The sequence below is a fragment of the Prosthecobacter gellanilyticus genome (assembly GCF_007992435.1).
Classification (GTDB): Bacteria; Verrucomicrobiota; Verrucomicrobiia; order Verrucomicrobiales; family Verrucomicrobiaceae; genus Prosthecobacter; species Prosthecobacter gellanilyticus.
This window is the reverse complement of record NZ_BKAG01000026.1, coordinates 1-91,793: the sequence shown is the minus strand read 5'-3', so window position 1 is coordinate 91,793 and position 91,793 is coordinate 1. Positions and strand designations below refer to the sequence as shown.

Annotated in this window: 87 protein-coding genes, 1 tRNA gene and 1 pseudogene; 46 read left to right on the top strand and 43 right to left on the bottom strand. The window is 59.4% G+C overall.

The genetic code is table 11. The annotated features are described in order from the left end of the window. Positions 1-213 precede the first annotated feature (213 nt). The 17 genes from trpE (at position 214) to cyoE (ending at position 16,759) form a co-directional block, all read left to right on the top strand. Complete coding sequence (trpE, locus tag BGE01nite_RS17420) at positions 214-1,719, top strand: anthranilate synthase component I (RefSeq protein WP_146851966.1); 1,506 nt, start codon at positions 214-216, stop codon at positions 1,717-1,719. A 136-nt stretch (positions 1,720-1,855) separates the two neighbouring features. Continuing rightward, positions 1,856-2,782 (top strand): lysylphosphatidylglycerol synthase transmembrane domain-containing protein, encoded by a 927-nt coding sequence (locus tag BGE01nite_RS17415; protein WP_146851964.1) that lies wholly within the window; start codon positions 1,856-1,858, stop codon positions 2,780-2,782. Between the two features lie 238 nt (positions 2,783-3,020). Next, complete coding sequence (locus BGE01nite_RS17410; protein ID WP_146851962.1) at positions 3,021-3,689, top strand: c-type cytochrome; 669 nt, start codon at positions 3,021-3,023, stop codon at positions 3,687-3,689. A 20-nt stretch (positions 3,690-3,709) separates the two neighbouring features. After that, positions 3,710-5,035, top strand: coding sequence for a hypothetical protein (locus BGE01nite_RS17405; RefSeq protein ID WP_146851960.1), 1,326 nt, complete (start codon positions 3,710-3,712; stop codon positions 5,033-5,035). 9 nt (positions 5,036-5,044) lie between these two features. Next, positions 5,045-5,470, top strand: a complete 426-nt coding sequence (locus BGE01nite_RS29295; RefSeq protein ID WP_176601361.1) for a hypothetical protein — start codon at positions 5,045-5,047, stop codon at positions 5,468-5,470. Between the two features lie 23 nt (positions 5,471-5,493). Beyond that, positions 5,494-6,975, top strand: coding sequence for a cbb3-type cytochrome c oxidase subunit I (locus BGE01nite_RS17395; protein WP_146851958.1), 1,482 nt, complete (start codon positions 5,494-5,496; stop codon positions 6,973-6,975). Further along, the gene (locus BGE01nite_RS17390) at positions 6,972-7,658 is read left to right on the top strand and encodes a cbb3-type cytochrome c oxidase subunit II (RefSeq protein WP_146851956.1); all 687 of its coding nucleotides are present in this window, start codon (positions 6,972-6,974) and stop codon (positions 7,656-7,658) included. Before BGE01nite_RS17395 ends, BGE01nite_RS17390 begins: the two co-directional genes overlap by 4 nt. A 17-nt stretch (positions 7,659-7,675) precedes the next feature. Next, positions 7,676-8,410, top strand: coding sequence for a c-type cytochrome (locus tag BGE01nite_RS17385; RefSeq protein ID WP_146851954.1), 735 nt, complete (start codon positions 7,676-7,678; stop codon positions 8,408-8,410). Between the two features lie 229 nt (positions 8,411-8,639). Beyond that, positions 8,640-10,592 (top strand): cytochrome c oxidase subunit I, encoded by a 1,953-nt coding sequence (locus BGE01nite_RS17380; protein WP_146851952.1) that lies wholly within the window; start codon positions 8,640-8,642, stop codon positions 10,590-10,592. Positions 10,593-10,639: 47 nt separating this feature from the next. Continuing rightward, positions 10,640-12,037, top strand: coding sequence for a cytochrome c oxidase subunit 3 (locus tag BGE01nite_RS29595; protein WP_246145749.1), 1,398 nt, complete (start codon positions 10,640-10,642; stop codon positions 12,035-12,037). A gap of 38 nt (positions 12,038-12,075) precedes the next feature. After that, a complete protein-coding gene (locus BGE01nite_RS17365) occupies positions 12,076-12,387 on the top strand; it encodes a cytochrome C oxidase subunit IV family protein (RefSeq protein WP_146851950.1) in 312 nt (103 codons plus the stop codon). A gap of 39 nt (positions 12,388-12,426) precedes the next feature. Then, positions 12,427-12,633 carry a hypothetical protein gene (locus BGE01nite_RS17360; RefSeq protein ID WP_146851948.1) on the top strand — a complete coding sequence of 69 codons (207 nt, stop codon included), beginning with the start codon at positions 12,427-12,429 and terminating at the stop codon, positions 12,631-12,633. Between the two features lie 27 nt (positions 12,634-12,660). Then, positions 12,661-12,843 (top strand): hypothetical protein, encoded by a 183-nt coding sequence (locus BGE01nite_RS17355; RefSeq protein WP_146851936.1) that lies wholly within the window; start codon positions 12,661-12,663, stop codon positions 12,841-12,843. 32 nt (positions 12,844-12,875) lie between these two features. Next, complete coding sequence (locus BGE01nite_RS17350) at positions 12,876-13,682, top strand: cytochrome c oxidase subunit II (protein WP_146851934.1); 807 nt, start codon at positions 12,876-12,878, stop codon at positions 13,680-13,682. Between the two features lie 121 nt (positions 13,683-13,803). Then, entirely contained in the window at positions 13,804-14,811 is a 1,008-nt protein-coding gene (locus BGE01nite_RS17345) for a COX15/CtaA family protein (RefSeq protein WP_146851932.1), read from the top strand. A 10-nt stretch (positions 14,812-14,821) separates the two neighbouring features. Then, positions 14,822-15,790 carry a hypothetical protein gene (locus tag BGE01nite_RS17340; RefSeq protein ID WP_146851930.1) on the top strand — a complete coding sequence of 323 codons (969 nt, stop codon included), beginning with the start codon at positions 14,822-14,824 and terminating at the stop codon, positions 15,788-15,790. Between the two features lie 9 nt (positions 15,791-15,799). Next, on the top strand, positions 15,800-16,759 hold the full coding sequence (gene cyoE / locus BGE01nite_RS17335) for a heme o synthase (protein WP_146851928.1): 960 nt from the start codon (positions 15,800-15,802) through the stop codon (positions 16,757-16,759). 93 nt (positions 16,760-16,852) lie between these two features. Here the strand turns inward: cyoE and ndk are convergent, their stop codons facing one another. After that, positions 16,853-17,278 (bottom strand): nucleoside-diphosphate kinase, encoded by a 426-nt coding sequence (gene ndk / locus BGE01nite_RS17330; protein WP_146851926.1) that lies wholly within the window; start codon positions 17,276-17,278, stop codon positions 16,853-16,855. Between the two features lie 200 nt (positions 17,279-17,478). Between ndk and BGE01nite_RS17325 the strand changes: the two genes are divergently transcribed. Together BGE01nite_RS17325 and BGE01nite_RS17320 are read left to right on the top strand one after the other, a co-directional pair. Beyond that, a complete protein-coding gene (locus BGE01nite_RS17325; protein WP_146851924.1) occupies positions 17,479-18,813 on the top strand; it encodes a hypothetical protein in 1,335 nt (444 codons plus the stop codon). A gap of 192 nt (positions 18,814-19,005) precedes the next feature. Beyond that, the gene (locus tag BGE01nite_RS17320) at positions 19,006-20,631 is read left to right on the top strand and encodes a sialate O-acetylesterase (protein ID WP_146851922.1); all 1,626 of its coding nucleotides are present in this window, start codon (positions 19,006-19,008) and stop codon (positions 20,629-20,631) included. A gap of 693 nt (positions 20,632-21,324) precedes the next feature. Here BGE01nite_RS17320 and BGE01nite_RS17315 read toward each other — a convergent pair. Both BGE01nite_RS17315 and BGE01nite_RS17310 read right to left on the bottom strand, forming a co-directional pair. Then, positions 21,325-21,606 (bottom strand): hypothetical protein, encoded by a 282-nt coding sequence (locus BGE01nite_RS17315; RefSeq protein ID WP_146851920.1) that lies wholly within the window; start codon positions 21,604-21,606, stop codon positions 21,325-21,327. A 118-nt stretch (positions 21,607-21,724) separates the two neighbouring features. Beyond that, positions 21,725-22,396: a hypothetical protein gene (locus tag BGE01nite_RS17310; RefSeq protein WP_146851918.1), complete on the bottom strand. Its 672-nt coding sequence runs from the start codon at positions 22,394-22,396 to the stop codon at positions 21,725-21,727. A 514-nt stretch (positions 22,397-22,910) separates the two neighbouring features. Here BGE01nite_RS17310 and BGE01nite_RS17305 point away from each other — a divergent pair. Further along, positions 22,911-25,076: a DUF1549 domain-containing protein gene (locus BGE01nite_RS17305; protein ID WP_170266858.1), complete on the top strand. Its 2,166-nt coding sequence runs from the start codon at positions 22,911-22,913 to the stop codon at positions 25,074-25,076. A 71-nt stretch (positions 25,077-25,147) separates the two neighbouring features. Continuing rightward, positions 25,148-26,251, top strand: a complete 1,104-nt coding sequence (locus BGE01nite_RS17300; protein WP_170266857.1) for an MGDG synthase family glycosyltransferase — start codon at positions 25,148-25,150, stop codon at positions 26,249-26,251. Positions 26,252-26,294: 43 nt separating this feature from the next. Here BGE01nite_RS17300 and BGE01nite_RS17295 read toward each other — a convergent pair whose 3' ends face one another. Further along, on the bottom strand, positions 26,295-26,951 hold the full coding sequence (locus BGE01nite_RS17295) for a hypothetical protein (protein ID WP_146851912.1): 657 nt from the start codon (positions 26,949-26,951) through the stop codon (positions 26,295-26,297). 57 nt (positions 26,952-27,008) lie between these two features. Between BGE01nite_RS17295 and BGE01nite_RS17290 the strand changes: the two genes are divergently transcribed. Next, complete coding sequence (locus BGE01nite_RS17290) at positions 27,009-27,452, top strand: GAF domain-containing protein (RefSeq protein WP_146851910.1); 444 nt, start codon at positions 27,009-27,011, stop codon at positions 27,450-27,452. Positions 27,453-27,557: 105 nt separating this feature from the next. On the opposite strand, the gene BGE01nite_RS17285 is transcribed toward BGE01nite_RS17290, so the two are convergent. Beyond that, positions 27,558-27,758, bottom strand: a complete 201-nt coding sequence (locus BGE01nite_RS17285; RefSeq protein WP_174770052.1) for a hypothetical protein — start codon at positions 27,756-27,758, stop codon at positions 27,558-27,560. A gap of 281 nt (positions 27,759-28,039) precedes the next feature. Here BGE01nite_RS17285 and hflK point away from each other — a divergent pair, with 281 nt between their 5' ends. The 5 genes from hflK (at position 28,040) to BGE01nite_RS17260 (ending at position 35,246) form a co-directional block, all read left to right on the top strand. Further along, complete coding sequence (hflK, locus tag BGE01nite_RS17280; RefSeq protein ID WP_218033020.1) at positions 28,040-29,047, top strand: FtsH protease activity modulator HflK; 1,008 nt, start codon at positions 28,040-28,042, stop codon at positions 29,045-29,047. Beyond that, on the top strand, positions 29,044-30,102 hold the full coding sequence (gene hflC / locus BGE01nite_RS17275; RefSeq protein WP_146851906.1) for a protease modulator HflC: 1,059 nt from the start codon (positions 29,044-29,046) through the stop codon (positions 30,100-30,102). Before hflK ends, hflC begins: the two co-directional genes overlap by 4 nt. A 190-nt stretch (positions 30,103-30,292) precedes the next feature. Continuing rightward, positions 30,293-30,922: a hypothetical protein gene (locus tag BGE01nite_RS17270; protein ID WP_146851904.1), complete on the top strand. Its 630-nt coding sequence runs from the start codon at positions 30,293-30,295 to the stop codon at positions 30,920-30,922. Continuing rightward, positions 30,919-34,098, top strand: coding sequence for a M64 family metallopeptidase (locus BGE01nite_RS17265; protein WP_146851902.1), 3,180 nt, complete (start codon positions 30,919-30,921; stop codon positions 34,096-34,098). Before BGE01nite_RS17270 ends, BGE01nite_RS17265 begins: the two co-directional genes overlap by 4 nt. A gap of 50 nt (positions 34,099-34,148) precedes the next feature. Beyond that, complete coding sequence (locus BGE01nite_RS17260; RefSeq protein WP_146851900.1) at positions 34,149-35,246, top strand: Gfo/Idh/MocA family protein; 1,098 nt, start codon at positions 34,149-34,151, stop codon at positions 35,244-35,246. Positions 35,247-35,342: 96 nt separating this feature from the next. On the opposite strand, the gene BGE01nite_RS17255 is transcribed toward BGE01nite_RS17260, so the two are convergent. Further along, the gene (locus BGE01nite_RS17255; protein WP_146851898.1) at positions 35,343-36,443 is read right to left on the bottom strand and encodes a hypothetical protein; all 1,101 of its coding nucleotides are present in this window, start codon (positions 36,441-36,443) and stop codon (positions 35,343-35,345) included. 245 nt (positions 36,444-36,688) lie between these two features. On the opposite strand from BGE01nite_RS17255, the gene BGE01nite_RS17250 reads away from it, so the two are divergent. Then, positions 36,689-37,480, top strand: a complete 792-nt coding sequence (locus BGE01nite_RS17250; protein ID WP_146851896.1) for a hypothetical protein — start codon at positions 36,689-36,691, stop codon at positions 37,478-37,480. A 160-nt stretch (positions 37,481-37,640) separates the two neighbouring features. On the opposite strand, the gene BGE01nite_RS17245 is transcribed toward BGE01nite_RS17250, so the two are convergent. The 3 genes from BGE01nite_RS17245 to BGE01nite_RS29420 all read right to left on the bottom strand — a co-directional run bounded on the left by BGE01nite_RS17245 (position 37,641) and on the right by BGE01nite_RS29420 (position 41,119). Continuing rightward, positions 37,641-38,513 carry a bestrophin family protein gene (locus BGE01nite_RS17245; protein WP_146851894.1) on the bottom strand — a complete coding sequence of 291 codons (873 nt, stop codon included), beginning with the start codon at positions 38,511-38,513 and terminating at the stop codon, positions 37,641-37,643. A 123-nt stretch (positions 38,514-38,636) separates the two neighbouring features. Continuing rightward, positions 38,637-39,422 (bottom strand): NIPSNAP family protein, encoded by a 786-nt coding sequence (locus BGE01nite_RS17240; RefSeq protein ID WP_146851892.1) that lies wholly within the window; start codon positions 39,420-39,422, stop codon positions 38,637-38,639. Between the two features lie 74 nt (positions 39,423-39,496). Next, positions 39,497-41,119 carry an isochorismatase family protein gene (locus BGE01nite_RS29420; RefSeq protein WP_218033019.1) on the bottom strand — a complete coding sequence of 541 codons (1,623 nt, stop codon included), beginning with the start codon at positions 41,117-41,119 and terminating at the stop codon, positions 39,497-39,499. A gap of 151 nt (positions 41,120-41,270) precedes the next feature. Here BGE01nite_RS29420 and BGE01nite_RS17230 point away from each other — a divergent pair, with 151 nt between their 5' ends. Both BGE01nite_RS17230 and BGE01nite_RS17225 read left to right on the top strand, forming a co-directional pair. After that, complete coding sequence (locus BGE01nite_RS17230) at positions 41,271-41,996, top strand: hypothetical protein (RefSeq protein WP_146851890.1); 726 nt, start codon at positions 41,271-41,273, stop codon at positions 41,994-41,996. 495 nt (positions 41,997-42,491) lie between these two features. Continuing rightward, on the top strand, positions 42,492-42,878 hold the full coding sequence (locus BGE01nite_RS17225) for a 3D domain-containing protein (protein WP_246145748.1): 387 nt from the start codon (positions 42,492-42,494) through the stop codon (positions 42,876-42,878). 116 nt (positions 42,879-42,994) lie between these two features. Here BGE01nite_RS17225 and BGE01nite_RS17220 read toward each other — a convergent pair whose 3' ends face one another. The 3 genes from BGE01nite_RS17220 to BGE01nite_RS17210 form a co-directional block, all read right to left on the bottom strand. Further along, entirely contained in the window at positions 42,995-43,855 is an 861-nt protein-coding gene (locus tag BGE01nite_RS17220) for a sugar phosphate isomerase/epimerase family protein (RefSeq protein ID WP_170266856.1), read from the bottom strand. A gap of 137 nt (positions 43,856-43,992) precedes the next feature. Further along, the gene (locus tag BGE01nite_RS17215; RefSeq protein WP_146851884.1) at positions 43,993-44,250 is read right to left on the bottom strand and encodes a hypothetical protein; all 258 of its coding nucleotides are present in this window, start codon (positions 44,248-44,250) and stop codon (positions 43,993-43,995) included. Between the two features lies 1 nt (position 44,251). Continuing rightward, positions 44,252-44,446 (bottom strand): hypothetical protein, encoded by a 195-nt coding sequence (locus BGE01nite_RS17210; protein ID WP_146851882.1) that lies wholly within the window; start codon positions 44,444-44,446, stop codon positions 44,252-44,254. A gap of 147 nt (positions 44,447-44,593) precedes the next feature. Between BGE01nite_RS17210 and BGE01nite_RS17205 the strand changes: the two genes are divergently transcribed. Next, a complete protein-coding gene (locus BGE01nite_RS17205; protein WP_146851880.1) occupies positions 44,594-45,574 on the top strand; it encodes a DUF808 domain-containing protein in 981 nt (326 codons plus the stop codon). Between the two features lie 60 nt (positions 45,575-45,634). Here the strand turns inward: BGE01nite_RS17205 and BGE01nite_RS17200 are convergent, their stop codons facing one another. Next, complete coding sequence (locus BGE01nite_RS17200; protein WP_146851878.1) at positions 45,635-46,747, bottom strand: Gfo/Idh/MocA family protein; 1,113 nt, start codon at positions 46,745-46,747, stop codon at positions 45,635-45,637. A 447-nt stretch (positions 46,748-47,194) separates the two neighbouring features. Between BGE01nite_RS17200 and BGE01nite_RS17195 the strand changes: the two genes are divergently transcribed. Next, positions 47,195-47,629 (top strand): hypothetical protein, encoded by a 435-nt coding sequence (locus tag BGE01nite_RS17195; protein WP_146851876.1) that lies wholly within the window; start codon positions 47,195-47,197, stop codon positions 47,627-47,629. Between the two features lie 198 nt (positions 47,630-47,827). Here the strand turns inward: BGE01nite_RS17195 and BGE01nite_RS29050 are convergent, their stop codons facing one another. From BGE01nite_RS29050 to mutS, 3 genes are all read right to left on the bottom strand, one after another. Further along, positions 47,828-48,040: a hypothetical protein gene (locus BGE01nite_RS29050; RefSeq protein ID WP_170266855.1), complete on the bottom strand. Its 213-nt coding sequence runs from the start codon at positions 48,038-48,040 to the stop codon at positions 47,828-47,830. Then, positions 48,037-49,002: a hypothetical protein gene (locus tag BGE01nite_RS17190; RefSeq protein WP_146851874.1), complete on the bottom strand. Its 966-nt coding sequence runs from the start codon at positions 49,000-49,002 to the stop codon at positions 48,037-48,039. Before BGE01nite_RS17190 ends, BGE01nite_RS29050 begins: the two co-directional genes overlap by 4 nt. A 76-nt stretch (positions 49,003-49,078) precedes the next feature. Beyond that, complete coding sequence (gene mutS, locus BGE01nite_RS17185; protein WP_246145747.1) at positions 49,079-51,619, bottom strand: DNA mismatch repair protein MutS; 2,541 nt, start codon at positions 51,617-51,619, stop codon at positions 49,079-49,081. A 135-nt stretch (positions 51,620-51,754) separates the two neighbouring features. On the opposite strand from mutS, the gene BGE01nite_RS17180 reads away from it, so the two are divergent. The 6 genes and pseudogenes from BGE01nite_RS17180 (at position 51,755) to BGE01nite_RS17160 (ending at position 57,792) form a co-directional block, all read left to right on the top strand. Further along, on the top strand, positions 51,755-53,212 hold the full coding sequence (locus BGE01nite_RS17180; RefSeq protein WP_246145746.1) for an arylsulfatase: 1,458 nt from the start codon (positions 51,755-51,757) through the stop codon (positions 53,210-53,212). Positions 53,213-53,283: 71 nt separating this feature from the next. Beyond that, a complete protein-coding gene (locus BGE01nite_RS17175) occupies positions 53,284-54,408 on the top strand; it encodes a cysteine desulfurase family protein (RefSeq protein WP_146851870.1) in 1,125 nt (374 codons plus the stop codon). A 242-nt stretch (positions 54,409-54,650) separates the two neighbouring features. Beyond that, positions 54,651-54,800, top strand: a pseudogene (locus BGE01nite_RS29905) (DUF4339 domain-containing protein); the annotation flags it as partial. 135 nt (positions 54,801-54,935) lie between these two features. Then, positions 54,936-55,610: a DUF7847 domain-containing protein gene (locus tag BGE01nite_RS17170; protein WP_246145745.1), complete on the top strand. Its 675-nt coding sequence runs from the start codon at positions 54,936-54,938 to the stop codon at positions 55,608-55,610. Between the two features lie 224 nt (positions 55,611-55,834). Then, positions 55,835-57,064 carry a tryptophan synthase subunit beta gene (trpB, locus tag BGE01nite_RS17165; RefSeq protein ID WP_146851866.1) on the top strand — a complete coding sequence of 410 codons (1,230 nt, stop codon included), beginning with the start codon at positions 55,835-55,837 and terminating at the stop codon, positions 57,062-57,064. 8 nt (positions 57,065-57,072) lie between these two features. Further along, positions 57,073-57,792, top strand: coding sequence for a hypothetical protein (locus BGE01nite_RS17160; RefSeq protein WP_146851864.1), 720 nt, complete (start codon positions 57,073-57,075; stop codon positions 57,790-57,792). 1 nt (position 57,793) lies between these two features. On the opposite strand, the gene BGE01nite_RS17155 is transcribed toward BGE01nite_RS17160, so the two are convergent. The 6 genes from BGE01nite_RS17155 to BGE01nite_RS17130 form a co-directional block, all read right to left on the bottom strand. After that, entirely contained in the window at positions 57,794-58,486 is a 693-nt protein-coding gene (locus tag BGE01nite_RS17155; RefSeq protein ID WP_170266854.1) for a DJ-1/PfpI family protein, read from the bottom strand. 79 nt (positions 58,487-58,565) lie between these two features. After that, complete coding sequence (locus BGE01nite_RS17150; protein WP_146851860.1) at positions 58,566-58,826, bottom strand: DNA-binding protein; 261 nt, start codon at positions 58,824-58,826, stop codon at positions 58,566-58,568. A gap of 91 nt (positions 58,827-58,917) precedes the next feature. Then, positions 58,918-61,434, bottom strand: a complete 2,517-nt coding sequence (locus BGE01nite_RS17145; protein ID WP_146851858.1) for a tetratricopeptide repeat protein — start codon at positions 61,432-61,434, stop codon at positions 58,918-58,920. 16 nt (positions 61,435-61,450) lie between these two features. Further along, entirely contained in the window at positions 61,451-62,074 is a 624-nt protein-coding gene (locus tag BGE01nite_RS17140) for a molybdenum cofactor guanylyltransferase (protein ID WP_146851856.1), read from the bottom strand. A gap of 153 nt (positions 62,075-62,227) precedes the next feature. Beyond that, positions 62,228-63,226 carry a GTP 3',8-cyclase MoaA gene (moaA, locus tag BGE01nite_RS17135; protein WP_146851854.1) on the bottom strand — a complete coding sequence of 333 codons (999 nt, stop codon included), beginning with the start codon at positions 63,224-63,226 and terminating at the stop codon, positions 62,228-62,230. Positions 63,227-63,254: 28 nt separating this feature from the next. Continuing rightward, on the bottom strand, positions 63,255-63,542 hold the full coding sequence (locus BGE01nite_RS17130) for a putative quinol monooxygenase (RefSeq protein WP_146851852.1): 288 nt from the start codon (positions 63,540-63,542) through the stop codon (positions 63,255-63,257). 250 nt (positions 63,543-63,792) lie between these two features. Between BGE01nite_RS17130 and BGE01nite_RS17125 the strand changes: the two genes are divergently transcribed. Beyond that, positions 63,793-64,746 carry a threonine dehydratase gene (locus BGE01nite_RS17125; RefSeq protein WP_343203741.1) on the top strand — a complete coding sequence of 318 codons (954 nt, stop codon included), beginning with the start codon at positions 63,793-63,795 and terminating at the stop codon, positions 64,744-64,746. Between the two features lie 184 nt (positions 64,747-64,930). On the opposite strand, the gene BGE01nite_RS17120 is transcribed toward BGE01nite_RS17125, so the two are convergent. After that, positions 64,931-65,206, bottom strand: coding sequence for an acylphosphatase (locus BGE01nite_RS17120; RefSeq protein WP_146851848.1), 276 nt, complete (start codon positions 65,204-65,206; stop codon positions 64,931-64,933). A gap of 66 nt (positions 65,207-65,272) precedes the next feature. Next, positions 65,273-66,604, bottom strand: a complete 1,332-nt coding sequence (gene murJ, locus BGE01nite_RS17115; protein WP_170266852.1) for a murein biosynthesis integral membrane protein MurJ — start codon at positions 66,602-66,604, stop codon at positions 65,273-65,275. Positions 66,605-67,140: 536 nt separating this feature from the next. Here murJ and BGE01nite_RS17110 point away from each other — a divergent pair. The 4 genes from BGE01nite_RS17110 to BGE01nite_RS17095 all read left to right on the top strand — a co-directional run bounded on the left by BGE01nite_RS17110 (position 67,141) and on the right by BGE01nite_RS17095 (position 70,859). Next, positions 67,141-69,129: a hypothetical protein gene (locus BGE01nite_RS17110; protein ID WP_146851844.1), complete on the top strand. Its 1,989-nt coding sequence runs from the start codon at positions 67,141-67,143 to the stop codon at positions 69,127-69,129. Positions 69,130-69,148: 19 nt separating this feature from the next. Beyond that, positions 69,149-70,051: an archaetidylserine decarboxylase gene (gene asd, locus BGE01nite_RS17105; protein WP_146851842.1), complete on the top strand. Its 903-nt coding sequence runs from the start codon at positions 69,149-69,151 to the stop codon at positions 70,049-70,051. 125 nt (positions 70,052-70,176) lie between these two features. Beyond that, on the top strand, positions 70,177-70,374 hold the full coding sequence (locus BGE01nite_RS17100) for a hypothetical protein (protein WP_146851840.1): 198 nt from the start codon (positions 70,177-70,179) through the stop codon (positions 70,372-70,374). 146 nt (positions 70,375-70,520) lie between these two features. Continuing rightward, positions 70,521-70,859: a DUF5713 family protein gene (locus tag BGE01nite_RS17095; RefSeq protein WP_146851837.1), complete on the top strand. Its 339-nt coding sequence runs from the start codon at positions 70,521-70,523 to the stop codon at positions 70,857-70,859. A 13-nt stretch (positions 70,860-70,872) separates the two neighbouring features. On the opposite strand, the gene BGE01nite_RS17090 is transcribed toward BGE01nite_RS17095, so the two are convergent. The 5 genes from BGE01nite_RS17090 to BGE01nite_RS17070 all read right to left on the bottom strand — a co-directional run bounded on the left by BGE01nite_RS17090 (position 70,873) and on the right by BGE01nite_RS17070 (position 73,484). Beyond that, a tRNA-Leu gene (locus BGE01nite_RS17090) sits at positions 70,873-70,960 on the bottom strand. A gap of 100 nt (positions 70,961-71,060) precedes the next feature. Beyond that, the gene (locus tag BGE01nite_RS17085; RefSeq protein WP_218033018.1) at positions 71,061-71,762 is read right to left on the bottom strand and encodes a GDSL-type esterase/lipase family protein; all 702 of its coding nucleotides are present in this window, start codon (positions 71,760-71,762) and stop codon (positions 71,061-71,063) included. Between the two features lie 143 nt (positions 71,763-71,905). After that, positions 71,906-72,550: a DUF2306 domain-containing protein gene (locus tag BGE01nite_RS17080; protein ID WP_146851831.1), complete on the bottom strand. Its 645-nt coding sequence runs from the start codon at positions 72,548-72,550 to the stop codon at positions 71,906-71,908. Positions 72,551-72,611: 61 nt separating this feature from the next. Further along, on the bottom strand, positions 72,612-72,992 hold the full coding sequence (locus BGE01nite_RS17075) for a winged helix-turn-helix transcriptional regulator (protein ID WP_146851829.1): 381 nt from the start codon (positions 72,990-72,992) through the stop codon (positions 72,612-72,614). Positions 72,993-73,133: 141 nt separating this feature from the next. Then, positions 73,134-73,484 (bottom strand): hypothetical protein, encoded by a 351-nt coding sequence (locus tag BGE01nite_RS17070; RefSeq protein ID WP_146851827.1) that lies wholly within the window; start codon positions 73,482-73,484, stop codon positions 73,134-73,136. Positions 73,485-73,582: 98 nt separating this feature from the next. On the opposite strand from BGE01nite_RS17070, the gene BGE01nite_RS17065 reads away from it, so the two are divergent. Continuing rightward, positions 73,583-74,461, top strand: coding sequence for a sugar phosphate isomerase/epimerase family protein (locus BGE01nite_RS17065; RefSeq protein WP_146851824.1), 879 nt, complete (start codon positions 73,583-73,585; stop codon positions 74,459-74,461). 314 nt (positions 74,462-74,775) lie between these two features. Here BGE01nite_RS17065 and BGE01nite_RS17060 read toward each other — a convergent pair whose 3' ends face one another. From BGE01nite_RS17060 to BGE01nite_RS17015, 11 genes are all read right to left on the bottom strand, one after another. After that, positions 74,776-75,153 carry a hypothetical protein gene (locus tag BGE01nite_RS17060; RefSeq protein WP_146851821.1) on the bottom strand — a complete coding sequence of 126 codons (378 nt, stop codon included), beginning with the start codon at positions 75,151-75,153 and terminating at the stop codon, positions 74,776-74,778. Between the two features lie 56 nt (positions 75,154-75,209). Continuing rightward, positions 75,210-77,711 carry a DUF7133 domain-containing protein gene (locus BGE01nite_RS17055; RefSeq protein ID WP_146851819.1) on the bottom strand — a complete coding sequence of 834 codons (2,502 nt, stop codon included), beginning with the start codon at positions 77,709-77,711 and terminating at the stop codon, positions 75,210-75,212. A gap of 277 nt (positions 77,712-77,988) precedes the next feature. Continuing rightward, positions 77,989-78,261 (bottom strand): transposase, encoded by a 273-nt coding sequence (locus BGE01nite_RS29045; RefSeq protein WP_170266851.1) that lies wholly within the window; start codon positions 78,259-78,261, stop codon positions 77,989-77,991. Next, entirely contained in the window at positions 78,254-78,475 is a 222-nt protein-coding gene (locus BGE01nite_RS29040) for a hypothetical protein (RefSeq protein ID WP_170266850.1), read from the bottom strand. Before BGE01nite_RS29040 ends, BGE01nite_RS29045 begins: the two co-directional genes overlap by 8 nt. Beyond that, complete coding sequence (locus tag BGE01nite_RS17045) at positions 78,466-78,654, bottom strand: hypothetical protein (protein WP_146851814.1); 189 nt, start codon at positions 78,652-78,654, stop codon at positions 78,466-78,468. The genes BGE01nite_RS29040 and BGE01nite_RS17045 overlap by 10 nt, the downstream gene beginning before the upstream one ends. Positions 78,655-78,697: 43 nt before the next feature. Further along, positions 78,698-79,492 carry a hypothetical protein gene (locus BGE01nite_RS17040; protein ID WP_146851812.1) on the bottom strand — a complete coding sequence of 265 codons (795 nt, stop codon included), beginning with the start codon at positions 79,490-79,492 and terminating at the stop codon, positions 78,698-78,700. After that, entirely contained in the window at positions 79,489-80,223 is a 735-nt protein-coding gene (locus BGE01nite_RS17035) for a hypothetical protein (protein ID WP_146851809.1), read from the bottom strand. Before BGE01nite_RS17035 ends, BGE01nite_RS17040 begins: the two co-directional genes overlap by 4 nt. 8 nt (positions 80,224-80,231) lie before the next feature. Beyond that, a complete protein-coding gene (locus tag BGE01nite_RS17030) occupies positions 80,232-81,761 on the bottom strand; it encodes an HlyD family secretion protein (protein WP_146851806.1) in 1,530 nt (509 codons plus the stop codon). 12 nt (positions 81,762-81,773) lie between these two features. Then, positions 81,774-82,154 carry a hypothetical protein gene (locus BGE01nite_RS17025; RefSeq protein ID WP_146851803.1) on the bottom strand — a complete coding sequence of 127 codons (381 nt, stop codon included), beginning with the start codon at positions 82,152-82,154 and terminating at the stop codon, positions 81,774-81,776. A 15-nt stretch (positions 82,155-82,169) separates the two neighbouring features. After that, positions 82,170-83,051: a hypothetical protein gene (locus BGE01nite_RS17020; protein ID WP_146851800.1), complete on the bottom strand. Its 882-nt coding sequence runs from the start codon at positions 83,049-83,051 to the stop codon at positions 82,170-82,172. Between the two features lie 487 nt (positions 83,052-83,538). Then, positions 83,539-84,705 carry a glycoside hydrolase family 76 protein gene (locus BGE01nite_RS17015; protein WP_170266849.1) on the bottom strand — a complete coding sequence of 389 codons (1,167 nt, stop codon included), beginning with the start codon at positions 84,703-84,705 and terminating at the stop codon, positions 83,539-83,541. Positions 84,706-85,102: 397 nt separating this feature from the next. Between BGE01nite_RS17015 and BGE01nite_RS17010 the strand changes: the two genes are divergently transcribed. Next, entirely contained in the window at positions 85,103-85,642 is a 540-nt protein-coding gene (locus BGE01nite_RS17010) for a peptidoglycan-binding domain-containing protein (protein ID WP_146851794.1), read from the top strand. 270 nt (positions 85,643-85,912) lie between these two features. Here BGE01nite_RS17010 and carB read toward each other — a convergent pair whose 3' ends face one another. The 3 genes from carB to BGE01nite_RS16995 form a co-directional block, all read right to left on the bottom strand. Next, the gene (carB, locus tag BGE01nite_RS17005; RefSeq protein ID WP_146851791.1) at positions 85,913-89,116 is read right to left on the bottom strand and encodes a carbamoyl-phosphate synthase large subunit; all 3,204 of its coding nucleotides are present in this window, start codon (positions 89,114-89,116) and stop codon (positions 85,913-85,915) included. A gap of 296 nt (positions 89,117-89,412) precedes the next feature. Further along, on the bottom strand, positions 89,413-90,492 hold the full coding sequence (locus BGE01nite_RS17000; RefSeq protein ID WP_146851788.1) for a M42 family metallopeptidase: 1,080 nt from the start codon (positions 90,490-90,492) through the stop codon (positions 89,413-89,415). 61 nt (positions 90,493-90,553) lie between these two features. Continuing rightward, positions 90,554-91,195 (bottom strand): response regulator transcription factor, encoded by a 642-nt coding sequence (locus BGE01nite_RS16995; RefSeq protein WP_146851785.1) that lies wholly within the window; start codon positions 91,193-91,195, stop codon positions 90,554-90,556. Between the two features lie 87 nt (positions 91,196-91,282). On the opposite strand from BGE01nite_RS16995, the gene BGE01nite_RS16990 reads away from it, so the two are divergent. Next, on the top strand, positions 91,283-91,717 hold the full coding sequence (locus BGE01nite_RS16990; protein ID WP_146851780.1) for a globin domain-containing protein: 435 nt from the start codon (positions 91,283-91,285) through the stop codon (positions 91,715-91,717). Positions 91,718-91,793: the final 76 nt, after the last annotated feature.

Below are 91,793 nucleotides of genomic sequence, written 5' to 3'. Positions count from 1 at the left end.
TAGACCTCAGACTCCACGCGGGACAGCTCGAGCCATCGCCACAGTCAACACCGTCAGAACGGTCAAGGCATCGTCAAGAACAGTCAAGGCATCGTCAAGAACACCCTACTTGACCCCTTGACCATGCCCTGACCTCTTGACCGTTCCCCGCTCCCGCCCTTGCCTGAACGCGGTTTCCCATCCACGTTCCGCGCTCGTTTTTGCCTGTCTGCCATGTCCAAGCTTCATCTCCAGCCTGATTTCGATGCCTTCTGCGCCCTCGCCGCGAAAGGGAACCTTGTGCCGGTGATGGCAGAGCTGGCCGCCGACTATGAGACCCCGCTCTCAGCCTTCCAGAAGATCCATGACGGCCGCAGCGCCTTCCTGCTGGAATCCGCCGAACTCACGCAGCACTCAGGTCGCTACTCGCTGCTCGGCAGTTCTCCGCGGCTCATTTTCACCGCCCGCGGCAAGGAGATCGAAGTCGAGGAACGCGGCAAAGTGCGCCGCTTCACCACGACCACAGATCCGCTGGAGGAACTGCGCCAGATCATGCTGCCGTATAAGCCCGCCGAGGTCACGCACATCCCGGTGTTTCATGGCGGCGCGGTAGGCTACCTGGCCTATGACATGGTGCGCTTTTTCGAGCCCACTTTGCCAGCACCTCCGAAGGATGAACTCGGCCTGCCGGACATGGTTTTCATGGTCACGGACAGCGTGTTGATTTTTGATCATCGCACCCGTCGTCTCATGCTCGTGGCGAACGTGCACACCGATGAGCACGCCACGCTGGAAGCCGCCTACGACTGGGCCAAGACGGAGATCGAGCGCTTGATCACCAAGCTCTCACAGCCTCTCGCCGTGAAGCCTCTGCAGACCTTTGCGCCGGTGAAAAACGACCAGCTTCCACCGCCCGTCAGCAACACCACGCGTGCCGAGTATGAAGGCATGGTGACGAAGATGAAGGAATACATCGGGGCAGGGGACATCTTCCAGGGCGTGCCCTCGCAGCGCTTCGAGACAGACTACACCGGAACGACGGTGGATCTCTTCCGCGCACTGCGTCATGTGAACCCGTCTCCTTACATGTTCTGCATGGATCTGCCCGGGGGTTTCTCGCTCGTCGGCAGCTCGCCCGAAGTGCATGTCAAATGCCTCGATGGCAAGATCGAGATCCGCCCCATCGCAGGCACGCGCTGGAGAGGTAAAACCAAGATCGAGGACGATGCTCTCGCCGCTGAATTGCTCGCCGATCCGAAGGAGCGCGCCGAACATATTATGCTTGTGGACCTCGCTCGCAATGACGTGGGACGCGTGGCGGAATACGGCACCGTGAAGGTCACCGACCTCATGATCATCGAGCGCTACAGCCACGTCATGCACATCGTCAGCAACGTCGAAGGCAGGCTGCATGCAGACAAGAACGCCTACGATGTGATGCGCGCCACTTTCCCTGCTGGCACCGTCAGCGGCAGCCCGAAAGTGCGTGCCATGGAGATCATCAACGAAGTCGAAAAGAGCAAGCGCTGCGCCTATGCCGGCGCCGTCGGTTACTACGGCTTCGATGGCAATCTCGACTCCTGCATCGCCCTCCGCACCTGCGTGGTGAAGGACGGCAAAGCCTACGTGCAGGCAGGCGCGGGCATCGTCGCTGACTCTGATCCCGGCGCCGAGTTCACCGAGACCGTGAACAAAGCCACCGGCATGCTCCGCGCCATCGAATGGGCGCGGAATCTGTGAGAATGCTCATCTCTCAATCCAAGCCGCTTAACCACTAATAGGCACTAATTGACACTAATGACCAAGCCATCAGAGGTTTGGTCAGTATTAGTGCCTATCAGTGGTAAAAAGAGTTCAGAATAACCTCCATGCAGGAATGCGCCGCCTACTCCCGATCCTCCGCATTCTGGCCGCCATCGCGCTCCTCGCATGGGTGCTGAATCGACTGCGTTGGGAGGAGATTGCCGCTTTTGAGTGGCGCACGATAGACCTGCGATGGCTTGGCCTCGCGTTTCTCTTTGGCGGATTCTCCGTACTCGGTTGGGCAGGCCGCTGGTGGTGGTTCGTCCGGGTCTACGACTTGAAGGTGCCGTTTCCGAAACTCCTGCGGCTGACCTTTTTCGCCGACTTCTTCAATCTCTACTTCCTCGGCCCGCTCGGAGCCGATGGCGTCCGCCTTCTGCACCTCAGTCGCGACTACCCCGACAGGCGCGGCCCCATTCTCGGCTCGATCATCCTGGACCATGTCGGCGGGCTGATGGGCGGTATCGTGCTTTATGCCTGCTTTTCGCGAAGTGGAGTCTTGCCCGCTGCGATCACGACCTGGGCGGACGTGGCACTGCCCATCATCGTCATCGTCACCTTTCTCGGGCTCGGAGTCATCATGGAGCCATCGCTACAGCGGATGTGGGCGCGCATCCCTGGCATGAGCCGGCTTGTCCAGGCAGCCTCGCCGATTTTCGCCGGCACCTTCCGGCACCCCTGGCTTTTCAGTGGCTTTGCGCTGTCCGCCTTGAGCACCGCCAGCGCCTTTGCCGCCTACTGGGCAGCCGCACAAGCCGTTGGCGCTGAGGTTTCTCTGCGCCAAATGCTCGGCATCATGCCGGCCGTGGATCTCGTGGCCTCCCTCCCCATCACCGTGAGCGGCCTGGGAGTCCGGGAGGGCCTTCTCATGGAGCTCCTCGGATCTCAGTCCGGTTGCGACCCCGTTCGGGCGCTGGCGACCTCTTTGCTTGGATTTGCGGCCATCGGCCTTTGGGGGCTGTTTGGCGGCTTTTGGCTGCTGTGTTCGAGGCGAAAATAAGACGCAAGGTCTCGTCCCAGGCGATTTTCAGGCTGCAAGAAGCCCTTTTCCTGGGCAAAACAGGGTCCCAAAAGCCCTTGGCCAGGGGCTTGCGAACCCCGTTTTCCTCAAATCTAGGGGTTCCAAAACGGGCCGGGACAAAAAAAGAAATCGTCCTTGCAATCGCGGCTCAAGTTTTTACTCTCATGCTCCTTGTGAAATTTTTCACAAGCTCCCTTAAACGGCCCTGTTGCCTGCCATGTTGAAATATTTCTTCCTCAGTTATGTCTTTGTCGCCGCGATCGTCGTGGCGGCCTTCGGCACGCGCGGCAGCAAGAGCGAGCTGCCTCCGATCGAGATTTTCCCTGACCTGGACCACCAGGCGAAGGTGAAATACCAGGTGAAGAGCGACTTCTTTGCCGATGGTCATGCTGGCCGTCTGCCCGTGAAAAACACCGTGCCGATGGGCTTTGAAGTGCCTTCCGTGGCTGCCTCCACACCGGGTGCCAAGCCTGCTGCGTATGGCTTCAGCAATGGTCTGGACTACTACAACACCGGCAAGATCGGTGACTTCTACGGCGACGGCCTCCCTGAAGAGCTGGCTGCTGACAAGGCTCTCATCGAGCGTGGTGAGCGTCAGTACAACATCTACTGCGCTGTCTGCCATGGCGCTTCTGGCAATGGCAAGGGCGTGACCTCCAAGTATGGCATCCTGACCGCTTTCAACTTCCATCAGGCAGGCAATCTGGATCCTGCAAACCCAGGCGCCTACCGCGCTGACGGTGCGATTTTCGATGTCATCACCAATGGCAAGGGGCTCATGGGCTCCTACGGTGGCAACCTCACAGTGCGTGATCGCTGGGCCATCGTGTCCTACATCCGCGCCCTCCAGGTCGCCGCGAAAGAAGGCAATGTCACCGTCCAGTAACCCGCGCGCGCTTTTCTAACATGGGTCATCACCACGTCACTTTTGAAGATCTGCCCCAGGGCGGTGAGAAGTTTGAGCCCGCCAAAGGCGGCAAGTTGATCGGCGCCTTCGGTGCTCTCGGAGCCCTTGGCCTCGCTGGTTCAGCTTACTTCTTTCTATTTACCAAAGACAACGTTTTCGGCTCTTTCGCCTACTCCTGGTTGTTCGCGGTTTTCTTCGCCTTCACCATCATCTGCGGTGGCTGCTTCTGGATCATGCTTCACAACGCCTCCAACTCCGGCTGGGGCGTTGCGATTCGTCGTCTCTGGGAACAGCTCGCGAACATGATCCTGCCTCTGGCGATCCTGAGCATCCCCCTCCTGATCCCTGCTGTGCAGAAGCCGCTCTATGAGTGGATGAACCATCACCGCGAAGCTCACCACCACGCTGTTGAGGCGGGCACTAGCGTTTACGAAGCCCTGCATCACATGGCGGAGTCGAATCCTCATCTGCACGTGCTCACCGCCAAATACGGCTACCTGAACATCTACGAAGGCTTTAGCTGGTATTCCCGTTTCGCTTTCTACTTCTTCGTCCTCTGGTTCATCGCCAGCAAGCTGCGTTCCCGTTCTGTGAAGCAGGACGTCGATGGTGACATCAAGCACACCATCAAAGCCCGTCAGTTCTCCTGCACTTGGTTGCTCTTCTTCGCTCTGACTGTGACCTTCGCAGCTGTCGACTGGGTCCAGACCCTCGACTACGCCTGGTTCTCCACCATGTGGGGTGTGTATATTTTCGCAGGTTGCGCCTGGTCCTCCATGGCCGTCACCATCCTGCTCGTCACTTGGTTGAAGAGCCTCGGCTACCTGAAGCAGGTCGTCACCGAGGAGCACTTCCACCTCATGGGCAAGCTCCTCTTCGCCTTCACGGTGTTCTGGGCTTACATCGCCTTCTCCCAGTATTTCCTCATCTGGTATGCCAACATCACGGAAGAGACCCGCTTCTACCTGACTCGTAACACGGAAGGCTGGCGCTATGTCTCCATCTTCATCGTCGTCGGTCACTTCGTCGGTCCTTTCCTGGCCCTGCTCTCCCAGGCTCGCAAAAAGAAGCCCTTCGTGATGGTGGGCGTCTGTCTCTGGATTCTCTTCATGCATGTGGTGGACCTCTACTGGCTCGTCATTCCTGAGCGCGGCCCGTCCCTTAGCGTCGGTGTGACGGTTGCTGGAGCCTGGATCGGTGACGTCGTCGCCTTCATCGGCGTGGTCGGCACCGTCGGCTTCCTCTTCCTGCGCAGCCTCGCCAATTACAGCCTCTATCCTTGCCGTGACCCCCGTCTGCTGGAGTCCGCCAACGTCATCAACTGATCTCCTTCCATGTCTGCTGCTGCCTCACCAACGAAGACCGGCGCCACTTTCCTGTGGGTGCTCGGTGCTTTCACCGGCTTTGCCGTCCTGCTCGCCATCTTTCTGAACGTGCGCAAGCCTGCTGAAGTGGATCCCCGCATCCCTGAGCGCCTTGCCAATAAAGAAGAGATCACCAAGGCTCAGAGCGAGAACATCGCCAAGCTGGGTTTCAATGACGCTGCTAGGAAGGGCGTGGCTTTCGACAAGACCGTCGAGCTTCTGAAGACTCGCAAGGCCGCCGCCAGCACCCAGGTGGTCCCCGGCTCCCCCACCCAGCTGAAGCAGGCCGCTGCCGCCGCTACCCCTGCTCCTGCCCCCGCAGCAGCTCCTGCCCCCGCAGCAGCTCCTGCACCTGCCGCTCCGGCGGCCCCCGCACCCGCCCCTGCCAACCCGTAACCTAACGGCCGCTCTTTTCCCCGATGCAGACCACACCTTCATCCGCAGACCTGGACCTTCAGGCCGACAACCTTCGCCGCGCGGCGATCGACAAGTCGGTCAAGGGCCCTGTGCTGTTCCTTTTCCTGAACGGCGCCTTCTGGCTCATGGCCTCCACCATCCTTGGAGTGCTGGCCGCCATCAAACTGGTCTCCCCCTCCTTCCTGGGTGACTGCCAGTTCCTCCAGTTTGGCCGTCTGCAGCCGACTCACATCAATGCCCTCGTTTACGGCTGGGGCATCCAGGCGGGTCTGGGCGTTATGCTCTGGATCATGGCCCGCCGTTCCGGTCAGGAACTGAAAGGCGGCAAGAGCCTCCTCTACGTCGCTGGCGTGTTCTGGAACATCGCCGTGACCCTCGGTCTGCTCGGCATCCTCCTCGGTGGCAGCACCTCCATGCAGTGGCTGGAAATGCCCCGCTTCGTGTGGCCCATCCTCCTCGGCAGCTTCCTGGTTTTCGCCTGGCCCATGGCCGTCATGTTTGGCAAGGCCTTCCGTCCTGAAGGCTTCATGGTCAGCACCTGGTACATCCTCGGCGCCTGCTTCTGGTTCCCCTGGATCTTCCTCACCGCCAACGTCTGCCTGCACTGCATCCCCAGCCTTGGCGCCCTCGCTGCTGGTATCAATGCCTGGTATGTGCACGGCGTGATCTTCCTCTTCTTCACACCGGTCGCCATCGGTTCCGCTTACTACTTCATTCCGAAGATCACCGGCCGCCCGATCGCCAGCGCTGAGCTCGCCAAACTGGGCTTCTGGGGCCTCGCCGTCCTCGCTGGTTGGACCGGTATGCAGACCTACATGGGCGGTCCTCTGCCTTCCTGGATGCCTTCCATCGGTGCTCTGACCGGAACCCTCCTTCTGATCCCGGTCGGTGTCGTCGGTCTGAACCACCACCTCACCACCCTCGGCAGCCACAGCCTCGTCGCCACTTCCCCGACACTGCGCTTCACCTTCCTCGGTTCCCTCCTTCTGCCCATCACGGGCGTCATCTTCGCCCTGCTGTCCAACTACAGCACCGGCGTGAACCTCCAGTTCACCCACGCAGGTTATGGCTTCCAGATCATCGCCATCTACGGCTTCTTCAGCATGTGCGTCTTCGGTGCCATCTACTACATCGTGCCTCGTCTGGCCGGCTGTGAGTGGCTCAGCGTCCGCCTGATCCGCAACCACTTCTGGTTCTCCACCTACGGCATCGGCGCCATCGTGGTGACCAGCCTCGTCGCCGGTCTCCAGCAGGGTGGTGACCTCAACAATCCAGAAATGTGGGACCAGGACTTCATGCAGCTCGCGCTGAACTCCCGCCCTTACATGGTCGCCCGCGCCATCTCCTGGGCGCTGATCACCTGGTCGAACGTCTGGTTCCTCATCCATCTCATGCTCATGGTGGCCGGTCTTGGCCGCCGCAGTTCCGCCCCAACGCTGCTGCACTCAGCGCATGATGACACCCCTCACGCCGCCCACGCATGAGCAACTTCCGCACCTTCATCCTCGGTCTCGTCGCCAGCTTCGGTCTTCCGTGGCTTTGCCTCATCGTCATTCCTGTCCTCAAGTATCAGGCTCTCCAGCCTGTGGCCTATGACAAGGACACAGACGGCGTCGAAGGCTACTACCCGCCGGCCCCTGTTCATGGCCAGGGACAGATCGTCTACCTCCGTGAGGGCTGCTCCCAGTGCCACACCCAGATGATCCGCCCGAGCCAGATCGCCCTCGACGGCTGGCACAAAGGCTGGGGCCAGGACCAGGAAGCCCGCCCTGCGGCCCCCGTCCGTTCCAACACTCTTTATGACTACCTGGGTGAGCACTACGCTCCTCTCGGCATCGTCCGCAGCGGTCCGGATCTCGCCAACTACGGCTGGCGCGCTCCTGAGCGTGGCATCATCCACCAGAAGCTGTTTGCTCCCCGCTCGCAGCACGACTGGTCGAACATGCCCGCCTTCAAGAGCCTCTACATCGTCCGCAAGGCCCAGGGTCCTGTCTCTGACAAAGCTCTGAAACTGACCGGCAAGGCCGCTCCTGAAGCTGGCTACGAAGTGGTGCCGACCGCCGAGGCTGAAGCCCTGGTCGACTACCTGCTCTCCCTCAAGAAAGACTATCCCGTTCCTGGTGTCTCGGCCGCTGTGGCCGCCGCTCCTGCCCCTGCGAAGAAGTAAATGCCTCTCTGTCCTCAATGAGCGCCACCTCCCCCAGCTTCCAACCCGACAGCACCGATCTCGATCGCCTTCACTCTGCCGTGAAGCGTGAGAAAGTGGATCAGCAGGCTGGTCGCGAACCCGTCCCCATGCTGGTCATCTTCCTGGGCGTCATCGTCGCCGTTCTCGCGGGCGGCCAGCTTGGCGTCATGACCGGCGGCTGGAGCTTCAAGACCTCCAACCCCTTCCATTTCGCTGCTGCTCCTGACCCACGTCCAAAGGGTCTTGACGACGGGGGAGGTGCTGACCCCTTCCAGACCGCCATGAAAAAGGGTGCCTCTGGTTACGCCGTCTGCGGTGGTTGCCATCAGGGCAATGGTAACGGCATTCCCGGCCAGTTCCCGCCTCTGGCTGGTTCTGAGTGGGTGCTCGGCGGCACTGAGCGTCTCGTCCGCGTGGCCCAGCACGGCCTTGTGGGAGCTGTCACCGTCAAGGGCCAGGGCTTCAACACTCCTGGCGGCATGCAGCCCTTCGGCGCCGCGATGTCTGCTGGCGACCTCGCCAACGTGCTGACCTATGTGCGCAACACATGGGGCAACGAAGGCACGATGATCACCAAGGAAATGGTGGAAAAAGTTCGCGGTGAAGAGAAGCGTGCCCAGCAGTGGACCGAGGCTGACCTGAAGCCCTTCGCTGACAAGAATGTTCCTGGGGATATCCCCGCCGGCCCTGGAGCCACCGCTGCCGCAGCCCCGGCTCCCGCTGCCAAATGATTCTCTAGCTTTCCCGGTCTGATCTGTTTCGCCGGGCAAGCGCCAATTCCCAAGTTTCAATGACCAAGGAAATCTCAAATATCAGTTCCCAGCCTCTCCAGGCAGGTCATGGGAATTTGGTATCTTGGGCTTTCCTTGGTCATTGGTTTCCTGGTCACTGATCCTTCCGCTTCTGGAACTTTCATTGACCGCCCTTCCTGATTCCTTCTGACCCATTGACCATCCTTCTATGAGCGCCGCTGCCCACACTCACGATCACGCCCACGATCATGCTCATGACCATCATGAGCCCGGCTTCATTGCGAAGTACATTTTCTCCACGGACCACAAGACCATCGGCATCCAGTACGCCATCAGCGGCCTGCTGTTCTTGCTGTTCGGGTTCTTCCTCATGCTCCTCATGCGCTGGAGCATCGCCTACCCAGGCCAGCCGATCCCCGGCTTTCAGATCATCAACAGCATTCCTGGCGTGAGCTGGGTCTTCAATGAAATGATCGGCCGCTGGGCTCCTGGCGGTGTGGTCAATGGCGAGCTCTACAACATGCTCGGCGCCATGCACGGCACCATCATGGTGTTCCTCGGCATCGTGCCCCTCGGTTTCGCCGGCTTCGTGAATTTCGTGATGCCCCTGCAAATCGGCACCATCGACATGGCCTTCCCCCGCCTGAACATGTGGAGCTACTGGCTCTTCTTCGTCAGCGGCGTCGGCATGCTCGCCAGCTTCTTCCTCGGCACCGGTTCCGTGCAGACAGGCTGGACCATGTATTCCCCTCTCGCCAGCACCACGAGCCTCGCGGTGACAAACATCTGGATGCACGGCCACACCTGGTGGCTCCTCTCCATGGTGTTTAACATCTCCGCTTCCCTCCTCGGTTCGGTGAACGTCATCACGACCATCATCAACCTCCGCGCCAAGGGCCTGACCTGGATGCGCATGCCCTTCTTCTGCTGGGCCATGTTCATCGTCGCCTTCCTGCTCCTCCTGGCCTTCCCGCCGCTGGAAGTCGCCGCTCTTCTCCAGCTTTCCGACCGCGTGTTCGGTTCCTCCTTCTTCCTGCCGACCGGCCTCATGGAAGGCGGTCAGCACCTGGACATCTCCGGTGGTGGTTCTCCTCTGCTCTACCAGCACCTGTTCTGGTTCCTGGCCCATCCTGAGGTGTACGTGCTCATCCTTCCAGCCTTCGCCATCCTGGCGGAAGTCATCCCGGCGAACACCCGCCGTCCTCTCTGGGGATACAAGGCCATGGTGTATGCCGGTCTGACCCTCGGCTTCCTGAGCTTCCTCGTCTGGGCTCACCACATGTACCTGACCGGCATGGGCACCATGATGTCCACCTACTTCCAGATCACCACGGTGCTCATCTCCGTGCCTTCCGTGATCTTGCTGACCTGTCTCATGATCTCTCTCTGGGGCGGCTCCATCCGCTTCACCCCGCAGATGCTCTTCGCTTCTGCCTTCCTCCCCATGTTCGGTATCGGCGGTCTGACGGGTCTGCCTCTGGCCTTCACCTTCATCGACCTTGCCCTGCATGACACCTACTACGTCATCGGTCACTTCCATTACGTCGTGGCCCCCGGCACCATCTTCGGCCTCTTCGCCGGTGTCTATCACTGGTATCCGAAAGCCACAGGCCGCATCATGAATGACTTCCTGGGCAAGCTGCACTTCTGGCCTTCCCTCGTCGGCATGAACCTCATCTTCGCCCCGATGTTCATCCAGGGCATGGGCGGCTTCCATCGCCGCTGGTATGACGGTGGCAAATACTTCGAGCAGACCTCCTCCGTCTCCAACTGGTTCACGGAACTCACTTCCGGAGTCTTCGGTCTCTTCGGCATGAATGTGCCAAACAACCTCCTCGGCCTGAACGTCCTCATAACCTTCGGTGCCATCATCCTCATGCTCGGCCAGGTGCCGTTCATCCTGAACTTCTGGCTCAGCATCAAGGGCGGCAAGAAGGTCAAGAATGACAACCCATGGGATTGCACCACCCTCGAGTGGGCCACCCCGACGCCTCCTCCTCACGGTAACTTCACCTTCGACATCGTCGCTGTTCGCGGACCCTATGAGTACAGCGTCCCCGGCGTGAACCAGGACTTCTTCCCGCAGTGGGAATCCTCCCCCGGAAAAGCCGCCGAGCCTTCCGCAGTGCCTGCAGCCCCTGCCGCCGCCCATCATCATTGATTTAAACTGAGAACCGCGAACCGAAAACCGCGAACCGAGACTCTTCCATGGATATTCCATACACAGTGACCGCCCGCCCTGACACGGGCCTGTACAATGCCAAGGTCGGCATCTGGCTGTTCCTCGCCTCTGAGGTCATGCTTTTCGGCGGCCTGTTCAGTTCTTACATCTTCCTCCGCGTTGGCGCTGACTATCCATGGCCGGTGCATGAACTGAACGTCACCCTCGGCTTCGTGAACACCCTGGTGCTCATCGGTTCCTCCGTGACCGTGCTGCTCGCCTGGGCGAACCTGAAGCTGCGCAACATCGCGAAATACAAGATGTACATGATCATCACGGTGCTCTGCGCCGGGGCGTTCATGGTGAACAAGAGCTTCGAATACAAGGCCAAGTTCCAGCATTACTCCGTGACCCTCACGGACGGCACCATCCTCACCGGTCACCTGCCTCATGGTTATGAGATCGAGTTCGGTGATGTGACCACGCTGAATCTCACCGTCGCTGGCAAACACAGCGCCGTGGATGCGGATCCGGTGGACTATGTGCTGCCTTACATCAAGGGCGAGGCTCCGAAGTTCAAAACCGAGTCCGGTGAAGAGATCGTCCTCGACAAGGCCAGCTTCACAAAGCTGCGCGCTGAAGCTCATGAGAAGGCTGTGGCCAAGGCCAAGGCCGACGGCTTGAAGGAAACTCCAAACTGGAACATCAAGCTCACCGCCGCTTCCCCGATCACCTTCGTCCTGCCTCCTTCCAAGCTGCTCGCCAAGCCCGTTGCCGGCGCTACCGCGATCGCCTTCCGTGACGGCACCACCGTCGAGGGCAAGATGATTAACGACAAAATGACCCTCGAAGTCGACGGCATCGACCTCCGCGCCACTCCGGACAAAGAGAAGTCCCTCGCTTTCAATGAGCACTACCTGGGCGAGCCCTGGAAGAAGGCCTTCATCGACCAGCGTGAGCACGCCATCGCCGAGTTTAACGAGAAGTATGGTGACGGCAAAGGCGGCACCACCCGTGACCCTCTGAAGAGCGCCACGCACCAGAAGCACATGTTCTTCGTGCCGATCCACTCCGCCACACCGGAGGTTCATGAGCACGCCAAGGCCGAGGGCGAGCATAAAGCCGAAGCCCACGCTCCTGCCGAGCATGGTGATGCCCATGGCCACCATCCCGAAGTGCACCTTGAGCGCCAGCACGTGCATTTCTTCTCGAACTTCACGCCGAAGCTCAACAGCTACTACGCCATCTACTTCACCCTCACCGGTCTCCATGGTCTGCACGTCGTCGCAGGTGCCCTGGTCCTGGGTTACTTCGTGGTCTTCAACGGCCGCATGCTGCGTGAAGACCCTGAGCGCCTTGCCAACCGTGTCGAAGTCGGCGGCCTCTTCTGGCACTTTGTGGACTTGGTCTGGATCTTCCTCTTCCCGCTCCTGTATCTCCTGTAATCGCTTCGCTTCCGTTTTAACTCTCACCACTGCCCGTCATGGCTGACAGCCCCCAAGAAATCCAAAAGCAGGTTAAGAAGATCCTTCTGATCGGAGCGATCCTGATCTTCTTCACCGTCGTCACGGTCGCCCTCTCGTATGTCGAGCTGCCATCCCATAGCCTGAACATCATTGTCGGCATGATCCTGGCCACGATCAAGGCAGCCCTGGTGGCCCTTGTGTTCATGCATTTGAACCATGAGGCCAAGCTCGTCTACAAAGTGCTGGCCTTCACCGGTGCCTTCGTGACCGCCCTGTTCCTGCTGTTCTACTTCAGCAACATCGACCCTCTCGTCTTCAAAGACTTCTGAGTTCTTTCTCTCTGCCCTTGGCTCTGAGCTCTTAGCTTTATGTCCCTCAAACACTTCCATTACGTCTTCCTCTTCTTCGCAGTGCTCTGCGATGGCGGGTTCTGGCTGTGGACGCGTCTGGCACCGGAAAAAGCGGCGGAACTCCAGATCACCGGCATCGGCCAGATCGCTGGCTGGACCAGTCTTCTGCTCATCGCCTACTCCGCTTGGTATCTCATCCGGAAGTCCCGCCAGATCATCATCTGACCTGAACCGACCCGCCCCGCTTTCCCCATGCTTCTCGCCTGCGCCACCTGCAAAGCCGATCCTAACAGCCTCATCGCCCAGGCTCAGGACATCGCCGTGCTGGTCATGCTCGCCTTCCTGGTGCTTGGCATGGCCTGCGTCGGACTCATCGTCTTCCATTTCGTCCGCAAGCAGCAGCGCTTCGCCGCTTCGGCTTCTGTCCCCTCTTAATTCCCCGCCCCTCTCATTTCGCACCTTCTGACATGAGCATTTCTGACATCAACATCCCCTTCGGCATCACCCAGAACGCCTCCGAGCACGGCGGCCTTGTCGACCACATGCTCGGCTTCGTGCATTGGTTCATGCTTGTGCTCTTCATCGGCTGGTCGGCCTTCCTCGTCTACGTGTTCTGGAAGTATCGCGCCAGCAACAACGCCGCCGCCGATTACCACGGCGTCCGCGGCCATGCGACCACCCACATCGAAATCGGCGTGGTCATCGTGGAAGCCATTCTCCTTCTGGGCTTCGCCTTCCCTCTCTGGTCCCATCAGGCGGATGAATATCCGACCAGCGCTGACACCATCAAGATGCGCGCCCTGGGTGAGAAGTTCCTTTGGAACTTCCAGTATCCTGGCAACGACCTCATGCTCAGCACCTGGAAGCTGGCAGGCGTCACGCCTTCCAACGTCACCGGCCGCGAGCTGAATGACCCGAACGGCAAGGACGACTTCGTGAACCCCGGCACCATGAAGCTGCCCGTCGGCCGCCCCGTGATCGTCGATGTCGCATCCAAGGACGTGATTCATAACCTCGCCCTGACCCCTATGCGCTCCGCTCAGGACGCCTGCCCGGGCGTGAAGGCCCACATGTGGTTCAAGCCCGTGAAGACCGGCACCTGGGACATCATCTGCGGCCAGCTTTGCGGCCCGGGCCACGCTCAGATGAAGGCCGTGCTGGAAGTCGTCACCCCCAAGGAGTTCGAAGACTGGTCCAAGGAAATGTCCGCCGGTGCCAAGGCCAAGAACGACACCGCTGCCGCCGCTCCTGCTGCTGCCCCAGCCGCCCATTGATCCAGCCTCGCTCGATCATCTCATGATTTGCTGAAGAGCGGGTGTTCATCACCCGCTCTTTTGTTTTTTTTACCTGTCGCATTCCATTCCATATCATTGGTTCGTCCTATAACGCCTCATCATGTCCCGCTTTCAGCGCTACGCTCTCATCGCCTTCATCACCGTCGAGGTGCTGATCTTTGTCGGCGCGATCGTGCGCACCACCGGCTCCGGACTGGGCTGTCCTGACTGGCCTTTTTGTTATGGCTGCCTGGTGCCACCATCGAGCGCTGACGAGATTGATTTTACCAAGATCGATCTCGAGAAGTTCCTCAAGAAGGCGGAACGGCTCGGTCGCGATCCCGCCACCATCACACCAGAAAGGCTCAAGGCTGAGTTCGATTCCACCGCCACCTGGATCGAATACATCAACCGCCTCACCAGCATCCCCGTCGGACTGTCCGTGATGCTCATGTGGGGCTTCTCCTTCGGCGAAGCGCGTCGAGGAAGGAAGCGCGTCTTCATCACCTCCACCCTCTCCGTCTTGCTCGTCGGCATCAATGCTTGGTTAGGCGCGCGCGTGGTGCTCAGTGGACTCAAGCCCGGCATCATCACGCTTCACATGGCACTCGCCATCATGCTGCAATGCATGCTCGTCTACACCGCCTGGCGCGGCACTTCGCAGCCCTGGCGCCTCGCCTGGAAAACGAAAGCTGATCAAACACTGCGCTGGCTTGCCTGGGGCCTGTTTGTCCTCGTCGTCGTGGAAGGCATCATGGGCTCTCAAGTGCGTGAATTGACCGATGAACTCGCCCGCACACATGCCGGTCACTCACGTGCCGAGTGGGTGCATGAGCTCGAGGCGAGCTGGGTCTATCTCATCCATCGCAGCTTCTCCTGGCTGATTCTTGCTGTGGGCTTCCTGTTCTTCTTCCGCAGCCGCCATGTGCTGCAGCACCGCGGCTGGCTTGAGATCAGCATCACCGCCATCATCGTCAGCCAGATGCTGCTCGGTGTGGTGCTCGCGAATGTCGGCATCGTCGCCGTGGCCCAGGTGCTGCACATCGGGCTCTCGTCACTGCTCGTGAGCGGTCTTTTCCTCTGGCTCCTGGGAAGTGGCAAGGTTTACAAGCAGGGCTCAGTGAGCTAAGGCAGAAGCGATGTCTGACGAAGCCTCCGCCGATGCCACGAATCGATCTCCTGCGGGAGATTACGTGCGGCATCCGCTGCTCGCTTTCGTGCGTCCCAGCATCCTCACCTTGGCCGCCAGCTTCGTGGCGTTGCAACTGCCGAATCTAGTGCCGGAACATCTCCGCGTGTTTCTGCATGTCGGCATCGGTGTGCTCATCGCAGGCATGTATTTCTGGCAGTTCGCCAGGTATCGCCCGAGCTTCATGGAAGCCGCTGGCATCCTGCTTATCAGCGTCGGTTTTGTGTATGTCGTGAGCAAAGCTGCGCTCATCTCCGCGATGTGGATCCTTCTTCTCTCGCTGGCCTGGCTGGTCATGACCTGGATCGCACGTCGCTGGCCGCTGCTGCGTGGGCTCACCACCATCGCTCTCTTCATGTTCGTGGTGCAGGTGGCCTTCCACAGCCCGAACGCAGCGAAGCTGCTGGATGCGCACGGCTGGCTGCTCAGCACCCTGGATCTCGTTTCCTTGTGCCTGCTCACGCTCATCGCCTTCGCCAGTTCACGCACCTGGCATGAGGAGCACCTGCGGCTCCCCGGAAGCGTCCAGGTTTCCGCGCGTGTCTGGATCACCGTGCTCCTTCTGGCTGCGCTGGCCCAGCTCCTCGTCAGTGCAGGCGGCTACTCCTTCTGGGCATCAGCGGCTCTTGCCTTGGTTCTCTTCATCGCCTGGAAAAGCCGCCTCTGGTTCTGGCAGGTGCCGCGTCTCCGCTGGTTGCCGCCGGCGCTGATGGTCATGTCCATGAATCAGATCGCCCTCGGTCTTTTCCTCTTCCTGGGCAAGAGCACCCTCATCTGGGGACCCTTCGTGCACGCACTGAACAGCTTGGCCATCTTCGGCCTGAGTTTTCTCGCCGCTGCGAGCATCTGGGCCGCCACCAGCGGCCTCGGATTGCAAGGTCCGCAACTCACCGCTGGCAAAAGCCTCTCTGCCGACTAGCGGTGACTCATGTCAGACAACGTCACGCAGCCAGAAGAAAGCAAAATCACGGGCAAGCAGGAGGCCGATGGAGCCTTCACGCTGCGTGATCTGCTGGCGCTGACCAAATTCCGCCTCAGCGCCCTCGTCATCGTCACCACCTTTGTCGCCTTCTGGCTGCGCGCCGGCACAAAGATGGACATCTGGCTGCTGGTCCACACTATCATCGGCAGCACGCTGGCCGCCTTTGGCAGTGCCGTCTTCAACCAGCTCATGGAGATCGAGCCCGACTCCCGCATGAAGCGTACTGCGGACCGGCCCCTTCCCGCCGGGCGCATCAGTCCGAGCGCGGCCTTCGGCATCGGCTGGTTGCTCAGCGCGCTGGGTCTGATCCATCTCGTGCATCGCGTCAATGCGGAGTCCGCCGCGCTCACGGCCATGACATTGGCCACCTATCTTTTCATCTACACACCGCTGAAGCGCCAGTCCACGGTCAACACCCTCGTCGGCGCAGTTTCCGGTGCTCTGCCACCACTCATCGGCTGGGTCGGTGCTGCTGGACCTTCCCCGATCAACGGTTCTTACTTCCGCTGGGATCTGCTGGTGGAGCCGGGTGCCATCTATCTCTTCGCGCTGCTCTTCCTCTGGCAGCTTCCACACTTCCTCGCCATCAACTGGATGTATCGCGACGAATACGTGCGCGGCGGCTTTGTGATGCTGGCCAACGATGACGAGCAAGGCGCTCGCACCTCGCGTCATGCCCTGGCCTGGTCCATCGCCATGCTGCTGCTCATGTTCCAGCCCGTGATCTATGGTCTCGTGAAGACCTGGCTCTTCCTGCCGCCATCCTTGTTGTTAAACCTCTGGCTCTGCCAGCGCGCTGTCGCTTTCCAAAAGAACCCCGACCGCGCCAGCGCCCGTCGTTTGTTCTTTGGCACGCTCATCTATCTGCCCGTCATCCTCGCGCTCAGCATGCTGACGTGGAAGTGAGATGACCTTTCCAGCGGGCACTCCGTGAAAAGCAAAGGGCCACAGAGTTCATCACTCTGCGGCCCTTTTAAATACTTACTGACTAGATCAAACTCAGTAGCTGAAGATCTCGCCGTCCTTGAAGAAGCGCTTCAGCTCGATCGCTGCAGCTTCCGGGGAGTCAGAGGCGTGGACCACGTTGGTCATCTTGTCGTCGCCGAAGTCACCACGGATGGTGCCCTTGGGAGCGGCCTTGGAATCGGTCGGGCCGAGCAGGTCACGCACATGGGCGATGACGTTTTCGCCGCCGAGAGCGACCGCGATGACGGGCTTGCTCTTCATGAAGTCAGCCACGGTTGGGAAGAAGGGTTTGTCGGCGATGTGCGCGTAGTGGTCCTTCAGGACTTCGTCGGTGAGCTGGATCATCTTGATGCCGCGGACACGGAAGCCTTCCGCCTCCAGGCGGCGCAGGACCTCGCCATTCAGACCTTTTTCGACGCAGTCAGGTTTCAGCAGCAGGAGGGAGGTTTCTTGGGCCATGGTCAGTTTTGGGGGGTGGAAAATGGGGCGCGAAAGCTGGCGGCTCTCCCCAGGGAAGTCAAGGGGTTCGCGCAGGAGTGCCCGCCCTGGGTCATTTGTGCCCCATCGCCGACTCGGGGCAGAATCACTCGAAGGTGCCATAGCTCAACCTTTGCACATCAGGGCAGGACATGTGTATAACCGATAGACACATCTCTCCCATGGACCGCTTGCTGCACCTCTTCCGCGAATACCCGGCCGTCGCAGGCGTGGCATTCTTCATCCTCATCTCGCTCATCCTGATCTCGGCCTTCGCCTCCATGATGACGAAGGCCGGTGTCTCGCTGAAGCCCATCATCTTCGTCTTTGGCTTCATCGCCATCGTCGGCGTGCCGCAGGGCGTCGTGCACTTGCTGGATGCCTTCGCGCACTACCGCGCTAGCAAACAAGTAGCTCCAGCACCCGCACCCTCGGCTGAAAAGCCTCAATCCTCCGCGCCAGCCGCGTCCCCCGTGCCCTGGGAAAAAGTCTTCGGCCCCGATGTGGATCCGCATCTCATCGTCGATGCCAAGATCGGCCTCAAAGACATCGTCAACGAGGCCGAGGAAGCCCAAGTCGCCTTCAAGGCCAATGGCGAGACCACCCTCGTCGCTCGCTTTGCCTCATCCGAAGCCGCACGCCAGGGCCTGGAGCGCTACCGCGACTTCTTCAAGCTCACCCAAGAAGCCGGTGACGAAGTTAGCGGCCTCACCGGGAAGCGCTATCAAGGCGGCTCTGACTGGAGCCACGTGGTCGTTCAGTCTAACGAACTTTATGCCTGGACAGGCGCCACGCGTGAGATCGTCGAAGCCAAGCGCCTCAGTGCCCTGGGCACACCTGCAGATACGAGTGGTGGCGGCGGCAGCAACGGTAGCGGCATCTCCAAAAGAATGGTCTCTACACGCCTGGCGCAGAACGTGCCCGTGATGATCACCTTCATGGTCATCAACCTGATCCTCGCCGTCGGCTGGTTCTTCAAAGCCAGCGCCTGGGCTGCTCGCGTGCCTGCCGTGGCAGTCTCCCATCCTCTCGACGCCACAACGTTGCGCAGCCATCTCATGGCCATTGGCAGCGACTCCACACCCATGGAGGTCAAAAGCAATTCAGACGGCTCGCTGGAGGTCATGTGGCGCTATGCAGATGCGCGCTGGCTCTCCGTCATGAGCGCGCATCATTTGAAGCGCGCCCACAAGCTGGTCCTTTATTTCGACCCCGACGCGCGCATGGTGCGTGTGTGCGAATACTGGAGTGCGTTTGACGGTTCGGTCAGCCCCAACGGTGCCAATCTGGCCTGGAGAATGAATATGGGCATCCAGTTCTTCGCGGTCGAGCATGAGCGCGTCATCGGCGTGCAGCTTGACAAAGATGGCACACCTAGCGGCGAGTTGACCAAAGCCTGGACCTTCGATCTTCAGCAGCTCAAAGCCCCTTTCATCACCGCCATCACCGAGGCCGGATGGATGTGGCAGCCCCTGACCTGGCGGGCTCCAGCGGGCCTGCGCTGGCTAACTGAATGAGCTTCTCAAATGCGCAGCTCAGGACATCTGTGCCCTCTGTGTTACCTGCGGTTATAGTTCAGTGCTTCCCCGCACCCCGCCTGTCATGAATGCGAGTCAAATCCGACGATAATCCTTCGCCGCAGGCTGAATGGCGCTTGAGCCACCTTGCAAGAAAGGCAGTGTCGCCCTGTTTTTTGTTACCGCTCTTTCATGAAAGCCATCGCCAACCTGGGTCTACTGCTCGCACTCCTCTCCTCCACGGCCCTGGCCGATGTGAAACTGCCCGCGCTCTTCAGTGATGGCCTCGTGTTTCAGCAGGGCAAGCCGCTCACCATCTGGGGCTGGGCCGCTGCTGACGAAGATGTGAGCGTGCGTTTTGCAGGACAGACTCAGGTCACGCGTGCAGATCTCGATGGCAAATGGCGTGTCACCTTGGACGCCATCCCCGCGAATGCCGAGCCGCAGGAGATGACCATCGCCGGCAAGAACACCGTCACGTTGAAGAATCTTTTGGTCGGCGAGGTGTGGATCTGCTCCGGCCAGTCCAACATGCAGTGGATGGTCAGCCAAGCCGCGAATGCGCAGCAGGAGATTGCCGGGGCGAACTTCCCGCAGATCCGCATGTTCAATGTCGAGCGTGTGACCTCCCAGACACCGCTGGATGATGTGAAGGGCTCCTGGAAAGAGGCGAATCCGCAAAACGTCGGTCAATTCTCCGCCGTGGGTTACTTCTTCGGCCGTCATCTGCATCAGGTGCTGAAAGTCCCCGTGGGCCTCATCAACACCTCCTGGGGCGGCACACGCATCGAGGCCTGGACCAGCCGCGAATCCCTGGAAGAGCGCCCCTGCGCCGCGCAGATGCTCAGTGACTGGGAAGGCGTGAAAAAGAACTGGGACGCTGCTGCCGAGAACACCAAGTTTGAAGCGGCTAAGACGGCTTGGCAGGCCGAGGTGAAGAAGATCAATGACGAGAATGCGAAGCTGCCCGCGGACAAAAAAGTGCGCGCACCTTCCGCACCGCGCCCGCCAGACGATCCCAACAAAACCCAGCATCATCCTGCGGTGCTTTTCAATGCCATGGTGGCCCCGCTCATCCCTTATTCCGTGCAGGGAGCCATCTGGTATCAAGGCGAGTCTAACCAAAAGCGCGCCTTCCAGTATCAGGAGCTTTTGCCTAACATGATCAATGACTGGCGCACCCGCTGGAACAGCGAGTTGAGCTTCTACATCGTCCAGCTCGCCAGCTTTGGAAACAGCCTGCCCATCACCAAGGATGCCGGTGTTCCGGATACCTGGGCCGAGCTTCAGGAAGCGCAGTATCTCACCACCATCACGCTGCCAAAAACCGGCCTCGCTGTGACGAATGACATCGGCGAGGAGAAGGACATCCATCCGAAGAACAAGCAGGAGGTCGGCCGTCGTCTCGCCCTCTGGGCACTGGCCAAGGACTACAACCGGCCTAACACCGTGTTCAGCGGCCCCATGTTCAAGAACTCCGTGATCGAGGGAAACAAGGTGCGCCTGCAGTTTGACCACATCGGCGGCGGTTTAAAAGTCCGCGGCGGTGGTGAGCTGAAGCACTTCCAGATCGCCGGCGAAGACCAGAAATGGGTCTGGGCCCAGGCCAAGATCGAAAACAACGAAGTCATCGTTTCCAGTGATGCCGTGGCCGCACCGGTGGGTGTCCGCTACGCCTGGGCCGCCTGGCCTGAAGGCGCGAACCTCATCAACGCGGAAGGCCTCCCTGCCACCAGCTTCCGTACCGATGAGTTCATCCCCAGCACCCTCGGCGTCGTCTCCCCCTACCAGGAAGTCATGAAGGCCCAGGCGCGGTAATTGCCGGCATGTAGCCGCACTCGCCAGAGTGCGGAAAAGGTGCGGCAAGCAGAGCCATTGCGCCACGCATCTCTGCAAAGCCCGTGTCCCTGTACGCCATGAAACTCGCGGTAGCGTCCTGGAGTGCGCCGGCCCTCCGACGCTCTCGAAGGCCTAACGAAAAGCTTCGCGCAACAAGTGTCCGAATCTCAATCGAGATCCATCAGCTCATCTTGATACGAAACCACGCAAAGCCACTCCACAAAGCCGTGGGGCAAGAAGCTCAGAAAATGTTTCTACCTTAATCTTTCTACAAAACCCTCAATCTGCCCAAGCCCCCATCAACCCCCATCCGTGAACAAGCACAACGCGGATGGAAACTGACTTCGAACCTGGATGATTGTGAGCCTTGTCTTCGTCTCATCGAGACACCGCGCACACGCAAGAACGCAGGCATCTTGGTGGAACTCAAAGACCGGGCAGCGTGAAGAGAAAAATTCTTGAGTTGGTTAGGGGGTGGGTTTGGGTTTCAGAGAACTCGAAACAGCTCGCCGGAAAGAGCGAGCTCTTTATCACCACCTCAGTCCTGCGTACAAGCAATGACGCAGAAACTTCAGCGGGATCTCCGAGACTGGGCTTCCAGTTGAGGGACGTGGTTTCGAGAAAGAGGGAAAAGGACGGATGAGGCGGCGAATAAGAGCCCCTCAGCCAATCTCAAGCGTGCGCCACACGGCTCACAGCGGACCAGAAGCTGCTCAGCAGACCGCTCTTGCGGCTCACAGGCTGGGTTTCAGGGATGAAGCCAGCCATCACTGCAGCCCGGGGGGCGATCTCCAAAGCCTCGCCAAACGCAGGCATCGCATCCCAGCCGAAGGTGATTTCGCGCTCCTGAACGGGCGCATTGAAGACGGGCATCGCCTCCCAACCCAGCTTGGAAGGGGCAGCCTGAAACGCGGTGGAGGAGTTCAGCGTGAAGGAGGCGAGTTCAGTTTTCATCTTATGAGTGAGAGTGGAAGTTTCAGACCTGAGAGGCAATCAAATTTGAGTGGCTTGATTCTTTGTTTTGGTTATCAGAAGAGCGGTTTTAAACCTAAAAGAGTCGCATTTTTGAGAATTACAGGCCAAAAGGATGGCGTGGGAAGAAGCCAGCATAGCTGCGGCCCTTGGTGCGCCAGCGTGGGCCTTCGCCCACCTTGCCACCGCTCGTGTCCAGACGAAGACCGCAGATGGTCATGAAAACATGCTCACCAGGCTTCACCCAGATGGTGATGAAGCGGCCTTCACCCGCCTGGCCGTAGTTGGAGAAGCCGCCCGAAGTGAGAGGAGCCTTGAGCAGGCCGGCCTTGATCAGGGTGTAGGAAGCGGAGCTGGAGCAGTCATAAGCGCCATCTTCCACGCGGCCGTGGCCGGCACCGCGGATGTAGGGGCTGTCCTGAAGGGCGTTCGCAGCATTGATCAGATACTGGACCTGGGAGGGCAGGCTGGCGGAGCAGGCCACTTCGTTGCCGTCATAGCGGATCATGCTGTTCGCGGCGGCTGGGGCAGCGCTGCGGGCTGCAGGCGCCACTGGGCGGGCCACGGCCACCTGCTGGGCCTTGTAAGCGGCCATCTGCTGGTTGTAGACCGCCATCTGCTGCTGATAAACCGCCACCTGCTGCTGGTAAGCAGCCCACTGCTGCTGACGCATCGCGGCCACCTGCTGAGGGCTCTGGGCGCTAGCGGTCGAAGCCACGATCAGGAGGGCGGTCACGATCGTGAAGCGGAGGGCGGCGGCGATGTTTTTCATATTAGGGTTTTGCTTGTTATGAGATTTATAGCAAAAACTAGAATCGTCTCAATATAGAAATAATGGATTACTCTCTAAATTGTCAAAATAAGCATCAAATTTGATAAACCATAACGGGTGGCTAGACCGTTAAGTGTTCCAAAATGATGGCGTTAAACGCTCTATATCAGCGGATTAAGGGAGATATCGGCCCTGTTGGCATCTGCTCTTGGCTGATTCAAAATTGTTTTCTACAATTATGATAATGTGGAATCAGGCGGTGAGAATAGGTTCAAAACCCCACATGAAGCCTTCAAAAATGAGCAAATCTCAAATTCGGCCCGGCTACCATCCCATCCGCCTCATCAGACCTAGATGACCCAGTGGCCCCCTTTGGCTGAATCCCCAGCACCGATTCCGCCAACGACCCCCAATGAGACCCAGCCCCAGCCAGCCCTGGAATTTTTGTCCCTTTTCAAAAATCCACCCGGCCCCTCGCTATAAAACCGTCCTCTGGGAGCGTTTGCCTGCCATCATGAGGTTTCTCCTTCTCTCACTTGCCTGCTCCGGAGTGCTCACCGTCCAGGCCGATGAAGCTTCCCGCCGGATTGATGCCTTGCTCGCCGAAGACTGGCAGAAAAACCAGCTCACCGCCAATGCGCCATCCAATGATGAGACCTTCGTCCGCCGCGCGCATTTGGACATCATCGGCCGCATCCCGACCCTGCAGGAGACCCAGGCCTTCCTGAGCAGCCAGGAGAAAGACAAGCGCGCGAAATTGATCGACCAGCTCCTGGCCAGCGATGGCTACGCGCAGCACATGTTCCACTTCTGGGCGGATATCCTGCGCGTGCAGTCGCGTGCCAACGGAGGGCAGGGGGAGATGACCTCCAAGCCCTATCTGGAGCACGTGAAGAAGCGCATCCGCGAAAACCTGCCCTATGACGTCTTCGTCCGCGAGCTGCTCACCGCCCAGGGCAAGGTGTGGGACAACCCCGCCATCGGCTACTACATGCGTGACCTCGGCATGCCGCTAGAGAATCTGGCGAACACCACCCGCGTCTTCCTCGGCACCCGCATCGAGTGTGCGCAGTGCCATAACCATCCGTTCGACAAATGGACCCAGATGCAGTTCTACCAGATGGCGGCCTTCACCTACCCGCTGGAGACCAACTTCACCGGCGTCGCTGAAAAAGGCCCGCTCATGGACCTAAAGCGTGCGGAGGACAAAAAGCCCCGCAGTGCCAGCTCACGTCACATCGGCCGCGTGTTTGAGAACCTCGGAGACTTCGTGCGCTACAGCAAAGTGCAGGCCCTGCCCACACGCGTGCTGAAGCTGCCGCACGACTATCAGTATGATGACGCGAAGCCGAAGTCAGCCGTCTCCTCTGCCACCATGCTCGGCACCTCCGTGAAAGGCGGTGATGTGAAGGCCTTCGCCGAATGGATGACCTCACCGGAGAATCCTCGGTTCACGAAAGTCATCGCCAACCGCCTGTGGAAGAAAGTCTTCGGCCTCGGCCTGATCGAGCCCGTGGACGAGCTCATGGACAGCACCGTGCCCATGAACCCCGCGCTCATGCAGCATCTGGAGCAGCTCATGGTGGCCTCTCACTATGACATGAAGGCCTACCTGCGAGTGTTGTATAACACCCAGGCCTACCAAAATGAAGTGACGAAGACCGAGGTCATGCCAGGTGAGCTCTACCACTTCACCGGCCCCGTCCTGCGCCGCATGACCGCGGAGCAGATGTATGACTCCTTCGTCACTCTCATCCATCCCACACCGGATCTGCCACATCGACGTGGCATCGACTCCGAGATGGCGAAGAAAATGGTCTACCGTGGCAAGCTCAGTGATGCGCTGGACCTCATGACCCCGCAGGAGGTCTTTGACGGTTCCCTGAAGGCCTCCGAGGCTTATGAAGCCATCTCCGCACGCTCCAAGCCGCTGCGTGAGGCCTACACCGCTGCGGAGAAGGCCAAGGACAAGGCGCTGATGGAAAAGCTGAACCTCGAGATCCGCTCCACCGAGTTCGTCGCCCGCACCGGCATCCATGACCATGTCGTGGTGCCTGCTGTGGCCCGTCTTTATACCAAGAAGACCGGCAAGCCCTCGCCTCCGCCCATCCCGGTCACCACGCCGACTCTCGAAGAGCTGAAGAAGCCCGGTTACAACCGCGCCTACATTGAGGTGCCGGGTTATGACATCGACCAGGCCATCCCGCGTGAGGAAAAAGCCGCTGAGGATGCTCGCGATGCCGTCTTCATGGCAGAGTCAAAGAAGCTCGGTGTTTCCGACACGCAGTCCTACATCAAGGCCCGCCGTGCCCAGGCCCGCGACTGGCCGCGTGCGGCAGATGTGGACTCTCCCGCGCCTCGCGGCCACTATCTGCGTGAGTTTGGCCAGAGTGATCGTGACCTCATTGAGAATGCGAATGCCGATGCCTCCATGCCCCAGGCGCTCGTGCTCATGAACAGCGAGCTGTTTCAGAGCATCCTCAAACCAAACACCCAGCTCCGCATCAACCTCGACAAGGCCAAGTATCCCGAAGAGCAGCTTCAGGCGGCCTACCTGACCTTGCTCTCACGTCAGCCGACTGCGGCCGAGAAGGCAGCGTGGAGCAAATCCGGCCTCAACAGCGCCGAGGACCTCATCTTCGCGCTCATCAACACCCAGCAGTTCATCTTTGTCAGGTGAGCGCCGTTTCTCACACCACTCCCAGGCTTTTTTGATTGTGTTTCCTGGGATTCTTGGCAGCGATGGCGCGCGTGATTCTCGTTTTAACTGCTGGCTTTGGAGATGGACATAACACGGCTGCGGCCTCCGTGGCGGATGCCCTTCGCCGCGAGTCGCTGGGTGAGCAGGTGCTGGTGTCAGACCTTGTGTCCGAGGCTCAGCCCAGCATCTCCGGCATCCTGAAGTCCCTGTATCAGGTGGCCATCACGCATGTGCCTTCCGCCTGGAAATACCTCTACAAGAAGCTCGCCAAATCGGACCTCGATCCCGCGAAGAACGCCTGGATGCGCCCGCTGCTCACCTACCTGCGCCAGCAGCTTGAGACATTGCAGCCTCGCGTCATCGTCAGCACCTACCCGCTCTACGCAGGGCTCCTGTCATGCCTGCGTGAAGAGATGGCCGTGCCGCCCCTGGTCACGGTCATCACAGACTCCACCACCGTGCATCCCGTGTGGCTCATGGCCCCGAGTGATCTCTACTGCGTGGCGGATCTCGAGACAGATGACGTCATTGTGGAGATGGGCGTGAAGCGTGCGGAGACACGCATCACTGGCTTTCCGGTCAGCCTCCAGTTCATCGAGCCGTTGCCTGAGGGCGCCCTCAAGCCGGGCGTGCAGCGCATCCTCTACCTGCCTTCCACTCCGGCGAAGCATGTGGCCGCCACTTTGGCAGCTTTGAGGCCTTTGATTCAAAAAGGTGTTAGGCTCACCATCCCTGTCGGCAAGCACCGCTCGCGTCTCTATCACATCCTGCGTCACTATGAGGACTCGCTACCCGCAGGCTCTCTCGATATCATTGGTTGGACCAACCGCATCCCGGAGCTCCTGCGCACCCATGACGTGGTGATCTGCAAGGCCGGCGGCGCCATCCTGCATGAGGTCATGGCCGCGCGCACCATCCCCGTCATCGACTACGTCGTGCCTGGTCAGGAAGAGGGGAATGCCGACTACCTCCTCACCCGAAACTGCGCCCTCCGCTCCAAGACTCCCCAGGAAACCGGCGCTGCCGTTGCCCGCCTGCTGGAGAATGGCGGAAAGTTAGTTAGGCAGATGCGTGAAAACATGCTCCCCATCAGCGTCCCTGATGCCGCCATTCGCGTGGCTCATGAGGTGCTCGCAGTGAAGAAGACCCCATGATTCCTGAGTCAGGAATCATGAATCAAAAAATCAGAAATCCTCCTCACTTCTCCTTCTTCTGGAAGAGACGCTTGAAGAAGTTCGGCTTGGGCTTCTCCGGTTCCGGTGCCTTCACGGGAGCGGTTCCCAGGCCTGCATCAGCGCTCGGCACCATTTGCGGGGCAAAGCGGGCATCGGGATTGGCGGTGGCTGGCTGCGCGGGAGCGGCTCCGGGAGGTGTGCTCTGCTGGGTGAAGTCGATCGCCGCCGGCTTCACGGTCGGCATGTTGGCCACATTGAGGTTCACCACCTTCGGCTGCAGCGCTTTTCCATCGCTGCCATATTCATGCATCACGATCTGGAAGGCCTCTCCCTGCAGATTCATGAGACGGTCTTCCTTGCGGCGGCCCATCTCGTCATAGCTGCACTTCACCACCGCCACCAGATTGCCACGGCCGTCATAGACATTGCCCTGCAGCGGCTCGCCCTTCTCATTGAGGAGAAAGACCTTCTTCACCGTCGCCACACCTTCCGGAGTGTAGGTGGTCTCGGTCATTTCCCGGACCTCAGGATTGCTCACGGACTCCGTCCGGGACTTGTCCTTATGGTAAATCGTGCGGCCCACCACGCGCTGCTGGGCCTGCAGACCCGTGGCGAAGGCGAGGAAGAGTCCGCCAAGCACAAGGCGGGCGGTGCGCTTTTTTAGGGTGGAAAAGGTCATTTACGCGCCAGAATAACGTTTTGTCCGCCCGACTCCAACACGTTTGTTTTCCCCACCATGCCTTCTGAAATCCCCCCCCAGCCCACCGAGGCCGACTGGAACCGCTTTCTCTCGGAGGTTGCCACCGAGTTCGGCTGTACCACCGGCACCATCCACCGCCTCGACCCTGCGGACGGCCTGCTGAAGCTCGTCGCCGCCCAGGCCATCCCCCCGCAGCTCATTCCCGTCATCAGCACCATCCCCGTGGGCAAAGGCATCGCCGGAGCCGCCGCCGAGCGCCAGGAGCCCGTGGAGCTCTGCAATCTCCAGACGGACACCAGCGGCGTGGCCAAGCCCGGCGCCGCCCAGACCCAGGTCATGGGCAGCCTCGCCGTCCCCATGATGCAGGGCACCACCCTCCGTGGCACCCTCGGCATCGGCAAACTCGTCCCCTATGAGTTTACCTCCGAGGAAAAAGACAAGCTGATGAGCATCGCAAGTCAGGCTGCGGAGAAGCTTTGAAGAAAAGAGGGCCTACGGAATACACCGAACACGGAAAGGGTCCCAGAGGATTGGGTCCGTTTTCCGCGTATTCCGTGTGTTCCACAGGCTAAAATTCAAAATAAGTTAGGCCGCGTCATCGTCCCCGCCTTGCATCACGGCCATGAGGTTCTCGCGGTTCTCCAGAATGGAGATGTCCTTCAGCACATCTCCCTTCACCACCAGCACGTCCGCCAGCTTGCCAGGCTCCAGGCTGCTCAGTTCATGCGCGCGGCCCGACCGGAAGAGAGGGCAGGGCAGGGGAGAGGTGGAAAGACTTGGCGGCACATTCTTTCATCCTCACGAGCAAGGATTGTCTGGGAAGTTTGGCGAGCCGGAGGCTCGATGGCCGGTAGCCGGTCGGTGAAGCGAGGCTTGGCGAGCGAGAACCACCGGAAAACGAATCCCTCCGCGCAAGATCAGGCAGGCGTCCCGGAGGGATGCCGGAAGCTGGCGAATCCCCCTGGTCCTCATCTTGTCGATGCGAATGACGGCATGCTACCTCCGTGTCATCCCCTGACTTTGTCTTTGGACTTTCCAGAGGCCGCGATTAGCCTCCGCGCATGTCCGTGCGTGCTACTCTCCCGTTTCCCGAGCCTGGCAAGTTCCGGCTGAACCCCGTGAAGATCCTCTTTGGCGTCGTCGCCGTGGTTCTCGCCTTTGGATTGCTCTCCAGCTTCTACCAGGTCCCGATCAACTCCGAGGCCATCGTCCAGCGCTTCGGCAAGTTTCTCACCATCACCGAACCTGGCCTGCACTTCAAACTGCCCTGGGGCATTGACTCCGTCACGCTCGTGGAGACGAAGCGCCAGTTGAAGCTTGAGTTCGGTTACGGATCGCGCGGCGCGCAGAATGAATATCAATACAACAGCGACTTCGATGACATGGAGCAGGAGAAGAACATGGTCACCGGAGATCTGAACGCGGCCGTGGTGGAGTGGGTGGTGCAGTTCCACATCGCGGATGCCCGCGCTTATGTCTTCAACTTCCTGGAACCCCAGGCCACCCTGCGTGACCTCTCCGAGTCCGTCATGCGTGAGGTCGTGGGTGACCGCACCATTGACGAGGTGCTCACTGTTGGTCGTCAGGAGATGGAAGTGAAGGCGCTTGAGCGTCTGCAGACCATCGCCAGCGGGCTGAACATGGGCGTGCACATTGATCAAGTTCAGCTTGGCAATGTGAACCCTCCTGCCGAGGTGAAGTCCAGCTTTGAAGCCGTGAACAGCGCCCAGCAGCAGCGTGAGGCCGCCATCAACCAGGCCAACGGTGAGTACAACCGCGTCATCCCCGAGGCACGCGGCAAGGCCGAACAAAGTATCAGTCAAGCCGAGGGTTATGCCTCCGAGCGCAAAAACCGCGCCGAGGGTGATGCCAATCGCTTCAGCGCCATGCTGACGGAATACAAGAAGGCTCCCGCCGTCACCAAGAAGCGCATCTATCTCGAGACCCTCGGCGAGGTGCTGCCCACCGTGGTCGGCATCACCATCGTGGATGACAAGGTGCCTCAGTTCCTGCCCATGATGCACCTTCGTCAGGCCCAGCCTGCTGCTCAAACCCAAGCTCCCGCCACCCGATGAAAGCTGCCTCCTCATTTCTCATCCTCATCGCCGGTTTTGCCCTCTTCATCATCGGCAACGCCAGCCTTTATAGTGTGGGCGAGACCGAGCAAGTCATCATCACCCAGTTCGGCAAGCCCGTGGGAGACACCATCAAGGACGCCGGCCTGCACTTCAAGACACCCTTCATCCAGCACGTGAACCGTTTCGACAAGCGCGTGCTCGAGTGGGACGGCCCGCCCGTGAGCATGCCCACGCGTGACAAGCTCTACATCGTGGTGGACAGCTTTGCCCGCTGGCGCATCACTGATCCGCGTGTGTTCTTTGAGAACCTGCGTGACGAGCGCGGCGCGCAGTCCCGCCTCACAGACATCCTCGGCAGCGAGGCTCGCAATGTGATCGCGCGTCATGATTTCATCGAGGCCATCCGCACCACGAAGGATCGCAAGGTCGCTCGTGAAGTCACGGTTGGAGCCTCCATCGCGGATGCGCGCATCGGCACCATGCCGCCCATCACGCGTGGACGGGCTGAGCTGGAGAAGGAGGTCTTCGCCAACGCAGCGCCCAAGGTGAAAGGCTTCGGCATCGAGCTCATGGATCTGCGCTTCAAGCGCATCAACTACAGCCCGGCCGTCAGCCACGACATCTACCAGCGCATGGTGACCGAGCGCACGCAGATCGCCGAGCGCTTCAAGTCTGAAGGGGCAGGTGAAGCCGCCAAGATCCTCGGCCAGCGCGAGCGTGACTTGAAGCTGATCGAGTCTGAGGCCTATCGAAAAGTGCAGGAAATCGAGGGCGCTGCGGATGCGAGAGCCACCGAGATCTATGCCAAGGCCTATAACCAGACCGCCGAGGCCGCAGAGCTCTTCGAGTTCCTGAAAACCATGGAGGCTTATAAGAAGATCATCACGGCAGATACCAATCTCATCCTCAGCACGGACAGCAGCTTCCTCCGCTACCTGAAGTCCTCGGACGAACTTGCCGCTCCTCTCAGCCCCTCCGCAGGTGCCGCGAATGATCCCCTGAAAAACCTGCCCACCCTGCTAGACATGGTCAAACAGCCGTCTGGGAACTAGGAGGCGTTTGCGATAGTTGCCCGTGGCTTTTTGAGCTTGTGTCGTTTTGAAAAACGGATTGGAAAAACAGCTACAAACCACTGCCAGCGATCAGAAAAAACTGCAAACTGCACGATCAAGCCCGCCGCCACAAAAGCGCCTCCGTATTGCCTCTGGTGCGTAACCAGAAAGTGTGCTATCAAGATGGCTCATGAAGCGGCCAGTCTTCGTTTTAATGCTCTGCCTCCTGGCCGGTTTGCTGGCTTGGTGGGAGCTGCGTGATGACGGAGCACAGCTGGCAGCAGCTTCCGTTCAGAAGTCCGCACCTGATTCAGCCAAATCTGAAACGGACACCCCTGTTTCCGGTAAAGACAGGCAGATGGAACCTGCGAACGCCGCCCTCGCCCCGGCACCCGTCCCAGCCTCACCCGGGCCGAAGATCACCGCAGGAGAGGTGAAGGCAGGTCCGCGCTTCAAGCGTGCTTACATGCTGAGCATCGACAAAGGCGCCGTTTCCTTTCTGGAGTCCCAGGACATCGAGGGCGACTTTGCCACTGACCGTGAGCAACTCGATGGATCTCCCGGCATGCTGCGCTGCCGCCTCGTCTCAGCAACGGATGCCGTGCTGGCCGAGGAAGTGCTCCCCGCTCCCGACTACGTCTGCACCGTCCTGGATCACAATTCAAAACCACTGACCTTGAACCCGCAGCGGCCCGTCGTTTTCCAGGTCCGCCTGCCTCGTGTGAAGGGTGCCAGCCGTCTTAACATTTATCGCATCATCCAGCCCGGCGAGCAGCCTCTAGAAGGCCTCCTCGCTTCCATTCCTCTACCTTCGTCATGAAGCCCTTGCTTTACCTCCTTCTCGCCACTCTCTGTCTCGCCCCGGTGGCGCTGCACGCCCAGGTCAATGTCTCGAAACTGGTGGCGATTGAGGAAAACGGCCCCCGCAGCAAGCAGCTGAACTACGTCTATCTTTCCGATGGCTACACCCAGGCGCAGCTTGATGCGGGTCTGTTTGCCGCTGAGGTGCAGCGCGCTGTGGACTATCTTTTCACCCGCGAGCCGTGGACGCGCTACCGCAGGTTCTGCAATATCTACCGCATCGAAGTTCCCTCCAATCAGTCTGGCACGGACGGTGGCGAGAATGGTGGGGCGCGTGACACCTACTTCCAGTCCGGCTTCTCCCCCACCATTGACCGGCTGAACATTCTCACCGCCACCGGGGAGGCCAGGGCCTACTCCATCATGAACGCCTTTGTGCCTGAGTATGACGTCCCGGTGGTCATTGTGAATGATTCGACCTATGGCGGCAGCGGTGGTCCTATCGCCGTCGCTACAACGAACTACTGGGGCCCCCGCCTGGTCGAGCATGAGAGCGGTCACTCCTTTGCAGGCCTGGGTGACGAGTATCAGACACCGACTCCTGGTTACACTCAGTTCGAATGGCCGAACACCACCCAGCAGGCTGACATCTTAAAGGTCCGATGGAAAATCTGGGTGGAGCCGGGCACGCCTTCCAAGACCCCGGAGTTTGACCCGCTTTACATGGACAAAGTCGGTCATTTCGAAGGAGCCAACTACCACGACACCGGCCACTTCCGTGCGCATGACATCAGCATCATGGGCGTCATGGGGAGCGACAACATCGGCCAGGTGAACCGGGAGAGATTTGTGACGGGCATGTACACCAAGCTTTCGCTCGTCAATGACTTCGCGCCCACAGCGCTGATTCAAACTCATACAGAGCCCACCAATGTCACCTTCAGCGTCTCCCCCAAGAGTGTTTCGTCAGGGCCTCCGATCACCGTCGAATGGAAGCTCAATGGAGTCACCCTTCCTGGAGAGACAGGCAACACGCTTTCCAGAACAAACACCCAGGCGTTTGGCAATGGCAGCCACACACTCAAAGCCATCGTCCGGGATCCCACGGACTGGGTCAGGACGGACACGAAACCTCTCGTGAAGGAAATCACCTGGACCCTGAATCTCAGCAAACAACAGATGAGGCCTCCAGAGATCGCCACTCCTCTGCCTGCAACCTATGTTCTGCCAGTAGGCACCATGATCGCGCTGGATGCCACCGTCACTGCCGAGAGCGAGGGCCCCATCACCTACCAATGGTTGAAAAACAACGCCCCGTTCAAGCCTGACATCACCGACTACCGTCTTCCCATCGCGGCCATGTCCGTGGCAGATGCCGGTACCTACTCCGTGAAGATCAGCAATCCCCTCCACACCAAAGTTTATAGCTGCGTCGTTTCCGTGGTGGATCCGAATGTGCCGCGAGTGGTCGTGGGCAAGACCAAGACCGCCACGCTGGCCTTCGCCGCCTCCGCTAACATTCCAGCCGTATCCTGGAGGTTCCAAAACGCATCGGGCCCGGCACTCGCAAATGGAGCGGACTATGCCAATGCCACCACGAAGGCACTCCAGGTTAAGAGCGTCGATGTCGGTGACAGCGGGAACTACTTCTTCAGTGTCGGAAACTATGGTCCGTCTCCTGCCGTCGAGCTGCTCGTTGTGACTGGCAAGACCGACTACGCAGGCGCCACGCTGACACTGCCCGTAGGCAAGGTCGGTGCCTATTACAATGAGCCCTTCCCGCTTCCGAATGATCCGCTGAAAACGCCGAACTCCTTTGCTGGCATCCTTCCCGCCGGCTTGAAGATCGATGCGAAGACCGGGCGCATCACCGGCGTGCCCACCGTGGCATCCAAACAGGCCCTGGGTGATGAAGTCACCTTTACTGTCGGCAATGAGTTCGGCAAAATCCCCGTGAAGATCACTCTTCTCATCAGGCCTCTTCCCGCCGGAGGTGGTGGCGTCTTCGCCGGCCGCATCCTGCCAGGTTCGGATCTCGGCGGTCCCACCGGCGGACTCATTGAGTTCACCATCCTCAGCACGGGATCCTACAGTGGCAATGCCATGATCGGTGCCGAGAAGATTCCATTCAAAAACAACGTGGTGGTCCTCAATGCTGATGCCCAATCTGCCACGGGCATTCTCACCCTGAAACCGAAGCATGCGCCGGGCGGAGTCAATGTGGCCTTCACTCTCCATGATGGCGGTGATCAAGATCCGATGACCGCCACCATTTCGGCCGTCAATTCACAGTTTACCGCCTGGCGTAACAAATGGCTGCCGCCTGAAAATGTGGACACCTTCAAAGGCTACCACACCTTTGCCTTCACCGTCCCTGAAGGCTCGAATGTCGCTGTGCCGAAGGGCAATGGCTTCGGCTCCGTCACCATTGATGCGAATGGCAAGAGCGTCGTCGCTGGCAAGCTCGCAGATGGCGAGAGCTTCACCACCAGTTCGCTCGTCAGTCCTGGGGGCAGTGTGCTTGTCTACCAAAGCCTCTATGCCACGGCCACCAAAGGCAGCCTGTGCGCCGTGCTCGACCTTGATCCAGCTTCTGAAGCAGGCCCCGTCTCTTTCGGCGACGACACGGACGTGAGCTGGCTTCGTCCTGCTGACACCCGCCCGGTTTCCGTAGGCCGTCTCTATCGAGATGGCTTCCTCATCCAGGACATCAAGGCGGACGGCGGACTCTACACGCCGCCCGTGAAGCCGGGCATCCTGATGGCTCTGAATGCCGCCACCGGCACTCCGCTCGTCAATGCCTCCCTCAGCTTCGCGGATCTTCTGGGAGGTGATCCCCTGGCGGTGAATGCCAATGTCGGTCTCGAGATCAAGACGGTCGCCGTTGCCAAGGTGACCACCGCCAATCCCAAGGTCGTCACCTTCACGGCCACACCGGCAGACGGTCGTTTCAAAGGTAGTTATACCACCAAGGACAATGATCCGCGCCCGCCGCTGGCGCCGAACAAGCCCCGCCCGCAGATCTCCCGCAAGGTGGACTACCAGGGCATCATCATCAACCAGGACGGCACCCTCATCGGCCTCGGCTATTTCCTCCGCGACTCCCTGCCCAAGGCGGACAATAGCGACACTCCCACGACCAGCTCGAAATACTCCGGGGACCTGAAGCTGGAGCGTGTCGATCCGGGCTCCTGAGACTTTGTGCGCTTGGCAAGAGGCGCAGGTTTCGCATAACCTGCGTCTATATGACCGCAAACCCATGTCGCTGGGGCATCCTCGGTGCCGCCTTCATCGCTCGTAAAAACTGGCAGGCCATCCGTGACGCGGGGAATGCCACGCTCATCGCCGTGGCCAGTCGTGACAAGGCCAAGGCCCAGGCCTTCATTGACGAGTGCCAGTCCTCCGCGCCGCATCCGGTCCTGCCTGAGGCCATGGACAGCTATGAAGCATTGTTGGCCCGGCCTGACATCGATGCTGTGTACATCCCGCTGCCCACTGGCCTGCGCAAGGAGTGGGTGCTCATGGCCGCGGAGAAGGGTAAGCATGTGCTCGTGGAAAAGCCGGTCGGCGTGCATGCCGCCGATGTGCAGGAGATGATCGCCGCCTGTGAGAAGCATGGCGTGCAGTTCATGGACGGCGTCATGTTCATGCATGGCCAGCGCTTGCAGCGCCTGCGTGAGGTGCTTGATCAGGATGTCGGCACCATCCGTCACATCGCCTCCCAGTTCAGCTTCCGGGGTGATGAAGAGTTTCAGCGCTCCAACATCCGCGCGCATGGTGCGCTGGAGCCTCTCGGCTGTCTCGGGGATCTAGGCTGGTATTGCCTGCGCTTCACCCTCTGGGCCATGAACTACGCTGTACCCGTGAGTGTCACCGGCAGCATCCACGCCGAGACTCAGCAGACAGCGGACTCACCTGCCGTCCCACTCGCCTTTTCCGGCCTGTTGACCTTTCCTGGAGGAGTCAGTGCTTCCTTTCACTGCTGCTTTGCGGCCGCTCACGCGCAGTGGGGCATCATCAGCGGTGAAAAGGCCCGCCTGGAGGTCTCAGACTTCGTCCTGCCCTTCTCCGGCACCCACACCCAGTTCACCCTCACCCGCAGTGAGTTCGTGCTCGACCGCTGCCGCGCGGACATGCATGGCGGCCAGCAGATCGAGACCCTCGGCGAGCCTAGCAACAACGCCCCTGGCTCCCAGGAGGCCGGCCTCTTTCACACCTTCTCCGCCCTCGTCCTTTCCGGAAAGCGGGATGCCCACTGGCCCAAGATCACCCTCCTCACCCAGCGCGTCCTGGATGCCTGCCTCCTCTCCGCCCGCGAAGGATCGAGAGCCGTCTCCATGTAGGCGCGCTCGCCAGAGTGAGGAGCTTGGAGATGATAAACTTTTGGTTAGCTATTCATCTCTTATCTCCGATCCCTCATCCCTGATCTCCCATCCCCGTCACACCAAAATCACCTCGCGCCCATGGTCGGAGGTGAAAAAGTGGATCTTGGTCCGCGTCGGCACCCGATGCTTCCGCAGCACCTTTTTCACCACCTTCAGGCTCTGCTCTCCATCATACAGCGCCAGGTCGATGTAGCAGTTCTCATGGCCCGTGGCCCCGCCGAGGGAGATGCCTGACGCCTCCGCCTGCAGCGCCTTGATCAGGTCTTCCTCGATCTCGCTGCGCCCGTTCACCTCGCTGCCCCTTCTGAAGTGCTCCATCGGGATCGAGACAAACACCAGGTCCACGCCCAGGTCCGCCAGCGGATGCTTGCAAGGTCCGTCTGCCGCAAAGTAGTCCCCCAGCAGCTGGAAGAACCGTGATGAACCCGCCACCGTGTCACTGCGCAGCCCATGACGGCTTTGGTCCTTCAGATGATAGGTGGAGTAGGTCTCCGTGGGCGGATGCTTCCTCCAGCCTTCCATGCCCTGCAGATCGTTGATCACCTCCCGCAACTCCCCGATCGGCACGGACTTCCTCAGAGCATCCTCGCTGAACTTGATCTCGCCGATCCAATTTTGCGTTCCGTGCTCCCCCAGCAGCTCGTCCAGCATCAAAAAGAGCGCCATGAAGCGCGCCTTCTCCGGCAACCGCTTGATGCTGGGGTGCCACACCGTGATGTCGATCTTCTCCGCCTCCTCGTTCACATACGGAAAAATCCAGAACTCGATCGGCTTGAAGGTCTCATGCTCCTTCTCCAGCCTCAGCGTGATGGCATCAAAGTTCGCCGAAGGCTGGCGTGCCGCATAGAAGCTCCAGCCCTCCAGCTTCGGCGCCTGGCTCAGCCAGTACTCCGCCACGAACTGCTTCGGCAGCGTGCCTTCACCGGACAGCGTCAGCGAGTGCCCCGTCTTGTTTTCTCCCGGTCCATACACCCACGCCATGTGTGGCAGCCAGCGGTCCACCGCCTGTGAGGTCTCCGGCTGCAGCTCCGCGCACTGATGCGCTTCGATGGCCTCATGAAACCTCTCCGCGCTTGCCGAAAACCACTCCCAAAACCAGGCGACACGTTCCTTCAGAGTCAAAGACGCAAAACAGTCGATGTTAGATGCGGACATGAGCATGGATTCTGACAAACCGGCCAGCGAGATGCAAGACTACAGCTAAGAAAGTGCTGACTCATTCGTCGGTGAAGCATAGGATGGACCAGAATATCGCCGACGTGAGGCGCGTCTAAAGGGGCCTCGTTCCCATCTCCCGACTCCATGAAACTTCATCGATCTCTGGCTGGCCTCATGGCCGCATCCGTGTTCGCTGTCTGCTCTCTCCTCGCCGCCAGGGCACGAATGTCAAAATACGCCGCGTGGACGGTCGCGAGTTCACCCTCGGCATCGACAAGCTCTCACCCGAGGATCAGGAATATCTGAAGGACTGGAAGCCCGCCTCAGCCACCTCATTCTCCGGGAAGAAAGAGGATCTCACCATCGGCCCGCCGCCTTCGCGTTTACAGCTGGCAGACTTCTACAAGAAGCATGTGGACTATGATGGTCTGCCCATCGTCTCCTCTGAAAAAGTGCCTGACAAAGCCCTGCTCGAGGCCCGCAAGATCGTCGCCATGATGGTGGCCAAGAACCCCCGCATGATCGACAAGCTGGTGAAAAACAAAGTCCGCGTCGCCATCATGGCCAGCACGGAGATGACCACGGACATCCCCGAGCATAGCGACCTCACCCCGAAAGACTACTGGGACAAACGCGCCCGTGGTGTCGGTGCCACGCATGCACGCCCCGCCACTTCTGGTGCCGAGGAGAACCTGCTGAACCTGCCAGGAGATCGCTACAAAGGTGAAAACATCTTCCTCCATGAGTTTGCCCACACTCTGCACCTCATGGCCATGGTGGACATGGATCCGGGCTTTGATGCCAAGCTCAAGAAAACCTATGAAAAGGCCATCGCCGCCGGCCTGTGGAAGGGCACCTACGCCGCCAGCGACTACAAGGAATACTTCGCCGAAGGCGTGCAATCCTGGTTCAACGCCAACATGGAGTCAAAGATCCCCAACGGCATCCACAACGAGATCAACACCCACAAGGAGCTGGAGAAATACGACCCCGAGCTCTACGCCCTGATCGCCGAATGGCTCCCCGCCCCCTAGCCGTAGCACAGGTTTTCCAACCTGTTCTCTACGGAGTCTGCACGACCTGATCAAAGTGGGACAGGTTTGTAACCTGTCTCCGCGAAGCCTGCACAACCACTCTTCTGGTTAGGCCAATTCCAGCCTTCCACCAGACAGCTTGCAACCCTGTCCCACTCTCTCAACCTTCCAGAATATCCCTCACATTCCCGCGGATCGTGTCCGTGATGGCATCCAGCGGCAGATCATTCGCCTCCAGGCCAAAGGGGTCTTCAATCTCCTCCGCGATGACCTCGATGGCGGCAAAGGCATAGAACACAAAGGTCACCACCGGCACTGCCCAGTACTTGTAGTCCAGCACAAAGCCGATCGGCATGGTGAAGACATAGATGAAGATGATCTTCTTCAGGAACAGGCTGTAGGCATACGGAATGGGCGTGCGCTTGATGCGCTCGCACGCGCCCAGATTGTCTGCAAAGGACTGCAGCTCCGCATTGATCACGATGAGGTGATCTCCCGTTATCGTCTGGTTCATGTAGAGGCGGTTGATCTCCGTGTAGAGCCCCTTTAAAACTTGGTTAGGCACATGCCCGCCTTTCGCATACCAGTCTGCGGTGTAGGAGCCGGTCTCCACCAGCTTCTCGGTCTTCACCCCCTGGCGCAGATGTTCCTTGGCCGCATAAATGAAGTTACCGATCAGATCGCGAAACATCGCCCGCTCCTCCCTGGCCTCCGCTGGCAGGAAAGCCTGCAGCTTCAGCGCCAGATTGCGTGAGTTGTTCACGAAGCTCCCCCAAAGTTTGCGCCCCTCCCACCACCGGTCATAAGCCGTGTTCGTCCGGAAGATCAGCATCATCGAAAGCACGAAGCCCACGAGCGAATGCACCATCGTCGTGTTCTTGAACGTGACATGAAGGTAGTCGTTCTCGATGTAGGCAATGAGGGCAGTGTACAAGGCCAGCCCGATCATTCCGGGCAGCAGCACGCGGAACGAGTCACTGCGATGAAACGCAAAGATGAGCTTCCACCAGTCTTTGGGATTGTATGTGATCATGAAGGATGAGTGTCTGCGAAAGGAACCCTACGCTCCTGGCTCGTATCGGGCTTCAAAGAGGCACGTGCCAGCATGACACCTGTCATGGGCTTGATAGCATCAAAGCACGTTGAATGCCGTTCGTCAGATCTGTGAGAACGGAGCAGGCACGAGCAGGATGTTGGTGATGCGCGAGACGATCTCCTTGTCCGCAAATCCGGGCGTGGCTTTGAGCTTGGCCCAGTCAGGGTCAGCGCGGAAGGTGTTCCATGCCGCATCTTTGGCCGCCGTGTCCTTGAAGGCCAGCATGTACGTCAGATTCGGCATCAGCGGACCCACCACGGTCTCGCCAAAGAACACCGCGTTCAGACCGCAGCGCTTAAAAATGGCCAGCTCGCCGATGTTAAACATCTCGATCTTTTTCTTCCCGGCCTTCTCGCTATGGCTCTCATAGACGCGGAGCTGATACAACTGGCTCCCCTTGGCAGGTGTCGATACTGCGGGCATGCCTCCGATGCCACGAGTCAGCCAGCTTTCCACACGCTCATAGACGGCTTCCGTGGCTGGAGCACCCAGATAGGTCGCACCCGTCTGCTGCACGGCGGAGTCCGCCAGGAGTTCAGTGCTTTTGGCAAACGCGTCCAGCGACGTATGGCGCAGCACCACATAGACCACCGGCTGTGCCTCCTGCTTTTGCGGTAGGAACACGCCCACCTGCGGCACACCCAGACGATTCAGCGCAGGAATGGCAGCCTCCTTGAGATAAGCCTCCAAGACCGCCTGCTTCTCAGCACTCTTGAGCAGGTATTTCCGGATCTCGACATACTCGGCACTGCCGGCAGTGGCAGCTTGGGCGATCGATGTGGCGCAGGCTGTTCCAACGGCGCCAGCGGCCGCCAGGGTGGATTTGAGGAAGGTGCTTCGTTTCATGAAGATGAGTGGACTTCCCCTATGCTGGCGAGAGCCTGAAAATAGGTCAATGGCATTCCAAAGGAAGCTTTTGCTTACTTCCGTTCCCGAATGATCGGCGCCAGCCACTTTGCCGTCTCATCAGCGATCACGTTGTAGCCTGCCAGCGTCGGGTGCCGGTCTCCATACCAGCCCGGCAGATGGCCGAACACACCATCCAGCCGGTTGTCCAGCACCACCACCTGCGGGTCCTTGCCCTGCACGATATAAGGCGTGGCAAAGGGGCGCAGATTCTCCGGCACCTTCGCCAGCGCATAGCGCCGGTAGTTCAGCCCGTCCGGGCTCTTCTTCAGCTCGGCCAGATAGCGCGGGGCGATGTCAAAGAGCGTCAGCTTCTCCTCCTTCGCCACCTGCACGATAAACGCATTGATGTCCTCATGCTGGCTGTTCGCTGCATACGGAATCGTCGTCATCGGGATCAGCATTGCCTTCGGATGATCCTTGCGCAGGCGTGCCAGCAGCTCCTTGAAATCCTTCGTGAAGGACGTGGTGAAGTCAGGCACCTTCGCGCGGTCATTGATGCCATAACGGATGAAGATGTAGTCTGCCTGCGGCTTCGTCTTCACTGCCTTGTCATAGCGCGTGTCCAGCAGCCGGCGGATGAACTCACCGCTCACCCCTTCATTGTAGACATCACACGCTGGCAGCCCTCCCTGGGTCGCGAGCAGGATGCGCAGCGTGTCCTCGATCTGCGGCTCATCCGGCGCCAGCTGCTTCGGAATGATCGCCTCGGTGGTGCTGTCGCCTAACAAAAGGATCTGCAAACGCTTCGGGCCTGCCGTCGCATCACTGAAGGCAAAGGGCTTGCCGCCGATGAGCTGGTCCGAGGTGATCGTGGGGCAGATCACTCTCTCCACATGCTGGATGAAAAGCTCCGTGCCGCGTGTGTGGCTCACGAAGGGCCAGCGCGCCGGGTTATACATCGTGTCCGTCATGTCACGCATCAGCACCACATGCTTGCCGTTCTTCGCCATCTGCCGCAGACCAAAGGGGCGGCCCGCCACGCACATGTTGGTGTGCACACCCATGAGGATCACATTGTCGATGTCCCGCGCCTCCAGCAGATTCCAGATCTCCGTACCGCTGTCACTGATGGCATCTTTGTTTTGGTCGATGCGCAGCACGTCGATCTGCTTCGTCCATGGCATCTTGGGGTTCAGCCCTTTCTTTGTCAGCTCCGCAGCCCAGGCCGTGTGCTCGGTGGCATCATCATCCTCACCACCATCATTTTGATCCAGCGGATATACCGCCGCTTCCTCAGCTGGGATCTGCTTGCACCATTCACTGATCTTGTCCGGCAGACGTGCCGCCGTGGGAGCTGACTGCGCACGCTGGCGTGCCGCCGTGCCTTCATAGGGTTTCATGCAGGAGCTCGGCGCATGAATGATCAGCACACCTGCCTGCCGCGCCTTCTCGATCACCTCGTTCATGCGCGGCGCCATCTCACCCTCGCGCGTCACCGCATTCTTGCAGTGATGCAGGTCCCACATGTCACACACAATGATCGCCGTCCGCGATGGCAGCCACTGCTCCTTCACCAGCGCCGCCCTGCCATTGGGCGCACGTGATTGCAGCACCAGTGAAAGCGGCGCATCCGCAGCCAGGGAAGTCAGCGCCAGGGCAAGGAACGAAGCAGAGAGAAAAGCACGGGAAAGCATCTCCCCATAACGGCTCCGCCCACCGAGTTTGATCAAAGGCCGCTACCGCAGAACAAAGTAGCTCTCGTTCGCCCTCCATCCCCCGAAACTTGTGCCGACTTTCTACCGCCACCTTGATGGTTCTGCCCGCCATTCCCCGTATCTCGCTGGCATGAATCTCTCGCGCAGCCTTCTCCTCATCACTTGGCTCGGCATGTCAGCCGCGCGGGGAGTCGAACCGCCCCAGCAAACTCCTCCGTCCAATGATGACGATGGGGCCATCCCCCAGGCCTTCAATACCGAGGACTTCCAGGCCTTGATGTCGAACTCGCCCTTCACCCGTACCCTGGGTGTCTCGGACTCTGTCATCCTCACCGGCATCGCGCATTTCGACAACGAGACCTACGCCACCTTGCTCGATACCAAGACGATGGAATCCCAGGTCGTCTCGAAGACGCCTAACTTTCATGGCTGGCAATTAGTGGGTGTCGGTGGTGATCCCGCTAACATGATGACATGGTCCGCCAAAGTCCAGGTCCCTGGAGGACAGACGGTCTCCATCCGCTATCAAAAGCCACCGGCCAAACTGGCTCGCAAATCATCCGGCGGAAGCTCCGGCAGCAGTGGCAGCTCTAGCAGAGACGCTCCGCCCTTGAGCAAATCGCAGACAGAAGAGGCGAAGAATGCCGCCGTGAATTATCGCGAAGGTTTCTCTTCGGATGGTTATCCTCAGAAGCCACCAGCAGCGATGGTGGAGAAGCTTTCGAAACTGAGCGTGGGCCAGCGTGAGGACATCAACAAGCAGATGCTCGGTCTGCGCAATCGCGGCCTCGGCCTCGATGAGCGCCGCAAGATTTACGAGTCCATGGTGGACCGTTCACTTCAAGGCAGGCGGTGAGACGTGTGGCTGTTACGCCTAACAAAAAGAGCTATATGGCCTAACTGAAAGCGCGACTATAAATGTTCTGCCGTGGCCTTCGAGTTGTTCATTCGATCGAAAGAAATGAAATTGTAAATTGTGTGCCATATGTCCCAGTAAAAGGCACTTGTTCACATTCTAATTTTGAACACCCACTAGAATGTCGTTTTGGAACAACTAAAAAGATGACAAAATTTAGATATTCACCGTATCAAAAATAATAAAGACACATCCAAAATGAACACCTGATGCGTTGGTCAGGTCGAATGGCTTAACGAGAAGGTTGACAAAGATTTATTTGCCTGCATTCTCTCCGCCCCTTTGTGGACCTCATGTCCCAAGGTGTGACCTAACCAACCCCCCGTTGTTTTGATCCAAACCACCCTACTGTGTCTGGCTGCCCTCTGTGGATTTGCTTCTGCTAAAGAACTCTCCCTTAAAACAACCAGCACAGCACCGCCTGTTGTACAGGCTGTGCGCACGACTGCCTATACTCACACTGAGAGTGATCACATCAAGTATGGCCCCCGCAGCGCCGTGGGCACGCCACTGAGAAGTGGCACGGTGCGCAGCGCCGCTGCTGACTGGTCCGTGTTCCCTGTGGGCACGGTCTTCCAGATCCAATCGGATCCCTCCGTCTACGTCATCGATGATTACGGTTCCGCCCTCGTCGGCACCCGCACCATCGACATCTACCAGCCCACCACCAACCAGATGAATCTCTGGGGCACTCGCAACGTGAACATCCGCATCCTGAAGTGGGGTTCCGTGACCAAGAGCCTCGCCATCCTGGGGCCACGCGCCTCCAAGGCCCCGCACATCCGCGAGATGATCGGCCGCCTGCGCGGTCAGGAGAGCTGATCAGCTCATGAGCATTCCCGGCATCCGCTTGGAATGGCCCAACTAAAAACATTTCAAAAACAAAACAGCGGGCCATCCGGCCCGCTGTTTTTTTTGTTTCGTGATGCCCTGGTGGCCTAACCAACCTTTGCCAAAGCCCCGGCCAGCGCGGAGTAACACTTCTTTGCCGCAGCCACAGGCTCATATCCAGGCTTGTTAAACACCTGCCCGCTGACCTCCACGACCACCGGACCTTGGTAGCCGTGCTTTTTGAGCGCCGTGAAATACTTCACGTAGTCCGTGCGCCCTTCACCCGGCAGCAGGAACTGGAATTTTCCAGGCTCGCCCACCGAATCCTTCACATGGATGAACTTCGTGCGTGGCAGCAGGAGTTTCATGCTCTCCTCCATGTCGATTCCCTGCAGCTCAAAGTGGCTGTAGTCATAGGCCACCTGGATCGCCGGGGACTTCACCTTTTCTAGCAGCCAGAGCAGCCGCTCCGGCGAGTTCACCGCGCTGCCGACATGCGCCTTGATGGCGATCGTCGTCTTTTCCTTCTCCGCCGTCTCGGCCCAGGATTGCAAGTGCTCCACCATGCCCGCCTTCTGCTCCTCCCAGGTTGCTGGCTTGCCACCCAGCACCGTCTCAATGATTGGCGGGTTCGCCGCATTCAGATCCCGCGCCACCTGCGCTGCATCACGGATCGTCTGCAGCGCCTGCGCATGAGTCTTCTCATCCACCGTCAGGCTGATGTTCACCATGAGACAGGGGGCATCCAGCTTCAGCGCCGCCAGCTGCTGCACCGCCGCCTTGCGCGCCTCAGGCGTGAAAACCTTCGGCTCCGTGGGATATCCCGCATTCAGCGCGATCTCCACATTTGAGTAGCCGATCTCCGCACAGGTCTTCAGCGCCTCATCCAGCGGCAGCGTCTTCATCCCATAAAGGCTGAACCCCAGGCTGATCCCTCCCGGAGCCGCTGCCCGTGTGAAAGCGGGCATGGCAGCAAAACTCAAAGCAGTGTGGAGAAAATGGCGGCGTGTGGGCATGGGTAATGCGTGGTGGTTGCCACCTAAACTGACGGAAACCACCATCCTTGCACGCGGAAACACTGAATCGTCTCATGCGATGACCTGAGTCAAAGCTCCACGATATCCAGAATGCGCAGTTCCTTCACGGCACCATCCGCCCAGTAGGTGAAAACAAACCCCTCCATCTGTAAGTTCTCGAGAAAACGTCCCACACTATCACGAGTTTGATAGTCACCCAGTCGATGAGGGTAATCCGCCAGTAAATAAATCAGTTTGGTCAGCCGCTGCTGACGCTTGCGAGTGAGGGCGGTAAAAAATTCCCACGCCTTCGCCGATAATATAGGCTCGTAGGAGGAGCGGGGCATCTCAAGCGCGAACGCGAGTGGTGGGAAGCTTGAATTTCTTGCCTGAATCCATCTCGGACATCCGCTTGGTCATCTCCTTCTGCCAGGCGGGCGAGCTCTGCTTCAAGCGATGCAGATAAGCAGCAACCTCCCGGCGTTCCCTTTCGGTGAAGCGCGAGAGTTGCTGTTTGAGTTGAAGCATTTCCGTAGTGCTCATGGCTCTATTTTCGAGGATACGGCCCCGTTTGCAAGCTCCCAAGAGTCCTCATTCCCCCTTGAGCTTCCCGCCCACCTCCCTAAAGAGCCGCACTGACATGCCACGCGCCCTTAATTCCACTCGTCACGTTTCGAAAGGAGTCCGCCCATGACCTCCGGCTGGATCGCTCTGCTGGATGATCTTTCCGCCCTCACCAAGGTGGCCGCCGCCTCTCTGGATGATGCCGGCGCCCAGGCCGCGAAAGCAGGCAGCAAGGCCGCAGGCATCGTCATCGATGATGCCGCTGTCACCCCGCGATATGTCGTCGGCCTCGCCGCAGAGCGTGAGCTTGCGATCATCGCCAAGATTGCCATCGGCTCGCTGAAGAACAAGCTGCTGATCCTCCTGCCCGGCGCGCTGCTCCTGAGCGCTCTCGCCCCCTGGGCCATCACCCCGCTGCTCATGGCAGGAGGTGCCTTCCTGTGCCTGGAAGGCTTCCACAAGGTGATGGATCTGATCCGCCCGCATCATGAGTCCCCCGAGGCCACCGTCATGGCCGTGCTCACCGCGGAGGAACTGGAAAAAGAGCGCGTCAGCAGCGCCATTCGCACGGACTTCATCCTCTCCGCCGAGATCATGGCCATTACCCTCGCTTCCGTCGCCACCTCGCCGACCTGGATGCAGGCCCTGGTGCTGGGTGTCGTCGGCGCCGCCATGACCCTGCTCGTCTATGGCGTCGTCGCCGTGATTGTGAAGGCCGATGACGTCGGCCTGGCGCTTTCACGCTCCCCGCGCAGTCCAGTGAGTGCCCTCGGCCGCGGCATCGTGCTCGGCATGCCCGTCGTGTTAAAACTGCTCAGCTTCGTCGGCATGCTCGCCATGCTCTGGGTCGGTGGCGGCATCCTCATTCACGGCCTGCATGCCCTCGGCGCGCATGGCCCTGAGGAGATGGTTCACCACGCCTCGGAGACAGTAGCCCACGTCGTCCCCGCCGCCCTTCAGTCCTTCCTCGCCTGGCTCACCGGTGCCTTCATCGCCGGCGTCCTCGGTGTCCTCATTGGCGCCCTCGTGGATCCACTGGCCAACTATGTGCTGATCCCGGTTTTCAAGGCGGTGAAGGGCATGTTTGGGAAGAAGCCAGCGGCGTGAAGGCTGCACCTCAAGCGGTAGGATAACCTTTTGTTTGTTCTTACTCCTCCCCGTTGCCGATCACGCGGAAGCCTCGGCGAGATGTGTCGCCTTCTCGGCCATCGCGAGTGAGTCACGGCCGTTTCGCTCCGTCACCTTTCGCACATGCGTGCGGTCTCGCAGCCAGGCCAGCTGATCCGTGAAGAGCTCGCGCAGCAGCTCACAGTAGCGGCGCATCTTGTCATCGCCCAAGCCGTGGCGCAGCTCGATCTGCTGGGAGAAGTCGAGCTCCTTGAACCGGCCACGCGCCGCACGATCACTGCCTCCATAGGTCTTCAGCACATCCAGACTCGCGCCGGGAAACAGCTCCAGCAGCGTGCGTGTCTGCTCCTCGTTCACCGCGGCACGGATGCGCGCACGCACCGGCACCCATTCCTCCAGCGTCACATCACCATGCTCAAAGAGCAGCCGAAACTCCTGCCGGTCCATGCGCGAGGGCTGCGTGAAGCTGTGATGAAAATTCACCAGCGCACCGCTCGCATGGCGCACCGTGCACTGCACCTGCTCCTCAATGCCTGAGCCAGACCTCAGCACACGCTGTGCAGCCACCACCTCGCCCTGGCCCAGCCAGCCTTCGAAGAGATCAAAGAAATGCACCCCATGCTCGATGAAGATGCCGCCGCTCAGTTTGCGGTCCCAGAACCAGTGCTCCGCTCGCAGCCCTTCATCGCTCGCGTAGTTTTCAAACCAGCCGTGCAGGCACTCGCCGAGCACGCGGGACTCGACCAGCTGCCGCACGGATTCAAACAGCGGATTGTAGCGCTGCATCAGATTGGCGATGCAGAGGAGATTCTTGGCCTGGGCCAGCGCCACCAGTTCATCCGCTTCTGCCACCGTCAGGGCGAGCGGCTTTTCGCAGATCACATGCTTGCCCGCATTCAGCGCCGCCAGGGCCTGCGCGTAGTGGAGGAAGGGCGGCGTCGCGATGTACACCAGATCGACTTCCGGGCTTGCGAGCAGCGCATCCACCTCCACCAGATCAGGCACACCAAAGCGCCGCGCCACGGCCAGCGCCGCCTCACGATACGTCCCCGCGATGCCCGCGAGCTCCACGCCCGGGATTTGAAGAAACTGCTGGAGAGCGAACAGGCCGAAGCCTCCTGCGCCAATGGCACCGATGCGAAGCGTGTTCATAGTCTGCCCCTGTCGTCCCCGCTGCTTCTACAAGCAACACCTGAAAGGCCAGAGTTTGCCAGCCTTGTGCGATGTTCCGAACAGTTCAGAATCTGAGGCTGCTCAAACCGGCTTCATGCCACTTTCCGGCGCAGCTGTGAGACTGGAATGCTTTGTCCTGAATGCGACAATGCCTCATCAAGCAGGGATTTAAGCGCAGGGGAGGCCTTGCGGCCAAAAACGACTTCAACTGCTGTTTCCAGTGCGGCCTCAATGCTGGGAAACTGCCCGTTCGCGACTTGCTCGTGGAGCAAAGACTAAGCTGGTTCAATGAGCGTGACAGTCATTGGATTAGATTGTCTATTCTTGGCAATGCTGGCAAGCGCACAAGTTGGAGCTTGTGCATACGTCCTATTCCTATTCCTATTGCCAACGCACTCGCTCCGCTGCTAGAACGCATCTCCATTCATGAAGCACCTCCTTCTTCTCGCGCTGTCCAGTCTGTTCCTCTGCCAATGCAATTCGGTCACGGTCAAAGGTTCCGCTCCCAATCCGCCGGTGAAGCATCTGGCCATCGTGAACAACGATGACATTCACATGTCAGGCACACAGCCGGAGATGGTGAAGCAGGTGCAGGCCATGGGAATCTCCGTGGAGGTGGTGGACAAGGCGCCTGCGGGAGATGTCTACTACCTGACCTACTCCGCCAACTGGTATTGGGACCTCGCCATGTATCTCAAATACTTCCAGGCTAACTTGCATCGGGGATCAAGTGTCGTGGGCTCTGTGGAATACCAAACGAGCGGCCTCGACATGAACAAGTTCGGCCGCACCGAAAACAAGATCCGCCCCCTGCTGCGCCAGCTTATCCTCGGTGAGAAACCCGTGCGGAAGAAGAAGTGAGGTAGGTTCCGCATTTGATCTACGGCATCCTACTGGTGCTCTTATAAATGGCTGGCGAACGAAATACCATCCAGTTTTCAAGACCTAAAGAGGGCTGTTTGGCAAATCATCAAAATGAAAATATCGATTTGGGATCACCACTCTCCGCTTCGAATCAATATATAAGTTTTCGTAGACTAACATCACAGGCGCAATAACTCACCCCTTTGCTACGGCGCGAAGCGATGCAAACAACCCACTAATCGAATGGAGTTGCACAGTAATTTCGCGCTGTTCGATGCGCCCCATTCTACTTCCGTACAGAATTTTACCTTCTAGCACTTTCTCCGGTTGCCCTGTGACTGGCACGAAACCAGAGACAATCTCTTGGTCCTTCGCGATTGTTGGACGGCTTATAGTGTCTGTTTTCATGATTTTTTTGCCGCTTTGTAGTCTTCTAATGAATCATATAGTTCACTAAAGTATATGTATAGACAGTCTGAGAATGCCGCTATCACATCCGGATGGCGGTGAATATCAAACACATGTCTTTTTTTGGCATCTACGCAAAGAAATCCCCAGTAATGAAACTCGGAATTGGCGGGATTTTCCGATATTGTTAATTTGCTAGTATTCATCCGATTTCTCATAAATCTGATCGGAGAGGCTAGCGTGCTTTTGTAATGGAGCTTCCATCCTTTCACAAAACGATGACCGAACAATGTAAAGGTTTCTGGCGGACCTCCATAGATTTCAAAGGATGGTGAACTATATTTATTAATTCTCCATAAGCTAACTACATCATTTGAGCAAAATGATCTGAGACAGGAATCAGCGCCAAAAAACACGTTGTTGCAGGGGGTGTCTTCGGTAATCGGATGTGGTTGTCTCTGTGGATCTGGTTTCCCACGAGTCATTTTTGATAATGAGTCACGTAGAGCGACTCTGAGTGATAGGCCGTCGGCAAACTCCTTGATACAAACTCCACATTGGGTGCCTGTTAAAACGGAAAAACATCCCGCAATTGCATCAACAATTGAGTTCGTTGCCAGATCTATTTCCTCAAAGTCATCTTCAGAGAACTGATTGTTTCGAATTCGATTTCTGACCCACGTTAACGTATCTCGCACCGTATGATTAACGAAATGGAAGTAAATTGCTATGTCGGCATAGCGATGAAGCTTTTTCCGCTGCAAGAAGATCGCATAGCCAATCGACAAGGACGTGATCAAGACAAGTCCGCACGCGTACACGTATCCCTTTGGTCCTTCTGGAATGAACTTCTCAAACTGGATAAAGGCAATAATGGAAGTGGCTGAAGCAAGTGCGTTGAAGACAAACCAAAGAATGGCTGAGAGTGGTTGTTTCTTCAGGTTTGGAGTATCAATCCGCATTTAATTGAATCTTTAACTTAGGTTTTAGCCTCTGTGCAATAGTATTTCTGAAATGGATACCGTTACACTTAAAGCTTCACCCAAACAAATCCATCTGCCCCGCATCTGCCTCACTCTTGGCTTTCTTCCGCGCCTTCGAGGGCACGCTGGTCGGCACGGGCACTTCCTTCACACTCTCTGCGGGTTGATGACCTGACTCGAGCTGCTGCAGCACTTCCTTCGCGCGGTCGATGACGTTTTCGGGGAGACCGGCGAGGCGCGCGACCTGGATGCCGTAGCTCTTCTCGGCGCTGCCGGGGAGGATCTTGTGGAGGAAGATGATCTGCTGGTTCCACTCCTTCACGGCCACGTTGTAATTCTTCACCGCATTGCGGCTCTGCGCCAGCGCCGTGATCTCATGGTAATGCGTGGCAAAGAGCGTGCGCGCGCCCACCTTGTCATGCAGATGCTCGGCCACGCTCCAGGCGATGCTGAGCCCGTCAAAGGTGCTCGTGCCACGGCCGATCTCGTCCAGAATAACCAATGATCGTTCTGTGGCGTTGTTCAGGATGAGCGCGGTCTCGTTCATCTCCACCATGAAGGTGGATTGCCCGCGCGCGATGTCATCGCTGGCACCGATACGCGTGAAGATGCGGTCCACGAGGCCAATCTCGGCACTGGCCACGGGGAGGAAGCTGCCGATCTGCGCCATCAGCGTGAGCAGCGCGGTCATGCGTAAATACGTGCTCTTACCGGCCATGTTCGGACCTGTGATCAAGATGAGCCGGCTCTCCTCAGGCTCGAGCGTGATGTCATTTGGCACGAAACGCTCACCGCTGGCCAGGTTCTGATCCAGCACCGGATGCCGACCATCACGGATGAAGAGATTCCTCGTCTCATTCAACACAGGTCGCGTGTAGTTGAAGAGGCGCGCAGTCTCCGCCAGCGAGCCTAACGAATCCAAAATCGCGATGGCCTCGGCCGTCTCCTGAATGCGCGCCAGATGCTCCAGCACCCGGCCACGCAGCGCCACGAACTCCTCATACTCCAGCGCCTTGCTGCGCTCCTCGGCACCGAGGATCTTGTCTTCCATGCGCTTGAGCTCGTCCGTGATGTAGCGCTCACCGTTCACCGTCGTCTGCTTGCGATGATAGTCCGTTGGCACACTGCCCACGTTCGCTTTCGTGATCTCGATGAAGTAGCCAAAGACCGCGTTGTATTTGATCTTCAGGCTCTTGATGCCCGTGCGCTCGATCTCGCGGTTCTGCAGATCCGCGATCCACTGGCGGCCTAACGAAGAAGCATTGCGCAGCTCATCCAGCTCCGGCAGATAACCTTCACGGAAGACACCGCCTTCCTTGATCTGCATCGGTGGCTCGTCCGCGATCGCGCGCTGGATCTCTTGGCAGAGCGGGGTCAGGTCATGCAGGTGACGTACCACCCCATTCCAATGGGGTGAGGATCGAGCGCTCGCATCACCTGCCACCCCATCGGAATGGGGTGCTACGTCCAGAAGCGTCTTCAGAGCGGGCACCACCTCCAGCGAAACCGCCAGCGCCTGCAGATCACGGCCATTGCCGCTGCCCTGGCTCAAGCGGGAGCTCGTGCGCTCCAGATCGCGGATCTCCTTCAGCAGGGTGCGGAGCTGGCCTAACAAAATGGGCTCATCAAGAAACGCGGACACCATATCCTGGCGCTGTGTCAGCACATCCAGGTCACGCAGCGGATGCAGCACCCAGTGGCGCAGCTTGCGGGCGCCCATGGAGGTGCAGGTGCGGTCCAGCGCACTCAAAAGAGTATGCTGATTGCCACCACGCGCATTCACCAGCTCCAGATGGCTCTGGCTCGCAGCATCGATCAGCACCACCTCACTGATCTGTGCCACGCGCAGGCGCTGGATGTGCTCCACACTGCGGCGGAGCTGGAACTGCAGATACTGCAGGATGGCCCCGGCCGCACAGATGGAGGCCCGCAGGCCCTGGCAGCCGAAACCGTCCAGTGACTGCACCTTGAAATGCTGCGTCAGACTGTGCTCAGCCTGGTCCAGCAGATAGAGATAACCTTCCACCGCCAGCGCGGCGACCGGCGAACCGAGCGCCTCGATGACATCGCGCTGCTCATCGCTATACAATAGTTCGCTAGGCTGCAGGCGCTCCAGCTCGTCCGCGAGCTCGATCGCGTCCTTGAACTCGGCCACCTCAAACTCACCCGTCGTGTGGTCCACACAGGCGAGGCCAAATTTCTTCCCCTCGCGAAACACCGCAGCGAGATAGTTCGGCCGGCTGGCATCCAGGAGATTGAGATCGTTTACTGTGCCCGCACTGAGGATCTGCGAGATCGCACGCTCCACGATCTTTCCCGGCACCGGATCACTTGTCTGTTCGCCGATCGCCACGCGCTTGCCAGCCTTGATCAGCTTCGCGATGTAGCCCTGCGAGGAGTGATGCGGCACCCCGCACATCGGCACGCCGTTGCGCTTCGTCAGCGCCACATTCAGGATCGGCGAGGCGGTCTTCGCATCCTCAAAAAACAGCTCATAGAAGTCCCCCAGCCGGAAGAACAGCAGCACGTCCTCCGGCAGCTCCCGCCGCATGGCGAGATACTGCTTCATCATGGGAGTGGTGGCGGCGTCGGACATGGAGGAAATCAGATTGGGAAGGGCGTGATGGTCGGGAGAGTGGTCAAGAGGTCAAGGGATGGTCAAGCAATGAGGGCGGAAGGGGATAAAAAACTGGTAGTCATGGGCGGAGGGCATCGTTTCAATGCGCCACGCATGACTCTCCGCCTCTCCAGCCTCCTGTTTGCCCTGCTTTGCCTCGCCTCAGGCGCGGTAGCGGCCAAGCCCAACATCATCTACATCCTCGCCGATGACCTGGGTTATGGCGACCTCGGCTGCTACGGGCAGAAGTCCGGCCTCAAGACCCCGAACATCGACCGCATGGCAGCGGAGGGCATGAAGTTCACCCGCCACTACGCGGGCAGTACCGTCTGCGCGCCCTCACGCTGTGTGCTCATGACCGGCCTGCACTCCGGCCACTGCCGCGTGCGTGGGAATGATCCCTGGATCGTTCCAGACAGTGATCTTACCGTGCCGAGCCTGCTGAAGAGCGCCGGTTATCACACCGCCTGCATCGGCAAGTTCGGGCTCGGCAAACCGCTGCCGCTGGATGACCCGGAGCGCAAAGGTTTCGAGCAGTTCTTCGGCTACGTGGGCACCAGTCACGCGCACAATTTTTATACCAAGGCCATCATTCACAATGGCCAGGTCAAGGAGCTGACCAACACGGTGATCCCTGGCAGCTTTAAAGATGCCTCCGATTACAAAGACAGCGATCTCGTGGGCACCGGCGTGGCACCTTTGGATGGTCGTAAAGAATGGGTGCCGCAGCTCTGCTCGGACGAAGTGCAGCGTCTCATCAGCGGCTGGGCAGGTGAGAAAGAAAAACCTTTCTTCCTCTACTACGCGCTCAATGTGCCGCACACGAACAACGAGGCAGGGAAGGGATCTCCTCTCGGTCATGGCATGGAGAGTCCGGACTATGGACAGTTTGCCAGCAAGGACTGGCCAGACGCGGAAAAGGGCTTCGCGCAGCTTGTCTGGTTCCTCGATCAAGAGGTCGGCCGCATCATGGATCAACTCACCAAACTCGGTCTCGCCGAAAACACGCTCGTGCTTTTCTCCAGCGACAACGGCCCGCATCACGAAGGCGGTCACGACAGCAACTTCTTCAACAGCAACGGCGACTTCAAAGGCACAAAGCGAGACCTCACTGATGGCGGCATCCGCGTGCCCTTGATCGCCTGGTGGCCCGGCAAGGTGAAAGCTGGCAGCGTGAGTGATCACGTCAGCGGTTTCCAGGATCTGCTGCCCACCGTCGCCGAGCTCTCTGAACAACTCGTGAAGACCGAGACTGATGGCATCTCCTTCGTGCCCACATTGCTGGGCAAGGAAGGTCAGAAGCAGCACTCGCATCTCTGCTGGTATTTCAATGAGCAGGGTGGCAAGAAAGCTGTGCTGCAGTGGCCCTGGAAGCTCATCCACCTCAACACGGGCGCGAGCAAAAAGGATGACAACAAGGCCAAGAAGCAGCCTGGAAAGCTCACGAAGCAGCTCTTCAATCTCGAAAGCGATATCGGCGAGGAGAAAAACCTCGCTGCCGAGCAGCCTGAGCTTGTGACCAAGCTGGAAAAACTCATGACCGAGTCGTATCGGGAACCGTTGCAGAAATGAGGAAATCCGAAGTCCGAATGACGAATATCGGAAGTCATCTGTGTGTAAGTTCTATTATTGGTTAGTATCATATGCCTGCTTACTTTGATCACAATGCCACCACGCCGCTGCATCCTGCCGCGCGTGAGGCATGGCTGCGCGCTTCGGAGAAGCACTGGCATAATCCTTCCAGTCTTTACCGCGAGGCCGGCTTTGCCAGCCAGGCGCTTGAGTCTGCCCGCGAACGTCTGGGCGATCTTCTCGGCGCTGAAGCAGAGCGCATAGTCTTCACTTCAGGAGCCACGGAGTCTAACAATACATTGTTCGCGGGCCTTGCTCGTTGTCTGCCGCCGGATGCCTGCGTGGCCATCTCCGCCATCGAGCATCCCTGCGTGCGCGAGGCCGCCCGTGCCTGGCTCGGTCGTGCGCGGGTCGTCGAGATCCCGGTGGATGCTGAAGGCGTGGTGCAGCCAGATGTTTTGAAGCGCTTGTTGTTAGAAAAGCAGCCCGCGCTCGTCTCCATCATGGCCGCGAACAACGAAAGCGGCGTGCTCCAGCCCTGGCCGGAGCTTTTAAAGATGTGCCGCGAGCATGGCGCGCGCTTCCACAGCGATGCCGCGCAGTGGATCGGCAAGCTTGATGCATCCTCGCTCGGCACCTGCGACTACCTCACCGGCAGCGCGCATAAGTTCGGCGGGCCGAAGGGCACCGGCTTCCTGGTGCTCGCAGATGAGGCAGAGTCCTTCCCTCTGCTCCTCGGAGGTCCGCAGGAAAGCAGTCGACGTGCAGGCACGGAAAATTATCCCGGCATCGAGGCCATGGTGACCGCGCTTGAGGTTATCACACCACGCTTGTCAGAGGTCGCACAGACGCAGACCGCTTTGCGAGATGCCTTTGCCGCGAGCATGAAGCAGGCTTTCCCCGATCTGCGCATCATCAGCGAGGGTGCGCCACGTCTCTGGAACACCGTGCTCATGGTCATGCCAGAGCATTCGAACCTGAAATGGCTCACGCGCATGAGCCGCGCCGGCTTTGCCATCTCCACCGGCTCCGCCTGCAGCTCCGGGAAGGAGGGCTCTTCCGTCGTCGTGCAGGCCCTGGGCACAGATTGGGAAGAGCTGAAGCGCGTGGTCCGTGTCAGCGGCGGCTGGGATAGCACGGCTGAAGACTGGAGCGCTCTCGCGGAAGCCTTCATAGAAGTGGCAAAGGGTCTCTGAACAAATCTTCTCTGCGGTCTTCCAACCTCTGCGGTGTGACAGGGTTGGGCGGGATTCGGACAAAACATTGGCCTACGGAACACACGGAATACGCGGAGAGGATCCCAAACATCCTGGCTTGGTCACTTCTGTTTCCGTGTGTTCCGCAGGCCCTCTGCTTTGAATCTGCCCTTTGGGATTCCAGCTTGATCACGACAATGTAGCTTGTCTTTGCGACTCATGGCCGTCAAATACTGGGGAGTATGCAAGACTGGCACTACACAAAAAACGGCGATAAACAGCCCCCCGTATCTGAGACAGAGCTTCGCCAGAAGCTGGCAGACCGGGAACTCCATCCGCAGCAGGACCTGGGCTGGACCGCAGGCATGGACAACTGGCAGCCGCTCGGGGACATCTCCGCTTTGCAGGCCCCATTGAGTGCGCCCGGAGCATCTGCGCTGAATCCCTATGCGCCGCCCATGACCTCCCCCGGAGAGCTTTTGGCTCGACGTGAAAATGAAGATCTGGTGGAGATCCCGCCTGGCTCCGTGCAGCTGGACGTGATGGCCTGCGTCAAGAGAGCCTGGCGACTGACGACGCAGCATTTCGGCATCATCTTTTTGACCGGGCTGGCCTACTTCGGGATCAGTCTTGGCCTTGGGTTTGTGGAAGGCATGCTCGGTGCCTTTCTGATGACTCCAGAGCAGCGCTCCAATCCCTTCAGCTTCAATCCGGCCATGCTTCCCGTCCAGATTGTTGGCGCGTTGATCAGGATCGGGCTCGCCGCTGGCCTTACCCGGGCGAGTTTGAATTTGTGCGCAGGCAGGGATGTCTCACCCTCGCAGTTGTTCGGTGAATTTGGGAAGCTGCTGAAAATGGCGGGCGGCATGATCTTGTTTTACATCATGCTCGTCATCGGGCTGGTCCTGTTGATCGTGCCTGGTATCATCGTTGGGGTGCGGTTCAGCTATTTCATGACCGCGATTATAGACCGGAACATGGGCCCCATTGAGGCGCTGAAGTATAGCTGGAACCTCACCCGTGGAAACGCGGTGAACCTCATCGGCCTCTGGTTCATGCTGATGATGATGATGCTGGCGGGCGTCATCGCCTTGCTCGTCGGCTTGGTCTTCGCCATCCCCGTGGTCACGCTTTCGGTGACTTTGGCTTACCGCTACCTGCAGTATGGGCCCCCTGCTCTGGAAGAGCGGTCCGCCCGGTGAGCGACACGGGAGCCACGACCCCATCCCCACCGCAAGAGGCGGAAAGACCGCAGAGAAGTCCTTCAAAAAGGTATTCTCTGCAGTCTTCTGGTCTCTGCGGTAAGAGCGCCGCTCGTTCCAGCCACAGAAAAGCCCTTGAGACCGCCTGATCCAGGCTTCAGGCATCGCTATTTCGACTGCACGTTGCCATCGGACGTATTTTCCTTACTTTGCGAACCCACTCCATGACCGCGACCGCCACCGCTACCCCTCTCCCTGTGATGCCTGACCAACACGGCCACTTCGGCCGCTATGGAGGCATGTTTGTGCCGGAGACCCTCATGTCAGCCCTCAATGAGCTTTCGGAGGAGTATGAGCGCGCCAAGGCAGACCCCATTTTCCAGACGGAGCTGAATCGCCTGCTGCACGAGTACGTTGGCCGTCCCACCCCGCTGTATCTGGCGGAGCGCTGGACGGAAAAGCTGGGCGGCGCGCGCATTTATCTGAAGCGCGAGGACCTGCTCCACACCGGCGCGCATAAGATCAATAACGCGCTCGGCCAGGCACTGCTCGCGCTACGTCTCGGCAAGCAGCGCATCATCGCTGAAACCGGCGCTGGTCAGCACGGCGTGGCCACGGCCACCGTGTGTGCTCGCTTCGGTCTCGACTGCACCATCTACATGGGTGCTGTCGACATGGCCCGTCAGGCGTTGAACGTGGCGCGCATGAGATTCCTCGGTGCCAAGGTCGTCGCCGTCACTGCCGGTCAGGCCACGCTGAAGGAAGCCGTGAATGAAGCCATGCGTGACTGGGTCACGAATGTGCGCGACACGCATTACATCCTCGGCAGCGCGCTTGGTTCGCATCCGTTCCCGATGATGGTGCGTGACTTCCATCGCGTGATCGGCGTGGAGGCACGCCAGCAGATCCTGGAGCGCGAGCAGCGTCTGCCGGACCTGCTTGTGGCCTGTGTCGGCGGTGGCAGCAACAGCATCGGCCTCTTCCATCCCTTCCTGAATGACCCCGGCGTGCGCATGATCGGCGTGGAAGCCGGTGGCGAAGGCATCCTGCCTGAGAAACACGCCGCGCGTTTCCAGGGCGGCCGCCTCGGTGTGCTGCAGGGCACCAAGACCTGGCTGCTCGCAAATGACGACGGCCAGATCGAGCTCACGCACAGCGTCAGCGCCGGTCTGGACTACGCGGCCATCGGCCCTGAGCATGCCTGGCTGCACGACATGAATCGTGTGGAGTATAACTACGCCACGGATGAAGAAGCCTTGGCTGCCTTCAGCGAACTGAGCGCCGTCGAGGGCATCATCCCCGCTCTTGAGAGCAGCCACGCCATCGCCGAGGTGCGCAAGGTCGCGCCGAAGATGGGCAAGGACCAGGTCATCATCGTGAACCTCTCCGGTCGCGGTGACAAAGACGTGGCCCAGGCTGCCCGCATGATCTTCAAAGAAGAGATCAAGTTCTAACCAAAACCATGAAATCAGCAGTTGCATGGGTCTTCATCGTCCTCGGGCTGATGATTTGCCATGCGAGTGCTGATACACGGACGATCCGCGTCTTCGTGGCCCTGGCAGACAATGCCAGCCAGGGCATCGCGAAGGTGCCAGCGAAGATCGGCAATGGCGATGATGCGGAGCTGAACCTCTACTGGGGCAACTCGGAAGGTTTTAAAGGCGTGTTTGGCCGCAGCAAGAGCTGGAAGCTGGAGAAGGCCGAGGCCGATCCCGTGCCGGAGATTGTCGATCGCCGCACCTACAAGCATGTCAGCCAGGACTGCCGGATCATTGCCGAGGCCTGGCGCGGCAAAAACATCCGCGAATGCCTCGAGGCCTTCTTCTCAGCACTGCACAGCTCTGAAAACAGCCTCGTGGCCTTCATCGGCCACAATGGGCTCATGGATGGAGCCATTCCCATCTCCGGACTCAGCGCAGCTCCGCAGCCGCCTGACGCGGTCATCCTTTGCTGCATCAGCGGGAGATACTTCCAGCCCCATCTCGAGGCCGCGAAATCACGTCCCGTGCTCACCACGACTCAATTGATGTATCCGGGCTCATTCCTGCTTCGTGATGCCCTCGAGGTCTGGCTCCGCCAAGGTTCACGTGCCGAGATGCGCATGGCCGCCGCGCGTGCCTACGCGTCTAACCAAAAGATCTCCGTCAAAGCTGCGGCCGGTGTGTTCACGAGGCTGGAGTAGATCACTTCAGCCCATGCTTCGCCGCAAAAGGATCCCACGAAGGATCACGATGCCAATCATGCTCGATCTCATCCGCCATGCGCTCGGCGGTGCGCTGGCCGAAAAGACTGCTCACCACATGCAGCGTCATGTCGATGCCGGCGGAGACACCGGAAGACGTGACCATGTTTCCATCATCCACCCAGCGCGCTTGCGTGACCCACTTCACGTTAGGCCCGGGCTTGGTGGCCATCTTCCAGTAGGCTTTGTTCGTCGTGGCCGGGCGACCATCCAGCAGGCCTGCGGCGGCTAGCAAGGTAGCTCCATTGCATACGGACATCGTGATCTCCACCTGAGCGGAACGTTGCTTGAGCCAGATGAGGGTCTCCTCATCCTTGATCAGCTTCTTCACGCCGAATCCTCCAGGCACCAGAAGCAGGTCGAGCTTCGGGCAGTCGGCGAAAGTCTTTTGCGCCACCATCTCCACTCCTTGCGCGGTGACCACCGGCCCAGCACTCTTTGCCACGGTGATGAGGGTGACCTGGTCCTTCAGGTTTCCCCAGATCTCCATGGGCCCACAAGCGTCCAGCATCTCAAAGCCGGGAAAGAGCACGACTCCGACCGCGCGCTTCACCGGCCTCTCGTCTGCGGCGAGGCTGAAGCTGGCCAGGGAAAGCCCAACCAAAAGTGTGTAAATGAAGTGGCGCGTGCTCATGGCGAAAGTGACACGCCTGAGTGACATCGCGACCGCCTCTGTATGACAGGGAGATGACTTGCCTTTCGCGGAGGCTGGATCAGGCCAGCTTGTTGATCGGAGGCAGGTCCCGCTCCATCTCCAGAATGCGCTGCAGCGCATCGAGAAACTCGTCCGCGGCCTCCACGGGCAGCATGATGGTGTCACGGCGTCCGCGCACGTCCTCGGTGATCTTGATCACACGTCCGCGCTCATTTTCCTTCAGATCCAGGAAGAAGATCTTCCGGTCTGTCATGATCTTCTCCGAGTGCAGCGGTGGTGTTCCGCGTCTCGGCTGCTCTTCGTATTCGTCGTTCCTCATGAGATGATGACCTCCACGGTGTCCTGGTGCTGTTGGTTTTCTGAAAGGTGCCCCGAGTGTAAAAATTGCCCCCGCGATGTCAATGCCTCTATCACTTGCCGTCCCAAAGGAAGTGCTCCAGGCGGATTTTCGTGGCCCGCTCCTTGGCCTCGCCAGCGCGGTCGCCGGAGCTGACGGCGAGTTTCTCAGCCAGACGGGCGGCGGCTTCCCATTGCTTAGTGCTTTCCAGCAGATCGATGCCGAAGAATCCCGCGCGGTAATACCAGCGGAACTCCGCCGGGTCGGCCGGGCCGGTGAAGCCATCCGCCTCCACCACATCATAGCAGGCTTCCAGTGCCTCCGTGGCCTGGCCTGCGGACTGCAGTGCCACGGCCAGGGTATAACCAGCGCGTGCGCGCCAGTCGAAAGTGAGGTCAGGCTCGCCGACCAGCTCCCGTAGCACCTTGATGGCGGACGTCAGGGAGGCGGCATCCGTCTTGCCCAGCAGCATCAGCATCTCCGCCTTCTCACACATCATGGAGCGGCGCAGGTTTTTAGGCAGTTTTGGTTCGGCCAGCAGGATGTCCACCAGCTTCAGCGCCTCGGCTTCCTTGCCGGAACGCCGCAGCGCCATGGCCTGCTGCTGCCGCGCCGGGATGCTCAGCGGCCCTCCGCGCTCTGCCAGCTCCTGCCAGAGGTCGATCGCCGTCTCGCGACCCTCGTCACTCATCATGGAGAGCGCGGACATGCCGGCGAAATACAGCGCCGTGTCCGCATAGGGGGAGTTTGCGGCCTCCTTGGCCACCAGCTCAAATTCCGTGCGCGCGGCGGCGAAATTCTCCAGCCTGAAAAAGGCATCCGCCACCTTCAGGCGCACCAGCGCGGTCTGCGGCGTGCCTGGCCGGGCCTTGATGAAGGCGCTGCCGGCATCGGTGAGTTCCTTCAGTTTGCCGGCGCGGTCCAGGCGCCAGAGTTGCGTCATCACCAGCCGCTCACGCTGGCGGTCCGTCAGGGCAGGGAAGGTCTCGATCTCAGCCAGGAGGCGGTCCACGGCGGGGAAGTCGATCGGCACCCGCAGAAGCAGCAGTTCCGCCAGGGCCATCTTCGCCTCAAACAAGCGCGGATGCTGGCTGTGCTTCTCCATGAAGCCGCGCAGTTCTGACTCAGCCTCGGCCCTGCCCTTTGCGGCCATCTCCAGCACACGATCCAGCTCGAGGTCGGCGGATCCATCCTTGGAGGCCACCACCGCGTCACCGCTCACCACCTGGAGCTGACCTAACAGGTTTTGATACAGGATCATCTCGCCGCCATGCAGCGCGGCCACGCCGGCATTGTAGAGGGCGGAGCGGCGCTCGGCCAGCGTGGTGGCCAGATTGGCCGCGTTTTGGAAAAACTGCGCGCTGCGTGCATAGTCACCCCGTGCATAGGCCGTGCCTGCGGTGACGAACTCCACCATGGCCGAACCTTGATTGCCGAACCGGCTTTTCCACATTTCGGTCAGCACGGCCACGCGCTCATCTGCCTTGCGGACACTGTAGGTCTCCAGCGCCAGTTGCATGGCCTCATTCGCCTGGGGATGGCCGGCGTGCACCTGGATCAGTGCCTCCAGCAGCCCCAGAGCCTCGTCCTCGCGCTTCTGGGCGACCAGCCAGCGGGCCATCAGCAGGATCGCATGACCCTGAAAGGTGGAGGTGGTCGCTGGAGAGGTGAGCGCTGCCTTTTGAGCTGCACTGCCTTCCGTGATCCAGCGCAGCGTGGCATCCGGAGGCAGGGTGCCGGCGGTTTCATTCAGGCAGCGGGCCAGCAGGTCAAAGGCGCTGCTCCACATCTCGCTCTCCGCTGTGTTGTCCAGAAACTGCACCAGGCCTTCCACGGCCTGCGCTGCATTGCCCTGGCGCAGCCAGGATTCCGCCAGCATCACCGAGGCGGCGTGGTGCACACGTTCCCCGCCTTCCGTGCTGCCGACCAGTTCGCGAAGCTGCGTCTGCGCCTCGCTGATGCGGTTCTGGTCCACCAATCCCTTCGCCAAAAGCAGTCGCGCCTTCGCATCCAGGGGATGATTCTGGGAGGTCAGGTCCGCCAGCGCTGGTTCCGCACGTCCGGCACGTAGTTCCACCTCATCCCACATGATCCGTGCCTGGCTGGCCACAGGTTCGTCATCGGCCTTGCGCAGAGCATCCAGGACTTCACGTGCCTGCCCCAGATTGCCGGATGCCAGGCTGATCTGCGCCAAAAGGAGTCGTTCCTGATAGCTGGCGGACTTGTCCTGCACGCGGGCAGCCAGCAGCTTCTCGGCCCCGTCCAGATCACCTGTCTGCACCTGGGCCTGCGCCTTCCAGAAGCCTGCGTCAGGCACCGTCTCGCTGGCCAGGATCTTGAGTGCTTCATCGCCCCGGCGCGCACGCACCCAGGCCTCCACCGCCAGAGCGGCCAAAGTCTGCCGCTCTTTCGACTGCGCTGCCTGCATGAGGCGGGTGGCCTTCAGCGCGGCCACAGCGGGAAGTCCGTCACTCAGCGCCTGCCTGGCAGCCCGATACTCCGGCAGATCCTCCAGGCCCTTGCCATGCAGGGCTGGTCCGGAAAAGGCCAGCAGCATGAGGACGGAGACGTGGAGGCGGGGAAAAAGCATGTGAGTGAGGGAAGTCTCACCCTAGGCGCTCTTTGAAATGCTGGCAATCCTGCCATTCACCCGGTGTGTTCGCATTGGTGAAAAGCGTCTCCTCCCCCTCGTTCAGGTGCATCACCTGGGCCAGTCCCAGCTCCACACATTCGGAGATGGCGCCCCGCAGGCTTTTCTCACCCCGGGCCAGCCGTTTCTCCATCAGCGGCAGCATCGCCGGCGCATAGCAGCCCGTCATCGGCTCGATGCCATGACCCGTGGCGAAAAAGCACCCGCGCTCGCGTGAACGCTCCAGCCGCGTGCGCAAAAAATCCGTCGTCATGAACGGCATGTCCACCGCCAGCACCAGGGTCGGCACCGCGATCGATGCCAAAGCCCGCGTGATGGCCCCCAGCGGCCCATTGTCATCCTCCACCGGATCAAAGAGCCACGTCACGGCCTCGTCATCCGGGCAGTCCAGATGCAGTTCCTGCTCCTCCCGGCAGGCGACCAGACAGTGAGAACTCTCAACCTCCAGCAGCTTCTCCAGCTGCACCTGCCACAGCGGCCGCCCCTGCCACATGAGCTGCGCCTTGTCCTCCCCCATGCGTTGGGACCGGCCTCCCGCGAGCAGCAGCGTGGCAAAGAGGGCAGTGGAGGGGGCAGGCATGCTCAGACCCTAACGCGAATTTCCAAATTCGCAGCCGCCCAATCCTTCTCACAGCGCAGAGGTTAGAAGACCGCAGAGAAAGCCTTCTGAAGGTATTCTCTGCGGTCTTCTCATCTCTCGCGGTGTCAATGGCTTGGGAATCACCGTCAGTCCCTAACCACCAATGGCAATCATGCGTCGGTTGGGCTGGTAGTTGTGCCGGAAGTCATGCTCCTTAGGCTTCCGGGCCACGACACCATGAATGAAGTCCGCCAGCTCCTCGTCCGTGCAGCCGGCGCGCAGCCGCTCTTTGAGATCAAACTCCAAATAGCTGCCCAGGCAGGGTCTCAATTTACCATCACTGGTTAGGCGCAGCTTGTTGCAGCTTTCGCAGAAGTGCAGGTTCGTCATCGCACCGATGAAGCCGATCTTCTGCTCCGTGCCGGGGATGGCATAGTAAGTCGCGGGGCCGTTCGTCTTGAAATCAGGCAGCGGAATGAGCTCGCCATAGTGCTGCTCCACCATCTGCTTCGCGGCATGGGTGGAGAGGAAATTGTTTTCGCTCAGCACCTCCTGCGTGCTCACCGGCATCAGCTCGATGAAGCGCAGCAGCAGCCCTTTTTCATAGGCGTAATTAATAAGCGGCACGAACTCGCGGTCCGTCTGGTTTTTCATCAGAACGCAGTTCAGATGAATGGCCCGGAAACCTGCCGAAATCGCCGCATCGATGCCTTCCAGCACCTTCGGCAGCAGATCGCGGCCCGTGGTGCGCTGATAGGAGGAGCGATCCAGTGAATCGAGCGAGATATTGGCGCTATACACCCCCGCCTTCACCAGGCGTGCGGCGATGGTTTCTCCCTGCTCCAACTTGCTCAAAAGCGTGCCGTTCGTGGAAATGCCCACCTGCTGGATGCCCGGGATGCGGGAGATCTGCGCGCAGAAATCGGCCACACCCGGACGTGTGAGCGGCTCGCCACCCGTCACGCGGACTTTTTTGATTCCTAGGCCAGCACCCACGCGGAGCACCCGCAGCATCTCCTCATAGCTCAGCACCTCCTCCTTCGGGAACCACGCCTGCTCCTCCTCGGGCATGCAATACCGGCAGCGTTCGTTGCACCGGTCGGTGACGGACACGCGCAGGTAAGAGATGTGATGGCCGAAGGCGTCTTCCACAGAGGTATAAGGAGCTACGCTCGCCGGATCAGTCGAGGACCGGTCCTTTCACCGCCCAGCGCTTCAGCACAAAGCCCGTGGCGGATTTTTCCTTCCACTGGGCGAAGTGCGGGGTCTGGTAGTGCGCCTCCATGGCCGCCTGATCCAGATACTGCTCGCTCAGGGCGAAGAGATTCGGCTGCTCAAACTGGCGGTTCACCTCAAAACGGGTGCAGCCCGGTTCCTTCACGGACTCCGCCGCGTTGAAAGTGATGACTTCGAGGAATTCATCGACACGCGCCGGGTCGATTTCGAGGATGACAATGACATTGACCATGGTGCCTGCGAAAAAGCCGAGTTTGCCCCTCAATGCAACCACCGCTTCCTGCTGTTCATCGTGGATCACAGGTATCCGAAAAATCTCTTAACCGCTAATTTGACGCTAATAGGACGCTAATGTCCCAGAAATGAAGGTCTGAGATATTAGCGTTTAATTAGCGTCTAATCAGCGGTTAAAATGGCTGGCTTCCGTGGAGTTGACGTCGGAGATCCCAGGCGCAGGTTTCCCGCCGACACCCATGCAGCCCCTGCCCACCCTCGCCGAGATCCAGGCCGCCAAGGCCCTGATCCGTCCGCACATCCATGAGACTCCGGCTTATCGCTGGCCGCTGCTGGAGGCAGAGCTGGGCTGCGAGGTCTGGCTGAAGCATGAGAACCACACTCCCGTGGGTGCCTTCAAGATCCGCGGCGGACTCGTTTACATGGACGAACTCAAGCGCCAGAACCCGGAAGTGAAAGGCGTCATCGCCGCCACCACGGGAAATCACGGCCAGTCCATCGCCTTCGCCGCCCGGCAGCATGGCCTGCGCGCCGTCATCGTGGTGCCGCATGGAAACAATCCGGAGAAAAACGCCGCCATGCGCTCCCTCGGTGCCGAGCTCGTGGAGCACGGCGGCCAGTTTCAGGAAGCTCTGGAATACTCACGCGAGCTCGCCGCGCGCGATGGTCTTCATGCGATCCCGTCCTTCCATCCCTGGCTCGTCCGCGGCGTGGCCACCTATGGCCTGGAGCTGTTTCACGCCGTGAAAAACATCGACGTCGTCTTCGTGCCCATCGGCCTCGGTTCCGGCTTTTGCGGAGTCACCGCCGCACGTGAAGCCTTGGGCCTAAAAACGCGCATCATCGGCGTGGTGTCCGAGCATGCCGCCGCTTACGCGCTGTCGTTTCAGCAAAAGCAGTTCGTCGAGCAGACCAGCACCACCCGGGTCGCGGAAGGTGTCGCCTGCAAGACCCCGAACAAGGACGCGCTCGAACACGTGCTCCGCCATGCCCATGACGTCGTCACCGTGAGCGATGACGAGGCCGTCACCGCCATGCGCGAGATCATCCAGGCCACCCACAACATCGCCGAAGGCGCCGGAGCCCTCGCCTATGCCGCCCTGAAAAAGCAGTGCACTGCCTGGCAAGGTAAACGCGTCGCCTGCGTCCTCACCGGCGGAAACGCCAGCATGGCCATGATCAAACGGGCTCTAAATGCCTAACTGCATTTGATTTTAAAGAACGCATTCACAGGGTTTTGGACCCTTCCGCGCATTTCGTAGGCCATCCGTTCCTCTTTCCAATCCTTTCACACCGCGAGAGATGAGAAGACCGCAGAGAGAGCCCTCCAGAAAGGTATTCTCTGCGGTCTTCTAACCTCTGCGGTGTAAATCTGGGAACAGGCCTTTATCTTTCAATGCTAAACCCGCGCACACCCGTCATGGCCGGAATGCTCAGCACCTCGCGCTCCTTGATCAGCGAACCAAGATTGCTTTCATCGATCGCCGTGAGGAAAGCATCCAGTTCATCCAGATCAAAAGACATGGCCTTCAGCTCCACACGACCGTCCGGAAGGTTGCGCACACTGCCCGTGACCTCATAACCGGAGGCGATCTGCTTGGTGGTGTAGCGGAAGCCGACGCCCTGGACGCGGCCGGTGTAGAGGATTTGTTTCGCTGGCATGTCGGGAGAAAGAGAGAAGAGAGTGGTGCAAGCATCCTGCTTGCCCGTGTCTTTGAATAGAAAAATTTAAGTGGGAGTGACGGAATCCGAAGCCGCGATTCGCGAGCCGATCTGCCGCAGCACATACAGGCAGGCAAGTGTGGCGGAGATCATCTGCACGATCACCGTGGCCAGCGCGATGCCCGCCGCGCCCAGATGCTGCATGAGCACCCAGTTCAGCACCGCATTTCCCACCAGACCGATGAACGACAGCACGATGATGAAGTTCGTGGCCTGCATGGCCACCACCACGCGTGAGGCCAGGCTGCCGAGGATGTAGAAGGGGATCTGCAAGGCCGCGAAGCGCAGCACTGCAGCCACACGCTGCGTGTCTTCCGGCGAGAAAGACCCGCGCTCAAACAGCAGCGCGATTACCCACGGTGCCAGCCAGCACAGCAGCAGCGCCGCAGGCAGTGCCGCGCTGAGGATGATGCCTGCGCTCATGAAGAGCTGGTGCTTCACACCCGCCCAGTCACGGCGCGCCACCTTGTCTGCAAAATACGGGAAGAGCACATCACAGCTCGGCGCCACCGTCACCGCCAGGATGATGCCGCACACCTTGTCCGTGTAGCCCAGCACCACCACACTTCCGGCTTCCAGCCAGGAGGCCATGGTCTGATCCACCACCACCGCGCTGCTGAAGATGGCCCCCGCGAAGAGGAAGGGCAGGGAATGGCGGATCACCCCGCGCACCTCCGGCTCCCAGCCGCGCAGGCAGCCTAACAAAAAGCTAGGCGTCAGTCCATCCCGCCGCCAGAGCACTACAGACAGCACCAGCAGATGCAGTGCCGCGCCGACCACCGTGCCATGCACCAACGTGTTGATGCCCGGCTGCTCACGATCCATCACCAGCCAGGCGATGATCGTCAGCGGCACGATCATCGGAGAGGAGGATGCGACCGCGAAATGCTTGTCCGCACGCAGCCACGTGCCGAGTTGGTAGCTAAGCCCAAAGCACACCATGAACGGCAGCAGCGTGCGCAAAAGGGTCACTGCCAGCGTCTGCTTCTCCGGCGTGAAGCCTCGCGTGGTCCACCCCACGATCTGCGGTGCCATGAACCAGATCACCAACGCAATCAGAGCGAGGCTGATCACATGAATCACGCTGGACTGCACCGCCAGCCGCCGTGCGCGCCGGGCATCCTTCAGGTGGTTCACCTCCGCATACAGCGGCAGGAAAGCCTCCGGCAAGCCTCCGCCGATCAGCGCCGCGATGAAGGTCAGCAGCCCGAAGGAGAACATGAAGGCATCCAGCTCATCACTGATGCCAAACTGCCTAGCCACCGCCGCATCTTTGACAAACGACACCGCCTTGGACACCACGGTCAGCACCGCCACCAGCACAAATCCGGACACCATGCGCGAGCCCAGTCCGCGCGAAAGCAGCGAACGGGCTTTGTCAGTGAGTTTGGGAGCGGGAACCGGCAAAGTGAAGGGAGAGGAAGCCCAAACTATAAGAGGCACCCGCAGACCCTGGCAAACTCCCATGCTCCTCCACGGCAATAAATTTCCGCCAGCGCCCCACCCGTCTTATCATCCTTCAGTGATCCCTTTCCGTGTGTTCCGCAGGCCCTCTGCTTCCCCGGAATCTTTTGACACCGCAGAGATTGGAAGACCGCAGAGAATACCTTCAGAAACCTTTCTCTGCGGTCTTCTTATCTCTCGCGGTGTCCACGGTTTGAAGGTTTCCGGTCATAACCCATCCACCACCCCCAAATCCGCCCTTCCGCCAAAAGATCACTCCAAAGTAGTAGGAGTCGCCTATCCCCCTCGTTCTAAGGCTTCGCGCAACCTCAGTTTCTCCTCCCGCTATTCCTGAAGGACAGGTGTAACAAAGTTGGAGACAATCTTGCGAAGGCATTCATACTGCGCGCCCCTTCGCTCTCCCCTTAGTCATGACCGAAAACGATACGCCCCCTGAAACACCGGCCAATCCCGAAGCCGCCTCTGCTGCCTCCGTGGATCTGAGTTCTCTGCGCATGATGCCTGCCTGGGTCTCGACAATCGGAGCCGGAGAGAGCGCCAGCACTGGCACGGACTACAGCCGCTTTGAAGAGCGTGAAGACCGCGGTCCGCGTCGTGGCGGTGGTGGTTTTGGAGATCGCGGCGACCGCCGTGGTCCTCCTACGGGACGTCGTGATGGCCCCCCTCCGCGCCGTGACGGCCCTGGCGGTGGCTTTGGCGGCCCTCGCCCAGCCGGTCCTGGCGCTCCTGGCCCACGTGGTGGCGGCGACTCACGCCCCCCTCGTCGCGATGGCCCTCCTGGCGGCAGACCTCCGGGTGCCGGTGGTGGCCCGCGTGGTGGTGGAGATCGTGACCGCGACCAGCGTGGTGGTCCTCGTCGTTTCGGAGACCGTGACCGTGATCAGCGCGGCGGCCCGCCGCAGCGTGAATGGGTGGAGATTCCAAAGGATGTGCAGGTCGTCATCGAGCCGGAAGACAAGTCCGCCGAGGCACTCGCGAGCCACATCCGCAGCACGGGTCATGCCTTCAGCATGTTTGATGCTGCCCGTCTCGTCCTGGCGGAGGGAGATCGCTTCCACGCCCGCTATCAGTGCGCTTCTGACCGCTCATCCGGCCTCTTTGCCACCAATGATGGCGGCCTCTTCCTGACCCGTGACGAAGCCGTGCAGCACGTGCTCCGCGGCAAGGCCCTCGATGCCTTCTATCGTTCCGAAGAGATCGAGCTCGAAGAACCCAAGGGTGACTTCAAGAGCATCGGCGTCTGCGGTTTCAGCGGTGAGCTGCTCGGACCTCCGAGCCATCACAGCTTCCAGACCTCCATCATCCGCCTGCATCGCGAGCGTTTCGCCAACATGCCGCTGGAAGACTACAAGCGCCGCGTGCGTGTGGACACCACTCCCGAGCGTGTCGCTGAATGGAAGGAAAAGCAGAAGAAAGGTTTCCGCTGGGTTTGGCTCAAAGATGCTCCTGCTGAAGGTGCCGAGCCGCAGAGCTTCAGCTCCCGTGCCGAGGTGGAGGCCCACTTCCGCCGATTCCACGCCGATGAAGCCGTGACCGAAAAGCGTGATGCGCTCGTCATCGGCAATGTCGACAAGAACAAGCTCACCCACGTCCTCTTCATCATGCTGCGTCATGCCGTGGAGAATGCCCGCAAGCATCTCTTCGACATGTCCCAGAAACTCGGCGCCAGCTTTGAGCGCCGTGGTCTGAAGCTCTTCAAGCGTCGCGCTGGCAAGCTCTTCGTCAGCCGCGTGAAGCCGCGCGCCGTCGATCCTGGAGTCGTCTTCTCTGAGCGTGTCTCGAAGCTGGTCGAAATGCTCAAAGGCAAGACCGGCATCCTCCTTCACGACCTAGTCGAGTCCATCGTGCCCTCCCCGGCTCCCGCTGAAGCTGCCCCTGCCGCTGAAGGCGAGGCTGCTGCCGCTCCTGTGAAGCACGCTCCGACGGATGAGCAGATCACCGTCATCAAGGACATCCGCTGGCTCGCCAACGAAGGCTACGTCATCGAATACAGTGACGGCATGGTCTTCCTCGGCGTCCAGGGCGAGCCCCAGGGCACCCCGAAAGCCGCCGCTGCTCCCGCAAGCGCACCTGCCGCTGCGGCTGCCAATGCAGAAGCCAGCGCCGAAACTTCCGCTGAGGTGGAAAGCACCGAGGCCAAGGAAGCCGCTGCCGAGCCCGAAGCTGCCCCTGCTGCTGAATCCGAGCCTGCTGCCGAAGTGAAGGCCGTTGAGGAAGAACTCGCCACGGCCGCTGATGAAGCTGCTGCCACCAGCGAACCTACCCCAGCTGCTGAAGCTGAAGCCGAAGCCACGCCGACGGAGGTCGCCGAACAGGCCGCCCCGGTGGAAGCTCCTGGTGAAGAAAAAGCATCCGATGAAGCCGCTCCTGCGGCCTCCGAGGCCCCCAAGGCCGAGTGAGTGGAAGGAATCGAATCTGATGTCGCCCCCCGCCCCGATTCATTTCTTCAACCGACTGACCCAGCAGATTGAGACCGAGGACGTGTATGGCGAAAAGTCATTGCGCTTCGTGTATGAAAATCCGGTGGGCGGCCTCCCGCTGCATGCCCTGGTCAAGCGCGCCATTTTCTCGAAGTGGTATGGCGCGCGCATGGACTCCCCGGCCAGCAAGGCGGAGATCCGTCCCTTCATCGACAAGTTCGGTCTTGATGTCTCCGAGTTCGCCGACCCTGTGGAGAGCTTCAAGACCTTCAACGAGTTCTTCTACCGCAAGCTCAAGCCCGAGGCACGTCCCATCGAGGCTGATGAAAAGGCCATTGTCCTTCCTGCGGACGGACGTCACCTCGTCATCCCAGACGTCTCGCAGTGCCGTGATTTCTTTGTCAAAGGTATCCGCTTTGACATCACCGCTCTGCTCGGAGACTCCGGCATCGCCGCCCGATTTGACAAAGGCAGCCTGCTCATCTCCCGCCTCTGCCCCACGGACTACCACCGCTTTCATTTCCCCGTCAGCGGTTTCAATGGCACCCCTCGCCTCATCGAAGGCCCGCTGTTTTCCGTGAGCCCCATTGCCCTGGCGAAGCGCCCCAGCATCCTCTGGGAGAACAAGCGCTACCTCACCCGCATCCGCACAGATCATCTCGGTGAGGTCGCCTTCCTCGAAGTCGGCGCCACCTGTGTCGGCTCCGTGGTCCACACCTCACGCCCAGCGCAGTTCATGGCCAAGGGCGCTGAGAAAGGCTACTTCCGCTTCGGCGGATCCTGCGTCATCACCGTCTTCGAACCCGGCAAAGTCCGCTTCTCCGAAGACCTCCTCGAACACAGCGCCTCCGGCCGCGAAGTCTACGCCCGCATGGGTGATGTGGCTGGTGTGATGCTATAAGCCGCTGCGTGATGCATGGGCTCCATTGAGCGCATCAATACATGCATTCAGCGTATCAATGAGGCACTCAAACCGTCCGCAATGATGCTGACAGTGGAAAATAAAACCACTGACCCAGCATCATCATGAAACGGAAAACTTATCTGCTCAGCCTCGCCGCCCTCGCCCTGACTCTCCCTAGCTGTGTCAGCGCTGGCCTGCAATTCCGCGACTCCTTCACCGGCAGAGTCACCACGAAAGAGCGCGTCATCGGCGCGGCGGTGGATGTGGTGACCTTGCCCGTTCAGCTGCCAGTGATCGCCGTGCTCGCAGCCAAGGACTAGACTGGTTCTCGAAAAGAATTTCATGGGGGGTGTCGGGGTCGTGCTTCGCTATCAAAAGAATCATTCCGTCGCTTGAGACCCTGCTGAAGGTTGGTAAGGGAATTTGGTTTCGACCGTAGAATATCGCGACCCCCCCTTTCGATCCCATGTCCCTGACCAATGACAAAATGCAGGACTATCCCTTCCTGCAAGAGATGTATGACGACGACTACTTCCCACCCTTCCTCGTGGACAAGTGCAAGGCCGTCTTGATCAGCCTGTGTGAGCAGATCGAGGCCACCAAGCCCGATTCCGATGAGGAGTTTTTAGAGCTCACCCACGCCGCCACCGAGCAGATCAACGACCTTCAGGACGAGTTCCTGGACAACGACAGCGAGATCGAATCCGGCGCGCGCGAGATCCTCAGCGCGGATTTCGAATACATCACCAAGGCCTACGGTTTCGACATTGATATCGAAGACGTGATCGCCCCGCGTGACTGGTGACCGCTGGTCTTCTTGGTGCCGATGGCCGGACTCGAACCGGCAAGGGAGTTGCCTCCCAGCGGATTTTAAGTCCGCTGTGTTTACCATTTCACCACATCGGCATGAGATGGAGCGCGGAGGATAGCGGCTTATTGCCGGGGCACCACGCTAAAATAAGAGTCCGTGCATTCTTTCCCCTGGTCGCTGATCCTTCGGAAAGAATCAAAGCTTCGCCCGCAGCAGCCCGGCCAGCGTTTCATAGCCCCTCGGGCTGAAGTGCGTGCCGTCCTCCACAAACAGCTCGGCACGGTGCTGGCCTTTCTCATCGAGAAACGCTGGGAACAGGTCCACAAACTCTACCTTCTTGTCCGGGGTCGCGAGACTGCCGAGCAACTTGTTCATCGCACGAAGCCCATCCAGTCCGCCCGGAGTCTCCGCAGCCCTCCGCACCGGCGGCAGACTGATCACGATGATGCGAGTCTCCGGCAGCGCCGCGTGCACCTTCGTGATGAAGGCCCGCGCCGTCTCACGGATCTGCTCAGGGCTCTTTCCCGAGCTCAGATCATTCCCGCCCGCATTCAAAAGAATCACCTTCGGCGCATACGGCAGCACGATGCGGTCCGTGTAGTGCAGCACATCCTCCATCTTCGCCCCGCCAAATCCACGATTGAGCACCGCGTGGTTCGGAAAATACGTCGCCGCATCCACCCACCTCCGCGCATTGGATCCACCGACCAGCAGCACTCCACCCTTCGCGGGTGCCTTTTCAGCATCTGCTGCCTCGAACTTCCTGATCGTCTCCTCCCACCTGGCCGGACCAACGCCTTGGCTGGCATTTCCACCCTTCTTCGGCGCAGCTCCAGCGCAGTTGCCAGCCATACCCAGAGTGGCGATGATCAAAAACGTCAGAGCCCGGCGGGACAAGCAAGCTTCCATGGTATTAAAATTAGTTAGGTGGCGGTGCGGAGGATTTAAACAAACTCGAGCACAATGGCAGACACAGGTCAGGCCCGGATCAGTGACCTCGCCGGAGGCACTGTATGACAGCCTTCGCGGCTCTTTTGAGCTCAGGCTGAAAGCTTCGCACCGGCCTCTGACTTCCCACGTTCCTGCAGGCCCAGCCAGACATCGTAGACAAAGAGCGGCACTGACCACGACAGCCAGAAGAAGGACGGAGAGATCTCTTCAAAGGAGCCCAACCGCTGAACGAAGGGCACTTTCAGCAGTGAAGCCGAAACCACAAAAGCCAGCGTGACCAGATAACTCCGCACCATCCATTCGCGGTGCAGTTTGATCTGCCGTCGCTTCACCGCATAAAAGGCAAACCCCGTGGAAAAGAGCCAGACAGCCACCCAGACATGGAGAGAGAAAGCGTAAGGCCGGTTCACCGCGTAGGCCGTGGTGGCTGAAAGCCACACGGCACACAGACCGCTCACCGCCACCGCGCTCACATAGGCCAGCCCGAGGCATCGATGCCACCGCAGATGGCGGATGCGGAAGGCATCCCAGAGCAAAAAGGGACCCGTGAGAAGCGTGACCGACCCCATGCCGATGTGCAGCCAGAGAAGCCACTTCACCGGCAGGTATTTGCCGAGCACCTCAGGTGCTGGATCGAAGAAATGCGCCGAGTAAACGATGAAGTAGAGAGACGCGGTCAGGAGCACGAGCCCTGTCACCACGGTCCTGCGGGAGCGGAAGTAGAAGTCCATCATGGCAGCCAGCTTTAGCCGCCTCAGTGTCCGCTGCTTCGTCCCAAAATTTAGACCTGCCTGCTCAAACTGGCACTGCCTCTTCTCTTAGCCGGGCCGCCGTTTGTCTTTGCAGATAGCCCTCACCCCAGCTTCTCAGAGAATCCAGAATTCCCAGCAGGGCCTCCCCATCGGGGGCGATCCGATATTCCACCCTGGCAGGACGGCCTTCATGCACGGTGCGGAGAATGACCCCATCCGCCTCCAGCTGACGAAGCTGCATGGAAAGCGCCTGCGTGGCGACTCCCGGAAACGAAGTGCGTAGCTCGGTGAAGCGACGCGGCCCTGCCAGCAATTCATGAAGGATGCAGGCCTTCCACCGCCCGCGAATCACATGGATCGCCGCATTCAAGGGGCAGTCATCCCGGAGAGGATCGGCTTTGTAGGGATAGGCAGCGGTGATCATGGACTTGGAGGCGAATGCACACAGATGAGGTCTTCCAAATACGGTCCGACCTGAATGGTGGTCACAGATAGATCCCCGTCTCGGTCAAGCGCATCCGGTCCTGCGTGACCCCCGGTATTATCTTCCACGCTGCGGCAGCGGTTAGTCCTGCCATTCGCCAGACTCCTCCAGGATCACACGTCCTTTGGATTTGACGGTGAGCTCGCCATGGCGACCGACCCAATAGGTGGCTCCGTCGTTTTCGAAAAGGTATCCACGAAACACGTCGGGAGTCACTCCATCGGCTTCCATTTTGTGAACGGTCCTACCCTTCAACTGGATGGTTTTTCCCGTCTTCCGGCTGACGCCGACATAGGTGATGTTGTCGGACGATACCACGCCTTCGGGATCATTGTGCACAATGACCACGACAAAGGATTTCGTCACAAGTGTCTCGGCGAAGCCTGTGGAGGCGAGAAGGAAGGTGATCGCAAGGAGAATGAAAAACTTCATGTCGCATGCACAGTAGCATTTCATGAGCTTGTTTCCACGTCCTTGATTTCCCCCGGCATCCAGACAGAAATAGCAGCCCACCACCGTTCCGCCTTCCCATGACATCCAACCCACTCTCACGCCGCCACTTTCTCGGCACCGCCATCGCAGCCGCCACTGGTCTCACGCTCCCCCGGCTCGCTTCAGCCGCAGACAAGCCTAACTCCGTGTTCGGCGGCGTCCGCGTCGGCTGCATCACCTACAGCTTCCGCAGCATGACCAAGACCGCCGAGGAGACGCTGAAGGCGCTGCTCGACTGCGGCATCAGCGAGACCGAGCTCATGGGCGGACCGACCCAGCTTTACGCAGGCATCAAAGGCGGAAAGATCACCGATGCGGAGCGTGAGCAGCAGATCGCCAAGTGCGTGGAGATGCGCAAAATGTATAACGACGCCGGTGTGAACATCCACATCCACAAGATGAACTTCGGTCAGTCGGATGAGGAGATCGAGTTCAACTTCCTCGTCGCCAAGGCGCTGGGCGCCTCCGCCGTGACCACGGAACGCAATGCCGTCCTCGCCGCGCGTGTGGCCCCGTTCGCAGACAAGCACAAGATCTGGGTCGGCTTCCACAACCACACCAACAACCTGCCTGAGATGGACAAGTTCGACTCCATCCTGGATCTCGGCCAGTACATCGGGTTCAACCTCGACATCGGCCACTACGTCGCCGGCACGCAGGGCAAGTCACCCATCCCCGTGCTCGAGAAGTATCACGCCCGCATCACCAACCTGCACCTCAAGGACCGCACCGCTGACGGCGGCAACGTCCCCTGGGGCCAGGGCCAGACCCCGATCAAGGAAGTGCTGCAGCTGATGAAAAAAGAAAAGTGGACCTTCCCCGCCGAAGTCGAGCTCGAATACAAAATCCCCGAAGGCTCCAACGCCGTCGCCGAGGTGAAGAAGTGCATCGAGTATTGCCAGGCAGCGCTGGCTTGATCGCTGAGGTCTAACGATAAGTTTGCTAACGATCAGGAGAAGTTTCAACGACCTCTCCTGATCGCAAAGCCTTCTGCATCGAACCACGGAGTGGTTCCCCATGAATAGCCAGGGGTGCAGCGAGCGTTAGCGAGCGAAACCCCTGGTCAGTCGTGTTGAAAACACTTCTGAAAATCAACTCCGTAGGAGTTGCCCAACCCTGTGGAAGCTCCTTTCACACGGGAGACTCGCGAAACATGCGATGTTCATGGTGGGGCGTGAATCTGGTGAGCATACTCAAGGGTGAAGCTCAGCCCAAAAGCGCCGCTGCCACCTCACTCAAAGCTCTTGCTGATCTCCGCATGCGCCGCCGCCACCGTCGCATCACGTCCACGGGCCTCAGCATAACGCACCGCGAAGCTCCCCGGCTCTTCGGAGCCCATGAGCAAATGCCGCGCCTCACCCACCAGCGCATCCATCCGCTCCAGCGTGATGGGCGGCTTCTCCGCTTCCGCCTCATCGATCGTCACCACCAGTTGTGAGAGCTGCCTCAGCCAGGCAAAGCGCTCATGCTCCGTTAGCAATTGCAGTAGCTGCAAGGGGGACAAAGTGACGTTCCCCTCCGTCTCATACACCGCCCGTTCGGCATCCATGAGCAGCTTGTGCAGACGGAGAAGCTGGTTGCGGAGGTTTGGCAGTGGATGGTCGTTCATGGCAGATCCATGCTACAGCGTGGATGAGTCTTCCATCAATAGATCGAGAACTCGCGTCACGGAATCTTCAGCAGCTCCTGCTCCGTCCAGGAATCCGTGCGCCGCGATTCCTTCTCGCGGACCGCTTTCATAAAGTCCGGTGAGATGGGCTCCGCACCATGCTCCCACTCGCGCCGGATATAGGTGAGAATGGCGGACAGAGGCTCATCACCCAGGGCGCCGAGCGGCGGCATGTCGAGCTGGTGGCGCCTCTTTTTGACCGTGAGGTAACCACGCACTCCGTGAAGCACGATGCGGGAGAGCCGCTCGGGCGAGCCCGTCACCCATTCGGAATCAACCAGTGGTGGGGCGATGCCATCGAGCCCTGAACCGCTCGGCTGGTGGCAGCCCGCGCAGATGCCGGCGTAAAGCGCCTTGCCCATCTCAAAACGGCCTTGCTCATCCGCCGTCAGCGCGCGCGGCGGCTTGAAACCTGCAGGCACGGGTTTGCCCGGCCAGGTGAGCATGCCTGCTACCTTCTCCGTGCCAGGAGTGTCAAGAAGCGCAGGTCTGGCCTCGAGCTTCACCGTCCGGCGCGTGAAATCCGCCGCATCGGCAGCGAATCCGGCGAGCAGGACTTTGCGCGGCGTGGCACCAGCCATTTCCACGATCGTCAGCAGCTTGGTGACACGCGCCGGGTTGCGTTCCGCCGCCACACAGCCAGCCAGTCCTGGGATCAGCGTCTTGCCGCTGCTTGTGGTTAGGCAATGCTCCAGCAGCTCCAGCTCGCGACCCTTCACACCACTGAGGAGGGCTTCAACCAGATAAGGATGATCCGTCACGCGGCTGGCCATCGCAGCCAGGGCTTGGTCGGCTTTCGAGTCCTTGGCCTCGCCCAGCGTGAGGGCGATCTGCGTTTGCACCTGCGAGTCCGCTTCAGTGGTGGAGAGGGCGATGAGCTTGCTAACCGCAGCGGCGCGCACGTCTCCAGCAAAGAACCCTTCAGCAATGCGCACCGCGCTATTGCGTACACGGGCATCAGCATCAGCGAGGGCCGACTCGACCACTGGCCAGGGGCTCTTGCCCATGCCATCCAGAGTCCACAAAGCATGCATGCGACCGAGCGCAGCCTCACCGCGCGTGAGAGCTTCCAGCGCGGGAACAGTCGCGATATCCGCACGTTCGACAAGGAGGCGCTGCGCCGTCTCCCGATGCCAGGAATTCGTGTGCGCGAGCAGCGGGACGAGGCCAGCACTGTCCATCTTCGCGAGATTCGGCGCAGGACGCTTCTTCGCATTTTCAGGCACGATGCGCCAGATCCTCCCAAGGCCGCGCGGCTCCACCAGATCATGCTCCTGGATATACTTTTCCAAGTAGGGACTCAGCGAGATGCGGTGCTGGATGATGCCGCGATAGAAGTCGATGACGTAAAGCGCTCCATCTGGACCTGTGGTTAGGCTGACAGGGCGGAAGCGTTCATCCGTGGACGCGAGAAATTCACGCTGCTGATAAGCTTCACGCGCCACGAGCTTGCCCTTTTCAAGGGTCATGATGTCCCGCTTCACCAGATGCAGCGCTGGCTCACACGCAAAGGCATTGCCCAGGGCATCCGCGGGGAAGAGATCGCCCCGGTAAATCCAGGGTGAGCACGCCGCGGTAAAATTCTTGATCTTGTGACCCGCCATGTTCTCCGGGATGTAGGCGCGGTTCGTGCCCGGCGTCACACGGATGGGCCACACCGCCTGACTCACCGGTGGTGCGATGCGGCCGCCCGACTTCGCATAGTGCGGATTGCGCAGACGATAGTGGGAGGGCCACATGTCGCCCTGCAGATGGCCGGAATTGTAGTTGTAGAAAAGGCGGCCAAAATCGTCCTGGCTCAGCCCATACTGCCCGCGCACGGAGGAGAGGCTGCGCTCGAAAGCACCTGCGCCACGCCAGCGGAAACGCGCCGCGTATTCCGCAAAGTAGATCCAGTTATCCAGCGCCCAGAGCGGCGAGTTCGCCCCATGCTCCGGGTTCGCCAGCTCAGGGCGGCCCGGGATGGTCTGCGCGCCGGCATCCTGTGCCACCACGATCTTCTCGTCCGCCTTGCCATCGCCATTTTTGTCCGGGCAATACCAGAGCATCGGCGGCGCGCCCACCAGCGCGCCATCACCGACTGGCAGCACCGTGCGCGGCATGATGAGCTGATCCAGGAACACCTTGCTTTGATCAAACCGCCCGTCGCCATCCGAATCAGCAAGGATCACAATCCGGCCCACCGGCTCATCCTCACGATTGCCATGAATGTCCGGCATATACCCCAGCATCTCCACCACCCACATTCGGCCATCCGGCCCAAACTGCGCAAAGATCGGATCCCCCACCAACGGCTCACTCGCCGCCAGCTCCACGCGATACCCCGGCGCCACCTGAAACGTCTTCAACTCCTCCTCCGCCGACAGCGCCCGCGTATCCGGCACCAGCTCCGCAGGCACCAGCGAAGGCGGCACCTCCAACCCTGAGCCTCCCTTTTGGGCGAAGACCGTGGAGGCCAAAAACAAGACTGGCAGAGCGAGGATTCGGGAAAGAGACATGCGTGGGAAGTTCTTCGGTGGCCGCGAACGCGGCTTTTGCAATACGACCCTGCATCCATTGATCTTCAGCACCGCAGGCAATCGGGCTGCAAGAAGGGAGCGCGGAGATTCGCTTCGCGGCTACGCAGCTTCTCGGCTTCATTCAAATGGCGGCGAAGCCGCGAAGATAGAGGCGGACAGGAGTGTCCGCGCTCCGCTCCCCCCATCTAGCTTCGCTCCCAAAGCACAAAGCCCGTCTTCAAACCTGCTTTGGTCGGATTTTCACGAATGTAGGCACTCACGATGCTGAAATGTTCGGGACTGCGGATGAGCCGGTCGAAGTAGTCGGGCTGCCAGAAGGGATTGAGGTCACAGAGACCGATTTGTGGATGAGACGGCTCGAAACGCCTTTCCAGCCTTGCAGCGTGTCGGGCAGCGATTCGCCGTCGCGGAGCGTGAAGAGGACGTGGACGTGATTGGGCATGATGACGTAGCTCCAGAGGTCGTAGCGCTGGCCGTCGAAGTGATGGAGGCGGTCGGCCACAATTTGGGCGAGGCGTGGATCACGCAAGGCGCAGGAGCCGTGCGCGGCGTTCGTCGAGCTTGTCGGAGAACGGGCCGTGGTAGCAGGCTTCGGTGAGATCATCCCACGGTGGTGGATTCGCGGCGAGGAAGGCGCCGCGGCTTGTTCGTCGTCGCTTTGGCGAAGAAGAAGCGCGAAGCCAGTCGTCGAGGAGTTCACGCGGCAGCCAATCGGCGAGGCGGAAGGTGGCGATTACGGCCACGCCTCTGCATCTGCTGCGACAGTGAGTTTGTCCACCTTAACGCGAATACGGCTGACCTTGCAGGTCGTCACCGTCTTCTTGATTTCCAGGTCCAGAATCTGGCCGTCAGTGGTGCTGAGGCGAAAGGCTTCCATCGCATCATTGATGGCTTTGACGAGTGTTTTGAGTTTGGCTTCCATGCTGTATGTGGGCTGTTTTGAGATGCTAAATTGCTGGCGAAGATCACTTTTCTGGGCGTGGATGTGTTCCCTTTTCTTTCCGAATAGGATGCTCGAAAATGACTACGGTCAGAAAGTCAACGCCATAATCTTCGAGGTAACGCTGTGGCAAGCTAAGCTTTTCTTGCTGAGGACGATTTGTCACGGGATCAATCCTGTCCTTGCTGGCTTTTAAATAGCCCAATTCTTCGGTTATCTTGCTTGTCCTTCGTGTGAATGATTTTTGGTCGACTGCTAGGTTTAGACGCGCCCCCAGTAATCCACCCTTGAACAATCCTGGCTTGGGAGTGCTGTGATCAAGTATCTGTCCCTTCTTTATAGGAAGAGACGTGCGAGTGGCTTTGTCGGGAAACTCATAGCGGTCAACAATGACATATCGAGCCACACCCGGTCGGGGGTTATCCACGTAATAATCCGCATATCCCAGGCTGTTTTGAAAATCTGGCACCCCAACTGTGTAAGCCAACCTACTGTTCAAAACGGTTTTGGGCTTCGTGCCAAGCTTCTCAACAAGCTTGGTTCGCCACTGCTCAGGCACATCTGTGATTTCTAGGAGATCAGGCTCCGCTCTTTTGGAGTCCATGTAATGACTCATTAGCTTGCTTGAATGTGGGATGCCTACTAATGGAAGCTTGCCAGCCTGTGCGACTTCCTTCCAGACACGAGAGTTTCGGTCTATTGTGGCTTTCTCAGGCCTGACCCCAGCGTCGGGCTTCTTGCTCAGAGCATCAAGCCGCTTGACGGCTGCGTCAGGGATCCGTCCCTTCAGTCCTTCAATCTGTTTTTTGAGAGTGCTCATGACGCAAAAGGTTGCCTCGCCAATTCGAACCCATGCACACACCGTGCCGTCCCCCCACCCAGCGAAATCGCCCGCCACGGCGCTTCCCAACGGGATTCGTTTTTGAATGTGCTGCCCTCTAGGTTTACATGGGCGATGCAGCGCAGCATGTAAGTGTTGCGCAGGTCGATGGTGAAATCGAAAAAGTGCGAGTTCGCGCCGACATCGAATTCCAACATGGTGTAGTAGTCATACTTGTCCTTGCCGCCCATGTGCAGCTTGCCCAGTTGGATACGCAGCAGGGAGTCGTATTCCACGGGCTCGAGGGATTCTTGCTTGATGAGCCAATATACGCGCACGCCGGATTCCGTCGGATCTGAGAGCAGGCGTTCGATCTTCAGCGGCAGATGTGGTGGGCGGGTGTAAATCTGCTGGCTGGTGCGCGTCTCGCACTGCTTTTCAGTGTGGCAAACCTCGCCCCCATCCTCTCCGCCTACGTGATGGCACACTTCAACATCCGAGCATTCTCGAATCGAAATCCTATAGTCACAGTTGGCAGAAAGCCCCGCAAAGAGGTAATGTCTGTCGCCTAATTGTTGCACACCCCCCGTTTGCCCAACTCCTGAGGCAGGCGAAATGGAAACTCCGTCAACGTAATCCTTAAAAGGATGCCATCGCACCTCCAGAGACTCATATTCGCGCTTGATAAAATACAGCGGCGACCGTGGAGGAGGTTCTGGTGCGTCTGGCATAGCGCGAGTTAGGTCAGCGTCATTTCAGCCTCAGGCATCTGGTAGCTGCCCCGATCGAAGGTGTAGTTGAGGGGGATTTGATCCAAAAGATTGGCCACCTTGTCCAATTCTACTACGACCTCCCATTCATCATTGTCGGAGTCATGGCCGCGGATGGAGACCACGGAGCCTTTGAGCTGGATGTTCCCGCCATCTTCCAAGACGTTGAGGAGTTTCACGACGGCTACCATACCAAGGCGGACGGGCTGGTGACAATTGATCACGCCCACGAGCAAGAAGTGGTCGCTAGACTCCACGCGCATGATGGGCTCGCCAGCCTGGACATACTCGCCAGCATCTTTGTAAACGTGGGTAACGGTGCCAGCGATAGGAGAGGTGAGGAAGGAGTCGGCATAGGCAAGCATGGCCCGCTTGGCATCAAGTTCCATCTGCTTGAGTTCGAGCGTCCAGATTCTCTCCAACTCAGCGAGGCGACGATTGTAAGTCTGTTGTTGGATAATTTCTTCCTCCAGGGCGGAGAGTTCGCGATGCCAGCGAGAGAGCTCCTCCTCCCACGGACAGCGCGCGTCTTCGTTGAAGCGAGTGGAGCGGTTGGTGGGGTAGAAGGTTTCGCTTTCTTGGGCGACGTAGCGCTTGAGATTGCCAATGACACTGACGAGCAGCGCCAGTGTTGCTGGGGTCACTGCGCCATTGTCATCAATGGGCAATGGTAGTGTGGCAAGCGCAGCGGCAGCGGCCTCGGTGAGCCCCGAGGTGGGGAGATTGAAGGTCGGGCTGCTGATGTGCTTGTGCTTGCGCTCTTCTTCGCCTTGCGCACCGGTGGTAACGGCATTGATGTTAGTGTGGCTTCCGATATTCACGGTGCCTACCGGCAGGCTTTTGTTCTTGGTGATTACCGAGCTGACGGTTTCAGCACCGGGGCTGTCCCAAGGAAAGTCCCCCTCGCGCTCCACCACCGCATTTTTGAGGTATTCAGAGTGGGTTTCTGGCTTGTAAGCATAGTCCTTGGCGGGCACCGGTCCACCATCAGGTGTGCCATCGGGGGTGTAGCGTTGGATTTGCCAACTTGAGTAAAGCTTGTCCAGCTTGGCGTGGCGCTCGCCAATGGAAGTTTCCAACGCCTCTAGATGTTTCAGCTTGCTGGTCAAACGTCGCTGCCAGTCTATAGCCAAGTCGGCAAGTGATCCAGCTTTGTGCTTTTCCAGGTAGAGCGTTTCGCGCTTGTTGAGTGCGCGTTCGAGTTCGCAACTAGCCTCTTCATTGCGCAACACGAAGAAGGCCTGGGGGTTCAGCACGCCGTGGATGTAGGTGCTTGTGCCTCGCAACGTATCGCCGGACGCATCCAACAGATTGGGGTAAAGGCTGGTCTCCATCGAGAATCCGTTGGCGACCTTGAATCCCATTTGCGCGCTGGCACCGTTGGTGCCATCGATAGCGCGAATGTGCCGCGCGGCTATTGCTCCGGCACGGGGGAAGGAGAGATCCGTGGATAGGAAAGGACGCAGTTGAAAAGACCTTATCTTCGCTTGGAGGGGCATATTCGGGCGGAATTAGGGGAGTTTGTAGAAGCTCTGGTGCAGCACACAATGAACCATCGAGTCTGCGTTAGGCACCTCCGTCACCGCAGCACATAAAGTGGGTATCGTGGCCAAGTTGACAGTTCGCACTTCACCCGGGAGCAAGGAAAAGATTAATTCATAGTCGTTTGTGCCTGCGGTCTTATTGTATTTGAACACATCAATGGGCTCCCCCAGATCATCGTTGCGGACGGTGAGTAACAGCCCCATCTCGATCGTGGGCTTAGCGCCGTCTTTGATGCGATCTGGTTGTCCGCCCCAAATAGAAATGAGCTTCGCTGACTTTTTTGGAGGATCGCCGGCCGCCTTATCATAGTAGCGAACCTTCACAGAGTAAGAAACAGATTGGTTCATTTGGGATTGAAGGGTTCAAACCTCGACTGGTGCCTGATCGACCGTGATGCGCAGAGTTAACGGGGGCGTATTCGACAGCCACGGGGTCAACGAAAGGTTCTTGGGATCATTAAAAGTGGCGGGCTGGATGTTGCCTGACATGTCAGCCGTAGTGTCAGCAGGCCAAATATTGTCGAAATATGTCTGCGATTTGGCAGGAGCATTGACGCCATTTTCAACTTGAACGCTTACATCGTAACGAGCGTATTGAGTGTCATGTAGGCGGCTACGATTAGCGCGAATATTTCCATACACATATCGCGTGTTTAGGTTTGGCGGCATCGAAGCTCGCAAATTGCGCCATTCTCCCAAAATCACTCGTGATGCTCGGACGGTTAGCGCCACCTGGGTGAGTTTGAATGTGTTGTCATTCGAGTTCAGCTTTGGAGTCAACTTCAATACCTCGGTATAAAAGTGATACCGTTTTGAACTGCCATGGTCCGTCCATCCGTCTCGCTTCCACCAGTCGTGTGCATTTGTGTTCAATTGCTGTAAACCTGCCAGATATTTTCTGAACTCTGGGACGAACAGACAGTCTGGTGAGTCGGGAACAGCGTCTTGCAGGAGGACTTCAGGAAAGCTTACGCGGCGCACTATGAACCAGGGTGCCCGTGACATTACCTCACCCAAATTCACGTCAAGGCTGAATCCACCCTTGGGCGTAAAAGAAGACTCAACTGCCAAGGTGCTGTCGTCGTAAACGTAATCGTTGGGATCGTCAATCGTTGGAACGCGAACTATCAACTCTTCGTTGAAAGTTTGAGCAGGGTGCTGGCCGTCTTCGGCGTAGAAGTAGTCAGCAGAGATGCCTGTGTTGGGCATCGTGTCATAGGTGTCATTGTTGGGGTGGCGCGGCATATGCAATGGCATATGATGCTAGTGTGGTCGTCGTGAACGCGTAAAGAAAAATCGTCGTTCATCTATGATACTCCTGCAGCGCCCGCACCTGCACCTCGCTCCCTTGCAGCGATTTGATGGCTTTCAGCGCGGCATCGGCACCGCGGAGGGTGGTCATGATGGGGATGCGGTTCTGCATGGAAGCGATGAGGGCTTTGATCTCATGCTCATGAGTACTTCATAATACGGAGAATTGATAAGGCGTCATATTCTCATTTTTCATTAGGTCAATGACGTTTGAGCTCTGGCCACTGGCGGGTTTCGGGGAATACTATGCGACGCTTCGGGGAGCTAGGTGCTGGTGCCAGTCGCAGCTTGGACTGTTGAAGCACACCTTGCTCATAGCTGCCTTTTCGATCCTTGGCGCTGTTCTCGCTTGTCACTTCGAAGGTGAGTGGATCAGCGCCCGTGGCTTTGATCACATCGTTCCACCGTAACGAAGGCGGCATCACTTGCCCGGCAGGACTGCGACGAGTGCGATGAGGGCCGAGAGGTGGGTGTTGAAATTGCGCTCCTGGTTTTTCGCTCCGGGATGCCACTCGGCCGGGAACAGCCCATCCTTGCCTGTGTCGAGAGCGAGGATGGCGCGGGCCGTTTCGCTCAGGCAGCGGTCGATCCGGGTGACGGTCTCTGGATGCAGGTGGCGGGCGGAGAGAAAGTCGCGGGTGCGGCGCAGGTGCCTCGCCATGATCCCTTTGAAGAGGCAGCCGTCCCAGCCGCTGGTGCCCAGGCGTTCCATGAGAATGCCGTCGTCGCGGACGAATCCACTGCGGGTCAGGATGGCTTCGGTCGCCTGGGCCACCTCCTCGGCATCGCCCGGACTTCCCGTCAGCTCGGCATAAGCGGTTAGGCCAGCGAGGTAGGCGCCCTGGTTGTAGCTCCAATAGTCTCCCTGGTGACCGGGGCCATCCACCACGCCAGTGCCATCGAAGACCTTCTGTTCCACCAGCCAGGTGTGGGAGCGCTCTGCCCAGGCTTTGGTTTCCGGCGTTGGGTCGAGCCGCGCCAGGTCGGAGGAAAGCATGAGGAAGAGGCTGTTGGTGATGGAGTTGGTCTTCTGCTTATCGGGCTCCGTGCACCACATGACCCCGCCGCCGTCTTGCTTCCAATGAGCGGCCATGTGGGCCTGGATGGTTTTGGCCGTCGCGAGAAAGTCGGGGTTCTTCGTCCGCTCATAGGCCCTGAGCCAGGCCACGCCCCACCAGCCAGAGTCGTCGAGGTATTCGTTGCGGAACTCGGTCTGCCCCTGATGTCCCCGGTTCATTGGCGGGTCCTTGGAAAGGACCTGGCCTCTCTTTTCCAATTCCTTCAGGGCTAGGGGGATGCGTGAAGCTGGGTCGCGGTTGATCCGGTGCAGCCGGATCAGGGCGTCGTCGTGATCGCCCTCTCCCGTCGCGTCCATGAGGTCAACCAGCGTCTCGACGGCGTTGGCGGCGGACCACCAAGGCGGGTTGACCCTGCCTTCCACATGGGCGCGAAGATTGTCGCCAGGACGGTCCAGCCAGATGGCGATCGCGTCCGACCAGAACATTTTGTCGAGCACAGCCACACTTTCACGAACCACGTCTCTCATACGGCCAGGGGACTCTGCACGGGCCGTGTTTACGATGAGCATGAGACCCCAGAGGAGAATCAAGTGAAACTGTTTCGGCATACACAAGCCCTATACAGAGCCCAATCAAATCCACCATGGCCAATTCGCTGAGAAACACGCTGCTCGCGCGACTGCGAATTCATGCAGTGGCGTGTGAGCATCGAGGGGTGTGAAAAAGGAAAAGCATGGCCCCCCATTTCGCCTTGCAAAGAGCAAGATCGCCACTGGCTATCTTGCGATTAGCCCGATGAAACCTGGAGTTTCGAAAGTCTGTCTTCAGCCACTTCACGTTGAAAATCAGTAAGCTAAACACCAACGCCACGGCCTGGCGCGGTCCATGCGTCATCATCGCCGTTAAACCCGCTAAACAATGAAAACCTCATTCTACACCCATTCCAAAATCTTAGTGATAGCTGCGATGGTTGCTTCAAGCATCTCTGCGCTGCCAAGTACAGCCCAGGCGAAAAATCCCCATTCGCACGGCCATTCGCATCATGCTGGTCATGGCAAAGGCAACGGTAAAGGCAATGGCTATGGCCATGGCTATGGCCATGGCAATGACCGGGTAGCATATCTTTCACGTCCACGTTCCAGCTTTACGCTGTCCTTCGGCACGGGCTACGCTGGTCGCGGATACTACTATGGACCGCCTTCGTCCTCCTACTATTATCAGGCTCCCGGCGTCCGCTATTATGCCACTCGCAGCTCGGTGCCCAGCTATTACGGTTCGGGCTACGGCTGTTCTGGCTATGGCAGCCCTGGCTATGGCAGCCCTGGCTATGGCAACACAGGGGCAGCCGTGCAACAAGCCCTGGCCCGCAGTGGCTACTACAATGGCAGCATCGATGGCCAATTGGGGCCTATGTCACAGCGTGCGATTGCAAACTATCAGTCTGACAACGGTCTGGCCGTGACGGGCACCGTCACCTCCAGCCTGCTAAGGTCGCTCGGGCTGTAATTGCCAGACATGTCGGCAGCCTTGCCATCGTTGAGGTGGCAAGGCTGCCTAGAGAAAAGCGATCAATGGTCTTCGTCTTGTTGCCAAAACAGCAAGCATTCGCAGGAACCTCAACAAGGTGGTTTCTCCGGCAACCTTGGAATAAGCTACATGGCATGCTGATGCTAGATCGACCTGAGTGGCACTAGCAGGTAAAATGTGTGACAAGGCCCAGCAACGAGACACATGAGGGACAGGGCGGAGCCCGCACTGGCCTCTAGCGGCGTGAGACTACGCGTGATACTCCTGCAGCGCCTTCACCTGCACGTCACTCTGCTGGAGTGACTTGATGGCTTTGAGCGCGGCATCGGCACCACGGAGGGTGGTCATGATGGGGATGCGGTTCTGCATGGAGGCGGTGCGGATCTTGATCTCGTCCTCGCGCGGGTTTTTGCCGCTGGGGGTGTTGATCACGAGGGCCATGTCCTTGTTCTTCATCAGGTCGATGACGTTCGGGCGCTGGCCAGAGGCGAGCTTCGGCAGGATGTTCACGGGGATGCCAGCCTCGCTGATGACGCCGCCGGTGCCGGCAGTGGCATACAGGGTGAAGCCGAGCTCGGCGTAACCTTTGGCGATGCGGACCACGTTCGGGCGGTCGGTTTCCTTGACGCTGATGAAGACATTGCCCTTCGTCGGCAGGGTGCCGCCGGCGGCCATCTGGCTCTTCGCGAAGGCCATGCCGAGATCTTCATCGATGCCCATGACCTCGCCGGTGCTCTTCATTTCTGGGCCGAGGATGATGTCCACGCCCTGGAACTTGCTGAAGGGGAACACGGCTTCCTTCACACTGTAGTGCGGAGGGATGACCTCGCTGGTGAAGCCCAGTTCCTTGAGTGTCTTGCCGGCCATGATCTTGGCGGCCAGCTTCGGCAGCGGCACGCCGATGGCCTTGCTCACGAACGGAGCCGTGCGGGAGGCACGCGGGTTCACTTCGATCACGTAGAGATCGTCACCCTTCACGGCGAGCTGCATGTTCATCAAGCCGCGCACGTTGAGAGCCTTCGCCAGCTTCTTCGCGGCCTCGCGGATGCGGTCCTGCATTTCAGCGCTGAGGCTGAAGGGCGGGATGACGCAGGCGCTGTCACCGGAGTGAATGCCCGCCTCTTCGATGTGCTCCATGATGGCACCGATGACGGTGGTCTCACCATCGCTGATGCAGTCCACGTCAACTTCCGTGGCATCTTCCAGGAAGCGGTCTACCAGCACGGGGCGGTCAGGCGTGGCCTCGACCGCGTTCTTCATGTAGTGGGTCAGCTCAGCATCGCTGTAAACGATCTGCATGGCGCGGCCACCGAGCACGAAGCTCGGACGCACCAGGCTGGGATAACCAATTTTAGCGGTGATGGCCAGCGCCTCCTCCAGAGAGGTGGCGGTGCCGCTCTCCGCTTGATGCAGACCGAGATCATCCAGCAGCTTGGCGAAGAGCTTGCGATCTTCAGCGAGCTCGATGTTCTTCGGCGAAGTGCCGATGATGCGGACGCCGTTTTCTTCCAGGCCCTTGGCCAGGTTCAGTGGTGTCTGACCGCCGAACTGCACGATCACGCCGAGCACCTGGTCGTCCTTGTTCTCGCTGTCGTAGATGTTCAGCACGTCTTCCAGAGTCAGCGGCTCAAAGTAGAGCTTGTCACTGGTGTCATAGTCCGTGGAAACGGTCTCCGGATTGGAGTTCACCATGATGGTCTCAAAGCCCAGCTCACGCAGCGCGAAGCTGGCATGCACGCAGCAGTAGTCGAACTCGATGCCCTGGCCGATGCGGTTCGGACCACCACCGAGGATGATGACCTTCTTCTTGTCACCATGACGCACTTCGTCCTCGATGCCGTAGGTGCTGTAGTAGTAAGGCGTGTAAGCTTCAAACTCCGCCGCGCAGGTGTCCACGAGACGGTAGGTGGGGATGATGCCGCCTTTTTTGCGCTCAGCGCGCACATCACTTTCCTTCACGCCTTTGGCGATGGCGATCTGGCGATCTGAGAAGCCGAGTCTCTTCGCACGGCGAAGATCCACGGAGGCGAGCTTCTGCTGCTCTTTGACAATCTCCTCGATCTGACGGAGGAACCAGCGATCAATCTTCGTTAGGCTGAACACTTTTTCCACATCCCAGCCGCGGGCAAAGGCCACGCCGAGGAAGAAGATGCGCTCCGCATTGGGAACGGTGAGCTTGGTGGTGAGGGTCTCGTCATCCACTTCCACATCCGCGCCATCACCGATGAGGCCGAAGCGCTTGATCTCCAGGCTGCGCAGAGCCTTCTGGAGGGATTCCTTGAACGTGCGGCCGATGGCCATGGCCTCGCCCACGGACTTCATCTGCGTGGTCAGCGTAGCATCAGCACCCGGGAATTTTTCAAAGGTGAAGCGCGGCACCTTGGTGACCACGTAGTCGATCGTCGGCTCAAACGCGGCTGGCGTGTGACGGGTGATGTCGTTCTTCAGCTCGTCCAGGGTATAACCAACTGCGAGTTTGGCAGCGATCTTCGCGATCGGGAAGCCCGTGGCCTTGGAGGCAAGCGCGGAACTGCGGCTCACGCGCGGGTTCATCTCGATCACGATCATGCGACCCGTGTCCGGATGGATGGCGAACTGAATGTTCGATCCACCGGTTTCCACACCGATCTCGCGGATGCAGGCGAAGCTGGCATCACGCATGATCTGGTATTCACGATCCGTCAGCGTCTGGATCGGCGCCACGGTGATCGAGTCACCCGTGTGCACGCCCATCGGGTCCAAGTTTTCGATGGAGCAGATGATCACGCAGTTGTCCGCGCGGTCACGGATCACTTCCATTTCAAATTCCTTCCAGCCCAGCAGCGATTCCTCGATGAGCACCTCGCTCACCGGCGAGAGGTCAAGACCGCGACCGGTGATGAACTCAAACTCTTCCTTGTTATACGCGATGCCGCCGCCGGTGCCGCCGAGGGTGTAGGCGGGGCGGATGACGAGCGGCAGGGTGCCGATGTCCTCGGCGATCTTGCGCGCTTCCTCGATCGTGTGGGCCACGCCGGACTTCGGCAGGTCCAGACCGATCTTGAGCATGGCATTCTTGAAGAGCAGGCGGTCCTCACCTTTCTCGATGGCGTCCGGCTTCGCGCCGATCATGCGTACGCCGTGCTTTTCCAGGGTGCCTGCGCGGTGCAGGGACATGGCCGTGTTCAGCGCGGTCTGACCGCCGAGGGTCGGGAGCAGCACGTCCGGCTTTTCCTTGATGATGATCTTCTCCACCATTTCCGGCGTGATCGGCTCGATGTAGGTCCGGAAGGCAAATTCCGGGTCGGTCATGATCGTGGCCGGGTTCGAATTGATCAGCACCACTTGGTAGCCTTCCTCACGCAGCGCCTTGCAGGCCTGGACACCGGAATAGTCGAACTCACAGCCCTGGCCGATGACGATGGGGCCGGAACCGATGACGAGAATGCGTTGGATGGAGGTGTCTTTAGGCATGGGAGCGTGACGAGGTCTGCGTGAGGGGGTGGAAGGAAAGCGTTAGGTTGGGCGCTTTCAGGGGCGGGTTTCGCAGACTTGGGAGGCTGCGGCACGGCATCGCGGGGCCGGAAAGCTCGGCATCTTGCATGGACTGCGCGGTGCGTCAAATGCGCGGGCAGATTTGGGCGAAAATGACGGCGATCCCGAGGGCCGATGGGCTGCGTCAAGGGCCGAAAAGCGTCAAAAAGGGCCTTTTCTCATGCCTGCGACCCCGATTGCCCTCAGTTTTGGCCATCCGGAGGCTACGATTCAGTTCACAGCCTCACCTTAAACTCATCCTTCTCCGTCACGCTTTCGGCAAAGGCGACGAGGAGCTGGATGATCTGCTCCACATCCCGCAGGTCCACCATTTCCACCACGCTGTGCATGTAGCGCAGGGGCAGGGAAACGAGCGCGCTGGGGATGCCATACTGCTGGGTGAAGATGACGTCCGTGTCCGTGCCGGTGAAGCGGGAGGACGACTCGTGCTGAAGCGGGATCTTTTTCTTCTCCGCCACATCGATCAGCCGCTGCACGACTTCGATGTGGTTCGCGCTGCCGTGCGTGAGGCTGGGGCCGCCGTTGAGCTTGACCTCGCCATGCTTCTTCAGATCCAGGCTCGGGATGTCCGTGGCATGCGTCACATCCAGGACAATGGCCACGTCCGGCATCAGACGATGCGCGGCCATCTTGGCACCGTTGCCACCGATCTCCTCCTGCACGGAGTTCACGGCAATGACGGTGCTCTTTTGACGCTTCTTCGCCTTGCTCAGACGCTGCATGACCTCGGCGATGATGAACCCGCCAATGCGGTTGTCGATGGCACGGCCGAACAAACGATGCTCATTCAGTTCCTCCGCCGCGTCCGCATACACCGCCGGATGTCCCACACGGATGCCTGCCTGCGCCACCTCTTCAGCGCTCGTCGCTCCGATGTCGATCCAGAGCTCGTGGATCTTTGGAGCCTTTTCATCATGACGGTTTTCACGGATGTGGATGGCGATGTTTCCAGTAACGCCACGCACGGTTCCCTTGTCTCCCAGAATGTCCATGCGCCGACCACGGCCTGCGGCCACATCACTTCCGCCCACGCTGTCCAGGCTGATGAAGCCTTCCTTGGAGATGTATTTCACCATGTAGCCGATCTCATCTGCATGCGCCTCAAACATGATGCGGCGCGGCTTCTTGCCAGAGCCTTCCAGCGTGGCCCAGGCCGTGCCGTAGGCGTCACTCTCCACCTTGTCAGCAAACTTGCGTGTGTAGGCAGCCCATTTGCGCTGGCCGCGAAATTCAAAGCCCGTCGGGCTGGGGGTGGAAAGGAGGTCGAGAAGGAAATTCTTGGAGGCAGGGGACATGTGGATCATCAGAGGTCAGCAGAGTCTGGACAAGGTCAAGGACTCCTTTGACCCACGCCGCTCACCGCGCGCTCAAGACTTCCAGCGCCTGCAGGCTCGCCGCATTGCGGCTTTCCACACCCATCTTTTGGAAGCAGGTGCCGAGATGCTGCTTGGCGGTCTTTTCACTCATGCCGAGGATCGCGGCCACATCGCCGTTGCTCTTGCCCTGGGTCACCCAGAGCAGCACCTCTGCCTCGCGCGGAGTCAGGCTGAAGGCCTTCTGCAAAGGCTCATGACTGGTGAAGTCAGGATTGAACCCACCACTCTCTGCCATGCGCTCTTGCAGAGCCTCGGCACGCGCCAGACGGGTCTGCACAGCGGCCAGGAGATCATCACGCACCACCGGCTTGGTCAGGTAGTCGTCCGCGCCGAAATTCATGCCGATGCGCACATCACTGCGGTCGCTCTTGGCCGTGAGGAAGATAAAGGGCGTGTTGGCGAAGTTATCGTCCTCACGCAGGGCCTGCACCACGCCGTAGCCATCGAGCTCAGGCATCATCACGTCACAGAGGACGAGGTCAGGCTTCTCCTGGCGGGCCACTTCCACACCCACGCGGCCGTTCTCGGCAGTGCAGGTCTTGTAGCCTTCCAGTTCCAGCATCAGCGCCACATTCCGGCGCATGGGGGCCTGGTCTTCGATGATGAGGATTTTCTTCGACATGGGTGCGATGATGGCATGGTGCGCGGGAAATGCCATCCGACGAAAGTCGGATACTCGCAAAATCGGCTTTATGGTTAATTGGATTAAATGACTGCTCAGCAAGTTTACCTGATCCGAAAGACCTTCGCCGAACTCTCCCGCCATGACCATGTGGCGGCGCTGGTGTTCTACCGGCGGCTGTTTGAGATCGATCCTGCTCTCAGGCCGCTTTTCACCGGCGGCATCGAGGCCCAGGCGCGCAAGCTCATGGACATGCTCGGCGTGCTGATCTCCATGCTGGAGAGGCCGGTGGGGCTGGACATGGAACTCCGGGCTCTGGGCGGACGCCACGCCGGCTATGGGGTGAAGGACGAGCACTATGCCACGGTCGGCCAGGCATTTCTGGACATGCTGTCCGAGACTCTGGAAAAGAATTTTACGCCGGAGGTGCGTGCCGCCTGGACGGCGCTCTACGGCATGGTGGCCGCGGCAATGCAGGTGGGGGCCAAGGAGAAAGAGGAAGCTCTGAAGATCACAAGGTGAGGTTTGTGATCTGAACCTGGGGCTTGTGATCGCGGCTGACCTGGCCGTCGGAAGCGTCCCTGTGCAAAGGTTGTTG

What these genes read in the sequence shown, in the direction of transcription:
- BGE01nite_RS17340 (WP_146851930.1), top strand. Translation starts at nt 14,822, where the DNA reads ATGTCTGACGAAGCCTCCGCCGATGCCACGAATCGATCTCCTGCGGGA.
- BGE01nite_RS16990 (WP_146851780.1), top strand. Translation starts at nt 91,283, where the DNA reads ATGACTGCTCAGCAAGTTTACCTGATCCGAAAGACCTTCGCCGAACTC.
- BGE01nite_RS17215 (WP_146851884.1), bottom strand. Translation starts at nt 44,250, where the DNA reads ATGCCCCGCTCCTCCTACGAGCCTATATTATCGGCGAAGGCGTGGGAA.
- BGE01nite_RS17305 (WP_170266858.1), top strand. Translation starts at nt 22,911, where the DNA reads ATGAGGTTTCTCCTTCTCTCACTTGCCTGCTCCGGAGTGCTCACCGTC.
- BGE01nite_RS17290 (WP_146851910.1), top strand. Translation starts at nt 27,009, where the DNA reads ATGCCTTCTGAAATCCCCCCCCAGCCCACCGAGGCCGACTGGAACCGC.
- BGE01nite_RS17365 (WP_146851950.1), top strand. Translation starts at nt 12,076, where the DNA reads ATGGCTGACAGCCCCCAAGAAATCCAAAAGCAGGTTAAGAAGATCCTT.
- BGE01nite_RS17150 (WP_146851860.1), bottom strand. Translation starts at nt 58,826, where the DNA reads ATGAGGAACGACGAATACGAAGAGCAGCCGAGACGCGGAACACCACCG.
- BGE01nite_RS17320 (WP_146851922.1), top strand. Translation starts at nt 19,006, where the DNA reads ATGAAAGCCATCGCCAACCTGGGTCTACTGCTCGCACTCCTCTCCTCC.
- trpE (WP_146851966.1), top strand. Translation starts at nt 214, where the DNA reads ATGTCCAAGCTTCATCTCCAGCCTGATTTCGATGCCTTCTGCGCCCTC.
- BGE01nite_RS17080 (WP_146851831.1), bottom strand. Translation starts at nt 72,550, where the DNA reads ATGATGGACTTCTACTTCCGCTCCCGCAGGACCGTGGTGACAGGGCTC.
- trpB (WP_146851866.1), top strand. Translation starts at nt 55,835, where the DNA reads ATGACCGCGACCGCCACCGCTACCCCTCTCCCTGTGATGCCTGACCAA.
- BGE01nite_RS17000 (WP_146851788.1), bottom strand. Translation starts at nt 90,492, where the DNA reads ATGTCCCCTGCCTCCAAGAATTTCCTTCTCGACCTCCTTTCCACCCCC.
- carB (WP_146851791.1), bottom strand. Translation starts at nt 89,116, where the DNA reads ATGCCTAAAGACACCTCCATCCAACGCATTCTCGTCATCGGTTCCGGC.
- BGE01nite_RS29595 (WP_246145749.1), top strand. Translation starts at nt 10,640, where the DNA reads ATGGATATTCCATACACAGTGACCGCCCGCCCTGACACGGGCCTGTAC.
- BGE01nite_RS17095 (WP_146851837.1), top strand. Translation starts at nt 70,521, where the DNA reads ATGTCCCTGACCAATGACAAAATGCAGGACTATCCCTTCCTGCAAGAG.
- BGE01nite_RS17210 (WP_146851882.1), bottom strand. Translation starts at nt 44,446, where the DNA reads ATGAGCACTACGGAAATGCTTCAACTCAAACAGCAACTCTCGCGCTTC.
- BGE01nite_RS17020 (WP_146851800.1), bottom strand. Translation starts at nt 83,051, where the DNA reads ATGCCGCGCCACCCCAACAATGACACCTATGACACGATGCCCAACACA.
- BGE01nite_RS17310 (WP_146851918.1), bottom strand. Translation starts at nt 22,396, where the DNA reads ATGAAAAACATCGCCGCCGCCCTCCGCTTCACGATCGTGACCGCCCTC.
- BGE01nite_RS17255 (WP_146851898.1), bottom strand. Translation starts at nt 36,443, where the DNA reads ATGTCCGCATCTAACATCGACTGTTTTGCGTCTTTGACTCTGAAGGAA.
- BGE01nite_RS17200 (WP_146851878.1), bottom strand. Translation starts at nt 46,747, where the DNA reads ATGAACACGCTTCGCATCGGTGCCATTGGCGCAGGAGGCTTCGGCCTG.
- BGE01nite_RS17190 (WP_146851874.1), bottom strand. Translation starts at nt 49,002, where the DNA reads ATGCGGATTGATACTCCAAACCTGAAGAAACAACCACTCTCAGCCATT.
- BGE01nite_RS17270 (WP_146851904.1), top strand. Translation starts at nt 30,293, where the DNA reads ATGAAGCGGCCAGTCTTCGTTTTAATGCTCTGCCTCCTGGCCGGTTTG.
- BGE01nite_RS17040 (WP_146851812.1), bottom strand. Translation starts at nt 79,492, where the DNA reads ATGAGCACTCTCAAAAAACAGATTGAAGGACTGAAGGGACGGATCCCT.
- BGE01nite_RS17410 (WP_146851962.1), top strand. Translation starts at nt 3,021, where the DNA reads ATGTTGAAATATTTCTTCCTCAGTTATGTCTTTGTCGCCGCGATCGTC.
- BGE01nite_RS17055 (WP_146851819.1), bottom strand. Translation starts at nt 77,711, where the DNA reads ATGTCTCTTTCCCGAATCCTCGCTCTGCCAGTCTTGTTTTTGGCCTCC.
- BGE01nite_RS17025 (WP_146851803.1), bottom strand. Translation starts at nt 82,154, where the DNA reads ATGAACCAATCTGTTTCTTACTCTGTGAAGGTTCGCTACTATGATAAG.
- BGE01nite_RS17360 (WP_146851948.1), top strand. Translation starts at nt 12,427, where the DNA reads ATGTCCCTCAAACACTTCCATTACGTCTTCCTCTTCTTCGCAGTGCTC.
- BGE01nite_RS17160 (WP_146851864.1), top strand. Translation starts at nt 57,073, where the DNA reads ATGAAATCAGCAGTTGCATGGGTCTTCATCGTCCTCGGGCTGATGATT.
- BGE01nite_RS17205 (WP_146851880.1), top strand. Translation starts at nt 44,594, where the DNA reads ATGACCTCCGGCTGGATCGCTCTGCTGGATGATCTTTCCGCCCTCACC.
- BGE01nite_RS17380 (WP_146851952.1), top strand. Translation starts at nt 8,640, where the DNA reads ATGAGCGCCGCTGCCCACACTCACGATCACGCCCACGATCATGCTCAT.
- BGE01nite_RS17245 (WP_146851894.1), bottom strand. Translation starts at nt 38,513, where the DNA reads ATGATCACATACAATCCCAAAGACTGGTGGAAGCTCATCTTTGCGTTT.
- BGE01nite_RS17220 (WP_170266856.1), bottom strand. Translation starts at nt 43,855, where the DNA reads ATGCCCGCTTTCACACGGGCAGCGGCTCCGGGAGGGATCAGCCTGGGG.
- BGE01nite_RS17415 (WP_146851964.1), top strand. Translation starts at nt 1,856, where the DNA reads ATGCGCCGCCTACTCCCGATCCTCCGCATTCTGGCCGCCATCGCGCTC.
- BGE01nite_RS17100 (WP_146851840.1), top strand. Translation starts at nt 70,177, where the DNA reads ATGAAACGGAAAACTTATCTGCTCAGCCTCGCCGCCCTCGCCCTGACT.
- BGE01nite_RS17015 (WP_170266849.1), bottom strand. Translation starts at nt 84,705, where the DNA reads ATGCTCATCGTAAACACGGCCCGTGCAGAGTCCCCTGGCCGTATGAGA.
- BGE01nite_RS17145 (WP_146851858.1), bottom strand. Translation starts at nt 61,434, where the DNA reads ATGCTTTTTCCCCGCCTCCACGTCTCCGTCCTCATGCTGCTGGCCTTT.
- BGE01nite_RS17390 (WP_146851956.1), top strand. Translation starts at nt 6,972, where the DNA reads ATGAGCAACTTCCGCACCTTCATCCTCGGTCTCGTCGCCAGCTTCGGT.
- BGE01nite_RS17395 (WP_146851958.1), top strand. Translation starts at nt 5,494, where the DNA reads ATGCAGACCACACCTTCATCCGCAGACCTGGACCTTCAGGCCGACAAC.
- BGE01nite_RS17060 (WP_146851821.1), bottom strand. Translation starts at nt 75,153, where the DNA reads ATGAACGACCATCCACTGCCAAACCTCCGCAACCAGCTTCTCCGTCTG.
- BGE01nite_RS17345 (WP_146851932.1), top strand. Translation starts at nt 13,804, where the DNA reads ATGTCCCGCTTTCAGCGCTACGCTCTCATCGCCTTCATCACCGTCGAG.
- BGE01nite_RS17140 (WP_146851856.1), bottom strand. Translation starts at nt 62,074, where the DNA reads ATGCCTGCCCCCTCCACTGCCCTCTTTGCCACGCTGCTGCTCGCGGGA.
- BGE01nite_RS17180 (WP_246145746.1), top strand. Translation starts at nt 51,755, where the DNA reads ATGACTCTCCGCCTCTCCAGCCTCCTGTTTGCCCTGCTTTGCCTCGCC.
- BGE01nite_RS17230 (WP_146851890.1), top strand. Translation starts at nt 41,271, where the DNA reads ATGAATCTCTCGCGCAGCCTTCTCCTCATCACTTGGCTCGGCATGTCA.
- BGE01nite_RS17315 (WP_146851920.1), bottom strand. Translation starts at nt 21,606, where the DNA reads ATGAAAACTGAACTCGCCTCCTTCACGCTGAACTCCTCCACCGCGTTT.
- BGE01nite_RS17110 (WP_146851844.1), top strand. Translation starts at nt 67,141, where the DNA reads ATGACCGAAAACGATACGCCCCCTGAAACACCGGCCAATCCCGAAGCC.
- asd (WP_146851842.1), top strand. Translation starts at nt 69,149, where the DNA reads ATGTCGCCCCCCGCCCCGATTCATTTCTTCAACCGACTGACCCAGCAG.
- BGE01nite_RS17130 (WP_146851852.1), bottom strand. Translation starts at nt 63,542, where the DNA reads ATGGTCAATGTCATTGTCATCCTCGAAATCGACCCGGCGCGTGTCGAT.
- cyoE (WP_146851928.1), top strand. Translation starts at nt 15,800, where the DNA reads ATGTCAGACAACGTCACGCAGCCAGAAGAAAGCAAAATCACGGGCAAG.
- BGE01nite_RS17065 (WP_146851824.1), top strand. Translation starts at nt 73,583, where the DNA reads ATGACATCCAACCCACTCTCACGCCGCCACTTTCTCGGCACCGCCATC.
- BGE01nite_RS17385 (WP_146851954.1), top strand. Translation starts at nt 7,676, where the DNA reads ATGAGCGCCACCTCCCCCAGCTTCCAACCCGACAGCACCGATCTCGAT.
- BGE01nite_RS17265 (WP_146851902.1), top strand. Translation starts at nt 30,919, where the DNA reads ATGAAGCCCTTGCTTTACCTCCTTCTCGCCACTCTCTGTCTCGCCCCG.
- BGE01nite_RS29050 (WP_170266855.1), bottom strand. Translation starts at nt 48,040, where the DNA reads ATGAAAACAGACACTATAAGCCGTCCAACAATCGCGAAGGACCAAGAG.
- BGE01nite_RS17405 (WP_146851960.1), top strand. Translation starts at nt 3,710, where the DNA reads ATGGGTCATCACCACGTCACTTTTGAAGATCTGCCCCAGGGCGGTGAG.
- BGE01nite_RS17075 (WP_146851829.1), bottom strand. Translation starts at nt 72,992, where the DNA reads ATGATCACCGCTGCCTATCCCTACAAAGCCGATCCTCTCCGGGATGAC.
- BGE01nite_RS17045 (WP_146851814.1), bottom strand. Translation starts at nt 78,654, where the DNA reads ATGGAAGCCAAACTCAAAACACTCGTCAAAGCCATCAATGATGCGATG.
- BGE01nite_RS17175 (WP_146851870.1), top strand. Translation starts at nt 53,284, where the DNA reads ATGCCTGCTTACTTTGATCACAATGCCACCACGCCGCTGCATCCTGCC.
- BGE01nite_RS17260 (WP_146851900.1), top strand. Translation starts at nt 34,149, where the DNA reads ATGACCGCAAACCCATGTCGCTGGGGCATCCTCGGTGCCGCCTTCATC.
- BGE01nite_RS17030 (WP_146851806.1), bottom strand. Translation starts at nt 81,761, where the DNA reads ATGCCCCTCCAAGCGAAGATAAGGTCTTTTCAACTGCGTCCTTTCCTA.
- BGE01nite_RS29420 (WP_218033019.1), bottom strand. Translation starts at nt 41,119, where the DNA reads ATGCTTTCCCGTGCTTTTCTCTCTGCTTCGTTCCTTGCCCTGGCGCTG.
- BGE01nite_RS17295 (WP_146851912.1), bottom strand. Translation starts at nt 26,951, where the DNA reads ATGACCTTTTCCACCCTAAAAAAGCGCACCGCCCGCCTTGTGCTTGGC.
- BGE01nite_RS29295 (WP_176601361.1), top strand. Translation starts at nt 5,045, where the DNA reads ATGTCTGCTGCTGCCTCACCAACGAAGACCGGCGCCACTTTCCTGTGG.
- BGE01nite_RS17155 (WP_170266854.1), bottom strand. Translation starts at nt 58,486, where the DNA reads ATGAGCACGCGCCACTTCATTTACACACTTTTGGTTGGGCTTTCCCTG.
- BGE01nite_RS16995 (WP_146851785.1), bottom strand. Translation starts at nt 91,195, where the DNA reads ATGTCGAAGAAAATCCTCATCATCGAAGACCAGGCCCCCATGCGCCGG.
- ndk (WP_146851926.1), bottom strand. Translation starts at nt 17,278, where the DNA reads ATGGCCCAAGAAACCTCCCTCCTGCTGCTGAAACCTGACTGCGTCGAA.
- murJ (WP_170266852.1), bottom strand. Translation starts at nt 66,604, where the DNA reads ATGGTGTCCGGATTTGTGCTGGTGGCGGTGCTGACCGTGGTGTCCAAG.
- BGE01nite_RS17325 (WP_146851924.1), top strand. Translation starts at nt 17,479, where the DNA reads ATGGACCGCTTGCTGCACCTCTTCCGCGAATACCCGGCCGTCGCAGGC.
- BGE01nite_RS17035 (WP_146851809.1), bottom strand. Translation starts at nt 80,223, where the DNA reads ATGCCAGACGCACCAGAACCTCCTCCACGGTCGCCGCTGTATTTTATC.
- BGE01nite_RS17070 (WP_146851827.1), bottom strand. Translation starts at nt 73,484, where the DNA reads ATGAAGTTTTTCATTCTCCTTGCGATCACCTTCCTTCTCGCCTCCACA.
- BGE01nite_RS17240 (WP_146851892.1), bottom strand. Translation starts at nt 39,422, where the DNA reads ATGAAACGAAGCACCTTCCTCAAATCCACCCTGGCGGCCGCTGGCGCC.
- BGE01nite_RS17010 (WP_146851794.1), top strand. Translation starts at nt 85,103, where the DNA reads ATGGTTGCTTCAAGCATCTCTGCGCTGCCAAGTACAGCCCAGGCGAAA.
- BGE01nite_RS17355 (WP_146851936.1), top strand. Translation starts at nt 12,661, where the DNA reads ATGCTTCTCGCCTGCGCCACCTGCAAAGCCGATCCTAACAGCCTCATC.
- hflC (WP_146851906.1), top strand. Translation starts at nt 29,044, where the DNA reads ATGAAAGCTGCCTCCTCATTTCTCATCCTCATCGCCGGTTTTGCCCTC.
- BGE01nite_RS17350 (WP_146851934.1), top strand. Translation starts at nt 12,876, where the DNA reads ATGAGCATTTCTGACATCAACATCCCCTTCGGCATCACCCAGAACGCC.
- mutS (WP_246145747.1), bottom strand. Translation starts at nt 51,619, where the DNA reads ATGTCCGACGCCGCCACCACTCCCATGATGAAGCAGTATCTCGCCATG.
- BGE01nite_RS17195 (WP_146851876.1), top strand. Translation starts at nt 47,195, where the DNA reads ATGAAGCACCTCCTTCTTCTCGCGCTGTCCAGTCTGTTCCTCTGCCAA.
- BGE01nite_RS17120 (WP_146851848.1), bottom strand. Translation starts at nt 65,206, where the DNA reads ATGCCAGCGAAACAAATCCTCTACACCGGCCGCGTCCAGGGCGTCGGC.